The following is a 114084-nucleotide window of genomic DNA, read 5'->3' on the forward strand; positions in this document are numbered from 1 at the left end:
TCGACAAGGGCGTCAAGGGTGTCGTTGCCCTGTCCACCGACAAGGCCAGCTCGCCGATCAACCTGTACGGTGCAACCAAGCTCGCCTCTGACAAGATGTTCGTGGCGGGTAACTCCTACTCCGGTGAACATGGCACCCGTTTTTCTGTGGTGCGTTACGGCAATGTCATGGGCTCACGCGGCTCGGTTATTCCGTTCTTCATGTCGATCAAGGACAAAGGCGTATTGCCGATCACTGATGAGCGCATGACCCGCTTCATGATCTCCTTGGAAGAGGGTGTCGAGCTGGTGTGGCATGCATTCGCAGATATGGAGGGTGGCGAAATTTACGTCAAGAAGATCCCTTCCATGAAAGTAACGGATCTGGCGCGCGTAGTTGCTCCCGATGCCCGGCAGGAGGTTATTGGTATTCGTCCCGGCGAGAAGCTGCATGAGCAGATGATCAGTGCCGAAGACGCCTATTACACCTATGAGTACCCCGAGCACTTCAAGATTCTGCCGACCATTCACGAGTGGGCTACCTGTGCCAAGCGGATCAAGGATGGCAAGAAGGTTCCCGAGGGCTTTGTCTACGCCAGTCACAACAACAGCGAGTGGATGAGCGACGCTCAGCTGCAGGAATGGATCGACGCAAACCGCGAAAAGATCGGGAGTATCTGATAGATGATCCCCTACGGACGTCAGGAGATCAGCGAGGAGGATATCGAGGCGGTGGTTGCCGTGCTGCGCTCGGATTTTCTGACGCAGGGTCCTATGGTGCCGCGATTTGAGCAGGCGCTTGCCAGCAAGGTAGGAGCAAGTCATGCCGTCGCGGTAAACAGTGCAACGTCGGCGCTGCATATCGCCTGTCTGGCGTTGGAGCTGGGGCAGGGGGACTGGCTATGGACCAGCCCTGTAACCTTCGTGGCATCGGCTAACTGCGCGCTGTATTGTGGCGCTCAAGTCGATTTTGTCGATATTGACCCGCGCACCTACAACCTCTGTCCGGTCGCGCTTGAGCGCAAGCTGGTAGAGGCCGAGCAACAGGGGCGGTTGCCCAAGGTGGTGGTAGCGGTGCATCTGTGCGGCCAGTCCTGTGACATGCAGGCCATTGGCGCGCTGGCAAAACGCTTTGGCTTTGCCGTGATCGAGGATGCCTCACACGCCATCGGTGGGCGCTATCAGGGTGACTATGTAGGTAGCGGTCGCTTCAGCGACATCACTATTTTCAGTTTTCATCCGGTGAAGATCATTACCACCGCCGAAGGCGGCATGGCGGTCACCAACAATGCGACGCTGGCGGCGCGCATGGCGCTATACCGCAGCCACGGTATTACCCGTGATCCGGCGATGATGGTCGGTGAGTCTGACGGCCCCTGGTATTACCAGCAGATCGAGCTGGGCTTCAACTATCGTATGACTGAGTTACAAGCGGCGCTGGGTGTCAGCCAGCTGGCCCGGCTGGATGACTTTGTTGCTCGTCGCCACGCGCTGGCTCGTCGCTATGATCAGTTGCTGGCGGCGCTGCCTGTCACCTGTCCGTGGCAACACGCCGACAGTTACTCCGGTCTACACCTCTACCCAGTTCGATTGCAGTTGGAGAAGATTACCTTGAGCCACCGTGAGGTGTTCGAGCAATTGCGAGAGCGTGGCATCGGCGTGAATCTGCACTACATCCCGGTACACACTCAGCCGTATTACGCGGCCATGGGGTTCTCTGCCGAGGATTTTCCGCAATCCATGGCGTATTACCGTGAAGCTATCAGCCTGCCGATGTACCACACGCTGAGTGAGGCGCAGCAGGACGAGGTGGTCGCTACCCTGGCTGAGATCTGCCATGGTTGAACTCGCCACCGACCGTCTGTACCTGCGTCCGTTGAGCGCGCAAGATGCTACCCAGACCTATGCGGACTGGATGAATGACCCGCAGGTCAATCAATACCTTGAGACCCGCCACAGTCCCCAGAGCGTTGAAAGCTGCCGCGCCTTTATCGAACACTGCAACGCCGACCCTGCAAGCCATTTGTTCGGTATCTTCCTGCGGCAGGGTGATCGGCATCTGGGCAACGTCAAGCTCGGTTTCATCAATAACCACTATCAGCGTGGTCAGATTAGCCTCTTTATCGGCGACAAGGCGTTCTGGGGCCAGGGCCTGTCCAGCGAGGTTGTGCGCCTGATTACGGCTTATGGTTTCGAGTCGTTAGGGCTGCACCGGCTTGAGGCTGGCTGCTACGAGGATAACCTGGCGTCGCTGCGCATATTTCTCAAGGCTGGCTATACGGTCGAGGGTTTCATGCGTGAACATGTGACCTTGAACGGTCGGCGTCTGGGCTGCTTCTGGCTCGGGAAACTGCACAATGAGCATGCGTGAAGTGACTGGAAAGCTGGCGCTGGGCACTGTTCAGTTTGGCCTGCCCTATGGCATCGCCAACCAGCAGGGTCAGGTGGGTGTCGACGAGGTGGGGCGGATTCTCGACCGTGCGCGTGAGTCTGGGGTGGATACCCTGGATACCGCAATCGCGTACGGTGAGAGCGAACGTGTACTGGGCGAGTTTGATCTGAGCGGCTTTAAGGTGGTGACCAAGCTGTCGGCCATCCCTGATGCCTGCGACGACGTGTCCGGCTGGGTGGAGCGCCAATTGGCTGAGTCGCTTGCTCGGCTCGGGCTGCAGCGCGTTGATGCGGTGTTGCTGCACCGTCCGGCGCAGCTGCTGGAGCCGCAGGGTGATGCTCTGTACGCTGCGCTGGCGGGGCTGCGCGAGCAGGGCCTGGCGGAGCGTATCGGGGCGTCGGTCTATGATGCCGAAGAGCTGGAGCGTCTGTGCCAGCGTTTTGCGCTGGATCTGGTGCAGGCACCCTACAACATTATTGATCACCGTCTTGATGAGTCCGGTTGGTTGCAGCGTTTGTCACGGCAGGGGACCGCACTGCATGTGCGTTCGGTGTTTCTGCAGGGGCTGCTGTTAATGAGCCGCGAGCAGCGTCCCGCCCATTTTGAGCACTGGCAGTCACTCTGGGACTGCTGGGACAGTTGGCTGGAAGAACACCAGCTGTCGCCGCTGCAAGCCACCCTGCGTTACGCGCTCAACCAGCCGCTTATCGAGCGTGTGGTGGTGGGTGTGGATAGCGCGCAGCAGTGGCAGCAGATACTTCAGGCGGCTGCAGGCGACTGCCCGCCGGTGCCCGCCGAGCTCGGCACTACCGACCCGGCATTGCTTAACCCCGCACTGTGGAAAACAGCATGAAAACCGTTGCAATCGTTCAGGCTCGCATGGGCTCGACCCGCTTGCCTGACAAGGTAATGAAGCCCATCGGCGGTGTACCCATGATTGAGGTACTGCTGACGCGCCTGGCGCGTGCCCGCGAGCTCGATCAGATTGTGGTGGCGACCTCGGTGGATGCGCGTAACGAGCCGCTGGCTGATTGTGTGCGCCAGCTCGGTTTTGCCTGTGTTCAGGGCGACGAACAAGATGTCATGGCGCGTTATCTGCAGGCTGCCAGAGCACATCAGGCCGACGTCATCGTGCGGATCACGGGTGATTGCCCGCTGGTTGATCCCGAATTGGTCGATCAAATGATCAGGGGCTACCGCGCTGCTGGTGTGGATTATTTCAGTAACGTCGCTCCGCCGAGCTATCCGGACGGGCTGGATATCGAAGTGTTCAGCTTGCGTGCGCTGGAGCAGGCCAGCGAGCAAACGGAGGCGGCCTTCGATCACGAGCATGTCACACCTTACCTGCGTGAGTCAGGTCTCTTCCGCGTAGGCGCAGAGCAGAACGAACAAGACCTGTCAGGCTGGCGCTGGACAGTGGATGAGCCGGCGGACCTGGAGGTGATTCGCCGCGTGTTTGCGCACTTTGCGCCGGACATTCACTTCAGCTGGCAGCAGGTCAAGGCATTGCAGGAGAACAGCCCGGCGCTGTTCACAGACAACCAAACGCTGATACGTAACGAGGGGGCTACTATGGGCACCGGTCAAAAGTTGTGGAAACGGGCCAAACAGGTCATTCCCGGCGGCAATATGCTGCTGTCCAAGCGCGCAGAGATGTTCCTGCCTGAGCAGTGGCCGGCTTATTTCAGCAAGGCCAAGGGGTGCACCGTCTGGGATATGGACGGCAAGGCCTACACCGATATGTGCATCATGGGCGTGGGCACCAATATTCTTGGCTACGGTCACCCTGAGGTCGACGATGCGGTGCGCGGCACCATCGACAACGGCAATATGTCGACGCTCAACTGCCCCGAGGAAGTCTGGCTGGCAGAAAAGCTGATCGAGCTGCACCCCTGGGCAGACATGGTGCGCTTTGCCCGCTCCGGCGGTGAAGCCAACGCGCTGGCCATTCGCATCGCCCGGGCTGCCACCGGCAAGGACAAGGTGGCGGTCTGTGGCTACCACGGTTGGCACGACTGGTATCTGTCAGCCAACCTGGGCGACGACGAGAACCTGGCTGGTCATCTGTTGCCGGGGCTCGAGCCCAAGGGTGTGCCGGGTAACCTCAGGGGCACCGTGTTCCCCTTCAACTACAACAACTACGCTGAGCTGGAGGCCTTGGTCAATCGCCACGATATTGGTGTGATCAAGATGGAAGTGGTGCGCAACATGGGGCCTGAGGATGACTTCCTGCACAAAGTGCGCAAGCTGGCCACTGATCGTGGCATCGTGCTGATCTTTGACGAGTGTACCTCCGGCTTCCGGCAGACCTTTGGCGGTCTGCACAAGATGTACGGCGTTGAGCCGGATATGGCCATGTTCGGCAAGGCGCTGGGTAACGGTTACGCCATCACCGCCACCATTGGACGGCGCGAGATTATGGAGGCAGCGCAAACAACCTTCATCAGCAGCACCTTCTGGACTGAGCGTGTCGGCCCGACTGCGGCGCTGAAGACCCTCGAAGTGATGGAGCGCGAGCGCTCTTGGGAGTACATCACCCAGACCGGCCTGTCGATCCGCGATGGTTGGCAGAAACTGGCGGATCGCCATGGAATCGAAATAGATCACTGGGGCCTCCCGGCGCTGACCGGTTTCTCGTTCCGCAGCCCTAACGTGCTGCAGTATAAGACGCTTGTCAGTCAGGAAATGTTGGCAAAGGGCTACCTCGCCAGCAATGCCGTCTACGTCTGCATGGAGCATAGTCAGGAGGTGATTGATGGCTACTTCGACGCGCTGGATCCGGTTTTTGCCCTGATCAGCGAGTGTGAGCAGGGCCGCGATGTCGGCGCGTTGCTCAAGGGGCCGGTGTGCCATGGTGGGTTCAAGCGGCTGAACTGATGGGCCTGCAGATCTGTTTTCGTGCCGATGCCGCCCTGTGGATCGGTACGGGACACGTCATGCGCTGCCTGACCCTGGCCGATGCGCTCAGCGCCGCCGGGCATGACTGTCATTTCATCTGCCGCAGCCATCGCGGCCACCTGCTGGAGGTCATCCACGGACGCGGTTATACAACCACCGCCTTGCCTGCAGCTGTGCAGCAGGCTGAGCCGGTGGCCGGCTCGCATGCTCACTGGCTCGGTGTGAGTGTCGAGCAGGATGCGGCTGATACGGCTGCAGTCTTGCAGTCGGTGGGCTGTGACTGGTTGGTGGTCGATCATTACGCGCTGGATACGCAGTGGGAATCGCGTATGCGGGCATGCTGTCGTCACGTCCTGGTGATCGATGACCTGGCTGATCGCGCGCACGACTGCGACCTGTTGCTGGATCAGACCTATAGCAGGCGCCCCGAGGACTATCGTTCGCTGGTCCCGGCCGCTGCCCAGCTGCTTTGCGGCAGTGCCAACGCCCTGCTGCGTGCGGATTTTGCCGCGCAGCGTGAGGCGTCATTGACCAGGCGCGCCGCGCAGCCGTATCCGCTCAAGCACATCTTGGTCTCCATGGGGGGGGTAGATGCGGACAATGCCACTGCCCAGGTGCTGCGTGGTCTGGCTGCGACGCCCGGCGCTGGCGCCTTGGCGGTGACGGTTATCATGGGCGGACAGGCCCCCTGGCTGGCCGAGGTGCAGCAGTTGAGCCAGGCCTTGACGCTTGACGTGACGGTGCGCGTGGACGTGAGTGACATGGCGTCTGTGATGGCACAGGCTGACCTTGCCATTGGCGCCGCAGGCGCGACCGCGTGGGAGCGCTGCTGTCTGGGCCTGCCCACCTTGATGGTTGTGTTGGCGGATAACCAGCGACTGGTCGCCGAGGGGCTGCGTGCTGCTGGCGCGGTGCACTTATTGCCATCGGTGAACAGTCTGGCCAAGTCTCTGCCTGGGCTGCTTGGGGCGCTAATTGCCGACCCAGGGCAGCTTCAGCAGATGAGTCAGCGTGCTGCGGCGCTGGTTGATGGCGCTGGGGTGAGGCGCGTTCTGGATGCGATGGAGGCATTGGCATGACGGACAACGAGACGGATTGCCTGCGCCCGCTGGCCGAGCCTGATCTCGCACTGGTGCGCAGTTGGCGTAACCATGAATCCGTGCGACGTTACATGTATACCCAGCACGAAATTGGCGAAAAGGAGCACCGAGACTGGTTCGCCCGTTGCGAGCTTGATCCGTTGCGGCACCTGCTGGTTTATGACGTTGACGATCAGCCTCGAGGTTTCGTGCATTTCACTGTGCAAGGTGCTGGACGGGTGGCTGACTGGGGATTCTATATCGCTCCGGAGGCGCCGCGCGGCACCGGCACGGGGTTGGGACGTCGTGCGCTGGAGTTCGCTTTCCAGCGTTTACAGTTACATAAGATTTGTGGTCAGGCGCTGGGTTTTAACCAGCGTTCAATCGATTTTCATCGCAAGATGGGCTTCTGCCAGGAGGGGGTGCTGCGAGATCAGCATTTCGATGGGCAGCAGTTTCATGATGTCATTTGCTTTGGCCTGCTCGATTCCGAGTGGCAGGTACGAGGCTGAAGGAGGCTTTCCATGTCTGGTACACCCAGTATCTCCATCGCAGGGCGACGCATTGCGCTCGACGCTGAGCCCTACATCATTGCCGAGCTGTCGGCCAACCATAATGGGAGTCTGGGGACTGCTCTGCAGATTATCGAGCAAGCCAAGCACGCCGGTGCCGATGCGATCAAGCTGCAGACCTATACCGCTGACACCATTACCCTGAACTGTGACGCCGAGGATTTCCAGATCCGTGGCGGGTTGTGGGATGGCCAGTCCCTGTATGAGCTATACCAGCAGGCGCATATGCCCTGGGACTGGCACAAGCCGCTGTTCGAACACGCACGCAAGCACGACATCACCATCTTCAGCTCTCCCTTCGACTTTACTGCGGTGGACTTGCTGGAGGATCTGAATGCGCCGGCTTACAAGATCGCCTCATTCGAGGCTATCGACTTGCCGCTGATCCGTTATGTTGCGGCAACGGGCAAGCCGATGATCATTTCCACCGGCATGGCAGATGGCGATGAGATTGCCGAGGCGGTGGAGGCTGCGCGCGAGGGGGGGTGTCGCGAGCTGGCCATTCTCCACTGCGTCAGTGGCTATCCGGCCCCCGCCGAAGACTACAATCTGCGCACATTGGCAGACATGCGTGAGCGCTTTGGCTTGGTGACAGGTTTGTCAGATCATACGCTGGATAACACCACGGCGATTGCCAGCGTGGTTCTGGGTGCATCGATTATTGAAAAGCACTTCACCCTGGACCGCAGTGGCGGCGGCCCTGACGACAGCTTCTCGCTGGAGCCGGCTGAGCTGCAGGCGTTGTGCCGAGACAGCAAGACCGCCTGGCGAGCCCTGGGGCAAGTGGATTACGGTCGAAAGTCCAGCGAGCAGGGTAATGCGCGCTTCCGGCGTTCGCTATACGTTACGCGCGATATGAAGGCTGGGGAGCTGTTCAGTGCCGATAACGTGCGCAGCGTGCGCCCGGGGTTCGGCCTGCCACCCAAAATGCTGGATCAGGTGATGGGTCGTCGCGCCAGTCGCGATATTGCTTTTGGTACTGCGCTAAGCCAGGAATTGCTGGACTGAACCCTGCAGACACCGCAGGTCTCAGTCCACGCGGGCGTCGTGTTGAGTGCGATTGGGGTAGATGTGATTGTCCTTGCGGGTGATGTAGGTGACATCATCCGGCACATCCTTGTTGATGAAGCTCATGGCGCCGATGCGCACGTTATTGCCGATGCGAATGCCGCTGCCGATGATGCAGCAGTGCGCACCGATATCAACGTTGTGTCCGAGCTCGATGGGTTTGTTATTGGCCTCCACCGAGCCGATGGTGGTGCACTGGCGCAAGTTGCAGTCACGCCCGATCCGAACGCCGGAATAAACTGTAATCGCAGTGGGGTGGCCCAGCCATAGCCCCTTGTCTATCTGGGCGCCCAGCATGATTTCGACGCCATATTTGCGCGCTAGCCCTTTGTTGATGCGCTTGGCCATTGAAAGCGTAGTGCGGCCAGGGCGACTGTGCAGGTATTGCGACAGTCGTAGCCAGAACAGACAGTTGTACGAGTTGTTTCGCGCGACCCGGCGCCGCAGTTTGCGCCAGGAAAACCGCTTGTCCTCACCCAGAATCTCGTAGTGCCAGAAAGCTTTCAGTTCGGCAAAGGTGGTCAGCATCACTCGCTCAGCTCCTTGAGGAAAATAGCGGAAACAGCGCCCGGGCGGACTTGTCGACCAACGCCCAGTCCTGTTCGTAGCGCAGCAAATGCCGATAGTTGCGGTTGCGCATGCTGCGTGACAGCGGTCGGCCCAGGCAGCGCAGGTCGGAGATGTCGATCAGCCCCAGCTGGCCATCGGGCGTCAGCACGATATTACCCAGATGCAGCGAGCGAAAGTAGACGCCTTTGTCGTGCAGGCTGGTAATGAATTCGGCCAGTTGTGCAAACAGCTCCAGTTGCTCCAGCGACTGCTCCGCGTTGAGCAGGCCGCGCAAGGTTTCGCCTGCCAACGGGTGATAGTGCACAACGCTGCGGTAGGGGTTGAGCAGTTTGTAGGTGGCGATGACCTGTGGGCAGGGAATGCCGAGCTTGCTCAAGGCTAAGGCGTTGTCGGCAAAACGCTGGGCCGGCGGAAAGAACACCGTCTTGGAGAACCAGCTTTTGCGGCGGAACAGTTTCAGCATGGTGCCGTCGGCCAGCAGCAGCACCTTCTCTCCGTGGTGGTCCTGTTCCAGAACGTTGGCGTCTGCGCGCCATTGTTGAAATTGTGTGTCGCTGAGGCGTTGCATCAAGGCAGTCCGGGGCAAAAGGCGCAGTTTATCCTACTTTGTGCTGCCGGGCTGTTGTGCCAAGCGCTTGTGTTAGACTTCAGCGCTACTGTCTCAGCTTTGAAGGCCCCATGACTGATACGCCCCAAGAGAGCTTTGCCCGCTCCAGCGTGCGCATTTACCTGCGTCTGCTTACCTATGTGAAACCCTATTGGAAAGCCTTTGCTATCAGCATTATCGGCTTTGCCATTTTCGCGTCGGCGCAGCCCGCCATGGCGTGGATGTTGAAGTACTTTGTCGATGGATTGCAGAGCGGCGAGAACGCCCTGTTCTTTGGCGTTCCGCTGATCTGGGGCTTTCCGGCCTTCATCATTGCCATTGCCTTCTATCAAGGTGTTGGCTCGTACCTGGGTAACTACTTTATTGCCAAGGTCTCGCTTGGCGTCGTGCACGACCTGCGTACCGCGCTATTCAATAACCTGCTCACCCTGCCCAATCGCTACTTTGATCTGCACAACTCGGGTCACTTGGTCTCGCGCATTACCTTCAATGTCACCATGGTCACCGGCGCGGCGACTGATGCGATCAAGGTCGTGTTCCGCGAGGGCATGACCGTCATCTTCCTGTTTGCCTACCTGCTGTGGATGAACTGGATGCTGACACTGGTGCTGATTGCGATTTTGCCGGTAATCGGTTTGATGGTGACCAGCGCGAGCAAGAAATTTCGCAAGCAAAGCAAGAAGATTCAGACCGCCATGGGCGATGTTACCCATGTCACCTCCGAGACCATTTCCGGCTTTCGGGTGGTGCGCAGTTTTGGCGGCGAGCGCTACGAGTCTGAACGCTTCCTCAAGGCCAGTACCGAAAACCGCGAGCGCGGCTTGAAGATGGTACGCACCGGCTCGGTATTCACGCCGTCATTGCAGCTGGTGACCTATAGCGCCATGGCGATCGTGATGTTCCTAGTGCTGTTTCTGCGCGGCGATGCGACCGCCGGTGACCTGGTCGCCTACATCACTGCCGCAGGCCTGTTGCCCAAGCCGATCCGTCAGTTGTCTGAGGTGAGTGCGAATATCCAGAAGGGCATTGCCGCCGCCGAGAGTGTGTTCGAGCAGTTGGATGAAGAGCCCGAGAACGATACCGGAACCCTGGAAAGCGCCCGGGTTGGCGGGCGCCTTGAGGTGAGCCACCTGACTTTCTGCTACCCCGGTACGAGCAAGCGCGTGCTTAATGATGTCAGCTTCAGCGTTGAGCCGGGGCAGATGGTTGCGCTGGTTGGCCGCTCGGGTAGCGGCAAGTCCACGCTGGCCAACCTGATTCCTCGTTTCTATCAGCACGAACAGGGTGAGATTCTGCTCGATGGCACGCCGCTGCAGAATTTTACCCTGCGCAGCCTGCGCCAGCAGATTGCCCTGGTCAGCCAGAATGTCACCCTGTTCAACGACACCGTGGCCAACAACATTGCCTACGGTGATCTGGCCGATGCCCCGCGTGACGCTATCGTTGCGGCGGCTGAGGCGGCTTATGCCAAGGAATTTATCGATCTGCTGCCCGAAGGTTTCGACACGCTGGTTGGTGAAAACGGGGTGTTGTTGTCCGGTGGTCAGCGTCAGCGTCTGGCGATTGCTCGCGCGCTGCTCAAGGATGCACCGCTGCTGATTCTGGACGAGGCGACCTCGGCGCTGGATACCGAGTCCGAGCGGCATATCCAGGCGGCGCTGGATAGAGTGATGCAGGGCCGGACCACACTGGTGATTGCGCACCGTCTGTCCACCATCGAGAAGGCGGACGTGATCATGGTCATGGACCAGGGTCAGATTGTCGAGCGTGGCAGCCACAAGGAGCTGCTGGCGCTGAACGGCTATTACGCCAGACTGCACAGCATGCAGTTTGAGGAAGAGCAGACTCCACAGGCTTAATGCGCGGTGGCCGGGAGGCCGCCGCTACAGGTGATGAAGACAATGAAACTGAGCATGCCCCGATTCGACTCCGCCCCGGTGCTGGTGGTTGGCGACGTAATGCTGGACCGCTATTGGCATGGCCCGACCAACCGTATTTCGCCGGAAGCGCCGGTGCCTGTCGTCAAGGTTGACCAGATCGAGGATCGCCCAGGCGGTGCTGGCAACGTGGCGCTGAATATTGCGGCGCTGGGCGCACCGGCCTGGCTGGTCGGGGTAACCGGCAAGGACGAGGCGGCGCACAGCCTGCAGCAGCGCTTGAACGCAGCCGGTGTGTACTGTGACTTTCAGCAGCATGAAAGCCAGCCGACCATCACCAAGCTCCGGGTCATGAGCCGCCATCAGCAGTTGATCCGGCTGGATTTTGAAGAGCGCTTCGAGACCGATGCCGAGGCGTTGCTGGCTTCGGTTGGCGGACTGCTGGACAAGGTCAAGGTGATGATCCTGTCGGACTACGGCAAGGGGGCACTGCTCAATCACCAGGCGTTGATTGACTTGGCCCGTGAGCACGGCGTGCCGGTGCTGGCGGACCCCAAGGGCAGTGACTTTTCCATTTATCGCGGCGCCAGCCTGATTACGCCCAACCTGTCCGAGTTCGAGGCGGTGGTTGGCCGCTGTGACACCGAGCAGGCGCTGGTCGAGAAGGGCATGGCACTGATTGATGAACTGTCGCTGGATGCGTTGCTGGTGACCCGTAGCGAGCAGGGCATGACGCTGCTGCGCCGGGGCGAGGGCGCGCTGCATCTTCCGGCGCGCGCGCGCGAGGTGTTTGATGTGACGGGGGCGGGAGACACCGTTATCTCCACCCTGGCGGCGGCGCTGGCTGCCGGTGAAGCCCTGCCGCAGGCTGTGGCTCTGGCCAATCTGGCGGCCAGCATCGTGGTTGGCAAGCTGGGTACGGCGGCTATCAGCGCGCCGGAGCTGCGCCGGGCGGTGCAGCAGGAGCAGGGCAGTGGCCGCGGTGTGCTGGGTGTTGAGCAGTTGCTGCAGGCGCTGGACGATGCGCGCGCCCATGGCGAGCGTATTGTCTTCACTAACGGCTGTTTCGACATCATCCATGCCGGACACGTCGGCTACCTGGAAGAGGCGCGTGCTCAGGGTGATCGCCTGATCGTCGCGATTAACGATGATGCGTCGGTCACCCGCCTGAAAGGCCCGGGCCGACCAATCAACAGCGTTGAGCGGCGCATGACGGTGTTGGCTGGATTGGGGGCTGTGGACTGGGTAATCAGCTTCAGCGAAGACACCCCCGAGCGACTGCTTGAACAGGTCAAACCGGATGTGCTGGTCAAGGGCGGCGACTACAGCGTCGACCAGGTGGTGGGTGGGCCGATCGTGCAGGCTTACGGTGGCGAGGTGAAGGTGCTCAACTTTGTTGAAAGCTGCTCAACCACCGCGATTGTCGAAAAAATCCGCGAGCGTGGCGACGACTGATCTCAGCTGCGCAGCGGGCAGTTGCTCGCTGCCACCAGCCAGCCCTGGCGCGGGGCGAAAGCTTCACTGAGCAACTGATCTTCCGTTGGCTGTGCAATCAGCTCGCCCTGCTGCAGGCAGAATAGCTCCCCTGTCGGCAGGCCGTCGCGGTACTCGGCGAGAAACAGTTCGGGGCGCTGGGTATCCAAACGCGCGATCAGCTCGCCGCTTTCCTCATCGAGAAACTCGTCAGCGTGCAGTAGCGACAGGCTGTGCAGGCTTTCCGGTAGCTGCAGGGTCATGCTGTAGATCAGCTGCAGCGAGCTGGTGGGCAGGTGCACGTAGGCGTGCGGGCGCTCCAGCAGGTTGAGCTCGCGGCACAGCACCGGGCGCGCAGCGCCGCTGCGGGCACCCAGAGCAAAGTAGTGTTCGTCGTTCAGCGGTAGGCTGTCGGCGTAGGGGGTGGGCAGCCAGGTGTCCTGATAGCGGCCCTGCAGCCAGCCCGCCTCACTTTCTATCAGCAGCTCTTCGGCTATTTCCGTCATTACCGTGAGCAGCGGCACGCGCAGCTCATGGGCTGGCACGTAGCCCGACAACAGCTTGAGTACCCGGTCGCCACGGTCCGGGCGATCCTGGCGTACCAGCAGATGAAAGTCGCGACCTTGCCAGTGCAGGTGCAGGTCGACGGACACCCCCAAATTCGCCAGGGTTGCCTCAAAACAATGCGGATCATCCAGCTGCAATGGCTGCCGGCGCGCCTGCATCTGGGCAAAACTCAGTGGACTGCCGACCGGCTCGTAACGCAATACTTCAGGGCTGGCGGCCACCGAAATGGCCTGAGTCTTGAAAGCGACGGGGTTCTTGCGGGCGACAATCTGGGTCATGCCTTACTCCATCTGCGTGAGTACCGATACAGCAGCCTCGACGTTCTGCGCCAGGTGCACGGGGTTGATGGTGCCGATGATGGCACTGGTGACGCCCGGGTGGCCGAGTACCAGCGCAAGGCCGGCGCGTACCGGGTCTTCGCCATCCAGGCAGAGATGCCCGCTGGCCAGCGCCTTTTTGATCAGAATGCCTTTGTTGTGTTGCAGCGCGAAGTCCAGCACCGGCTGTTCCGCCTGCTCGCGCAGGTTGTAGGTGACCATGGCGCAGTCGCCCTGCTGCAGGGCGCGCAAACCGCCGTCGACGGTCTTGCCGGAAAATCCGTAGGCCAGAATCAGGCCTTCCTGCTTGAGCTGGGCCAGGGTCGGGTAGACCTCCTGGTCGAGCACCTCAAGGTCGTTGCCATCCGAATGCACCAACACCAGCTCGATCCGGTCGGTGCCCAGGCGTTGCAGGGAACGCTCGACCGATTGGCGTGTGTGTTTGGCTGAAAAGTCGAAGTGCGACTGCCCGTCGGTAAACTCCTCGCCCACCTTGCTGCAGATGATCCACTGATCACGTTGGCCCCTGAGCAGCGGCCCCAGGCGCTGCTCGCTGGTGCCGTAGGCTGGCGCGGTGTCGAGCAGATTGATGCCCAGCTCGCGAGCCTGGGCCAGCAGGTTGCGCACGGCGGCGTCGTCCGGCAGCTCGAAACCACTGGGGTATTTGACGCCCTGGTTGCGGCCGATCTTGACCGTGCCCAGCCCCAGCGGGGAAAGCTCCAGGCCGGTGCTGCCCAGCGAGCGGTAGTAGGGGCGCAGATCAGTCATCGAAAACACATGTCCCAGATTGGTTCGGCGACGCGCGGGCGCGGCAGGTCGCTTGGCAGAGGCGCATGCGGCTGTGGCTTGATTTGCTGGCGTTCCAGCTCCTCGAATACCTGGTCGCTGAGGTTGGGGGCCAGGGCCAGCTTGGTCGGCCAACTGATCAGCGCGTTGCCCTTGGCCTGAACGTAGGCATTGTCCGGGCGTACCAGGCCACTTTGCGCCGGTTCTGCGCGATTCACCGGCAGAGTAGTCCACTGGCAGTTATCCAGATTGATCCAGGGCAAGAGTTCGGTGAGTTCGCGCTTGGCTGCGTCAATCAGCGCATCGGCCGTCTGGTTGACGCCCTGTTCGGCCAACTCGCCGCCGAGATACCAGCACCATTGACCGTCTTCACAAGGGTGGGTAGTGACGGTCAGCCGCGGCTTGGGACTGGCGCCCAGGCAGTGCGCAAACAGTGGTGGCAAGTCCGGCCCCTTGACCAGCACCATCTGCAACGGACGGCGTTGCATTGCCGGCTCGCTTTCGCCCCATTCCTGCATGAGCGCGTCGGTGCCTTCACCGGCGGTCAGAACGTAGCGCTGGGCACGGATGGTGGCGCCATGAAGCTGCACTCCGCTGATGCTGCCATCGTCGGCGCGCAGCACGTGCGGGCTGCTGTCGGCGATCAGGCTGTCACCGCTCAGCTCGGCGAGGCGAGTGATGGCGGAGGGTACGTCCAATACCAGTTCGCCGAGCTGATAGACCTTGCCGCGAAAGGCCGGGTCATTGAAGACCTTGGGCAGCGCTTTGCCCTTCACTTGCTCGACGCGCCCGCGCAGGGCCTTGCTGGCAAAGAAACCGGCGAGGTTGCTGATCAGGCTACCGGGTGACCACAGATAGTGATGCTCGGAGAGCACGCGTACGCCGCGCAGATCCAGCTCACCGTCGCCCGCCAGGCAACTGCGCCAGTGCTCGGGCATGCCGGCGATGGCCTCGGTAGCGGCATTGAGCTTGCCGCCCAGGGCGTACTTGATACCGCCGTGAATAATCCCCTGGGACTTGACGCTTTGGCCGCCGCCAAGGGCGCCGCGCTCCACCAGCAGGCTCTGGTATCCCGCCTGGCGCAGCCGTGCATTGAGCCAGAGGCCGGCAATGCCGCCGCCGATGATGCAGATGTCGGTGTCGAGGGTTGTGCTCATGGGCTCCCGCTGAACGTTTGATAAAGGCCGTCTAGTATAGTCATTGGCGGCGGGCTGGGTCACACTTGCGACAGTTGCAATCCATTGCCGCCCGGCTTTTGATCTCAGGAGATGACATGGCGCGCCGCCTTTATACCTTGCTGTTCTGCCTGTGCATGCCACTGGTGCTGCTGCGCCTGCTGTATCGCGCCATCAAGGCGCGGGCCTACGCCCGCCGTTGGTCCGAGCGCTTCGCGCTGGGCGGTGATGTACGCGCTGGCGGTATCTGGGTGCACGCGGTGTCGGTAGGCGAGAGCATTGCCGCAGCCCCGATGGTGCGCGAGCTGCTCAAGCGTTACCCCGAGTTGCCGATCACCATCACCTGCATGACGCCGACCGGCTCGGAGCAGATCCGCAAGCTGTTTGGCGGTCAGGTCGGGCATGCCTATCTGCCCTATGACTTGCCCTGGCTGCAGCGTCGGTTGCTGCGCCGCCTCAAGCCGCGCGTTGGCATCATCATGGAAACCGAGCTCTGGCCCAACCTGGTGGCCGAGGCCGCGCGTGCCAAGGTGCCTCTGGTACTGGCCAATGCGCGCTTGTCCGAGCGTTCGGCGCGTGGCTATCAGCGCGTGTCTGCACTGGTGCGCCCGATGTTTGCGGCGCTGGACTGGGTTGCGGTGCAAAGTCAGGCCGAGGCGCTGCGCTTTATCACGCTGGGCGTGGCGCGGGAGCAACTGCAGGTCACCGGCAGTATCAAGTTCGACTTTCGCGCAGCCCCGACGTTGTTGCAGCAGGCGGCTGATCTGCGCGCGCGCTGGGGCGAGCGCCCGGTGTGGATCGCTGCCAGCACCCATGCTGGAGAAGACGAGCAGGTACTGCGGGCTCATCAGACCGTGCTGCAGGCGTTGCCGGATGCGCTGCTGATTCTGGTGCCCCGTCATCCGGAGCGCTTTGATGCGGTGGCGCGGCAGGTGCAGGACGCCGGGCTTGCCGCAGTGCGTCGCAGCAGCGGCCAACTGCCGGCGGCGGATCAGCAGGTGCTGGTGGGCGATACCATGGGCGAACTGGTGATGCTCTATGCCTGTGCTGATGTGGCGTTTGTCGGTGGCTCGCTGGTGCCCAACGGTGGTCACAATTATCTGGAGCCTGCCGCCCTGGGGCTGCCGGTGCTGTCGGGGCCGCACCGCTTTAACTTTACTGAAATCAGTGAGTTGCTGGAGGGTGCGGGCGCGTTGCAGGTGGTGAGCGATGAGCAGGCGCTGGCGAGCGCGGCGCAGGCGTTGCTGGAGGATGCGTCGGCCAGGGAGCGTGCCGGCGCCGCTGGCCGTGCGGTGGTGCAGGATAATCAGGGCGCGCTGGAGCGCCTGCTCGCCGGCATTGCCCGGCTACTCGGCTGATTGCCCCTGCCACAAACAACAACGGCGCCTGTGGGCGCCGTTGTTGTTGGTCGGACCCGAGCTTAGAACGTGGTGCTGTCCGGATCGCTCGGCGGCAGCGGCGTGGGGCGGTTGCCCATCGACATCTGCTCCATCTCCTCCTGGGTTGCCTGCGGGATGAAATCCTCGTCCGGGTCATAGTTCGGGTTGAGCCACTGGGAGAGGTCTTGCAGGTCCTGCGGGCTAAGGGTGCCGGCGGCCAGCTTCAGGTTCAGGTTGTTGATGATGTAGTTGTAGCGCACGGTGTTGTAGTCACGCACGGTGCGGAACAGGTTGCGCTGGGCGTCCAGCACGTCAACCACGTTGCGGGTACCTACCTCGTAGCCGGTTTGGGTGGCGTCCAGCGCCGCCTTGGCGGAGACAATAGCCTGGCGGCGAGCTGACACTTCTTCAACGCTGGAGGTCACTGTGCGGTAGAGGTTGCGGGTGTTTTCTACCACGCGGCGGCGTTGCGCCTCGCTGGATTGTTCTGCCTGGGTCAGGCGGTAGGTGGACTCGCGCACCTGGGAGGTGGTCAGGCCGCCGGTGAACAGCGGCATGCTCAGCTCCACGCCAAAACTGGTCAGCTCGGTGTCGGCGCTGGACTGGCCGGCCGTCGGGATCGAGGCCCCGCCGTTGTTGTTGCTGTAACGCACAAAGGCGTCAACCACCGGCGCGTAGCCGGCCTTGCTGCTGCGCAGGCTGTCTTCGGCGCCTTCAATGGCGTAGCGACTGGCTTGCAGGGTCAGGTTTTGCGCGGCGGCGGTTTCGACCCACTCCTGCATACTGGCCGGGGTCGGCGGCAGCACGGGCAGCTCGTGGCTGATGCCGTAGAGGCTGTCGTAGCTCTGGTTGGTCAGCCGGGTCAGCGCCTGGTAGCTGACATCCAGGTTGGTTTCGGCGGTCAGGCGGGCGGCGCGGGCGCTGTCATAGCCGGCGCGGGCTTCGAGCACGTCGGTGCGGGCCGAGAGGCCAACGTCAAAGCGTTCCTGGGCTTGCTCCAGCTGGCGCTCAAAGGCCTTTTCCTCAGCCTTGGCGGTAGCCAGGTTGTCGGACGCCTGCAGCACGTTGAAGTAGGCCTGGGAGACTTCCAGGATCAGGTTCTGCTGCGTCGCCGAGAATTCCAGTTGGGCCTGCTGGGTGGTCGCCTTGGCGGCCTGGTAGGTGAACCAGCGATCGGCGCGGAATAGGGGCTGGGTCAGGCTGGCCTGGTAATAATGTGTGGAATACTCGTGACCGCCCACGTTGTCGATCTCGAGATCCTCGCGTGCAGCGCCGGCGCCAATGCCCAGGTTGGGCAGCAGTTGCGAGCGTGCCTGTGGCAGCGCTTCCTGACGTGCCAGGGCGTCTGCCTCGGCGGCGGCCAGATCGGCGCTGTTCAGCACCGCCTGGCGGTAAATGGTCATCAGATCGGTGTTGGCTGCAACCTGGGTAGAGGCGCCGGCCAGTAGCAGGGCAACATAAAGAGGGCGGAGCATGCAGAGGTCCTTCGCATGGGGGCAAGTCAGGCAAGGCTAAAAGGCTCTGAACGCCGGGTCAAGCGGCCTGGTATCAACAATCGGGAACAAACTGTTGTGGCGACTTTTGCTGACATTTTCGCGGATTTTGTCAGCCAGCTTTCGCCCAGAAAAACCATTGCGGCAAAGCCCCTCTACTGCGGGCTTGAGACTACGGCGACAGGGCTCTAGACTGTGCGGACATCTTGACGGGGTGCTGCTTGCAAAGCGGCTGAGATGATACCCGTTGAACCTGAACCGGCTAGCACCGGCGTAGGAATCGAGATAGACGGCAAGCGCGAGTCCGCAAGGGCTGGCGTGGCCGTGGCTTTTCGGTTCCCTGCGCATCTCAACGCAGTGGAGCATAACAATGAACAGCAAGTTGCCTGATACCGCCATCGCCACCTCGGGTGCCGATAGCGCCGCCACCCAACCCTTCCCCAATTCTCGCAAGGTCTACGTTACCGGCTCGCGCCCGGACATCCGTGTGCCCATGCGCGAGATCAGCCTGGCGGATACGCCGACCGACTTTGGCGGCGACTCCAACGCGCCGGTGCTGGTTTACGACACCTCTGGCCCCTACACCGATCCGCAGGCCAATATCGATCTGCGTGCCGGCCTTGCCGATGTGCGCGGCGTCTGGATTGACGAGCGCGGCGATACCGAGGTGCTGCCGGGGCTGACCTCCGAGTTTGGCGCCTCGCGCCTGGCTGACAGCTCTCTTGATCACATGCGTTTTGTCCACGTGCGCACGCCGCGCCGTGCCAAGGCCGGCTGCAATGTGTCGCAGATGCATTACGCCCGTCGCGGCATCATCACGCCCGAGATGGAGTACGTCGCGATTCGCGAGAACATGAAGCTGCAGGAGGCGCGCGAGGCCGGGTTGCTCAAGGAGCAGCACGCCGGCCACAGCTTTGGCGCGAATATCCCCAAGGAAATCACCGCCGAGTTCGTGCGCGAAGAGATCGCCCGCGGCCGGGCGATCATCCCTGCCAACATCAACCATCCGGAGCTGGAGCCGATGATTATCGGCCGCAACTTCCTGGTGAAGATCAACGGCAATATCGGCAACTCGGCGCTGGGTTCTTCGATTGAAGAAGAAGTCGAGAAGATGACTTGGGGGATTCGCTGGGGCTCAGACACGGTGATGGACCTGTCGACCGGCAAGAACATCCACGAAACCCGCGAATGGATCATCCGCAACTCGCCGGTGCCGATCGGTACCGTGCCGATCTATCAGGCGCTGGAGAAGGTGGGTGGCGTTGCTGAGGATCTGACCTGGGAGATCTTCCGCGACACCCTGATCGAACAGGCAGAGCAGGGTGTGGATTACTTCACCATCCATGCGGGCGTGTTGCTGCGCTATGTGCCGATGACTGCCAAGCGGGTCACCGGCATCGTATCGCGCGGCGGCTCGATCATGGCCAAGTGGTGTCTGGCACACCACCAGGAGAACTTCCTCTATACCCATTTCGAGGATATTTGCGAAATCATGAAGGCCTACGACGTCAGCTTCTCGCTGGGTGATGGCCTGCGTCCCGGCTCCATTGCCGACGCCAACGACGAAGCCCAGTTCGGTGAACTGGAAACCCTGGGCGAGTTGACCAAGCTGGCCTGGAAGCACGACGTACAGGTAATGATCGAAGGGCCGGGCCATGTGCCCATGCAGCTGATCAAGGAAAACATGGACAAGCAGCTGGAGTGCTGCGACGAAGCCCCCTTCTATACCCTTGGCCCGCTAACCACGGATATCGCGCCGGGTTATGACCACATCACCAGTGGTATCGGTGCGGCCATGATCGGCTGGTTCGGCTGCGCCATGCTCTGCTATGTGACGCCCAAGGAACACTTGGGACTGCCGAACCGGGATGATGTCAAAACCGGCATCATTACCTACAAGATCGCGGCCCACGCGGCTGACCTGGCCAAGGGACACCCGGGGGCGCAGATCCGTGATAACGCACTGAGCAAGGCGCGTTTCGAATTCCGCTGGGAAGACCAGTTCAACCTGGGCCTGGACCCGGACACAGCGCGCGCCTATCACGATGAAACGCTGCCGAAGGAGTCGGCCAAGGTAGCGCACTTCTGCTCGATGTGCGGTCCCAAGTTCTGCTCGATGAAAATCACCCAGGAGGTCCGCGAGTACGCTGCCCAGCAGCGCATCGATGCGGTCGATCTGGCGGTAGAAGAGGGCATGAAGGCTAAGTCCGAAGAGTTTCGTACCACCGGCTCTCAGCTCTACCACAAGCTCTAATCGCGTTCCCGCGCGTCTTGCGGTCCAGGGTCTGGCACGTCCGGACCCTTGCCGTCTGCCGGTCAGATATGCGAGCTTAAGCGACTGACTCTTATTCGCTGTGCTCCACGCCAATGGGGCATGGCGGATTTATGCTTTGCTTGCAGCCTGCAGGGGCCAGATGCCTTGTGCTCTGCAGCTGACTGATCCGGGGAGTGTGCTTTTGTCCTTTACGCGCGATGATGTGGACATCATCAGTCGGGAAACCGGCTTCAAGGGGTTCTATCGCCTCGACGTCCTAAATCTGCGTCACCGGCTGTTCAACGGCGGCTGGGGCCCCGTGCTGCGCCGCGAGCTGTTTGTGCGTCACGACGCGGTGTGTGTTCTGCCGTACGACCCCTGGCTGGATCAGGTGGTGCTGATCGAGCAGGTGCGCATTGGTGCTCTGGAGAAAAGCGACAACCCCTGGATGCTGGAGCTGGTCGCCGGGCTGATCGATACCGATGAATCCCCGGAGGAGGTAGCCCACCGTGAGGCGGACGAAGAGGCTGGCCTGACCCTGCGCTCGCTGCACCCGATTACCCGCTACTACCCGTCACCCGGTGGCAGTGACGAGTTTGTGCATCTGTATTGTGCGCTGGTCGACAGCCGTGGTGTCGGCGGTATTCACGGTCTGGCCGAGGAAGGCGAGGATATCCGCGTAAGTCTGTGGCCGCGAGAGCAGGCTCTGCACGCGCTGCACAGCGGCCGGATTGATAACGCCGCCAGCATCATTGCCCTGCAGTGGTTGCAACTGAACGTTGATCAGCTGCGCGCGGGTGCCGGAGACGCGCCGTGAGCGCCTTGCGCAAGCCACGTTACCGGGTCGACCTGATCGGCCTGCAGGCTGTCTGCGAGAGTAATTACTGGCGTCTGCTCAAGTTGATGCCGCGCCTGCACGAGGAAGATGAGCGGCGCATCGAGATTGATGCCGGTGACGGTGAGGAGCAGGCGCTGGTCATTCGTGTACTGGAGCGTTGTCCCTATACCTCGACGCTACAGCTGGCCCATGAGCGGCGCCAGAGCTGGGTTACCCCGCCCAGCATGGAAGTGCGCATGTATCACGATGCCGGGCTGGCCGAAGTGGTGGCCGCCTATAACAGTCGGCGGTTTCGCGGCGTCTATCCGTACCCTAACGAGCAGATGCTGCAGCCGGACGAAAAATATCAGCTCAACCAGTTCCTGGGGGAGTGGCTTGGTTACTGCCAGCGTCATGGACAGAGCGCACAGCCGTTGTTCTTTGCTGGTCAGGGTCTGTGACCCAATCGCTGGAATCGCGGCGCGGCAGGGGCCAAGATAATCGCCGAGAGCGCGGACAAGGAGTGGGAGCAGGATGTCGTTAGGATCGGACTTCATCTGCGTTGTGCAGTTGACCGACAGTCATCTGTTTGCAGATGCAGAAGGTGATCTGCTGGGCTTGCAGACGCAGGCCAGTCTGGATGCCGTAGTGGACATGGTGCTGGAGCAGATTTCACGCATGGATCTGGTGCTGGCCACTGGCGATATCACTCAGGATGGCAGCGAGGCGGCGTATCGCCGCTTCATTGCCTCCAGCCTGCGTTTGCCGGCACCCTGTTACTGGATTCCCGGCAATCATGATGACGCCGAGCTGATGGCCCGGCTGGGCAAACCGCTGGGCCTGACCCGTGACTGGGTGGATATCGGCAACTGGCGGATCGTGCTGCTCGACTCAAGCATTTTGGGCGCGGTGCCGGGGCATTTGTCGGCGACCACCCTGAACAGCCTTGACGACGCTTTGGCAACGGCCGGCGACCGCCATGTACTGGTGTGTCTGCATCACCAGCCCGTGAGTATCGGCAGCGACTGGATGGAGCCCATCGGTCTGCTCAATGCCGCGGACCTGCTGACCCGTCTCGAGCCGGATTCGCGGGTCAAGGCCGTGCTCTGGGGGCACATTCACCAGCATTTCGACCAACGGCTTGGACATCTGCGCCTGCTGGCAACGCCCTCGACCTGTGTGCAGTTTGCGCCCAGCAGTGACGACTTTGCGACCGACACCCAGGCTCCGGGGTATCGCTGGCTGCGGCTGTACGACGACGGGCGTATCGAAACGGCTGTGTCTCGCCTGCCTGCCGGCCAGTTTCTGCCCGATCCGGAAGCGGTTGGTTATTGAGTTCTCGCCGTGCAGACGGTGGCAGGCAAGCGGCCTGCCGGATACTATGTGACCCCATGTCTGTCTTTACTGCCGGTTGCCGCGCCTGCTGCGCATCCGCTGCCTGCATGTTGAAAAGATTCAAGAAGGAAACCTGCCTCCACCATGTCTCAATCGACCTATAACGCCGATGCGCTGGAAGTCCTCAGCGGTCTGGACCCGGTGCGCCGTCGTCCGGGCATGTATACCGACACGACCCGTCCCAACCACCTGGCCCAGGAGGTCATAGACAACAGCGTCGACGAGGCTCTGGCCGGTCACGCGCGCACCATCAGCGTGGTCCTGCACCAGGACAATGCCCTGGAGGTCAGTGATGACGGGCGCGGCATGCCCGTGGATATTCACCCGGAGGAGGGCGTTTCCGGGGTCGAACTGATCCTTACGCGGCTGCATGCCGGCGGCAAGTTCTCCAACAAGAACTACCAGTTCTCCGGCGGTCTGCACGGGGTGGGTATTTCGGTGGTCAACGCGCTGTCCCACAAGGTGGAAGTGCGGGTCAAGCGCGATGGGCAGGAATACGCCATGGCTTTTGCCAACGGCGACAAGGTGCGCGAACTGGAAGTCATTGGCACGGTCGGCAAGCGCAATACCGGCACGACCGTTACCTTCTGGCCAGACGCCAAGTATTTCGACTCGGCCAAGTTCAGTATCACCCGGCTGAAGCATCTGCTCAAAGCCAAGGCGGTGCTCTGCCCTGGGCTCAAGGTGGACTTCGATGATCGCCAGTCCGGCGAGAAGATCAGCTGGTGTTATGAAGATGGCCTGCGTGATTACCTGGTCGACGCCTGCGCCGAATGGCCGAAGCTGCCGGAGGAACCCTTCTCCGGGGCCTTTGCCGCCAAGCAGGAGGCGGTCGACTGGGCGGTGTTCTGGCTGCCCGAAAGCGGCGAGCTGGTGCAGGAAAGCTACGTCAACCTGATCCCGACCGCCCAGGGCGGTACCCACGTTAATGGCTTGCGCGCGGGGCTGCTCGAAGCCATTCGCGAATTCTGCGAGTTTCGCAATCTGCTGCCGCGCGGCCTCAAGCTGGCGCCAGAGGATATCTGGGAGCGCGTCAGTTATGTGCTGTCGCTGAAAATGGCGGAGGCCCAGTTCTCCGGTCAAACCAAGGAGCGGCTGTCCTCCCGCGAGTCCGCGGCCTTTGTTTCCGGCGTGGTCAAGGATGCCTTCAGCCTGTGGCTGAACCAGCACGCCGATATCGGCCAGCAGATTGCTGAAATGGCGATCAGTCATGCCGGCCGCCGTCTCAAGGCCGGCAAGAAGATCGAGCGCAAGCGGATCACTCAGGGCCCGGCGTTGCCGGGCAAGCTGGCCGATTGCGTAGGGCAGGACAGCTCCCGCTCTGAACTCTTTCTGGTCGAGGGGGACTCGGCCGGTGGTAGTGCCAAGCAGGCTCGCGACAAGGAGTTTCAGGCGATCATGCCGCTGCGCGGCAAGATCCTGAATACCTGGGAGGTTGAGTCCAGCGAAGTGCTGGGATCGCAGGAGGTACATGATATTGCGGTTGCCATCGGGGTGGACCCGGGTGCCGCGAGCCTGGAGCAGCTGCGTTACGGCAAAATCTGCATCCTGGCCGATGCCGACTCCGACGGCCTGCACATTGCCACCTTGCTGTGCGCGCTCTTTGTCCGTCACTTCCGTCCCTTGGTTGAGGCCGGGCATGTGTTTGTTGCCATGCCGCCGCTGTACCGGGTGGATATCGGCAAGGACGTGTATTACGCCCTGGACGATGCCGAGAAACAGGGCATTCTTGATCGCATCGAGGCCGAGGGTAAGCGTGGCAAGATTCAGGTGACGCGCTTCAAGGGTCTGGGTGAAATGAACCCGTTGCAGTTACGCGAAACGACTATGGCGCCAGATACGCGGCGACTGGTGCAGCTGACCGTGGACGAGACACAGGATACCGAGCAGCTAATGGACATGCTGCTGGCCAAGAAACGTTCCTCTGACCGCAAGGCCTGGCTGGAAAGCAAGGGTGATCTGGCCGAGGTGCTGCTCTGATGCGTCATGCTGGTCTGCGCCTGCTGGGCGCCTGTGTGCTGCTGCTGAGCGGTTTTGCCAATGCTTTTGAACGAGCGCCCGAGTTGCAGCTGGAAGCCGCCCTGCCGGTAGACGGCATGCCGCGTGGCAACCTGTCTGCTTTGCAGCACTGTAATGGGCAGTTGCTGACGCTGTCTGACCGTGAGGACACCAGCCTGTTTGTGTTGCAGCGTGGCGAGCATGCCTATCAGGCGAGCGTAGAGAGCTTCACACTGCCGGCCGACTCGCCCTCGATGTTGCCAGTCAAGTTGCTGGCCGGTGCCTGGTTGCGCGGGTTGAGCGGCCAGGCGCTGGATTTTGAAGGACTGGCCTGCGATGGCGAAGGCAACCGTTATCTGGTCAGCGAAAGTCAGCTGGGTGTCCTGCGTCTGCCGCCGCCCGCTGAGACGCCGGTGCAGGGTAGCTGGCTGGATCTGGATCCGGCGGTCTACACCGAAGGGGAAGCCCGTGGTCTGTGGCAACAGGTCAACGCACTGGCCGAAGGGGTGGCGATTGATGCCCAGGCCGACACGCTGTGGCTGGCGGCCGAACGGCAGGGCAGGGGGCTGGTCAAGTTGCAGCGTCAGGGCGACCGCTGGGTCTGTCCTCTGGCTGGGTGTGTCCTGCTGGCTGAGCGCCGCTTCCTGCCGACCGAGCCTTTTGGTCCCGGTATTCTCAACCGTGAAGTCATGCCGGTCGACTTTTCCGATCTGGTGTTCTGGGAGGGATGGCTGTGGACCCTGGAGCGCAATGCGCATCAGGTGTGCCGGCGTAACGCACTTTCCGGCAAGCGCGAACGCTGCTGGTCCTTTGCCCAGTCGGTACTGGTTGAGCCCTATTTCTATCCGGACGCCCCGTTTGGTCTGGCAGAAGCCCTGCTGATCAGCGACGAGGGAATTGTCATCGGTCTGGACAACAACAACCGGCTGCGCCCGGATGGCGACGCGCGGCCCTGGTTGTTTCACTTTGCGCTGCCGGCGGACTGGCAGGAGGACGTGACGCCGTGAACGAATCTACGCCTCCCTCCCAGCGCAAGCTGGGCACCGGCATGATGATTCTGGCGTGGATTGCCGGCCTGTTGCTGGCTGCCTTCTGGTTCAGTGGTGTGGAGGAGCGTCAACGCAATCCCAACCAAAACCCCGAGTCCAGTCGCCTGGACAGTGCGGTCGAGGTGCGCCTTGAGGCCAACCGCCAGGGGCACTATCTGGTCAACGGGCGCATCAACAGCAGCGCCGTTACCCTGCTGGTGGATACCGGGGCGAGTTTTGTTGCGGTGCCGGCCGGTCTGGCCGAGGAGCTGGGGCTGGAGCGCGGACGGCAATTTATGGTCGACACCGCCAACGGCACAGCAGAAGGCTATGCCACCAGACTGAACAGCCTGCAGATTGGCGATATTCGCTTGCATGACGTCGAGGCCGGCATTGTTCCTGGCATGGGTGGCGACGAAGTGCTGCTGGGCATGAGTGCCCTGCGCCAGCTGGATTTTCGTTCGCAGGGCGGTGATCTGCTGCTGCGACAGTATCAATGAGTTTTCAAGCGGGTAGCCTGGCGCTGCCCACCTGTGGAGATGAAACATGAGTGATGGACTGGACCTGAGCCTGGATGGCGTAGAGCGTCGCTCGCTGGCGTCCTTTACCGAGGAAGCCTACCTCAACTATTCCATGTACGTGATCATGGACCGTGCGTTGCCGCACATCGGCGACGGCCTCAAGCCGGTACAGCGGCGCATTGTCTATGCCATGAGCGAGCTTGGGCTGTCGGCCAGCTCGAAGCACAAGAAGTCGGCCCGCACCGTGGGTGACGTGCTGGGTAAATACCATCCGCATGGCGATTCGGCCTGTTACGAAGCCATGGTGCTGATGGCGCAGCCCTTCTCTTATCGCTATCCGCTGGTAGACGGACAGGGCAACTGGGGCGCGCCGGACGATCCCAAGTCCTTCGCCGCCATGCGTTACACCGAAGCCCGTCTGGCGCGCTACAGCGAGGTGTTGCTGGCGGAGCTGGGGCAGGGCACGGTGGACTGGCAGCCGAACTTTGACGGCACCATGGACGAGCCCATGGTGCTGCCGGCTCGTCTACCCAATCTGCTGCTCAATGGTACGACTGGCATCGCCGTGGGCATGGCCACCGATATTCCGCCGCATAACCTCAAGGAGGTAGCGGCGGCCTGTGTGCGTCTGCTGGATGACCCGGGCGCTGGCCTCGACGAGATTCTCGAGCATGTGCAGGGGCCGGATTTCCCCACCGAAGCGGAGATTATTACCCCCCGTCACGAGCTGCTGAAGATGTACGCCAGTGGGCGTGGTTCGGTGCGTTGCCGTGCAGTGTGGGATAAGGAAGATGGCGAGGTGGTCATCACTGCGCTGCCGCATCAGGTGTCCGGGGCCAAGGTGCTGGAGCAGATTGCCGCGCAGATGCAGAACAAGAAGCTGCCGATGGTCGCGGACCTGCGGGACGAGTCAGATCATGAAAACCCGACGCGCATTGTCATCGTGCCGCGTTCCAACCGGGTCGATCTGGACGATCTGATGCAGCACCTGTTTGCCACCACCGACCTGGAGCACAGCTACCGGGTCAACATGAACGTGATCGGCACCGACGGCAAGCCGGCGGTCAAGGATCTCTGGACCCTGCTCAGCGAGTGGCTGGGTTTCCGGGTGGCGACCGTGCGGCGCCGTCTGCAGTTCCGGCTGGACAAGGTGCTGGCTCGCCTGCACCTGTTGGATGGGTTGCTGGTTGCCTTCCTCAATCTGGATGAAGTGATTCACATCATTCGCACCGAGGACCACCCCAAGGCCGAGCTGATCGCCCGGTTTGATCTCAGCGAGCTGCAGGCCGACTACATTCTTGACACGCGTCTGCGTCAGCTCGCGCGCCTGGAAGAGATGAAGATTCGCGCCGAGCAGGATGCGCTGCGCGATGAACGTGACCACCTGCAGAGCGTGCTGGGTGACGAGCGCAAGCTGCGTAGCCTGGTGCGCGACGAACTGGTTGCCGATGCCGAGACCTACGGCGATGAGCGTCGCTCGCCGCTGGTGGAGCGCAAAGAGGCCAAGGCCCTGTCCGAAACCGATCTGGTGCCCTCTGAACCGGTGACCGTCGTGCTGTCGGAAAAGGGCTGGGTGCGTTGTGCCAAGGGGCATGATGTCGACGGCGCAGCGCTCAGCTACAAGGCGGGCGATGCCTACCTGGGGCAGGCCATCGGACGGTCCAATCAGCAGGCGGTGTTTATCGACAGCAGCGGGCGCAGCTATTCGCTGGCAGCCCACACGTTGCCGTCGGCACGAGGGCAGGGTGAGCCATTGACCGGTCGTTTCAGCCCGCCAGCCGGCACCAGCTTTGATGCCGTACTGATGCCCGAGGATGAGAGCCTGTATCTGTTGGCTTCGGATGCCGGCTACGGGTTCCTGGTCAAGGGCGAAGACATGCTGGCCAAGAACAAGAATGGCAAGGCGCTGCTGAATCTGCCCGAAGGTGGCCGCATCCTGACGCCGCAGCGCGTGCGATACCCGCAGAGCAGTCATCTGGCGGCGGTCTCCAACGAGGGACGTCTGCTGGTATTTCCGCTCAAGGACCTGCCGCAACTCTCCAAGGGCAAGGGCAACAAGATACTGTCGCTGCCCTCTGCTCGGGTTAAATCGCGCGAGGAGTTTGTTGCCGGATTGGCCGTGTTGCCGCCGGGGGCGCAGTTGGTGCTGACGGCTGGCAAGCGCACCCTGACGCTCAAGGCGGCGGATCTGGAGCATTACAGCGGTGAGCGGGGCCGCCGCGGCAACAAGCTGCCGCGGGGCTTCCAGAAAGTCGACGAGGTAGCTGTAGAGTTGCCGTCAGCCAGTGCGTCGGCCGAGGGCGTCTGATCGCTGCCTTGAGCAGCCAGCGCCGGCTAGGCCTGGCGCTGGTTGTACAGCGAGCTGAGCTGACGCTCGAGCAGCGACTGATACGGCTCAAGCAGGCGTTCGATGCAGAAGGTGCCCGGCTGGCTGGCCAGCCGGCGGGTTGAGGCGCATTGGCGCAGCGGTGTGCTGGCGGCCAGCTCGGCGTCTACCAGGAGCAGGTTGCGGCTGTGCTGCAGCTGCTCCAGTACCTGCTGACAGGCGGGGTGTTCACCCAGCGCCTTTTCATCCAGCCCGACCAGCCCGGCGGCATGGCCCAGCGCCAACTGCAGGTGCAGGGCAGTACCGGTGTCAGCAATCTCGATCTGCAGATCATGACCGAGTACTCTCAGCAGCTCGCCGCAGCACAGGCTGTGTTTCAACTCCGCACCGCCCGCCTCCGGATTATCCCGAAACAGCAGTACGCTGGTGCCGTCGAACAGCGTGTGCTGCTCACCGCCGTAGAGCTGGCAGGCTCGTTGTACTTGCTGGCGATAGCGTTCAAGCAGTGTCATCAGCCGCTCGCGCGGCAGGCGGCGCAGCGCCTCCTGATTGCCCAGGCGCACCGCCAGCAGCGCCTGGCGCGCTGGTTCAGGCGCCGGTTCACTTGCTGCTGCGCTGTCAGTCGGGGCGTCGTCCGTGGCTGCCCCATTGTCGGTTTCTGCGCTGCTCTCTTGTGCCTGCGGCTCGTCTGTCGGCGTGCTCTGGCTGTCGTCGTCCGGCTCTGACGCCAGAGCGGGTGTTGCGACGCTCTCGACCTCAAGGTTATCGGCCGCCTCAATATAGGCGGGTGTTATCAGCGGGACGTGATCGGGCTCCGGCTCGGTTACAGGCTCCGGTTCCGGCGCGGGTTCTGGCAGCAGCCCGCGATGAGCAAGCAAGGCGCGCGATAGTTCGCCCAGCTCATCACGGCGGCGATAACCGGGGGCCGGGTAGCTGGGGGTGCTGTCCCACTCGGCCAGGGCGGAGAGCTGGCGTGACAGTTCTCGTGCACGATGCCAGGCCAGCAGGCCCCCGACACCACCAATAAGCAGCAGCCCCCAGATCAGGCGTTCAAGCAGCTGCTGCGCAGGCTGGTTGAAGGGCGCCGCGCTGAGAGTCAGCTGTACCTGACCGGCGAGCTGGTCCTGCAAGTGGACGGCTGCGGGGTAGCGTCCCTGGCCTGGTGCACGCAGATGGCGCGGCGGCTCGCTGCCGGCTTCGGCCAGCAGGCGGTTGTTGGGGGAGTAGAGGCTGACATGGGCGATCATCGGGTTCTGGGCCCACTGCGCCAACAGCATATTCAGGCTGAGACGGTCCTCGGCGGCCAGTGGCTCGGCGGCCGAGGCGGAGATCTGCCTGGCCAGCGCGCTACCCGTGCGGTCCGCCTGCTGGGCAATGTCCTGATTCAACTGCACCTTGCCAAGCCACAGCAGCAGAACGAGCATCAGCAGCATGGGTGCCAGTACCATCAGCGGCAGGGCACCGGCCAGTGTCAGGGAGCGGCGGCGCAGGTTGGCGTAGCAGCGTAAAAAGAGATTGTCCGGGGTAGAAGTTGGGCGGCTCAAGGCAAGACTCGACTGGTGGCGGAGGCGGCACCCTGATGTAACCGGGCAGCGACGCGTTGGGCGAGTATAGCTATTCGCGAAAAGCGGAAAAAGGCTGATCTGTGAGCTGGTTGCCAAATGCGGGTAGAATAGCCGCCAGTTCCATCTGCCGGAGTGTGCGTCTTGAAGGAAATTGTCCTGATCAACATCACTGGCCCTGATCGTCCGGGCCTGACTGCTGCCATCACTGGCCTGCTGGCCAAGGCGCAGGTCCATATTCTGGATATCGGCCAGGCTGTTATTCACGACACCCTGTCCTTCGGGATTCTGGTGGAAATGCCGGCCGGGCAAGGCAGCTCTGATGTGCTCAAGGATGTGTTGTTTCGAGGCTATGAGCTGGACCAGCAAGTACGTTTCACTCCAGTCAGCGCCGAAGAGTACAGCCGCTGGGTAGAGGGGCAGGGCAAGGCGCGGCATATCGTAACGCTGCTGGCCCGTCGGGTTACCGCCGAGCACATTGCGCGGGTGAGCGAGATTACTGCTCGCTATGGCCTCAATATTGATCATATCGACCGTTTGTCGGGGCGCATCCCAGAAGGTCTGCCGGAAGATCAGGGCAAGGGCTGCATCGAGTTCTCGGTGCGCGGTGAGCCGGCGGATGCGGCAGCCCTGCGCGCCGAGTTCCTGGCTATCGCTCAGGAGCTGAGTGTGGATATCGCCTTTCAGCAAGACAGCCTGTTCCGCCGCAATCGCCGGCTGGTGGTGTTCGATATGGACTCCACGCTGATCGATGCCGAGGTGATCGATGAGCTGGCCAAGGCCGCGGGCGTGGGCGAGGCGGTGGCGGAGATCACTGAGCGGGCGATGCGTGGCGAGCTGGATTTTCGTGCCAGCTTCCGTGAGCGCATGGCGTTGCTCAAGGGCTTGCCGGTCTCCACGCTCGACAGCATTGCCGAATCACTGCGCCTGACCGAGGGCGCAGAAACCCTGATAGCCCAGCTAAGACGTCTGGGCTACAAGACGGCGATTCTGTCCGGGGGATTCAACTATTTTGCCGAGCGCCTGCAGCAGCGCCTGGGTATCGACTACGTCTATGCCAACGCCTTGCCGGTCGAGAATGGTCTGGTGACCGGTGAGGTTGAGGAGCCGATTGTAGACGGTCAGCGCAAGGCTGAGCTGCTGCGCCAACTGGCCCAGCAGGAGGGAATCAGCCTGGAGCAGACCATCGCCGTGGGCGACGGCGCCAACGATCTGCCGATGCTCTCCATTGCCGGGCTGGGTGTGGCGTTTCGTGCCAAGCCGCTGGTCAAACAGTCTGCCAAGCAGGCCATTTCGACTCTGGGGCTGGATGGCATTCTGTATCTGCTGGGCTTCCGCGACCGGGATGGCGCCTGAGCTGGATAGGAATGCGCTGATAAATCCCACGTGTCCTTGCGGGATGTATCAGCGCTTCCTTGCGAGTTACTCAGCGCTGAAGTCGTAGTTCATGGCGTCGCTGGGCGCCTGCAGGTAAGAGCCCTGGATGTAGTTGACGCCGGCCTGCCACAAGGTCGGCATCATGGTGGCGCTATCGACATAGGGCGCGATGGTCAGTTTGCCCTGGTTGTGCAGCGCGCTGATCATCTCCTTCAAAGTATCTACCGCCTTGGCAGTGGACAGGTCACGGGTAAAGGAGCCGTCGATCTGAATGTAGTCGGCCTGTACATGCTTGAGTGAGGCGTAGGGGTTCAAGGCGCCGCCGAAGTGGCTGATCGATACCCTGCAATGCATCTGGCGCAGCGCATCGGTGTGCACCTTGGCCTGCTTCAGGTAGGTGTTGATGTCGGCGTCGTTGAACTGGAAGATGATGGCGTCGGCCGGCAGGCGCGCTTCCTTGAGGATGGCGGCGATCCACTGAACCATATCGGGTGATTGCAGGCTGGCGGCGCTGAGGTTCAGCAGCAGATGGGTTTCGGCGCCCTTGCTGCGGTGGTTGCTCAACAGTTTCACCGCGCGGCTGATCAGCCAGCGGTCGATATCCAGGGCCAGTCCGGCTTCCATTGCTGCCGGCAGAAACTCGCTGGCGGGCACCTCTTCTCCCTTGCTGTTGAGTAGCCGCAGGAAGGTCTCGTAATTCTCGGCTTCGTCGCCGCGCAGGCTGATGATCGGCTGAAACAGCAGACGGAAGCCATTGGTCTCCAGCGTATGGCGGATCAGCGCAATCAGGTCGCCGCGGTTGGCCTGCATGGCCAGTTCTTCAAGTGGGTCAAACACCTTGATTGCGTTGCCGCCGTCGGTGCTCAGCTGGTCGGCGATGCGGTGCGCGCGGTCGATGGCTTCAGTCGGATTGGCGCTGGTTTCGCTGATGGCGGCCACGCCCATGCTCACGGTGATGCGTACGGTGCGCCCGTTCGACTCGAACAGGTGGCTTTCGAGCTTGCTGCGCAGCGCTTCCAGTTGCGCCATGGCCGCTGCGGGCTCCTGACCCTCGAGCAACATGCTGCAGGCGTCATCGGCGAAGCGCGCCATCAGCGTATCTTCGCTGAAATGGTTGCGCAGCAGCTGCGCCAGGTCAGTCAGCAACAGGTCTGCTGCGCCAATGCCGATATCGGCCTGGAGGCTGCTGAATCCATCGATGCTGAGGTATACCAGCGTACTGGCAACGCCCTGGCGTACGGCCTGATCCAGTACGGTGTCGAGTTGCTCCTGAAAGTAGGCGCGGTTGAACATGCCGGTCACCAGGTCGCGGCTGGCCATGACCTTGAGCTTTTCCTCGAACTCGGCGCTGGCGGTCTCGGCGCGAATGACTACCTGGGTGCAGGGCTCGCCGTCGTAACTGGCAGGCGAGAAGCTCAGGCGAACGGGGAAGCGCTTGCCGCTGCTGTCGACGGCCTTGCAGCGCAGGTCACTTTGGCCACCCTGATCATCATGGTGACGCAGAAAGTCCTTGAACGCGGCTTGATCTTCGGCATCGATCAGGCCGACCATGGGTTCGGCGGCCAGGTCGTCGGCATCTTCGTAACCAAAGAGTTCGCTGTAGGCGCGGTTGGCGTAAATGTGCATGCCGTCATGTACATAGGCGATGGCGTCGACCGAGCTGTCGAGCAGCAACTGACAGCGCTTTTCTGCCTCGCGCAGGTTCTGCTCGGCAATGCGCCGCTGCCGGCGGGCCTCCAGGTTGACCAGTTCGCGGTCTACAATCAGGGTCAGCAGTGCGTCGGCGTCTTGCGGCAGGGCGTCTGCCATGCCGCAGCGCAGCGCGCTGGTGCGCATGTCGATATCGATGCCGGGCTTGAGCAGGATCAGCGGCACATCCCGCGACTGACGCTTGATCAGTGCAGCGGCGTCTTCGGCGCTCATGAAGCTGGTTTTCGGCTGGGCCAGGCACAGATCCCAGTTTTGCTGCAGGCACTCCTGCAGGTCTTCGGTCGAGGTGATGCGATGGGCGCGGGTGGCGTGCCCTGCATTGCGAAGCAGGCTAACCAGACGCTCAGCGTTGTTTTGCGAGTCGTCGAGGATCAGCAGCCTGATGGCTTTTTTATCGTTGGCCATGGTCTTCCGGGGAGTGCAGGCTGCCTTGCTGCGCAGCCTGTTGCGGTATCAGAGCACTGAATCTACAGAGACTTCCAGAGTGAGTCAAAGTCATCCTCGACAGCGACTGTCAAAGATGCGCCTTCAGTCTCAGATTGAGGCTTCTCTTCCCGTGGCTGCTCGATCAGGTGGTATTCGAACTGGCTGAAACTGCCGGTTGCGGTAACCCGATTGTTGAGGTGAGCCCGTTCTGCCTTGCCGCCTTGCAGGATGCTGATCTTGCTGTTGACCTGGAAGGGCAGGCGCGGAGTGATGATGGTTGCCGGCCGATCGATGGCGGTAACCTCGGGCAGCAGCAGGGCGCGCAGGTACTGGCTTGGTTCGCCGGTCTTGCGAATCAGCTTGGCTGCGCAGGGGGTGCAGTGGGGGGCGATAAGCTCGATGCCCATCTGTGTGCCGCCGCCGCGTACCTGCCGAATCCAGCGTACCACCGCGAGGCTCCAGTCTTGCTCGTTGGCTTCTTGCACGCCCAGCAATTCGCCAGCCTGCAGCTGCTTGGGTACGTCCTTGGGCCAGGTCAGGCAGAAACCGCCGGGGCTATGGTTGACGATCGGCAGGCTGTGGATCGGGTAGGTTTCGTCGCTGTCGTCGTCACCGTCGGCCTGGCTGCCGTAATCGATCTGTTCAATGTTGCCGCCGCTCCATTCGACCGATTGGCCGCCGTCAAAGGCGCCTGTCCAGCCGCCTTGCTTGGCGCGTTGGGCGGTCTCGGAGAAGGGGTTGAGCTCTTCTTCGGTGGCGTCGATCATGCGCGCAAAGGCCTTGCCGGCAATGCGGAAGTGAGTGGCGCTCATGCCGATACTGACGCGCAGCTGGCCTTGACTGGGGATACGGTTGAACGTGCGCTCGGCGAGATCGCCCCAGGATTGGCTGACGTGCTGCAGCAGCTCGATGCCCAGGGTGCCCGGGATGTTCAGGTCGCCGGAATAGTCGTTGCCTTCGAGCATGAAATTCTTGATGTTGCTGACCAGCCCCCGGGTATCCAGGCCCAGGCTGTTGTCCAGGCTTTCGCCGCGAATCAGTGATTTGTAGCGCGGCGGGCAATCCATGTCCGGGTTGATGATGAACAACGCTTTGCTGTCATCCGGTTCAACCAGGCGGGCGTGTTTGCTCCAGTCTTCGAGGGTGGCGAACAGCCGGCCCATAGCGCTCTGGCGCATCTGGTTGGGACGCGCCGAGCCCATCAGCAGCGCCACCAGGTAGCACTGCTCAATGCTCAGCGGTTGCTTGTTGGCGCTTTCGGTGTCATTGACCGGGGTCTGGTGCAGCTTGCGCTTGCGAGCCATCTGATACAGCTGATGCAGCTCGAGCCAGATGCCGTCTGCGACCGGGCAATAGAGCTGGAAAGCGCGCAGCAGTGGACCGCACAGGCCACGAATGGAGCGCTGCAGGGCCAGTGTCATCAGGGTGCTGTGGTCGCGCGATTTGATGCTGCGCTCCTGCGCTACCACGATCTTGTAGCCATTGGCCAAGTGGTTTTGCAGGGATTGCGACAGGTTGGCAACCTTGCGAGGCTTGTCTTCCAGCACGATGGACTGGCCGAGATAGTACTTGGACAGCGCCGAACAGACGTAGTGAACTTCAGGGCGAATACGCTCGAGCATCGCCAGCCTGCGGTCTGGGGCGACCTCGTACTGGTTCAGCTCGATCAGTCCTTGATAGAGCTGGCGGGCTGTTTCACCGATGTTGGCCTTGGGGAGGTTGGCCAGCCACTGGGTGATGCCCTTCTCGGTGCCCTCGGCGAAGCTCAGGCTGCTGAGCGTTTGCTGAGGTATGCGCAAGTGCATTTTTTGCGTCGTGCTATCCATAACAGTCGTATCCAGTACATGCGTTTCCGGCCGGGCCGTGGCAGCAATGGTGTGCTGCTCATCCGTGGCACTTGAAGGGTTCTGTCTTCTGTGAAAACACTGTAGCAGCTTAGTCCTCAACTGGCTAAGTGCAGAAGCCGAGTCGCGACCTGCCATGCGCTACTGCCAAATCCTCTGATTATTTATAGGTCATGCACCAGGGTGACGCTGACCGGGACCTTGGCGGGTTCACCGGCGGTTTCGCGTACCAGCCTGGGTACCAGGTAGCCGGGCAAGCGCGTAAGCAAGCGTCCGACCAGCTCTTGCGCTTGATAGTCGGGCACCAGAAAGTGGCTGGCGCCGCGCACGCGGTCGAGCAAATGCAGATAATAGGGCAATACGCCACTGTCGCCTAGTGCTTCGCTCAGGGCTATCTGTGCCGACAGGGTGTCGTTGACGCCCCGCAACAGGACCGCCTGATTGAGCAGGGTGACGCCGGCCTGACGCAGACGGTTGGCGGCATCGCGCGTCAGCTCATCGAGTTCTGCGGCATGATTGCAATGCCAGACCATGGTCACTGGCAGGCGCGTGCCGCACAGCGCATCAATCAGCTCCGGGGTGATGCGTTGCGGAATCACGATCGGCAGTCGAGTGTGGATGCGTAGCCGGCGTACGTGGGGTATGGCGGCAATTTCGCGGGTCAGCCAGGCCAGGCGTCGATCGTTGGCGGCCAGGGGGTCGCCGCCGCTGTATATGACTTCGCTGATACTGTCGTCCTGACGGATGTAGTCCAGTGCCGCGTCCCATTCAGCGGTGCTGAGGCTGTTGTCCTGGTAGGGAAAGTGACGACGAAAGCAGTACCGACAGTTGACCGCGCAGCCGGCGCTGACCACCAGCAGCAGGCGACCATGGTACTTGTGGATGATGCCGGGACGGGCGTTGCTGTGCTGTTCGCCCAGCGGGTCGGCAACATAGCCTGGTTGCTCGTCCAGCTCGATGCCGAGCGGCAGCACCTGACGCAGTAGGGGGTCGTTGATATCGCCGGGCCGGATGCGCGAGAGGTAGGGTTCGGGGACGCGCAGGGCAAAGTCCTGCGCGGCAGCCAGCGTGCCCTCGAGCAGTTGCGGGTCCAGTTGCAGGCGGTGAAGCAGGGTGCGCGGGTCGGTGATGCTGGAGGCGAGCAGATTTTGCCAGCTGGCAGGCTCAACACGAACTGCAGAAGCATGTATCATTGGCGTTTTTCCGCGCATGGGTATCAGGGTGTCCGACTGAATGCCCCGCACGCTGTGTGGTGCGGCGCGCTTCGGATCATCCGTTTAATTGAAAGTGGGAACTTGTATGGCCAACTATTCTACCAACGAATTCAAACCGGGTCTTAAGGTGATGCTGGACGGTGATCCGTGCTCGATCCTCGAGAACGAATACGTCAAGCCCGGCAAGGGTCAGGCGTTTAACCGCGTCAAGGTCCGCAACCTGAAAACCGGTCGCGTCAACGAGCGCACCTTCAAGTCGGGCGACAGCCTGGAAGGCGCTGACGTAATGGATCGCGAAATGGAATACCTGTACACCGATGGTGAGTTCTGGCACTTCATGGCCACCGACGGCTCCTTCGAGCAGTACGGCGCGGATGAGAAGGCCGTTGGCGACTGCATGAACTGGATGAAAGAGCAGGTGGTGTACACCGTGACCCTGTTCAACGGCGCGCCGATCGCCGTGACGCCGCCGAACTTTGTGGAGCTGGAAGTGGTTGAGACCGACCCGGGTGTGCGTGGCGATACGTCTGGCGGCGGCAACAAGCCGGCCAAGCTGGTTACCGGTGCCGTGGTCAAGGTGCCGCTGTTTATCAACACTGGCGACGTGCTGAAGGTCGATACCCGCTCCAGCGAGTACGTTGGTCGCGCATAACGACGCAAGTCGTTGAAGAAACCGGGGCCTGGCCCCGGTTTTTTGTGTCTGTCAATCGAGGTAAGCAACATGAGCCGAGCGTGGCAACCCAGCGCAACCATCGACGCCTTGCGCCAGCGCGCGGGCATCGTTAACCAGATTCGTCAGTTCTTTGCCGAGCGCGGCGTGCTGGAGGTGGATACCCCAGCCCTGTCGCATGCCGCGGTCAGTGATCCGTTCCTGCACCCGTTTGCCACGGATTTTGTGCCCGAGGGCGGTGGCCAGGCGGCAACGCTGTATCTGCATACGTCACCGGAGTATCCGATGAAGCGCCTGCTGGCCGCCGGCAGTGGTCCGATCTGGCAGCTTTGCAAGGTGTTCCGTAATGGGGAGGTGGGGCGCAGGCACAACCCCGAATTCAGCATGCTGGAATGGTATCGCCCCGGCTTTGACCATCATCAACTGATGGATGAGGTCGACGCGCTGGTCTGTGCGGTGCTTGAAAGCGCGCCGGCGCGCCGGATCACCTATGCCGACGCCTTTGCCGAGCATACCGGGCTGGATGTGCACGCCTGCTCCGATATGGATCTGCAACGGCTGGCAGCGTCGCGCTGCGGCTTTGCTGGCCAGCTGAGCCGCGACGGTTATCTCAATCTGCTGTTTGCCGAGTGCGTTGAGCCGGCATTGCAGGCCCCCACCATGGTGTACGCCTTTCCGGCCTCGCAGGCGGCGCTGGCGCAGATTGTCGAGGGTGATGATCGGGTGCCGGCGGCGGCGCGCTTCGAGCTGTTTGTGCAGGGTATGGAGTTGGCAAACGGCTACTTTGAGCTGACCGACGCCGATGAGCAGCTGCGCCGATTTGAGGCTGACCAGCAGCAGCGCGAGGCGTTGGGCGTGACTGCGCTGCCAATCGATTTGCCGCTGGTGGCGGCGCTGCACGCCGGTTTGCCGTCGTGCGCCGGGGTGGCGCTGGGGGTTGATCGTCTGGTGATGCTGGCGCTGGGCGCCAGCACTATCGCTGAGGTGATTGCCTTTGATGCCGGGCGGGCCTGATCAGGCGCCGCCGAGCGTACCCATTTTCTGACCCATGCTGACCGTGTCGCCTGCTTTCAGGGTGTCGCTCCAGCGCGCTGCGTCCGGTCCGAAGAGTACGATGGCGGTGGAGCCCAGCTTGAAACGGCCCATTTCTGCGCCCTTGTCCAATTGGGGCGCGGCTTCGCCGTAACGGGTGCTGCGCAGCTGGCGGCTGGGCGGTGCTACCAGGCCGGCCCAGACGGTCTCGACTGAAGCGACGATCATGGCGCCAACCAGCACCAGCGCCATGGGGCCGGCTTCGGTGTCAAACAGGCAGACCACGCGCTCGTTGCGCGCGAACAGCTCGGGCACGTTTTCGGCCGTCAGCTGGTTGACCGAGAACAGCTTGCCCGGCACGTAGATCATGTCTTTCAGCGTGCCGCCAAGCGGCATATGCACCCGGTGATAGTCGCGTGGCGACAGGTACACGGTGGCAAACTCGCCGCCCTGAAAGACTTGAGCCTGCTGGGCATCGCCGCCCAGCAATTCCTGCACGCTGAAGCTGTGGCCCTTGGCCTGGAAAATGCGGCCGTGCTCGATCCTGCCGAGCTGGCTGATGGCGCCGTCAGCGGGGCAGAGAATGGCGCCGGGGCTATCGTCCAGCGGCCTGGCGTCGGGCTTCAGAGCGCGGGTGAAAAACTCGTTGAAGCTGGGGTAGGCCGTGGGGTTTTCTTCCAGCGCCTGGCTCATATCCACGTCGTAGCGTTTGACGAACCAGCTGATAAAGGGGTTCTTGACCCAGTTCCAGCGACAGTTGGCCAGCCAGCCCGCTGCGCGGGACAGCAGGTGGTGCGGCAACAGATACTGAAACAGGATAAACAGACGGTCTGACATGCGCTTTCCTCAGGATTCAACAGGGGTGTCGGGGTGGTTGCCCCACTCGGACCACGAGCCGGCGTAGGCCTTGACGCGCGGGTAGCCGAGAATTTTGGCCGCCAGGTAGGTAAAGCCCGAACGGTGATGGGTTTGGCAGTGGGTCACCACTTCCTTGTCTGGCACGATGCCCAGTTGTTGCAGCTGCTCGGCCAGATCGCTGCGCAGACGCAGACCGCGTGACGGGTCCATACCTGCGGTCCACTCGAAGTTGATGGCGCCAGGAATGTGTCCGCCCTTGCTGGCGACGACCTTCTCGCCGCGATATTCCTGCGGCGAGCGCGCGTCCCAGATGACCCGGTCGGGGTTGTTCAGATCGGCCAGCAAGTCAGTCAGCATGATGGTGTGGCCGCGCTCGATCTCAAGTTGCGGCGCGCTGGGTTCGGCCTGATTGGGCGTTGTCTCCAGGGCCAGGCCGTCAGCGATCCAGGCTTTGAGACCGCCGTTGATGTAGCTGTAGTGGTGATGGCCGATGCAGTCGAGCATCCAGATAAAGCGCCCGGCCCAACCGCCGCCCTCGTCGTCGTAGACAATGTAATGCAGATCATCGTGATGCCCTAGCTCGGCAAACATCGCCTGCAGCTCGGCCATGCCCGGGAGTGGGCCCGGGCGCGGGGCGGGAGAGGCGGTGCGCGAAGGGGCCAGGTGAACGGCACCTGGAATGTGGCCGGCCAGGTATTGCTCGCTGCTGCACAGGTCAACCAGGCGAGTCGTGCGGGCGTCAATCGGCAGCGTCAGATCGCGTGGTTCGATCAGTAGCGGCAAAGTGGCTTGAGCCATGGGATGGGTCTCCTGGAGTTCCGGGCCGGAAAAGGGTGAATGCTAGAGCTTGTGGGGGCGTCACCACAAGCGCTGGAGTGTGACGATGGTCAGGCGCGCTGTTTGAACTGTACCAAGGCCTTGTGCAGACACTGGGCGGTTTTCACCAATGCCTGCTGGCGCTGGTGGCTCAGCGCGCGACCCTGTTCGCCGGCGACAAAGATCAATGCCAGCACCTGCTGGTTGTGCATTACCGGTGCCAGGTGAAAAGCGGTGGTGTAGGGGTGCTGCTGCAGCGGTGTTGGCAGTTGATTGAACTGCAGGTGGCTGGCGCTGACGCTGTGGCAGGCTGCTGAGCTTAGCCAGCGGAGCCAGACGCTGTTCTTGCTCGGGCCGACCCGGCTGCCGGAGCTGAACAGGTCCGGTTCGAAGCCGGCGTTGCTGCGCACCACCAGTTGGGCGCTCGCGCCGTGGGCCAGAGCGATCCAGCTGCGCTCGGCGCCCAGTCCGTCCTGTAGCGCCTGTTGGGCACAGTCGAGCAGGGCTCCGAGGTTCTCAAATGGTGACGGTGTGGCACTGAGTTGCAGGCAGAGGGCGCGCCAATGGGCGGGTCTCGCTCTGGTCTGTTCTGGCTGTTCGACAACATTGCCCTGCAGCGGCAGGGTGGCCGACAGTTGCTCGATGGCCGCTGGTTGCTCGGTCCACGGCAGAGTGGCGGCCGGCAGGAGCAGGTCCTGGGTGACCGCCTGGTACTGGGTTCGAGCATTCTCCACGGCATTTTCATGGCTCAGGCGTTGCGCTTCCGGGACGTCGCAATTCAGGTACAGCGCGGCCAGTTGCTGCCAGCGCAGGGTATGGCTGGTGTACCAGTTGCTGTGCGCGCCGAGCGCCAGGCCGCTGGCGATCAGTACGCCATTGGCCGGCTGCGTCAGCCAGCGATACAGGTCACGGTCGGCGTCAAGGCGGGCCAGCTGTTCCTGCGGATGGGTGCTGTCACGGGCTACGTGCAGCGCCTTGACCATGGTGCGCCGGTGGTCGTTCAGGGAGCGGTAACCTTGCAGTATCCACGGCGGTAGCCACCAGTCCTGGGCGACCAGCTGTACCAACTGAAAGCCGGCAGTGGTGGTGGCGGCTATCCGGGTGCGGGTCACACCTTCAGGCAGCGCACCGCGATTGAGGCGGTCCCACTGCTCAAACAGATGAGGCTTGAGGTAGGTCAGCGCCCACAGCGGGGAGAGGAACAGCAAGGTGGCCAGCGACATCTCCTGCCATAGGCGGGCAATGCGGTTGGCAAACAGCCCTTGCGCTTGGCCGACGGCATGCTCGCTGATGCTGAGCAGTTGGCGGTACGGGCGCGGCAGTTGGTCGTGCTCAACCACTGGCAGCTCTCGCAACAGGTTGATCAGGCGTTGGGTGCCAAGTAATGAGCAGGCTTGCTCCAGTGTCAGTACGTCGACATCGCGCTTGCGCGCCGCCTCGCCGGCTTGGCGACAGATGTGCAGGGCTGCCACCGGGACGCGCATGATCTGGTGCGTCAGCTCGGTAATGCTCAGCAGGTCGCTGCCAAGCTGTTCCAGCAGGTGGTCGCGTTGGCAGCGGGTGATGGGCAGCACGCAGGCATTCAGCTTCTGGCGCAGCTCGCCGATAACCTCTGTGTAAGCGTTGATGTCGGGGTGTGTGCTCATGCGCTTTGCGGCTTTATAATAGGTATTTGCACGACTATAACCTGAAAGGCAGCTATTTTGCTGCCCTGCGCTGTTTTGTGCGCTTGATCGCTCGGGATGACACGGATCTATGTTGAAAATTGGTGGTTTTGTTGTAGTCATCGGCGCTGTGCTGGGTGGCTTTTTGCTGTCTGGTGGCAATATCGCTGCGCTGTGGCATCCCTTTGAGATCTTGATTATTGGTGGTGCGGCCTTCGGCGCCTTTCTGGTGGCCAACAGCGGCGCCGTGGTCAAGAAGGCCATGTCTGCCGGGCCGGCCATTCTGTTTGGTCATCGCTTCAACAAGGCGTTTTATCTGGATGTGCTGGGCGTGCTCTACGAGGTGCTGAACAAGAGTCGGCGCGAGGGCATGATGGCCATTGAGGTTGACGTCGAGTCGCCGGCTGAAAGCCCCATCTTCAGCAAGTATCCAGCGATTCTCAAAGACACCCACATGACCGAGTTCATCTGCGACTATCTGCGCATCATGTCCTCGGGCAACATGGCGCCACACGAGCTGGAAGCGCTGTTTGATGTCGAAATCTCGGCCTTGAGCGAAGAGCTGCAGGAGCCGTCCCATGCGGTGACGCGGGTTGCCGACGCCCTGCCGGGCTTCGGTATCGTGGCCGCCGTGCTCGGCATTGTCATCACCATGGGGATTTTGGGGGACGCCGAGAAGGCCGAGATTGGTGAGAAGGTCGCCACTGCGCTGGTCGGTACCTTCCTCGGTATTCTCGCCGCTTACGGCTTTGTTGGCCCCTTTGCTACGGCCATGGGGCATGTGGCCCATGAGGAGGCCAATACCTACGAGGCGATCAAGATGACGCTGGTCGCCAGTGCACAGGGCCTGCCGCCCGCGCTGGCGGTTGAGTTTGGTCGCAAGTCCCTGTTGCCGGAGCATCGTCCGAGCTTCAACGAGCTGGAAGACTCGGTCAAGGGACGCTAAACGGTGGACAATAACCAACCTATTATCGTCAAGCGGGTGACCCGCAAGGACCACGGGCATCATGGTGGTTCCTGGAAAATCGCCTTTGCCGACTTTGCCGTGGCGATGATGGCCTTCTTTCTGGTCATGTGGCTGATCACGGTTGCGACACCCGAGCAGCTGCGCAGTATTTCCGGCTACTTCAACGACCCCATCGGCTTCAACGAAGGGGGCAGCCCCTGGGCGATTGATTTGGGCGGCTCCCCTGAAGTGGCCCCGCAGACCACCCTGAATCAGACGCCGCAGGAAACCGGGCAGCAGGAGGTCAGCGAGGATAGTGCGCGTGAGCTGGCTGATCAGGCCGAGCGCCGCGATATGGAAATGCTGCTGCAGGAGTTGCAGAACCAGATCGACAGTGAGCCGGTGTTGCAGCGCTTCAAGGATCAGATTCTGATCGAAATCACCCAGGATGGGCTGCGCATCCAGATTGTCGACGCCGAGAACCGCCCCATGTTCGCCAGCGGCAGCGCCCAGCTGCAGCCGTATTTCGAGGAAATCCTGTTGTCGCTGAGCGACACCATTGCCAAGGTCAAGAAAAAGATCAGTGTCAGCGGCCACACCGACGGACAGCCCTACGCCGGGCGTCGCGGTTATGGCAACTGGGAGCTGTCCAGTGATCGTGCCAACGCCGCCCGCCGCACGCTGCTGGCGGCGGGCTATCCGGAGGAACAGGTAGCCCGAGTGGTGGGTTATGCCGATTCGGCGTTGTTTGATCGGGAGGATCCGCTCAGTCCGATCAATCGACGCATCGATATCGTGGTGCTCAATCGTCAGGCCGAGGAGCAGATTCGCGAGGGCGCTGACAGTGCTGCGCCAGCGGTGGCGCCGGAAACGCTGGACGTTCAGCCGCCGGTGATCGAGCTGCCGGAGCCGGACGCGGCTCCGGTGCCTTCGGCGCCAGAAGCTCAGACTGCGGACCCCGCGGCGGCCGCACCGGCTGCCAATGGGCAGCGCCGATTGAACCTGTTTGACAACGCCGAGCAGCTACGCGGACTGGATCAGTAGCTGTCTGAGCCGTCGTCCAGCGTCGAGAGGATATGGCGGTAGCTGGCCATACGCACGGCCGATATGTCTCCGCGCTCCACCGCTTGCAGCAGCGCGCAGCCGGGTTCGTGCAGATGCTGGCAGTCGCGAAAGCGGCAAAGGCCAAGCAGCGGGCGAAACTCGATAAAGCCTTCAAGCAGCTCGTCGTGACTGATATGCGTCAGGCCGAACTCGCGGATGCCGGGCGAGTCGATCAGGTCGCCGCCGTCAGGAAAATGAAACAGCCTGGCCGTGGTGGTGGTGTGAGTGCCCTTGCCGGTGCTCTCCGACAGGGCGCCGACGCGCAGATCCTGCCCGGGCAGCAGGGCATTGATCAGCGACGACTTGCCAACCCCGGACTGGCCGACAAAGACGCTGGTGTGGTCTCGCAGTTCGCCGCGCAGCTGGTCCAGTCCGTCACCTTCTCCCGCCGACAGCAGCAGCGTGTGATACCCGAGGCGAGCGTAGTCTTCCAGCCATTGCAGCAGCTCTGCTGCACCTGCGCTGCCTGGCAGCAGGTCAGACTTGTTCATTACCAGCAGTGGTTCCAGCCCGGCCTGCTCGGCGGCCACCAAGTAGCGGTCGATCAGGTTGGTATAGGGGGTGGGTAGCGGGGCAAAAACGATGATCAGCCGGTCTACATTGGCTGCTACCGGCTTCAACTGGCCGCGCTGGTCTGGACGGCACAGTTCGGTTTGGCGCGGCTGTTGAGCAACGATAACGCCACTTTGCTGATTGTCGGCGCGCCAGACGACCTGATCGCCGGTCACCAGCGCCGGCAGGTTGGCACGGCGATAGCAACGCCGAATCTGACCTGCCAGTTCGCCGCTGGTGGCTTCCACGTCGACCTGTACGCCAAAGTGGGCGATCACCAGGCCGGGCTGCTCTGGGCCCAGGTCGCCGCCTTCCAGGCTCTCTTCGGCTTTTTCGGCGCGCCGCTCTGCGCGCGCAGCGCGCTCGTCCTGAATCTTCTGAATGCGCCAATTCTGGCGGCGGGTGAGGTGTCGTTTGGCCATGGGCTCGGAGTCTGAATAATCGGCGGCAGTTTAGCAGTTATACTGCAGCCAATGCGCGTTTCGCGCTGCCAACTCTCATGCAGGAGCTCCCATGCAACACCCTGACAACCTGATCTGGATCGACCTGGAAATGACCGGCCTGGATCCGGACAACGATGTGATCATCGAAATCGCCACCATTGTGACCGACGCCGAGCTCAATGTGCTGGCTGAAGGCCCAAGTCTGGCGGTCAAGCAGCCGGATGCGCTGCTCGATGGCATGGATGAGTGGAACACCCGCCAGCACGGCCAGTCCGGCCTGACCCAGCGCGTGCGCGATAGCCAGATCAGTGCGGCAGAGGCTGAGCGTCAGACCATCGCCTTTCTTGCCGATTGGGTGCCGGCGGGCAAATCGCCCATGTGTGGCAATAGCATCTGTCAGGATCGGCGCTTTCTCTATCGCGGCATGCCGGCGCTGGAAAAGTACTTCCACTACCGCAACCTGGATGTCTCGACTCTGAAAGAGCTGGCCTCACGCTGGGCGCCTGAGGTCAAGAACGGCTTCAAGAAGCAAAGCAGTCACCTGGCGATGGATGACATTCGTGACTCGATCGCCGAGTTGCAGCACTACCGCGAGCACTTCATCAAGTATTGATGCCGTGCTGCGCGAGCGCCCAGTCCACATGCTCGCGCACCAGCGCTGAGGGGTGCGTCTGGCGCAGCTTCAGGGCTTCTATCACGTTGATGCTGCTGGTTGCATTACCCAGGCCAATGGCCAGGTTGCGCAGCCAGCGTTCATGGCCAATCCGCCTGACAGGTGAGCCCTCGGTGCGCTTGAGGAAGGTGGCTTCATCCCAGCGAAACAGCTCCACCAGGCTGGCTTGATCCAGATTGTGCCGAGGCGTGAAGTCCGCTTCTTCGGTCGCTTTGGCAAACCGGTTCCAGGGACAGACCAGCTGGCAGTCATCGCAGCCGAACACCCGGTTGCCCATTGGCTTGCGCAGTGCTTCGGGTATCGCGCCCTTGAGTTCGATGGTCAGGTAGGAGATGCAGCGGCGTGCGTCCAGCAGGTGCGGGCCGACAAAGGCGTCGGTCGGGCAGGCGGTCAGGCAGGCGGTGCATTTGCCGCAATGCTCGGTTTGTTGCGGGGCGTCGATCGGTAGCGGCAGGTCCGTGTATAGCTCACCCAGAAAGAAATAGCTGCCAGCCTTGCGGTTGATCAGCATGGTGTTCTTGCCGATCCAGCCGAGTCCTGAGCGGGTGGCGAGTGCGCGTTCCATGACCGGTGCGCTGTCGACAAAGGCGCGGTAGCCGAAGGGGCCGATCAACTGCTCGATACGTTCGGCCAGTTGTTGCAGGCGGCGCCGGATCAGCTTGTGGTAGTCGCGCCCCAGGGCGTAGCGCGAGATATAGGCGGCATCGGGATTGGCCAGGCGCTTGGCCATCTCGGTCTCGGTCGGCAAGTAGTCCATCCGCACCGAGAGCACTCGCTGCGTACCGGGCACCAGTTCGTTCGGGCGGGTACGCTTGCTGCCGTGGCTGGCCATCCACTCCATCTCGCCATGGTAGCCAGCATCAAGCCAGTGTTGCAGGTGCTGTTCGTGTTCGCCCAGCTCTGCCGCGCCGATACCCAGCTGCTGAAAGCCCAGTTCGCGCGCCAGTTGGCGAATCTGCTCGGCTAGCTGCTGATAATCTGGTGTTTGGGAGGTCATGGCGGCTGGGGTTGGTTGACAGGCTTCCCTATAATTGTGCCAGACCTCAAGGGAGCCTAGCCATGCTCGCATCATTACCTCCTGTGCTTTATTCCCGCGACCAGACCCGGGCGCTGGACGCGACGCTGATCGCTGGCGGCCTTGCCGGGCTGGAGTTGATGCAGCGCGCCGCCTCGGCGGCCTGGAGCGCGGTGCAGCAGCGCTGGTCGCGGCATGACGGCATGACAGTACTCTGTGGTGCCGGAAATAACGCGGGCGATGGCTACCTGCTGGCGTGTCTGGCGCAGGCTGCTGGCTGGCAGGTGTCGATCCTCACACTGTCTGCACCGGAGCGCCTGCAGGGAGATGCGGCACTGGCCTGGCAACAGGCCCGGGACGCGGGTGTTGATATCGCGCCTTGGCAGGCCGGCAGCGAGCTGACCGGCGTGCTGGTCGACGCCATGCTGGGCACCGGTCTGCAGGGAGCTGTGCGGCCTGGCTATGGTGCGGCGATCGAGGCGTTGAACCGCTCCGGTTGTCCGGTGCTGGCGCTGGATGTCCCCAGTGGCCTCGATGCTGACTGCGGTGTGCCGTTGGGCGCTGTAGTGCAGGCCACGGCGACGGTGACCTTTATCAGCGTCAAACCGGGCCTGCTGACCGGGCAGGGGCCCGATTGCTGCGGTGAGCTGCTTTTTGCGCCTTTGGTCGAGTCCCTGCCGGACAGTGTCGCGGCGACCATGGAGCTCTTGCTGCCAGAGCGCTGGCGGAGCTGCCTTGCTCCGCGTGCCCGGTCTGCCCACAAGGGGCGCTATGGGCACTTGGTGCTGGTGGGCGGTGGCCCCGGCATGGGGGGCGCGATCATGCTGGCGGCTGAGGCTGCACTGCACTCGGGCGCGGGCAAAATCAGTGTGGCGACCGCGCCCGAGCATGTTGCGCCGCTGCTGGCGCGACATCCGGAGATCATGGTGCACGGTCTGGCCGATGCGGCTGAGCTGGGGGGCTTGCTGCAGCACGCTGATGCCTTGGTGGTGGGGCCGGGCCTAGGCCGCTCGGCCTGGGCCCAGCAGTGTCTGGCAGCCTGTATTGCGGCGGACCTGCCGCGCGTGTTCGATGCCGATGCGCTGAATCTGCTCGCGCGTATGCCCCGCCCGCCGGCGCTGGGCGCTCGCTCGATAGTGACGCCGCATCCGACCGAAGCCGCGCGCGTGCTGGGCTGCGCCACGGCAGATGTCTCGCAGGATCGCTTGCAGACGACCCTGCGCCTGGTGGAGCTGCTCGATTGTCACGCGGTGCTCAAGGGGGCGGGCTCGCTGGTCGCCAGTCCGGTGTCGGCAGGGCTGTTGCCGGCCTTGTGCAGTGCGGGCAACCCGGGCATGGCGGTGGGGGGGATGGGCGATGTGCTGTCAGGCTTGCTGGGCGCGTTGTTGGCGCAGCGCGTTCCCGCCGCGCAGGCGGCGCGGTATGCTGTGCTGGTGCATGCACAGGCCGGTGATCATCTGGCGCGCCGAGTGGGTGAAGTCGGGCTGATGGCGAGCGAGATGGCGCCAGTGATACGCGGCGTCTTGAATCAACGGGGAGTGGTATGAAGCTGGAATTACTGGCCAATGGCGAAGACGCCATGGTCGAGCTGGGTGCGCAGATTGCAACGGCGCTAGAGGGGCGGGGTGTCGTCTATCTGGAAGGCAACCTGGGTATGGGCAAGACCACGCTCAGTCGCGGCATTGTTCGCTCTTTCGGGCACACAGGGGCGGTCAAGAGCCCTACCTACACGCTGGTTGAACCCTACGAGCTCGGACCGGTCAATGTATATCATTTTGATCTGTATCGACTGGCCAGTCCCGAAGAATTGGAGTTTCTGGGTGTGCGCGACTACTTCGATGGCGACAACCTGTGCCTGGTAGAGTGGCCAGAGAAGGGGGCGGGCGCTTTGCCAAGGCCTGATCTGACGATTACCATTGACGCCGTGGGAGCCGGGCGGCGTCTGACGCTGACCGCAGGCAGTGCCCACGGCCAGGCGACCTGCCAACGGATACAACAATTGCGGAGTGAAGGCTAGCGTGAATCGCATGACCGGGGGAAAGCGCCGGCTACCGCTGTTGGGGGCGGTGGTGCTCTTTGGCCTGCTGGCCCAATGGGCGCAGGCGGCAGATATCAAGAGTGTGCGTCTGTGGCGTGCGCCGGACAACACGCGGCTGGTGTTTGATCTGAGTGGGCCTGCCGAGCATACGCTGTTTACCCTGTCCAACCCCGAACGTATTGTCATCGACATCAGTAATGCCCGGTTGACCGCAAACACCAGTGGCTTGGAGCTGGACAATACCCCGCTCACCGGCTTGCGATCGGCGCCGCGTGACGGCGGTGACCTGCGTGTGGTGCTGGACCTGTCCACGGCGGTGAACCCCAAGAGCTTTGTGCTGTCGCCCAACCAGCAGTATGGTGACCGGCTGGTCGTCGATCTTTTCGACCAGAGCCCTCGCCGGGCTGGCAGCCTGCCGACGCCGAGTGAGCCCTCTGCCTCCCCGTTACCGCAAACACCTACCCGCTCAGCCAGCGAAGCTGGGGACCGTGACGTCATCATCGCCATCGATGCGGGGCATGGCGGAGAGGATCCTGGTGCCATCGGCCATGGCGGCGCGCGTGAAAAGGACGTTGTGCTGGCGATATCGCGCGACCTGAAGCGCCTGATTGACGCCGAGCCGGGCTTCCGAGCCGAGCTGGTGCGCACCGGCGATTACTTCATTCCATTGCGTCGGCGCACCGAGATTGCGCGTCAGCACAATGCGGACCTGTTTGTTTCCATCCATGCCGATGCCTTTACCCGTGCCAGCGCCAACGGCGCGTCGGTCTTCGCCTTGTCCGATCGCGGCGCTACCTCCGAAACCGCGCGCTTGCTGGCCGACCGGGAAAACCGCTCGGACCTGATTGGCGGCGTTGGTGGTGTCAGCCTGGACAACAAGGATCAGGTACTGGCCAGCGTGTTGCTGGATCTGTCGATGACGGCGACCTTGTCGGCCAGTCTGGACGTCGGGCAGCAGGTCTTGTCGTCGGTTGGACAAATTAATCGTTTGCACAAGTCCCGTGTGGAGCAGGCCGGTTTTATGGTGCTGAAGTCACCGGATATTCCCTCGATCCTGGTGGAAACCGGGTTTATCTCCAATCCGGGAGAGGCGCGTAAGCTGGTTACCCGGGATCACCAGCAATCCATGGCGCGTGCCATCTTTACTGGCGTAAAAGGGTATTTTCATCGCAACCCGCCGCCTGGTACCCGTGTGGCTGCCATGAAGGCCGAGGGTCGCCTGGCGCAGGGCCCCCGCGAGCATACGGTGCGTCGGGGCGACAGCCTGTCCGCCATTGCCAATATCTATCAGGTGTCGCTGGCCAGCCTGCGCGATGCCAATGACCTTTCCTCCGACCGGATTCGTGTTGGCCAGGTGCTCAAGGTGCCGGCCGGCAGTGTGCTGGTCCAGAACGAACGCTGATATGTCTCGTATTCAACTGCTTAGTCCGCGTCTGGCCAACCAGATCGCGGCAGGGGAGGTCGTTGAGCGACCTGCCTCGGTAATCAAGGAACTGCTGGAAAACAGCCTCGATGCGGGCGCCAGGCGGATCGATATCGACGTGGAGCAGGCGGGCGTCAAGCTGCTGCGCGTGCGTGACGACGGCTCGGGAATCGAACAGGATGACCTCCCGCTGGCCCTGTCGCGCCATGCCACCAGCAAGATTCGCGATCTGGATGATCTGGAGGCCGTGGCTACGCTGGGCTTCCGTGGCGAAGCGCTGGCATCGGTCAGCTCGGTTTCGCGGCTGACCCTGACTTCCTGCCCCGAGGGGGCGGACCAGGCCTGGCAGGTCGAAACCGAGGGGCGCGATATGGCGCCCAGCGTGCGCCCTGCCGCGCACCCGCGGGGCACGACTGTCGAGGTGCGGGACCTGTTTTTCAATACGCCGGCGCGGCGCAAGTTCCTGCGCACCGAGAAAACCGAATTCAGTCACCTGGAAGAAGTGGTCAAGCGGCTGGCTCTTTCGCGCTTCGACGTGGCATTCAACCTGCGGCATAACGGCCGTCCGGTGCTGGGGCTGCCGCCGGCGCAGACCGAGCAGGAGGCGCGCCGCCGGGTTGCCAGCGTCTGTGGCCCGGCCTTTGTTGAACAGTCACGGCAAATTGACAGCGAACGCAGCGGCTTGCGCCTGTGGGGCTGGGTCGGGCTGCCAACCTTCTCGCGCAGCCAGGCGGACCTGCAGTATTTCTTCGTTAATGGACGCATGATCAAGGACAAGCTGGTCGCGCACGCCGTTCGTCAGGCGTATCGCGACGTGCTGTTCAACGGCCGCCATCCGACCTTTGTGTTATTTATGGAGCTGGACCCGGCGGTGGTCGATGTGAATGTGCATCCGACCAAGCATGAAGTGCGCTTCCGTGATGGGCGGATGGTGCACGACTTTCTGTTCAGTACGCTCTATCGCGCCTTGGCTGACCAGCGGCCCGGTGACCAGGCTGAGGGTGACGAGGCGCCAGCTCCGGGGGCGCAGCCGGTCAGCCAGCCGACCGTATCCGGGCTGGATGCCGGCGTCTTTTCCGGTCAGCAACGCATGGCGCTGAACGAGGCGCCAGCAACCTGGAATGCACCGTCTCCAAGTGCCTATGTGCCGCCAGCCGCGCCGCCCGCCGGGGCGGCGGCAGCCTACGCGGGACTTTATGGTAGCGGCGGCGCGTCAGCGCCAAGCCTGCCGGCAGCAGTTGAAGGGGAGGGTGTGCCTCCGCTGGGCTATGCCGTCGCCCAATTGCATGGGGTCTACATTCTGGCTGAAAACGCCGCCGGCATGGTCATTGTCGACATGCATGCCGCTCATGAGCGGATTACCTACGAGCGCTTGAAGCAGGCGATGGACCAGGAAGGGCTGCGCAGTCAGCCGCTGCTGGTGCCGGCCAGCATGGCCGTGAGTCAGCGCGAAGCCGACTGTGCGGACGAACATGCCGCCTGGTTTCAGAAGCTGGGCATGTCGCTGCAGCGCATGGGGCCGGAAACCCTGGCGATTCGCGAAGTGCCCTCGCTGTTGCGACAGGCTGACGCCGAGCCGCTGGTGCGGGATGTGCTGAGTGATCTGCTGGAATATGGCAGCAGTGACCGTATCCAGGCGCACCTCAACGAATTGCTGGCAACCATGGCGTGCCACGGCTCGGTGCGAGCCAATCGTCGCCTGACTCTGGCGGAAATGAACGCGCTGCTGCGTGATATGGAGCACACCGAGCGCAGTGGCCAGTGTAACCATGGGCGTCCGACCTGGACCCAGCTGAGCATGACCGAGCTCGACAAGCTGTTTCTGCGGGGGCGCTGATGGCTTCAGTCTCCGCTACGTCAGGGCTGCCGCCGCTGGTCTGTCTGATGGGGCCGACCGCCTCGGGCAAAACGGATTTGGCCATGTATCTGTACGACCAGTTTCCCTGTGAACTGGTCAGCGTCGATTCGGTGCTGGTGTACCGTGGCATGGATATCGGGTCGGCCAAGCCTGATGTGCAAACGCTGCAGCGCTATCCGCATCATCTGATCGATATCCTCGACCCGGCCGAGCCCTACTCGGCAGCGCGGTTTCGCGATGATGCTCTGGCATTGATACGGGACATCACGGCGCGTGGCCGTGTGCCGCTGCTGGTGGGGGGCACCATGCTGTATTTCAAGGCGCTGGCGGGCGGTCTGGCAAGCATGCCGTCGACCGACCCGGTGGTGCGTGCGCGCATTGACGCCATGGCGCAGGAGCAGGGCTGGCCAGCGGTGCACGCGGCGTTGGCGCAGGTTGATCCGGTCTCGGCTGAACGCATTCACCGCAATGATCCGCAGCGTATTTCCCGTGCCTATGAGGTATTTCTCGGCAGCGGGATTACACTGACTCAATGGCATGAGCGTCAGCACGCAGAAAAAGCCGCGGATCAGACGCCCGGTGGCGGTGTTTTACCTTATACTGTGCGTTATCTGGCGGTTGCTCCGCAGGAGCGCTCGGTACTGCATGAACGAATTGCCGAACGTTTTTCGCTGATGTTGCAACAAGGGCTGATTTCCGAGGTCGAAGCTCTGCACGCGCGTGGCGATCTGGACGTCAGCATGCCCTCGATCCGGGCGGTCGGTTATCGACAAGTCTGGGATTATCTCGAAGGGCAGCTGAGTTACGAGCAGATGCACGAGCGAGGTGTCATCGCAACGCGCCAGTTAGCCAAGCGTCAGTTTACCTGGTTGCGTGGCTGGAATGAGCCGATTGAGTGGCTTGACAGTCTCGACCCGAAAAGATTCGAGCGGGCCTTGAAAGTGCTGCAGACGGCCTCATTATGAGGCTTCGACGCTTCTGCAAGCTGTGCTTGTGCAGTAACGGTGCCTGCTCGTCTTTTGGATAATGGACAGGCCGGCCGATTCGCATTCAAATAATGCTCAAAAATATACGGTTTCCATAAAAGGAGTGAGGCAATGTCAAAAGGGCATTCACTACAAGACCCTTACCTGAACGTTCTGCGTAAGGAACGCGTTCCGGTATCCATCTATCTGGTCAACGGCATCAAGCTGCAGGGGCAGATCGAATCTTTCGACCAGTTTGTCATTTTGCTGAAGAATACTGTCAGCCAGATGGTCTACAAGCATGCTATTTCCACTGTTGTTCCCGGTCGCCCCGTGCGTCTGCCGACACAGCCTGGTGCTGACGAGGCCGAGGCCGGCAATCCCTGATGATGCAGGAGGCCTGATTGTTTTTTGAGCGCCATGAAGGGGGTGAACGTGCGATTCTTGTTCACCTCGAAGGTCTGGACGAGCAGCGCCAGGAAGATCCGCAGGAATTTATCGAACTGGTACGGTCTGCCGGCGCTGAAAATGCAGGTTTCCTGACCATTTCCCGCCATCAGCCCACCCCGCGTTTTCTTATCGGTAGCGGTAAGGTCGACGAGCTGCGGGCGCTGGTCAAGGCCAGCGAAGGTGAGCTGGTCATCTTCAATCACACCCTGACCCCCAGCCAGGAGCGCAATCTCGAGCGCGAACTGGAGTGCCGGGTCATTGACCGTACCGGTCTGATTCTGGATATCTTCGCCCAGCGTGCGCGTACCCACGAGGGTAAGCTGCAGGTGGAGCTGGCTCAGCTCGACCATCTCAGCACGCGTCTGGTGCGTGGCTGGACCCACCTTGAGCGTCAGAAGGGCGGGATTGGTCTGCGCGGCCCGGGTGAGACCCAGTTGGAGACCGACCGTCGCCTTCTGCGCGTGCGTATCAAGCAGATTACCAAGCGGCTGGAGAAGGTGCGCAGTCAGCGTGATCAGGCGCGCCGCGCCCGGCGCCGGGCGGAAATCCCGGTGGTGTCGCTGGTGGGTTATACCAACGCGGGCAAGTCGACGTTATTCAACACGCTGACGGTCTCCGAGGTTTACGCGGCAGATCAGTTGTTCGCTACCCTTGATCCGACGCTGCGGCGCATCGATCTGGCCGATATTGGGCCGGTGATCCTCGCCGACACGGTGGGTTTTATTCGCCATTTGCCGCACAAACTGGTCGAGGCGTTCCGTGCCACGCTGGAGGAGTCCAGTCAGGCTGATCTGCTGCTGCATGTGATCGATGCCGCCGACGAGGAGCGTGAATCCAATGTCGATCAGGTACATCACGTGCTCGGTGAGATCGGCGCGCTCGAGTTGCCGATGCTCGAGGTGTACAACAAAATCGACCTGATTGACGGTTTTGAACCGCAGATCCAGCGTGACGAAGAGGGTGTGGCGGTGCGCGTCTGGATTTCGGCTCGCCAGGGTCGCGGGCTGGACCTGCTGGCCCAGGCCGTTTCCGAGCGACTGGGCGATGATATCGTGCAGGAGCGGATCCAGCTGGACTATGCCGAGGCGCGTTTGCGCGCCCAGTTCTACGCCGCCGGTGCGGTGGTGGGAGAGCAGATTGGCGACGATGGCCGGCAGCAGCTGGAGGTGCGCCTGCAGCGCAGCGATTTCAATCGGCTGCTCAAGCGCGAAGGCTGGCAGCCGGAGCAGTTTCTGCAGCAACATACTTTGCAATGAAAGCAGGGGAGGCCAGTTCGCGTCCTCTGTCAGGTTTACGGTAGGATTGCACCCTGTTTCGGGTCGTCGCGGCCCGGGCTTTGATTGGTTACAGACAACGGAGAACGCTATGGCCTGGAATGAGCCTGGTGGCGGCAACAATTCTAACGACCAGGATCCCTGGGGCAGTGGCGGCGGCGGTGGCAATCGCGGCGGCAAGCAGGGTCCGCCGGACCTGGATGAGGCGCTGCGCAAGCTGCAGGACAGCCTGAATAACCTGTTCGGCTCGGGCAAGCGTAACAACCGCAATGGCGGGTCGGCTGGTAACGGCGGCAGTGCCGGTATTCCGGGCTGGCTCTGGGCGCTGGGCCTGGTTGTCATCCTCGGTTTCTGGGTGTTCAAGGCCGTGTATATGGTCAATGAGCAGGAACAGGCAGTGATTCTGCGCTTTGGTGAGTACCACCGCACTGTGGGGCCGGGTCTGCATTTGTACTTCCCGCCGGTCGAGAAGAAGTTCCAGCGTAACGTGACGCAGGTGCGCTCTTATCGCCAGCAGGGTCAGATGCTGACAGAAGACGAGAACATCGTTGAGGTGCCGGTCGCGATTCAGTACCGCATTTCCAATCTCGAGAACTTTGTGCTCAAGGTGGAAGACCCGGAGACCAGTCTGCGTCATGCCACCGAGAGCGCTGTGCGCCACGTCGTGGGTTCCACGCCGATGCACCAGGTGCTGACAGAAGGGCGTGAGCAGATGGCGGTTGAGGTAACCGAGCGTCTGCAGCGCTATCTGGACAGCTACAACACCGGTATCACGGTGACCCAGGTGAATATCGAGAACGCCCAGGCACCGGCCGAGGTACAGGACGCGTTTGACGACGTTATCCGTGCCAAGGAAGACGAAGTGCGTGCGCGTAACCAGGCCGAAGCCTACGCCAATGGCGTGATTCCTGAGGCGCGCGGTCGTGCCCAGCGGATGCTGGAGGAAGCCAACGGTTACCGGGATGAAGTGGTGGCGCGGGCCGAGGGTGAAGCCAGACGCTTCGACCTGCTGCTGGAACAGTATGTGTTGGCGCCCGAGGTACTGCGCGAGCGCATGTACATCGATGCCATGCAGAGTGTGCTGAGCAGCACCAGCAAGGTGCTGGTGTCTGGCGGCGAGGGCAGCAATAACCTGCTGTATCTGCCGCTCGACAAACTGATGAGTCAAAGTGGTGGCGGGTCGTCCAGTGGCTCCTCCGCCGGCCTGCCGCCGGTTGTGCAGAGTGATTCGTCCGCCCGTACGCCTGCTTCGCAGCAGCGTGATCTGCGCTCCAGGGAGTCCCGCTGATGAGTAACAAGTCACTGTTTGGATTGATAGTGCTGCTGGCCGCGGTCATCGTTGGCTGGAACAGCTTCTTCGTGGTCGCCCAGACCGAGCGGGCGATTGTGCTGCAGTTCGGAAAGGTGGTGGAGAATGATGTGCCGCCGGGGCTGCACTTCAAGCTACCCTTCGTGCAGGAAGCGCAAGCCTTTGATGGCCGTCTGCTGACGCTGGATACCGCGACCCAGCGTTATCTGACGTTGGAGAAGAAGGCGCTGATGGTGGATTCCTACGCCAAGTGGCGCATCGCTGATGTGCAGCGCTTCTACACCGCGACCTCGGGCCTGCGCGCCATTGCCGAAGAGCGTCTGTCGCGCCAGCTGGAGTCCGGTCTGCGCAACGAGGTGGCTCGTCGTACCCTGCATGAGGTGGTGTCTGGTGAGCGCGATCAGCTGATGGCTGATATCACGGCCACGCTGGATGAAAATGCCCGTCGCGAGCTGGGTATCGAGGTGGTGGATGTCCGGGTCAAGGCGATTGACCTGCCGGCCGAGGTAAATCGCAGCGTATTTGATCGCATGAGTACCGAGCGTGAGCGCGAAGCGCGCGAGCACCGCGCCAAGGGTGCCGAGCTCGCTGAGGGGATTCGCGCCGATGCCGACCGCCAGCAGCGCGTAATCATTGCCGAGGCGTTCCGTGAGTCCGAGAAGATTCGGGGTGATGGCGATGCGCAGGCGGCGGCGATCTACGCTGAGGCCTACAACAAGGACCCGGAGTTCTACTCCTTCTCGCGCAGCCTGCAGGCCTACCGCGAGAGCTTTGCCAACAAGTCCGACATGCTGGTGCTGGACCCGGAAAGCGAGTTCTTCAAGTACATGCAGGCTGATCCGCTGCAACGCTGAGTGCCTTGGCACTGAAAGACGGGCTGCCCTTGGGTGGCCCGTTTTGCTGTCTGGGCTGGTGATGGGCGGCTGCGGATTTGCGCAGGTGCCGACTGCGCAAAACGTGGTACACTTGCGCAGCCGGGGAAATCCCGGCTTTTTTGTGACCGGTCCACGCTGCTTGATGCGCTGGCAGAGGTGGTGCTGACGGGGGCGGGCATGTTGCAGGAAATCTTGACGGCACTCTGTCTGGTGCTGGTGATCGAGGGCATACTGCCTTTTCTGATGCCGGCGCGCTGGCAGCGTATGCTTGGCGGTATCGCCGAGCTAGGTGTGCGTCAGATAAGGCTGGCAGGTCTTGCCAGTATGTTGATCGGCACCTTGTGCCTGTATCTGGTTCGCTAGGTGTCTGAGCGTCACGCCGAGGCTCGGCACCCTGTATGAAAGGTTTAAAAAATGCCTAGTGTAGATCGCTGGCTGTTGCCTGACGGCATCGACGAAGTGCTGCCCCGTGAGGCGGTACGTATTGAAACAGCTCGTCGACAGCTGCTGGATCTGTTCTCCCGCTGGGGGTATGACCTGGTTATCACCCCGCACATCGAATACCTCGAATCGTTGCTCACTGGCGCTGGCCATGACCTCGAACTGCAAACCTTCAAGATGATCGATCAGCTGTCCGGGCGCATGCTCGGTCTGCGCGCCGATATCACGCCGCAGGTTGCGCGTATTGATGCGCATACCCTGGGGGCCGAGGGGCCATCGCGTCTCTGTTACTGCGGTAGCGTGCTGCATACGCGTCCACGGGCGTTGTCGACCTCGCGCAGCCTGATCCAGCTGGGTGCCGAGTTGTATGGCGATGCCTCCAGTGCCAGTGATATTGAAGTCATCTCCCTGATGCTCGAAACCTTGGCGTTGTGCCGGGTGGAAGGAGTGCATCTGGATATCGGGCACGTTGGCATCTATCGCGGTCTGATTCAGGCGGCCGGGGTGGATGAGTCGACCGAGAGTGCCTTGTTTGATGCTCTGCAGCGCAAGGCCGCTGACGAGGTGGCTGAGCTGGCGGGTTCGCTGGAGCAGGCCTCGCTGGGGGCCATGTTGTGCAGTCTGGTCGAGCTGTCCGGTGGTGTTGAGGTGCTTGATCGTGCCCATGCGCTGCTCGACGGTGCGCCTGAATCGGTCATGGCGGCGCTGGACGATCTGGCCGAGGTGGCACAGGTGCTGGCGCGCAACTACCCTGATGTGCCGCTGTATTTCGACCTGGGTGAATTGCGTGGCTACCATTACCACACGGGCGTGGTCTTTGCCGCCTTTGTGCCGGGGCTTGGCCAGAGTGTCGCTCAGGGCGGTCGTTATGATGACATCGGCAGCGACTTCGGCCGCGCTCGTCCGGCTACCGGTTTCTCGACTGATCTGCGTTTTCTGGTGCAGCGGGGGCAGATCGTCGGTGCCGATCAGGCCTCGGCTATCTGGGCGCCCTACAGTGCAGAAGCCGGTTTGCAGCAGGCCGTGGCTGAGCAGCGCGCGGCGGGGCAGCGCGTGATTGTAGCGTTGCCTGGGCAGGCGGATAGTGAAGCGGTGACGCATGGTTGCGATCGTGTGTTGACCTGGCGTGACGGCCGTTGGCAGGTCGTTGAACTGAATTCGTGATTAGACGGCCGTAAGGCCATTTCAATTCTAGTGAGGCATGGGCTGAACATGGGTAAGAATGTTGTCATCCTGGGGACCCAGTGGGGCGATGAGGGTAAGGGCAAGATCGTTGACCTGCTGACCGATCAGGTCGCGGCGGTAGTGCGTTATCAGGGCGGCCACAACGCCGGCCACACGCTGGTGATCGATGGTGAGAAGACCGTGCTTCACCTGATCCCGTCCGGGATTCTGCGTGACAACGTCCAGTGCTTCATCGGTAACGGCGTGGTGTTGTCGCCCGAAGCGCTGCTGAAGGAGTTGACCGAGCTGGAAAGCAAGGGTGTTCCGGTGCGCGAGCGTCTGCGTATCAGCCCGGCTTGTCCGTTGATCCTGCCTTATCACGTTGCGCTGGATCAGGCCCGCGAGCTGGCCCGTGGCGAGGCCAAGATCGGTACCACCGGTCGCGGTATCGGTCCGGCCTATGAAGACAAGGTGTCGCGTCGCGGTCTGCGCGTGGCTGACCTGTTCCATCGCGAGCGCTTTGCCGCCAAGCTGGGCGAGGTGCTGGATTACCACAACTTCGCCCTGCAGTATTACTACAAGGTTGAGCCGATCGACTTCCAGAAGACGCTGGATGAGGCGATGGAGTATGCCGAGTGGCTGGCGCCGTTGATGACGGATGTCACTGCGCGACTGCATGAGCTACGCCGCGAAGGCGCCAATATCATGTTTGAGGGGGCTCAGGGTTCGCTGCTGGATATCGACCACGGTACCTATCCCTTCGTAACCAGCTCCAACACCACGGCTGGGGGTACTGCCACCGGGTCTGGCTTTGGTCCGCTGTATCTGGACTATGTGCTGGGTATCACCAAGGCCTATACCACCCGTGTTGGCTCCGGTCCTTTCCCGACGGAGCTGTTCGATGAGGTGGGTAGTCGTCTGGCTGAGCGTGGCCACGAGTTCGGCTCCACCACTGGCCGTGCGCGTCGCTGTGGCTGGTTTGACGCCGTCATCCTGCGCCGGGCAATCGAGATCAACAGCATCAGTGGTCTGTGTCTGACCAAGCTGGACGTGCTGGACGGTCTGGATGTGATCCGCATCTGTGTCGGTTACCGCAACGCCCAGGGTGATGTCATTGAGGCGCCGACCGATGCTGATAGCTACATTGGTCTTGAGCCGGTGTACGAGGATATGCCGGGCTGGCAGGAATCCACGCTGGGCGTGAAGACCCTGGAAGGTCTGCCGGCCAATGCTCAGGCTTACATCCGTCGCATCGAGGAACTGGTGGGTGCGCCCATTGATATTATCTCCACTGGCCCGGATCGTAATGAAACAGTGATTCTGCGTCAGATATTCCAGGCCTGAAGGTCGATCGAGAAGGCGCTCTGAAGGGCGCCTTTTTTATTTGCGAGTTTCGCTGGCATGTCGCTCGACGCTGGAAGGAAGGGTGAGGTTTTAAAGCGATAGACATAAAAAAACCGAGCGCTTGGCTCGGTTCTTTTACGAAATTGGTGCCCAGGAGAAGACTCGAACTTCCACGACCGTAAGGTCACTAGCACCTGAAGCTAGCGTGTCTACCAATTTCACCACCTGGGCGATTTCTTGAAGCTGAAAAAACCGAGCGTTGCTCGGTTTTTTCTGAATTGGTGCCCAGGAGAAGACTCGAACTTCCACGGCCGTAAGGCCACTAGCACCTGAAGCTAGCGTGTCTACCAATTTCACCACCTGGGCATGTCATCTGAAGCTGCTATGCTGAACCGGGGTCCACTACGATAGCCGTTTCCTGTTGACGGCGCGAATCTTAGATAGTCGTGGCGTACTTGTAAACCCCTGACGTAAAAAAAATTATCCCGCAAACAGGTGCATGTGGCATTGATTTTCGGTTCAATAGGGGCCTATGACGAAAAAGACCAAATCCCCCGGTGCGACCTCTCGGTCGGACCACCCCAACACTTCCCACAATTCCGCTGTGTCGTCTGACTGGAGTCAGATGGATCCTGAGGCGCGGCGCGAAGCAGAGAAGTATGACAATCCCATCCCCAGTCGCGAGCTGATTCTGCAGTTGCTGGAGAATCGTGGTGCGCCCGCAACGCGTGCCCAGCTGCAGCAGGAGTTCGGCCTGCAGGACGAAGAGAGTATCGAGGCGTTGCGCCGCCGTCTGCGCGCCATGGAGCGCGATGGTCAGGTCATCTATACGCGTCGCGGCGCCTATGCGCCAGTGGACAAGCTGGACCTGATTCCCGGACGGGTGCAGGGGCACCGTGACGGCTTCGGCTTCCTGGTGCCTGATGATGGCGGCGAAGACCTGTTTCTTGGTCCCTCGCAGATGCGTTTGGTATTTGATGGTGATCGCGCGCTGGGGCGTGTTACCGGTGTAGATCGCCGCGGTCGCAGCGAGGGCGCCATTGTCGAGGTGATCGCCCGCGCCCACGAGATCCTGGTTGGCCGCTATTACGAGGAAAATGGCATCGGCTTTGTGGTCGCTGACAACGCCCGTATCCAGCACGATGTACTGATTGCTCCGAATGCCAAAGGCGGTGTCAAGCACGGCCAGTACGCTGAAGTGCGCATCACCCATTGGCCGACCATGAATCGTCAAGCCCAGGGCGAGGTGATTGAAGTGGTTGGCGACTACATGGCGCCGGGCATGGAAATCGAAGTGGCGCTGCGCAGCTATGATATTCCCAGCGAGTGGCCCGAGGCGGTTGCCAAGGAGGCGAGTCGCCTGAAGGATCACGTGGTCGAGAAGGACAAGCTCAAGCGTGTCGACCTGCGCCACCTGCCACTGGTCACCATTGACGGTGAAGACGCCCGCGACTTTGACGACGCGCTCTACTGTGAGCCGCACAAGGCCAGCGGCTGGCGGCTGTTCTCCGGTGGCTGGAAGCTCTACGTTGCCATTGCTGACGTGTCGCACTACGTGCCGGTTGGCTCGGCACTGGACGAAGAGGCCGAGTTGCGCGGCACCTCGGTGTACTTCCCCAGTGAAGTGATTCCCATGCTGCCGGAGGCGCTGTCCAACGGGCTGTGCTCGCTGAATCCGCATGTTGATCGTCTGGCGATGATCTGTGAGATGACCATCTCCAAGACCGGCGAGCTGACAGACTTCGAATTCTACGAGGGTGTGATCCACTCGCATGCGCGCCTGACCTATAACAAGGTCTCCAGCATGCTGGAGCACCCGCGTAGTCGCGAGGGTAAAGCCTTGCGTGATGAGTACAACGAAGTGCTGCCGCACCTGGAGCACTTGTATGAGTTGTACAAGGCGCTGGCCAAAGCGCGTCAGGGCCGGGGCGCCATCGATTTCGAAACAACCGAAACGCGCATGGTATTCGGTGATGATCGCAAGATCATCGAGATCAAGCCGACAACGCGTAACGATGCGCACAAGATCGTTGAAGAATGCATGCTCTGCGCGAACGTTGCGACCGCACGCTTCCTGCAGGAGTTGGAGCTGCCGGGCCTGTATCGCGTGCACGATGGGCCGCAGGCTGAAAAAGTTGAGCGGCTGCGTGAGTTTCTCAACTCCCAGGGCCTGAGCCTGACGCGCAAGAAAGGCGTGCCGACGCCGGAAGACTATGCTGCGGTACTGGCCAAGGTTCAGGGGCGGCCTGATGCCCAGCTGATCCAGACGGTCATGCTGCGCTCGCTCAGTCAGGCGGTCTACAGCCCGGACAATGCAGGGCATTTTGGCCTCAACTACGAGGCGTACACGCACTTTACCTCGCCGATCCGTCGCTACCCCGATTTGCTGGTGCACCGAGCGATCCGCAGTGTAATTCGCTCGCGTCGCAAAACGGATCTGGTGCGCCGGGCCGGTGCTGGCGTGATGCCGAAGGGGCGTATTTATCCCTACGACCACCAGCGCCTGGCTGAGCTGGGCGAGCAGTGCTCGCAGCATGAGCGCCGCGCAGATGAAGCGACCCGTGATGTGGTCAGCTGGCTCAAGTGCGAGTTTATGCAGGACAAGGTGGGTGAGAGCTTTGATGGCCTGGTCACGGCTGCTACCAGCTTTGGTCTGTTTATCGAGCTGACGGATATCTACGTTGAGGGCTTGCTGCATGTGACGGCGCTGCCGGCGGACTACTACGTGTTTGATGCGGTGCATCACGCGCTGGTTGGTGAGCGCTCAGGCAGGCGTTTCCGTCTTGGCGATCCGGTGCGCGTGCAGGTGGCTCGGGTGGATCTGGATGACCGCAAGATCGACTTCGAAATGGCGGCCGATGCGCCGCCGCCGGCCGCAGAGCGTCAGGTGTCGGCCAGCCGGGCCATGCGTGAAAAGCTGCTGGCCGATGCCCGCCGTGCTGCGGGTGAGACGGAGTCGCGCGGCAAGGGTCGCTCCGGCGCCGGCGCGGGGAAGGCGCCGGCGGGCAAGGGTAAGGGCAAGTCGGCCAAGCCGGCCGGTGCTGCCAAGCCCGCAGGCAAGAAACCTGCCGGTGATAACCGCAGCCCACGCAAGCGCAAGGCCCGTTGAGCATGAGTGATCTGGAGCGGGTGTTTGGTTTGCACGCGGTGCAGGCTTTGGTCGAACGACATCCCAAGCGCATCAAGCGACTATTGCTGCAGGCTGGACGGTTGAATGAGCGGCAGCAGGCGGTACTGGCCTCGGCTGAACAGCAGGGCATTGCTGTTCAGCGGGTGGCTGGTGACGAGCTGGATGCCCAGGCCGAGGGCGTGCATCAGGGTGTGGTGGCGGAGGTCTCGCCGAGCCAGTTGTGGTCAGAGGAGATGCTTGGGCATCTGCTGGACCGGCTCGAGGGTACGCCTTTGCTGCTGGTGCTGGACGGTGTGACCGATCCGCACAATCTGGGCGCCTGTCTGCGCAGTGCCGATGCCGCTGGAGCGCACGCGGTGATCGTGCCGCGTGATCGCTCGGCCAGTCTGAATCCTACGGTACGCAAGGTGGCCTGTGGTGCCGCGGAAACCGTGCCGCTGGTGGCGGTGACCAACCTCAGTCGTACCCTCAAGCAGCTCAAGCAGCGCGGGCTCTGGGTGGTCGGCACGGCGGGGGAGGCGGAGCAGCTTATCTACGACGTCGACTTTACCGTGCCGTCGATCATTATCATGGGGGCCGAGGGCGCTGGTATGCGGCGTCTGACTCGCGAGCATTGCGACTACCTGGCCAAGCTGCCCATGGCTGGCAGCGTCAGCAGTCTCAACGTATCGGTGGCAACCGGTATTTGCCTGTTCGAAGCGGTACGCCAGCGCGCGGCATCGAGCTGACCTGGATGCCGACGGTACCGAGGGCGCCGTCGGTGTAACTTAACCGTTGCAGGGTAACTCGCCTCACGCCCAAACTATTGGCTTCCAGCTTCCAGCTTCCAGCTTCCAGCTTCCAGCTTCCAGCTTCCAGCTTCCAGCTTCCAGTCCAGGCTTTACCTGCCTCCGGTCTGCTGCTGGCATTTCCCTTGCAAGCCGAGCGGCGCTTCACTAGAATGGCCGCCCCAAACCCTATGTTCCACTCCTTGCCAGACTGTTTGGGCAGCTGGCTATAACCCGTAAGGAGCTTATATGCGTCATTACGAAATCGTATTCCTGGTTCATCCGGACCAGAGCGAGCAGGTTAGCGCGATGGTTGAGCGCTACAGCAAAGTGATCGAAGAAGACGGCGGTAAAGTACACCGTCTGGAAGATTGGGGCCGCCGCCAGCTGGCTTACCCGATCGACAAGATCCACAAAGCTCACTACATCATGATGAACGTTGAGTGCAGCGCCAAGGCACTGGATGAGCTGAGCGAAAACTTCCGTTACAACGATGCCGTTATCCGTAACATGGTCATCCGCCGTGACGAAGCCGTTACCGAACAGTCTGACATGCTCAAGTCCGAGGAAAGTGGTCGTGGTGAGCGTCGCGAGCGTCGCGAGCGCAACGACGACAACGATTCCAACGACAATGCTGACAACAGCAACGACGCCGACGACAACGGTGACGACGAGTAAGTTTTTTCAGTTCCCATTCCAGAATTAAGGAGACGCTGCCATGGCACGTTTTTTCCGTCGCAGAAAGTTCTGCCGTTTTACCGCTGAAGGCGTAAAAGAGATCGATTACAAAGATCTCAACACTCTGAAGGCCTATGTCACCGAGACCGGCAAGATTGTCCCGAGCCGCATCACCGGTACCAAGGCCAAGTACCAGCGTCAGCTGGCCGTTGCTATCAAGCGCGCCCGCTACCTGGCTCTGCTGCCTTACACCGACGGCCACGGTCGTTGATTGGTAGCCAAAAGTAATTGATCGGGAAGCCGAATCGGCATGCAGGGGCTCGCTGAATTCATAATGCGCGGTCGCAGGCAAGCTACCCTAGTGGTGGGTTTGTCAGTCGCCGTCCCCCTGTTGTTCTGGTTTGGTGCAGTAGTGCTGGCGCTGGTGTTATTGCGCCGCGGCTGGTCGGAAGGCATGTCGGTTGTGGTCTGGGGCGCGCTACCCGCGCTGGCCTGGGCCCTGATAGGCGATCCGACCCCGCTGCTGGTACTGCTGGGGAGTGCCGCGCTGGCGCTGTTGTTGCGTCAGCGCAGCGAGTGGTCACTGGTGACCATGGCGGCTGCACCGCTGGGGCTGGTATTTGCCCTGGTGCTGATGGCGACACTGCAAGCCCCCTTACAGCAGTTGGCCGAGCAGATCCAGGCGGCTCTGCCGCAGATGCTCAGCGAGCTGGGCGAGGTTGACGAGGCTGCTCTGGCACGCCTTCAGACCATGCTGGTGCCGCTGTTGGCTGGACTGATGGGTGCCACCCATGCAGCCATGACGCTGGTCAGCTTGATGCTGGCGCGCGCTTGGCAAGCCAGGCTGTACAACCCGGGTGGTTTCCGCGAGGAGTTTCACCGCCTGCGGTTGGCGCCTTGGATGGGCCTGGTATTGCTTCTGGCCGTGTTTGGTGCGCCGCAGGTTGATGGCCTGGTGCTGTTGGCGCCGGTGGCCACCGTGCCGCTGCTGTTTGCCGGCCTGGCGCTGGTGCACGGTGTGGTCGGTATCAAGCGCCTGGGTATCGGGCCGCTGGTCGTGCTGTACGTAGCGTTACTGTTCGTGTGGCAAGTGCTGTACCCCCTGATCATGATTTTGGCGTTTATTGATAGTCTGTTTGATTTCCGTTCCCGCCTTCAGCCGGTTTCCGGCGGCGGCAACGATGACTCAAACGGTCAAGGTTGAATTAAAGAGGTCATCGCAATGGAAGTTATCCTGCTCGAAAAGATCGCGAACCTGGGTAACCTGGGCGACAAAGTCGCTGTTAAAGCTGGTTACGCTCGCAATTTCCTGCTGCCCTTCGGCAAAGCCACTCCGGCGACTGCTGACAACGTAGCTGCTTTTGAAGCGCGCCGCGCTGAACTGGAAAAGATCGCTGCCGAGAAGAAAGCCGAGGCTGAAGCCCGCGCTGCCAAACTGGCTGATCTGACTGTCACCATCGCTGCTAACGCTGGCGAAGAGGGCAAACTGTTCGGTTCCATCGGTACTCGTGACATCGCCGACGCTGTGACTGCAGCTGGCGTTGCCATCGAGAAGAGCGAAGTTCGTCTGCCCGACGGCGCGCTGCGTACCGTTGGCGAGTTCGACATCGATGTGCAGCTGCACACCGACGTTGACGCTACCGTCAAGCTGGTTGTTGTAGCCGGCTAATAACGATTGGCCTCGCGCTATCCGCCTTGAGCGGATGATTTGCCGGGGCTTTGTCGTTAGACTTCAACACGGCGCCTGTCTGCGGACAGGCGCCGTGTTGCATTTCTGATCAGGCTGTTTTGAGCGCACTCCCATGACCGAATCACTGTATACCGACCGTCCCGAGCTGGACCTGCAGACCGCTGCCTTGAAGGTGCCTCCGCACTCGATTGAGGCCGAGCAGGCAGTACTTGGCGGGGTGATGCTGGACAACATGGCCTGGGAGCGAGTCGCCGAACAGCTGACTGACAGTGATTTTTATCGCCACGACCATCGGTTGATCTTTCAGGCGCTGGTGCGCCTGGCCTCGCGCAACCTGCCGTTCGACGTGGTGACCCTGGCGGAAGAGCTGGACAAGGAAGGGCTGACCGACCAGGTCGGTGGCCTGGCCTACCTCGGGCAGCTGGCGAAGAACACCCCCTCGGTGGCCAACATCAGCGCCTACGCCCAGATCATCCGCGAGCGCTCCACCCTGCGCCAGCTGATCAGCGTCAGCACCGAGATTGCCGATACCGCCTTCAACCCCAAGGGTATGCAGGCGACCGAGGTGCTCGATGACGCCGAACGCAAGATTTTTTCGATTGCCGAAAGCCGCCCAAAGACCGGTGGGCCGGAAGGGGTCAATGCCCTGCTGACCAAGGCGATCGATCGCATCGACACGCTGTTCAACAGTGAGGGCTCGATTACCGGCCTGTCGACCGGCTTTACCGAGCTGGACAACATGACCTCCGGCTTGCAGCCAGCTGACCTGATTATTGTCGCGGGTCGTCCCTCCATGGGTAAGACCACCTTTGCCATGAACCTGGTAGAAAATGCGGTGATGCGCAGTGACAAGGCGGTACTGGTGTTCTCGCTGGAGATGCCAGGTGAATCGCTGATCATGCGTATGCTGTCTTCCCTCGGGCGTATCGACCAGACCAAGGTGCGCTCAGGTCGGCTGGATGACGAGGATTGGCCGCGCCTGACCTCGGCGGTCAATATGCTCAATGACCGAAAGCTGTTTATCGACGACACCGCAGGTCTGTCGCCGATGGAGATGCGTACCCGCGCCCGCCGGATCGTGCGTGAGCACGGCGACCTCGGGTTGATCATGATCGACTACCTGCAGTTGATGCGTATCGGCGGCGCGGCGTCGGAAAACCGGACCAACGAGATCTCCGAGATTTCCCGCTCGCTCAAGGCGTTGGCGAAGGAGTTCAACGTGCCGGTCATCGCGCTATCGCAGCTCAACCGCTCGCTGGAGCAGCGCCCCAACAAGCGCCCGATCAACTCCGACTTGCGTGAGTCCGGTGCGATCGAGCAGGACGCCGACGTCATCATGTTTGTCTATCGTGATGAGGTCTATCATCCGGATACCCAGGACAAGGGGATCGCGGAGCTGATTATCGGCAAGCAGCGTAATGGCCCCATCGGCACGGCACGGATGGCGTTTCTGGGCAAATACACCCGTTTTGAAAACCTCGCGCCCGGCTCGTACTCCGGCTACGGGGAGGAGTGAAGATGGCCGTCTCTATTCCGGTCGCCAAGCATCAGCTGTTCGACTATCCACGTTACTGGGCCGAGTGCTTCGGTCCGGCACCCTTTATGCCGGTCAGTCGTGAGGAAATGGATCAACTGGGCTGGGACAGCTGCGATGTAATCATCGTTACCGGTGACGCCTACGTGGATCATCCCTCGTTCGGTATGGCGGTGATCGGCCGCTTGCTGGAGGCGCAAGGGTATCGCGTTGGCATCATCAGCCAGCCGGACTGGCACAGCAAGCAGGACTTCATGAAGCTAGGCAAGCCCAACCTGTTCTTTGGGGTGGCTGCCGGCAACATGGACTCGATGATCAATCGCTATACGGCCGACCGCAAGGTGCGGTCCGATGACGCCTACACCGCCGGCGGGCAGGGTGGCAAACGCCCCGACCGCGCCAGCCTGGTTTACAGCCAGCGCTGCCGGGAGGCCTTCAAGGATGTGCCTATCGTACTCGGTGGCATCGAGGCGTCGCTGCGCCGTATCGCCCATTACGACTACTGGCAGGACAAGGTGCGGCATTCGCTGCTGGTCGATGCCAAGGCCGATATCCTGCTCTACGGTAACGCCGAGCGTGCTGTCGTCGAAGTTGCTCATCGTCTGAGTCGCGGTGAGTCGGTTCAGGACATTACCGATGTGCGTGGTACGGCCTTTATTCGTCGTGACACGCCCGAAGGCTGGTTTGAGCTGGACTCCACCCGCATCGACCGCCCCGGCAAGATCGACAAGATCATCAACCCCTACGTCAACACCCAGGACACTGCCGCCTGCGCGGTGGAGCAGGCCAAGGGGCCGGAGCCCGAGTCGACGGCCGACGAGGTCCAGGTAATCGAGCTGTTGCCGCACCCGCGGCTTGAACGCAACCGTACCGTGATCCGGCTGCCTGCCTTTGAGAAGGTCAAGGGTGATCCGGTGCTCTATGCCCATGCCAACCGCGTGCTGCACCTGGAGACCAACCCGGGGAACGCCCGTGCGCTGGTGCAGCGCCATGGTGACCGCGATGTCTGGTTCAACCCGCCGCCGATTCCGCTGAGCACCGAGGAGATGGACTACGTCTTCGGCTTGCCCTATGCGCGCGTGCCGCACCCGGTCTATGGCGGCGAGCGCATCCCGGCCTACGAGATGATTCGCTTCTCGGTCAATATCATGCGCGGCTGCTTTGGTGGTTGTACCTTCTGTTCGATCACCGAGCATGAAGGGCGCATCATTCAGAACCGCTCGCATGATTCGATCATTCGCGAGATCGAGGACATGCGCGACAAGGTACCGGGCTTTACCGGAGTGGTGTCTGATCTGGGTGGTCCCACCGCCAACATGTACCGTATCGCCTGCAAAAGCCCGGAAATCGAGGCCGCTTGTCGCAAGCCGTCCTGCGTGTATCCGGGCATCTGCGATAACCTCAATACCGACCACTCCTCGCTGATTGAGCTGTACCGCAAGGCGCGCGCGCTGCCAGGGGTGAAGAAAATCCTGATTGCCTCGGGTTTGCGCTATGACCTGGCGGTAGAGTCGCCGGAATACGTGAAAGAGCTGGTGACCCACCATGTCGGCGGCTATCTGAAGATTGCGCCGGAGCACACCGAGGAAGGGCCGCTCAGCAAGATGATGAAGCCCGGTATCGGCAGCTATGACCGCTTCAAGCAGATGTTCGAGAAGTTCTCGAAGGAGGCGGGCAAGGAGCAGTACCTCATCCCGTACTTTATCGCCGCCCACCCGGGTACCACCGATGAAGACATGATGAACCTGGCGCTCTGGTTGAAACGTAACGGCTTCCGTGCGGATCAGGTGCAGGCATTCTATCCCTCGCCGATGGCGACTGCGACGGCCATGTACCACTCGGGCAAGAACCCGCTGCGTAAGGTGACCTACAAGAGCGATGCTGTCGGTACCGTCAAGGGCGAGCGCCAGCGTCGTTTGCACAAGGCGTTTCTGCGTTACCACGACCCGAACAACTGGCCATTGCTGCGTGAGGCGCTCAAAAGCATGGGGCGCGCCGACTTGATCGGTAATGGCAAGCACCAGTTGATTCCCAGCTTCCAGCCGGCGGTAGGCAGCTACCAGAGTGCGCGGCGCAAAAACTCTACGCCGACCGGCAGCAAGAAGGCCGGCCGTATGCTGACTCAGCACACCGGCTTGCCTCCGCGTGAAACAGGTGCAGGCAAGAGCCAGAGCAAGCGCTCGCGCAACGGCAGCGGAGCAGGGCGCAAGAGCCGCTGAAGACCGCCGCTATTGCACCTATAGCGGCTTTCAAATGGCTCGGGTTGTCCTATGCTTCTAGAGTGGTGTCTGTAAAGCGTGGCCAGAGGGCTGCGCTGCAGACCTGGTCTGGAGGTGGCTTATGTGGAACGAAACCTGGCTGAACTGGTGGGCAGACTACGCTGGCGCAAGCGCCGCGTAGCGATCCTGTGGGTCTGTGCAGCCTGCTGCATTACAGCAGGCTGAGGGTGTCGTTTTTCAATGCGCGCCAATGCTGCAGTTGCTCGCGCAGCTGATTGAGCTCGACCGGCTTGGCCATGTGTCCGTTCATGCCGGCTTTGCGGGCGCGCTCGCGGTGCTCCGGCAGGATATGAGCCGTCAGCGCAATCACCGGAATGGGCTGAGCGCCGCTGCGTTGCTCCCAGCGACGTATCTGTTCCGCTGCAGTGAAACCATCCATCTCGGGCATCTCGCAATCCATCAGCACCAGATCAAAGCTTTGCTGTTGCACGGCCTCGACCGCCCGGGCGCCGTTGTCCACTGCCGTTGCCAACACACCCAGCTTGGCCAGCATGCCGAGGATCACCTTGGTGGAAATGGCGTTGTCTTCGGCAATCAAAACCCGGTACTCCCCATCCATGCCGCTGTCCTGCTCGGTTTCCTGCTGATTGCGATCAGCGGTGTCGCCGGAGGCGGCGCGGCGCTGACTCCACTCGTCAATCAGAGTCGTACGCAGGGTGTAGCCGGCGACCGGTTTGCTGAGAATGCGGCGGATGCCGGCATTTCGCGCAATCACGCGGCTGGGCACCTGATTGATGCCGGTCAGCATGATGATCAGCAGGTCGTTGCCCAGCACGGGGTCATCCTTGATGCGGCTGGCCAGCTCCACGCCACTCATACCTGGCATCGACTGATCCAGCAGAATGATGTCGAAGGGATTCCCCAGGTTGGCCTGGTTGCGCAGCGTCGCCAGTGCCTCACGGCCGCTTGACGCGCTCTGGGCGCGCATGCCCCAGGCGGTGGTTTGCTGCTGCAGCACCTTGCGGCAGGTGGCGTTGTCGTCAACGATCAGAATGCTGCGGTCAACCAGACTGCGGCCTTCGGCGGAGGCTTCTTCTGCCGGGTTGTCCAGATGGGTTGCCGGCAGGGTAAACCAGACCGTGTTGCCCTGCTCACCGCTGGCCTTGATGCCGATCTGGCCCTGCATCATGCCGATCAACTGGCGGGTGATGACCAGCGGTAGCTTGCCGTCGGTGTCGGATTGATCGAGGAAGCGGGTGACCTTGAAGTCGCTGTTGAGCAGGCTGTCTCGCGCCTCTTCCGGCATATTCTCGCCGGTGTCCTGCACGGCAAAGCGCAGCTGCGGGGTGTTGTCGCGTTTCTCCAGTCCGACGACCAGCAGTACTTCACCTGAGTCGGTCTGATGTAAGGCGTTGGCCAGCAGGTTCATCAGCACCTGCCGCAGGCGGGTAGGATCGCCCTGCAGTGTGCGCGGAACCTCCGGATGCACGAAGCCGATCAGTTCGACGCCCTGCGCCTCGGCGCGTATGCGGTAGATGTCGAGGCAGTCGTTGACCAGTGCATGCAGGTCAAACTGTACGCGCTCCAGCGTCAGTTGACCTGACTCCAGTCTCGACATGTCGATAATTTCATTGATCAGGTTGAGCAGATCATTGCCCGAGCCGTGAATGGTTTGTACGTAGTCGCGTTGCTTGGCCGAGAGAGCGGTGTCCAGCAGCAGTTCACTCATGCCCAGCACGCCGTTCATAGGGGTGCGTATTTCATGGCTTATGCGGGCCAGAAACTCGGCCTTGGCGCGCTGTTCGGCGCGAGCCGTGGCGCTATCCTGCCGCTCGCGAATGCGGCGTGTGAGCTGCAGTTGCAGGCGGCGGTACAGACTCCAGCTGAAGCTGACCAGCGCGCTCCAGAGCAGCAAATCAGCCAGGTAGACGTGTGGCAGTTGCTTGCCAATGTACTCGGCAACCAGGCCCTGGCCGAGCAGTAGCACAGCGCCCAGGCTGAAGGGACGGTCCCACTGCTGTTGCGTGGTATGCAGAAGGCCGAGAATGACCAGCATGCAGGCCGGCAGGCCGATCAGCATCAGGTTGGAGATAAAGCGGAACAGGGGCGGGAACGCAGCGGCGATGGCAACCAGCAGAGCGCTGGCGATGGCCAGGCCATACACAGCACGTTGCAGCCCCTTGGTCTGTCGGGCGTTGAGCTGGCTGAGCAGCAACAGGGCCAGTAACGGATAGGCGCTTAGCAGCAGTATCTGTCCGGGTTGGCCATGCAGTTGCGGCAGCAGACTGACGATCCAGTTCAGCGCCGTGACATTGCTGGCGGCAAGCACCAGGCCAGCGGCCGCCAGCAGCAGATGAAACGGGTCGCGACCAATCAGACCGTGCAGCATGCCATGCAGGAACAGGGCAAGCAGCAGCCCCACCAGAATCCCCTGTACGGTCTGCTGCATGGAGTGCTCTGCAGCGGCCGCCGCAATATCCTGCAACACGATGCGGGCAGCCAGTGGGTAGTCGTTCTTCAGGCGCAGCAGCAGGGTGTCGCCTGCAACGCTGCTGCCGTCGAGTGGGAACGCGTAGCCGTGAAAGGGTAGCGGACGGCTGCTGAAGGGTTGGCTGGTGCCGGTGCGGTAGAGCTGGCGCGGCTCGTTCTGGGTCAGGCGGTAGACTTCGATTAGGCCGATGGCCGGGTTGTCGATGGTCAGCAGTTTGTCCTGTACCGAGTCGAGGGTGAATTCGACCCACAGGGTGCCGTTGTTGCCAGGCAGACGCAAAGGGCCTTCCGGTGCGGGGATAAAGCGGTTCGCGTAGCGATTGGAGAGAATGTCCTGCAGCGTCAGATTGCCACCGGGGTCGACGAAGGTACGGTAGGCAGGCGTGCTGCTTTCCACCGTATCAACCCAACTGGTGAACGTGAAGGCGATGCCGAGCAGCAGGGCGAGCAGCAGTGAACTGACTGGCTTCACGTGGGGTCCTGTCCTTGGTTTGGATATCCGGTTTCAACGATTCGTGGGCCAGTATAGCCCAGTGTGGACTCGCTCGAAACGGATCAAGCGGACAGTCTTCTGTCCGTCCGGACCCTGATGCCCGGGCGGATGAAGTTTTGCGGCTAATGCCCGCGCGCCGAGCCAAAATCCCGGCCTGGGCATCCTGTGTGCTTGCTTGTGGCCATGCCTGGGCTCCGTAGTGCGGGGCCCCAGGCATGCCAGATGACGCCTAGCTTTCGCGGGCGATGGCGCGGTAGCCGATATCCTTGCGGTAGAAACAGCCGTTCCAGCTGATCTGTTCGGCCAGTCGATAGGCACCCTGCTGGGCTTCGCGCACGCTGTTGCCTAGTGCGGTGGCGCACAGAACGCGGCCGCCGCTGGTGGTCACTTGACCGTCCTTCAGCGCGGTGCCGGCGTGGAAGACCTTGCCGCTGTCGCTGTCAGCGACATCCAGGCCGTTGATGACGTCACCTTTGGCGTAGTCAGCCGGGTAGCCGCCGGCAGCCAATACGACGCCCAGGCTGCAACGCGGGTCCCACTTGGCGTCAACTTGATCCAAGGTGCCGGCGTTTGCTGCTTCGACCAGCGCAACCAGGCTGGATTGCAGGCGCAGCATGATCGGCTGGGTTTCCGGATCGCCGAAGCGGCAGTTGAATTCGATCACCTTGGGGTTGCCTGCGGCATCGATCATCAAACCGGCGTAGAGGAAGCCGGTGTAGACGTTGCCTTCGGCAGCCATGCCACGCACGGTTGGCCAGATGACCTGTTCCATGACGCGCTGATGAACCTCGTCGGTGACCACTGGAGCGGGAGAGTAGGCGCCCATGCCGCCGGTATTGGGGCCGGTATCGCCGTCGCCAACGCGCTTGTGATCCTGGCTGGTGGCCATCGGCAGCACGTGTTCGCCGTCGACCATGACGATGAAGCTGGCCTCTTCGCCGTCGAGAAACTCCTCGATGACTACGCGTGAACCGGCGTCACCAAAGGCGTTGCCGGCCAGCATGTCGCGCACGGCATCCTCGGCTTCCTGCAGCGTCATGGCAACGATCACGCCCTTGCCCGCAGCCAGGCCGTCGGCCTTGATCACGATCGGTGCGCCTTTCTCGCGCAGGTAAGCCAGCGCGGGCTCGATCTCGGTAAAGTTCTGGTACTCGGCAGTCGGAATCTGGTGACGGGCTAAAAAGTCCTTGGTGAAGGCCTTGGAACCTTCCAGCTGTGCGGCACCGGCGGTCGGGCCAAAGCAGGGCAGGCCGTGCTCGCGGAAGCGATCAACGACACCCGCTACCAGTGGTGCCTCGGGACCGACGATGGTCAGGCTGACGTTGTCCTTGGCAAAGGCAACCAGCTTGTCCAGCTCCAGCACGTCGATGGCGACGTTTTCGCACTTGGCCTCGATCGCCGTGCCGGCGTTGCCCGGGGCGACAAAGACCTTCTCGACGCGCTCATCCTGCGCCACTTTCCACGCCAGCGCGTGCTCACGCCCGCCGCTGCCGATAATCAGTACATTCATGTAACTCTCCTGTGGAGAGAGCTTCAAGCTTCAAGCTGCAAGCGGCGCTGTGGGGCGCTCTGCTTGCGGCTTGCGGCTTGCGGCTCAGGGATTAGTGGCGGAAATGGCGCATGCCGGTGAAGACCATGGCCATGCCGGCTTCGTCGGCGGCGTCGATCACTTCCTGGTCGCGCATCGAACCGCCGGGCTGGATAACGGCGCTGATGCCGACCTTGGCGGCGTTATCGATGCCGTCGCGGAACGGGAAGAACGCATCGGATGCCATGACTGCGCCGGCGACCTGCAGGCCGGCGTGCTCGGCCTTGATGGCGGCGATGCGAGCGGAGTTGACGCGGCTCATCTGGCCGGCGCCGACACCGATGGTCTGGCGGCCTTTGGCGTAGACGATGGCATTGGATTTGACGAACTTGGCGACTTTCCAGGCGAACACCAGGTCGTGGATTTCCTGTTCGGTCGGTGCGCGCTTGGTGACGATCTTCAGGTCGTCTGCGGTGATCATGCCGATGTCGCGGCTCTGCACCAGCAGACCGCCGTTGACGCGCTTGAAGTCCCAGTCGGCCTGGCGTTCACCGCTCAACTCACCGCATTCGAGCAGGCGCACGTTGGCTTTGGCGGCGACCGCAGCGCGGGCTTCGGCGCTGATGCGCGGGGCGATGATGACTTCAACAAACTGACGCTCAACGATGGCGGCAGCGGTGGCGCCGTCCAGCTCGCGGTTGAAGGCGATGATGCCGCCGAAGGCGGATTCGCTGTCGGTGGCCCAGGCCAGATCGTAGGCCTTGCGGATACCGCCATCGTCTTCCGGCACCACGGCCACGCCGCAGGGGTTGGCGTGCTTGACGATGACGCAGGCCGGCTTGGTGAAGCCCTTGACGCACTCCAGTGCAGCATCGGTATCGGCGACGTTGTTGTAGGACAGTTCCTTGCCCTGCAGCTGAATCGCGGTGGCGATGCTGGCCTCGCTCGGAGCGGCTTCCTTGTAGAAGGCGGCGGCCTGGTGCGGGTTCTCGCCGTAGCGCATGTCCTGCACCTTGATGAACTGGCTGTTGAAGGTGCGCGGGAAGGCGGCGCGGTCCTCGGTGCTCAGGGTGTCGCGGGTCTGCTCGATGGTGCCGAGGTAGTTGGCGATCATGCCGTCGTAGGCAGCGGTGTGCTCAAACGCCTTCAGGGCCAGGTCAAAGCGCTGGGCGTATGTCAGGCCGCCGCTCTTCAGGGCTTGCGCGATGCTGCTGTAATCGCCGGCATTGACGACGATGGCAACGTCCTTGTGGTTCTTGGCGGCGCTGCGAACCATGGTCGGGCCGCCAATGTCGATGTTCTCAATGGCATCGGGCAGGGTGCAGCCGGGCTTGGCGACAGTGGCAGCGAAGGGGTAGAGGTTGACCACGACCATGTCGATGGGCTGGATGCCATGCTCGGCCATGACGTCACCGTCGATATCGCGACGACCGAGGATGCCGCCATGGATTTTCGGGTGCAGGGTCTTGACCCGGCCGTCCATCATTTCCGGGAAGCCGGTGTAGTCAGCGACTTCAACGGCCTTGATGCCCTGCTCGCAGAGCAGCTTGTAGGTGCCCCCGGTAGACAGGATTTCAACGCCCTGGGCGCTCAGCTCGCGGGCAAAATCGACGATACCGGTTTTGTCAGAAACGCTGATCAGCGCACGGCGTACCGGCAGGCGGGTAGTTTGGTCGGTCATCTTGGATCCAGGCTAGGTTCAAAAAGTCAGCTTCAAGCTACAAGCCTCAAGCTTCAAGTGGAGATATACTGGCTTGCAGCTTGCAGCTTGCAGCTTGCAGCTTGCAGCTTCAGAGCAATCCGTACTGCTTGAGCTTCTTGCGCAGGGTGCCGCGGTTCAGGCCCAGCACTTCGGAGGCGCGGGTCTGGTTGCCCTTGACGTAGTTCATCACGCTTTCGAGCAACGGCGCTTCGACTTCGGACAGCACCATGTTGTAGACGTCGGTCACGTCCTGCCCCTCAAGGTGCTGAAAGTAGTTGTGCAGGGCGTCCTCGACGCTGTCGCGCAGCGTTCTTTGATCGCGGGTGTCGTTGATCCCGCTGGCGGGAAGGGTGGATTGACTGCTGTCGCTCACAGTGGGGTTTCCATCAGGTAGGGTTGTGTCGAAATTCATGCTGCCAGATCTCCGTCCAACAGGCGGCTGAAGTAGCCGGCAATGGCGCTTGCCTGCTGGTCAGCGTCGGTGATGCGGTTGAAGTCGCGGCGAAACTCGCCGGCACCTGGCAGGGTTTGCAGGTACCAGCTGACGTGCTTGCGGGCGATACGGGCGCCGTGTTCAGCGCCATAGAAAGTATGCAGGGCCTTGAGGTGCTGCATTAGTATTTGCTCCTGCTCGGCTAGCGGCGGCTCGGCCAGCAGCTCTCCGCTGCGCAGGTAGTGGTCGATTTCGCGGAAGATCCAGGGGCGGCCCTGGGCGGCACGGCCGATCATCACCGCATCGGCTCCAGTATGCTGGAGTACCTCGGCGGCCTTTTGCGGGCTGTCGATGTCGCCGTTGGCAAACACCGGAATCGAGATGCTTTGCTTTACTGCGGCGATGGTGTCGTACTCGGCATGGCCGGTGTACAGCTCGGAGCGGGTTCGGCCATGCACGGCCAGCGCCTGAATGCCGCTGTCCTCGGCAATACGCGCGATGCGCAGAGCGTTGCGGTTCTCGGGGTCCCAGCCGGTGCGGATTTTCAGGGTGACGGGAATGTCCACCGCCTGCACTACTGCCGCACAGATGGCGGCCACCAGCGGTTCGTCACGCAGCAGCGCGGAGCCGGCCGCCTTGTTGCAGACCTTCTTGGCCGGGCAGCCCATATTGATGTCAATGATCTGGGCGCCGAGCTGGGCGTTCATGCGCGCGGCCTCGGCCATCATCTCGGGATCGCCGCCGGCAATCTGTACCGAACGGGGTTCGGGTTCGCCGTCGTGCTGCAAGCGCAGGCGTGATTTGCGGCTGTTCCACAGACGGGTATCGCTGGTCACCATCTCGGATACCACCAGACCGGCGCCCAGGCGGCGGCACAGCTGCCGGAAGGGCTGATCGGTAACCCCGGCCATGGGGGCCAGAATGACACGATTGGCTAACTGGTAAGGTCCGATACTGATCACTGCTGGTCCATCCCTGTAATGCCCGGTGGTCTGTGCTGTAACAACGGCACGGCAGCCCGTCCGGTGTCCCGGTCAGGGTGATGAAGTGCGAAAAGGGTCGCCATGATACCCGCAAAGTATGGCCGGTTAAAGACTGTGCTGGGCGTTTTTTGTACAGCCAGTTTAGGTCAGCTGCGCGCAAATGTGCTCGGGTACTCGACGAAAGGATGACGCTTTGACCGCGGAATCATCAGGGCGCCACAAAGTCCAGCTGGTAGCTGACGGCCGCGCTGCCTGGCGCGACCATGTTCAGGGCTATATGGATGGGCGTTTGTGACGGCATCAGGTTGCGCCCGGCCAGCTCGCCCGCCAGGTACTCTTCTGGGCGGAAGTCCTTGCTGCTGACCGTCTCGCCTCGGCTGTTGCTGAACTGCATGCGGATAACCGGGAAAGGTTGCGAGTAGTCTGCCCGGTTATAGATGATCACGTTGATATCCAGGCTGTTGGGGAACTCCGGATGCGGCCTGACCAGCAGGTTGCTGCTGCGGATCTGGCTGATATCAACGCGAGCCGGCAACTGGCAGCCGGCAACCAGGCAGATGTCCTGCATGACTGGGCGCAACTGGTTGTCGCGTGCCCAGGCGTCAAAGTTGTAATACACGGCCTGCGCTGCCAGGCCGAGAACGGCGAGCAGGCATAACGCGCCCCAGAGCAGGTTGCTGCGCGCTCGGCGGCGGCTCAGCGGAGCGGCCAGTTGCAGTGGCTCATCTTCCAGCTCAGGCAGAACACGGCTGGTGTCCAGCCGGGGTTCGGTGCGCCCGCGTTCGTCGTCGGTGTTTTCCTCCGACTCCGGCTGCTTGGCGGTATCGGCCGAGGCGTCATCGGCGTAGAGCGGGCCTTCGGGCTGGCCACGGCGGAAAATGGCGCTATTGTCCGTGTCCTGCAGCGGCACCTGATGGGCGCGCGCGGGTTTGGCGGGCGGCTCTGCTTCAGGCTCTGGCTCGTCTTCTGGCTCTGGGCGCGAGGCGAAAACCGGCGCAAAGTCGCGGGCCCTCGGTGTCGCCATAAAGGCCTCGTTCAGCTCCAGTTCGTCATCGCTGTCCAGGCTGCTGAAGCCGGGCTCGACGCGCTCGTCGTCCCGGCGGGCAGTCTCGGCCAGGGTCAGCTCGGACTCCTCATCATCAAGCAGTTCAAAACTGGCCGGCTTGGGTGGGGCCTCGCGCGGCGTCAGCTCGTCCAGAATCGACTCATCCAGGCCGAGGGCTTCCAGGTCGAGCTCATCCAGTTCCAGATCGTCGTGGATCAGCAGGGTTTGCTTTTTGTCGACAGCTTGACTGGCAGCAGCGGGCTCGGCAGCGGACCGGGCCTGGCCGGCCGGCAGTGCATTGAATACCTTCAGGCAGGCGCCGCAGCGCACATTACCGGCAGCAGCCTGCAACTGCTCCTGCGTGAGGCGAAAGTGGGTCTTGCAGAAGGGGCACTGGGTGACCTGCAGTTCGCTCATGTCTGGCCGGCTGTCCTGTTACGTGGAGTAAGTGGCGAAAGGGCTATTTTGCCCGTATTAGCGACGCGCTGTCATCGCCGCTTGCCGCTCACCCGGATCCAGCCGTCCTGTTCTGCGACGGGGTCCAGCTCAAAGTCGCCCTGGTAGGCCTGCATGATCTCCTCGGTCTGCTCTGCGAGGATGCCGGACAGCGCCAGCAGTCCGCCGGGTTTGACCAGGCTGGCGAGCTGCGGCGCCAGGCTCACCAGCGGACCGGCCAGGATATTGGCCACCAGCACATCCGCAGGCACTGCAGGCATCTGCTCGGGCAGATAGAGATCGAAGTGCTCATCGGCTACCTGGTTGCGCTGGGCGTTGTCGCGCGAGGCTTCCAGCGCCTGAATGTCGATGTCGGTCCCCACCGCATGCGTTGCGCCCAGCAGCAGAGCGGCGATGGCTAGGATGCCCGAGCCGCAGCCAAAATCGATCAGTGTCTTGCCCTGCAGCTGTTGGGCGTCGAGCCACTGTAGGCACAGGGAGGTTGTCGGGTGCGTGCCGGTACCGAACGCCAGGCCCGGATCCAGCAGCAGGTTGACCGCGTCGGGCTCTGGCGCTGCATGCCAGCTGGGAACAATCCACAGGCGCTGGCCAAAGCGCATGGGGTGGAAGTTGTCCATCCAGCTGCGCTCCCAGTCCTGATCCTCGATCTGTTCCAGCTCATGTGCCGGCAGCTCGGCTTGCCATAGCAGGCGCAGGTGCTGCAAGAGGGCCTCACCGTCGGTGTCGGCCTCGAACAGCGCCAGCAGGTGGGTGTTGGACCAGAGCGGCGTGGTGCCCAGATCGGGCTCGAAAATCGGCTGATCTTCGGCGTCCATGAAGGTGACCGATACCGCACCCAGCGCCAGTAACTGGTCCTCCAGTGCAGGGGCCTGTTCGGGGGTAATGGCAAGACGCAGTTGCAGCCAGGACATAGGGGGGGGCTCCTTCGGAGCAGCTGCAAGCGACAAGCTTCAAGCTGCAAGATCAGCGGAAAAACAAAGGGAGCGATAATTCGCTCCCCGAATGGTGCAGATAATACGCTGCGAGCTTGCAGCTTGCAGCTTGCAGCTTGCAGCTGGGGCTTACTTCAACCCCAGCTTGTGCTCCAGATAGTGAATGTTGACGCCGCCCTTGCAGAAGCCGGGGTCGCGTACCAGTTCACGGTGCAGCGGGGTATTGGTCTTGATACCGTCAACCACCAGTTCGTCGATGGCGTTGCGCATGCGCGCGAGCGCTTCGTCGCGGCTGGCGCCGTAGGTGATCAGTTTGCCGACCAGCGAGTCGTAGTTCGGCGGGACCTTGTAGCCGCTGTACAGGTGCGAATCAACGCGTACGCCATTGCCGCCGGGTGCGTGATAGAACGTCACGGTGCCAGGGCTGGGCATGAAGGTGCGTGGGTCTTCGGCGTTGATGCGGCACTCGATGGCGTGGCCACGGATGACAACGTCATCCTGAGTGATGCTCAGCGGCTGGCCGGAGGCGACCAGGATTTGCTCCTTGACGATGTCGATGCCGGTGACCATTTCGGAGACCGGGTGCTCGACCTGAACGCGGGTGTTCATCTCGATGAAGTAGAACTCGCCGTTCTCGTACAGGAACTCGAAGGTGCCGGCGCCACGGTAGCCCAGGTCGATACAGGCCTGAACGCAGCGGGCCTGAACCTCGGCACGGGCCTTCTCGTCGATGCCGGGTGCAGGTGCTTCTTCAATGATCTTCTGGTGACGGCGCTGCAGCGAGCAGTCGCGATCGCCCAGATGAACAGCGTTGCCCTGACCGTCAGACAGTACCTGAACTTCCACGTGACGCGGGTTGGTCAGGAACTTCTCCAGATACACCATCGGGTTGCCGAAGGCGGCGCCCGCTTCAACCTGGGTCAGCTTGATCGACTTGATCAGCTCGGACTCTTCATGCACGACGCGCATGCCGCGACCGCCGCCGCCACCTGCGGCCTTGATGATCACCGGGTAGCCAACGCGCTGGGCAATCTTCAGGCATTCGGCTTCATCTTCGGGCAGCGGGCCGTCGGAGCCGGGCACTGTGGGCACGCCGGTTTCCTTCATGGCGGCAATAGCCGACACCTTGTCACCCATCAGGCGGATCACGGCGGCGCTGGGGCCGATAAAGGTGAAGCCGGAGTTCTCGACCTGCTCGGCGAAATCGGCGTTCTCGGCCAGGAAGCCGTAGCCAGGATGAATGCCGTCGGCGCCGGTCACTTCGGCGGCGCTGATGATCGCCGGAATATTCAGATAGGACAGCGTTGCGGGCGCCGGGCCGATACAGACGGATTCGTCAGCCATGGCCAGGTGCATGAGTTCACGGTCGGCGGTAGAGTGCACCGCCACGGTTTTCAGACCAAGTTCCTTGCACGCGCGGATAACCCGCAGGGCAATTTCACCTCGGTTGGCAATAAGTACTTTTTGCATCGCAGCCTCCAGGTTGGGCTCAGGCGATGCTGAACAGCGGTTGATCGAATTCGACCGGCTGGCCGTTGTCGACCAGAATCGATTGCACTACGCCGCTCTTGTCAGCTTCGATGTGGTTCATCATCTTCATGGCTTCGACGATGCACAGTACGTCGCCGGCCTTGACGCTCTGGCCAACTTCAACGAATACCGCGGCAGTCGGTGACGGCGAGCGGTAGAAGGTGCCGACCATCGGCGAGCGAACCAGGTGACCGCTGGGCTCGGCCGGGGCGGCCGGTGCATCGGCTGCAGCCGGGGCTGCCGCCGGTGCGGGGGCTGCGGCAACCGGAGCCGGAGCGACCTGATATTGCGGAGCGGCGACCTGCTTGCTGTGGCGGCTGATGCGCACAGACTCTTCGCCTTCATGAATTTCCAGTTCGTCGATACCGGACTCTTCCAGCAGTTCGATCAGCTTTTTGACTTTGCGAATGTCCATTGATGCATGCACTCCAGATCAGGTTTGCGTAATTCAGTGTTGTTCGATCTTCTCGATGGCGGCCTGCAGAGCCAGCTCATAGCCCTGGGCGCCGAGACCGCAAATCACTCCTTCGGCAACGTCCGAGAAATAGGAGTGATGACGGAAAGGTTCGCGCTTATACACGTTGGATAAGTGAACTTCGATGAATGGGATGCTCACTGCGAGCAATGCGTCACGTATTGCCACGCTGGTATGGGTAAAAGCGGCGGGATTAATGATGATGAAATCGATGGCTTCATCGCCGGCAGCGTGAATGCGCTCGATCAGCTCGTGCTCGGCGTTGCTTTGCAGGCTCAGCAGGTGGTGACCACGCTGGCTGGCCCGCTCGCGCAGGTGCTGGTTGATCTGCTCCAGGGTGGTGGCGCCGTAAACACCGGGTTCGCGGCTGCCCAGGCGGTTCAGGTTAGGTCCGTGCAGAACCAGGATGCTGGCCATGGTACGTAAGTTCCGTTGTATGACGGGTGACCCGTCAGTCGCATTTTTTTGGCAGTTTGCCGCAATCCGTCCGGCCTGTCCATAAGTGGAATATTGACCTCAGATGTCAGCATGATGGCTGCATTATGGCGCAAACTTATTTTTGGCTGGCGCGTTCGGCGAGTGCGGCGAATTCGTCCTTTGAGACTTCGCCTTGAATGCGCAGGTCACGTTGTTCGTTGCCATCGGCGGCGAAAAACAGGTAGGCCGGTGGTCCGAACAGCTGCTGGCGTATGAGCCACTCGCGCTGGGCGGGGGTATTGTCCGTCACGTCCAGCTTGAACCGCAGGTGATTGCCTAGCAGCGTCTGGATCTCAGGCTGATTGAGGATAGTGCGCTCCATGACCTTGCAGCTGATACACCAGTCGGCATACAGGTCGACGATGGCGGGCTGGCCCTGTTTTGCTGCCTGGTTGAGCGCCTGTTGCAGTTGCGCGGGGTCGTCCACGGTGGTGAAAAATGCGCTGCTAGCGCTATTGCCTCCCCCGGTCAGTGGCTGCAGTGGGCGCAATGGATCCTCGCCTCCGGCCAGGGCGCCAAACAGCGCGGCGGCTGCATATAGGCCCAGCAGCAGAGCGATGGTCTGGCGCAGATAGTGACCGCTTTGCAGCGCCGCCAGGCGCACGGCCAGACCAGCGGCGAGGGCGGCCCACAGCGCCAGGCTGACGGGGCCGGGCAGTACCCGCTCCAATAGCCAGATGGCGACCGCCAGCAGACCAAAGCCGAACAGATGTTTGACCGTTTCCATCCAGGGGCCGGAGCCGGGCAGCAGGCTTTTGCCGAACAGGGTGATCAGCAGCAGCGGGGTGCCCATGCCCAGGCCCAGGGCAAACAGGTTGATGCCGCCGCCAAGGGTGTCGCCGGTACTGCTGATATACACCAGTGCACCGGCCAGCGGCGCGGAGATACAGGGCGATACCACCAGCGTAGAGAGGGCGCCCATGGCCGTGGCGCCCGGTAACGAGCCCCCGTGTGCGCGGCGATTCAGGCGTTCCAGCGGCTCGCGAACAAACTCGGGAAGGCGCAGCTCGAAGACGCCAAACATGGCCAGCGCGAACAGAACAAAGAACACCGCGAACGTGCCCAGCAGCCAGGGTGATTGCAGGCGCGCCTGCAGGTTCAGTGCGGCGCCGAAGCTGCCGATCAGCGCGCCGACAATCGCGAGTGTCACGGCCATGCCCAGCACATAGCCGAGGGCCAGGGTCATGGCGCGGCCGCGGCCGATCTGACTGCGACCTAGCACCATGCTGGAGAGGATCGGCAGCATCGGCAGCACGCAGGGGGTGAAGGTCAGGCCAAGGCCGGCGGCAAAGAACAGCAGTAATGCAACCAGCCAGCCACGCTCGCTTGCAGGCGTGCTGCTGGTGCTGGGGGCGGTCGGGGCGGCGGGCGCGACGCTGGCTGAGCTGCCTGGCGCTGAGGGCAGCTGCAGCGTGACGGTTTCGGGTGGATAGCACAGGCCGGCGTCGGCGCAGCCCTGAAAACCGAGACTCAGGCTGCGGGTGCCTGCGGGCAGCGTGGCGGGGTCGAGCTGAATCTGCAGTTGGTTGTAGTACACCTCGACATCGCCAAAATACTCGTCGGTCTTGTGAATGCCCTCAGGCAGTTGCATCTGCAGGACGCTGCCGTCGTCGGTGCTGACCTGCAGACGGTGGCGATAAAGGTAGTAGCCGGGGGCGATGTCAACGATCAGGGCCAAAGCGTCGGCGCTGGCGTCCAGAACGCCCGGCTTGAATGCCTGGTGCACCGGTAGAAAATCAGCCTGATTGCTGCTGCCTTGCAGCAGGCTGGCGCTGGCGCGGTTATCGGCGAACTGCGCGTGGGCACCGCCAGCGCACAGCAGGAGCAAAAGCAGGACGAGGCGAAACGCAGACATGGGGTGACCGGCCAGATAAACGGAGGGTCATCATAAAGGCTGGGGTCAGCAGGCGAAAGGGCGCGGTACCTTGGGCAGGTTGCAAGCTGTGTCAAACGCCCGGCACGCGTCAGCGCTGCGCCGGGCGTGCCAGAGCAGGGCTCAGCTCAGATACGAAATGCCGAGACGGCTGACAGCAAGGCGCGACTGCGCTGGCTGATCTGCTGGGTGTGCTGGCGCGTGTGGCCGACCATACTGAGGTTGGCGTCGCTGAGCTGATGGATCTGCTGGCTGTTTTCGCGGATGGTACGCACCCGGTCTGATTGCGCGTCGGTGTGGGTGGCGATGTGTTCGGCCAGTTCGGTAATGCGGTCGATGGCATTGACGATACGGCCCAGCGCCGCATCGGCCAGTTGGCCCTGCTCGGCGGTATGGCGTGCCTGCTTGACCTGTTCCTGCATCTGGCCGGCAGATTGGCGGGCAACCTCTTGCAAGCGTTCGATCAGTTGGCGAATCTCCTGGGTCGAGCCTGCGGTGCGCTGGGCCAGGCCGCGCACCTCATCGGCGACCACCGCAAAACCGCGCCCGGCTTCTCCGGCCCGCGCTGCCTCGATGGCGGCGTTGAGGGCCAGCAGGTTGGTCTGTTCGGCAATGCCCTGAATGACCTGCAATACGCCGCCGATGGTATCTGATTCGGCGACCATGCGGTCGATGGTGCGAGCGCTGGCCTGAACTTCCTGCACCAACTGTTGCATCTGCGCGATGGTGCCACCAATGACCTCCTGGCCGTCGCGCACCTCGCGATTGGCTTCGCGAGCCAGTTCGGCGCTTTCGCCGGCATTGGTGGCGACCAGGCGGATGGCCTCGTCCATGCCGCCAATGTCCTGATTGATCGACTGGGTGTCGCGCTGTTGTTGTGCCGCTCGGTCGTGGGTGTCTGCGGACAGTCGCTCCAAGTCGTCGCTGGTGCCGCTAAGCGCCTCGGCCTGCTGATTGATGGTGGTGACCAGTTCGATCAGGTATTGGCGCAGTTGGTTGGCCGCCAGCTCAAGCTGCTTGAGTTCGCTGATGCGCGAACTGGATTCCAGCGGCTGCGTGAAGTCGCCCTCCGCGTAGGTAGACAGTACCGGTGCGAAGCGGGCGACCGCCTTGGACAAGGCCCGTTGGGAGCGCTCGATCAGCAGCGCTATGACAATAATCAGACCGATGATGCCCAGCTGGACGTTGCGCACCTGATTGGTGATGCCGTCACGCGCGGCAGTCAGCGCCGGGCGCATCTGGGCAGCGCCGTGCTGCAGGCTGTCGATACGTTCGCCAGTGATGCTCTGCAACTGGGCGCGCTCGACGATCAGGGCGCTGGTGCGTTCCAGCTCGCCCGGGTAGCGGTTGAGCAGCGACAGCAGGCTGCGCTTGTAGTCGGCGCCGGGGTCAACGGCTTCGCTGCTGTTCTTGGTGGTCACTCCCAGCAGGGAGGCGAAGGGGTCGTTGCTGCTGTCCTGTTCCTCGACTACGCCGAGCAGGGGCAGGGCCTCCAGCGCCGCGGCGCGGTCCTGGGCACCCTTGACCAGGCGTTGCAGGTTGGCCAGCAGGGTCGGGTCGTTCTGGCTGAACAACTTGCCTCGCGCCAGGCTGATGCGCAGCAGGTCACCTTGCAGTTCATCGGTCAGGCGCACGTACTCCATCGCCTGACGGGCCCCCTGCTGCTGGCCGTCGCGCGCATAGCTGGCCAGATGGTCCAGCTCAGCCTGCATTTCACGCTCGGCCTGGGTCAGCAGCCCCTGCGGATCGCCCGACAGCTTGCCGACCGCCAGCAGATCGGTCTGCATAAATTCGATAAAGGTGGTCAGTGGTGCTGCCAGCGGCTGACGGATATCATCCGGAAAGGCCTGCAGGCTCTGCTGCAATCCCTCGGCAGTATGTTGCGCCTGCTGCAGGCGCACCGCGTCGCCGCTCAGCCGGTAGGCCTCGGTGTCGCGCTGCAAAGCTTGGGTCTGGCTGACAATATTGAGGTAGGCGTCCATCAGTGTATAGGGCACCTTCAGCGCCTGTTGGGCCCACCATAGACTCGCGGCCAGCGCGATGCCAACGGCAGCCAGCAGGCAGGTATTGAACAGGGTCAGGGTTTTCAGGCGCATGAGCGAGCCCTCGGCAGGACGAGACAGCAGTGATTTTAGTGTCATTTATGTGACAGCTTGATGAAGGGTGGCACTGTGCCTTTATCCTCAAGTCGCAAGATAGGCGCTTTGACTGGATCGGGCGGGCAGCCATGGGGCGGCGATGATATGCTGGTGCGCATGACAGCTACAGGAGTCTGGATATGGCATTTGGCAAAGGACGATCTTCGACACAAGGCACCGACCGCCGCTGGCTAAGCAAGCTGCTGCTGGTGCCGGTACTGCTGCTTGTGGTGATTCTGACGCTGGTGGGGTGGTACTGGAGCATGGAGCCAGGGCTGGAGCCGGTGGCTGGTCCGCCCAAGGCTGAACAGGTCGCTGGTGAGTACACCGCCAGAACCCTGCGTGGGCTGGTGCTGACGCTGTTGGACAAGCCCGGCGGATACCTCAGTAATGACATCATGCCACCCGGTGTGCTGATGGATAACATGCCGCGCTGGGAGTATGGCGTGCTGGTTCAAGTGCGGGACATGACCCGTGCGCTGCGCCGTGACATGGCGCGCTCCCAGTCGCAATCGACCGAGGACCGTGATCTGGTCAAGGCCGAGCCGCGCTTCCACTTCGACAACGACAGCTGGGCCATGCCGGCGAGTGAGAGTGAGTACCGCGACGGCGTCAAGGCGCTGGATAGCTACATTGCTCGTCTGCGTCAGGGTGACGCCAACTTCTATTCGCGTGCCGACAACCTGTCCAGCTGGGTCAGCGATGTAAGCACCCGTCTGGGCTCGCTGTCACAGCGTTTGTCCGCCAGTGTCGGGCGTGCGCCGTTGACCGACGGTGGCAAGCTGGGTGAGACCACCCCCTGGCTGGAAATCGACAATGTCTTTTACGAATCCCGTGGTACTGCCTGGGCTCTGGTACAGCTGCTGCGCGCGGTCGAGCATGACTTTGGCGATGTGCTGGAGAAAAAGAATGCGCTGGTGAGCCTGCAGCAGATCATTCGCGAGCTTGAAGCGACCCAGCAGACCCTGTGGAGCCCGATGGTGCTCAATGGCGACGGCTTCGGTGTGCTGGCCAACCATTCCCTGGTCATGGCCAATTACCTGTCGCGCGCCAACGCCGGCCTGATTGAGCTGCACCGTTTGCTGGAGCAGGGCTGATACGTGGATCAACAACAGGTTGAGGCTTATTTGCAGGCCTCTGGTGCCGAGCGGGTGGTGCATGTCGACGAATATGACCGTCCGCTTGGCGAGGTAGCCCGCGCCGAGGCTCAGGCGCGCGGCCTGATTACCCGCTGTACCTTCATCTTTGTGTTCAACAGTCGTGGCGAGCTGTGCGTGCATCAGCGCACGGCGCATAAACGCCTCTACCCGGCCTTCTGGGATGTCGCCGCCGGTGGTGTGGTCGCCGCCGGCGAGAGCTACCTGCAGGGCGCAGAGCGTGAGTTGGCCGAAGAGCTGGGGGTCGAGGGCGTGCCGCTGACCGAGCACTTTCGGTTTTACTTTGACTCCCCCGACAGTCGTCTGTGGGCGGGGGTATTCAGCTGCTGCTGGGATGGTCCGCTGCGGTTGCAGCCCGAAGAGGTCCAGGCGGTGCGCTGGGTGGATTTGCAGAGTGACTGGCAGCGCCCGGGTGAGCAGTATGCGCCTGACTCGCAGGAAGCACTGGCACGGCTGCTGAAGCACCCCTCATTGGAATTCTTTGCATGAAAAAGACCGGTTTGCAGGCCCTGGGTGGCCTGGTGTATTCGACCGATGCCGGGCGCCTGTGCCCGGGGTGTGAGCAGCCAGTGGCGCAATGCTGCTGTGCTGAGCAGGCGATACCCGAAGGCGACGGCATCGCACGGGTACGCCGCGAGACCAAGGCGCGCGGCGGCAAAACCGTGACCACGGTAACCGGCGTGCTGCTGAGCGCGGATGATCTCAAGGCGTTGGCCAAACGTCTGAAGAACCGCTGTGGCTGCGGTGGGGCGGTCAAGGACGGGGTGATCGAGATTCAGGGCGACAAGGCTGAGCAGGTCTGTGAACTGCTGATTGCCGAAGGCTACAAGGTCAAGCGCGCAGGGGGCTGAACCTTGGCACATTCCCGGCGCTGGCTGGCCTACTGGCAGGATCGCGCCGCCCAGCGTCGCGTCTGGGCCATTGCCTTTCCGCTCATTTTGTCGAATATCAGCGTGCCGCTGGTCGGTCTGGTCGATACGGCGGTGATCGGCCATCTGGACGCGGCCTATCATCTCGGTGCGGTGGCCGTCGGCAGCACCCTGTTCACCTTCGTTGTCTGGTTGGCGGGCTTCCTGCGCATGGGCACCACCGGGTTTGCGGCGCAGGCCTGTGGCGAGGGAGATGGCGCCGAGCTGCGGCGTATCTTGCTGCAGTCGGCCTGGCTCGCCGTGTTGATCAGCCTGCTGGTGTGGCTGTTGCACGCGCCGCTGCTGGAGCTGGGGTTGCGCTACCTGGACAGCAGCGCCGAGTTGCTTGAGCACGCACGTGCCTACTTCCAGATACGCTTGACCAGCTTGCCGGCTGCGCTGATCAACTTTGTGCTGATTGGCTGGTTTATCGGCGCCCAGAATAGTCGCGCGCCGTTCGCCATCTTGCTGATGGTGAATCTGGTCAACATAGCGCTGGATCTGCTGCTGGTCGCGTTGCTGGGCCTGGGTGTGGAGGGCGCCGCCTGGGCCAGCGTGTGTGGTGACCTGTGCGGGCTGTTGCTGGGGTTGACGCTGCTAGGCCCGATACTGCGTCAGTACCCCGGCCGTTTTGACTGGCTGCGGGCCGCGAAGCTCAAGGGCGCGGCGCCCTTGCTGCGGGTCAATCGGGATATTCTGATTCGTTCGCTGGCGCTGCAGTCCGTGTTTTATCTGCTGGTTGTGCAGGGCGCGCGCCTTGGTGATCAGGTGGTGGCCGCCAACGCCGTGTTGCTCAACTTTCTGCTGATTGCGTCCCACGGGCTCGATGGGCTGGCGCACGCTCTGGAGGCGCTCGGTGGTCATGCGCTGGGCAAGCGGGACAAGGATGCGCTGCGCCGGGTGCTGGTTATCACGATCGGTTGGGCGGTGCTGCTGAGCCTGGTGTTCGTGCTGGTGTTTCTCGGCGCTGGGGACCTGGTGGTCAGAGTGCTGACGGACTTGCCTGAGGTGCGAGCTGAGGCAATCCGCTACCTGCCCTGGGTTGCGGTGATGCCGCTGGTGGCGGTGTGGAGTTATCTGCTGGACGGGCTGTTCATCGGCGCCTCGCGTGCGCTCGCGATGCGTAATGCCATGCTGCTGGCGCTGGCCTGTTATCTGCCCCTGGCCTGGGCCTTGCGCGGGCAGGGTAACCACTATCTCTGGTTTGCGTTCTTGATGTTCATGGCGTTGCGCTCGGTGTTTCTTGGTGGCTGGTTTGGTTGGCTCTGGCGCACTGGCCGCTGGATGAAAACGGATTAGACTGATCAGTGGGGTTAGCCCTGCGGCGTGAGGGGGAAATATGATCGAAGCAGCCATTCCGGTGAACGAGCAGCAGCGCTTGGCGGCGCTCAAGTCGATGCAGTTGCTTGACACGCCACCGGATCCGCACATTGATGCTTTGCTGCGGATCGCGCAGCGTCTGTTCGGCGTCGGCAGTGTGCTAATCAGTCTGATTGATGCGCAGCGACAATGGTTTAAGGGGCGCATCGGCGCCAACAATCTTGAGGGACCGCGCAGCACCTCGTTCTGCGGCCATACGATTTTGTCCGATGAGATTCTCTATGTGCAGGACGCACTCCGTGATGAGCGTTTCTCCGACAACCCTGTCGTCACCGGATACCCCTTCGTGCGCTTCTACGCCGGGATCCCGCTGCGCGCACCGGACGGTAGCCGTATCGGCTCATTTTGTGTGCATGACAGCGCACCCAGGGAGCTGAGCAAGTCGGAACGCGAGGCGATGAACGATTTTCGTCAGTTGTTCGAGGGGCTGTTTGTCGCGCATCAATTGCGCATGCAGGCGGCCTGGTTGCAGGAGGCTCTGGGTGAAGCCGAGCGACGTGCGCTGATCGACCCGCTGACCCAGCTATGGAATCGTCAGGGGCTGCGCACCATGCTGCCGGCGACGGTGCGCCGTGCCCAGCGCGAAGGCTTGAAGGTCGCCTTTATTTACGGTGACCTGGATCACTTCAAGCGTATTAATGATAAATACGGCCACGCTGCTGGCGATCAGGTGCTGATTCAGGCCGGTCAGCGCATGGTGGCGGCGATTCGCCCGAATGATATGGCGCTGCGTCTGGGTGGGGAAGAGCTGGGGGTGCTGGCGCTGGTCGCTGATGAGCGGGAGCTCGAGCTGATGGCCGAGCGCTTGCGTCTGGCCTTCTGTCGTCAGCCGTTCGAGCTTGCTGCCGGGGCGCTGGATGTCACCATCAGCCTGGGTACTGCGCTGGCCGAGCCGGCTGAGGTTGGCGACGAAGGGCATACGCTGGTTGAGCGTGCCGACGCTGGCTTGTATCAGGCCAAGCGAGAAGGGCGCAATCGGGTCGCGCGCGGCTAGGAAGCGCGGATCAACGGCACCCCCCCTTTGCGAGGGCTTCCCTGGTTGTCGGCGCGGCGCAGCCACCAGTGCAGGTAACGGCCCAGGTGCTGATAGGCTGGGTGCTGGCTGTATTGCAGCTCAAACGCGATCAGGTCTTCGATGCTGCTGTTGCTGCAGAATGGCTCCGGCATGTAGTCGTAAAACACCCTGACGCCGCTGGTGTCCAGGCATTTCAGTCCGGCGGCCTGGGTCCAGAGCTGCACCTCGCGTGGGTCCAGTGGTTGCTGCGGTGTCAGGCCGCTCTTGCCCTGGCCAGATAGCGGTTTCTTGCGCAGCTTCTTGAACTGTCCCTTGACCAGATTCTTGTAGATCAGCGCATCGCGGTTGTAGAACGCCAACGACAGGGCGCCGTGCGGCAACAGTAGTGAGGTCAATTGCTGCAGCGCTGCTGCCGGTTCAGCCAGCCACTCCAGTACCGCATGAAAGACCACCAGGTCGTACTGGTCCCCTTGCTCGGCGAGCGCCTGCAGCGGTGCTTGCAGGTAGCGCACCGGCTGCGGAGGATTGCTCGCGTCGATACGCTCGCGGGCCCGGGCCAGCATCACGTCCGATGGCTCGGCGACGGTCAACTGATGCCCCAGCCCGGCCAGCCAGCCGCTGATTTGCCCAAGCCCGGCACCAATATCGAGAATGCGCAGCGGCGTGTCCGCTTGCATAAGTGCAGGCATCCATTGCTGCAGGTCGCGTTGCAGTACGGCAAGGCGGATGGCGCCCTTGGGGCTGTCATAGATGCGCTCGGCAAAGCGTGCGCCGAGGTGGTCGAAATAGCGATCAGTCATGCTCAGACTCTGCCGTGCAGGCATAAAAAAAGCCAGCTTGTGGCCGGCTTTTTAGCGGGGCGAAACGCTTATTTTTGGTAAGCGTTTACAGCCTTGACGATTTCCGCGCGGGCTTCATCAGCGCCGCCCCAGCGGTCAATCTTGACCCACTTGCCGGGTTCGAGATCCTTGTAGTTCTCGAAGAAGTGCTGGATTTGCTGGATCAGCAGTTCCGGCAGGTCGGTGTATTCCTTGATGTCGCGGTACAGCACGCTCAGCTTGTCGTGCGGAACGGCGATCAGTTTGGCATCTCCGCCGCCATCGTCGGTCATGTGCAGCACGCCAACCGGACGCGAGCGAATGACCGAGCCCGGAGCGACCGGGTGCGGGGTAACGACCAGCACGTCCAGCGGGTCGCCGTCGTCTGCCAGCGTGTTAGGGATGTAGCCGTAGTTGGCCGGGTAGAACATCGGGGTAGCCATGAAACGGTCAACAAACAGCGCGCTGCTGTCCTTGTCGATCTCGTACTTGATCGGCGCGTGGTTGGCTGGGATTTCGATGGCGACGTAGATGTCGTTGGGAATGTCTTTGCCGGCGGGGATCTTGTCGTAGCTCATGGGTTACCTGAGAGGCCGTAGTGGAAATTTGGCCGGCATTATAGGCGTATCGGGCCAGTGATACCAAGCAAAAACAGGGTGAACCTTGGTCGTAGTTCGGCAGGGGCGGGGCTGCCTAGCGTAACCCCCTTCAGATCTGCCAGCGCAGAGGCCGCTGGCATGTGAGGGTATTCTGAGGCAGGTCGCCGGCTTGCGGCGCCTGCCCGGAGCGCAGGTTTACTTCAGCTTGAGTGCGAAGTACATGAAGTCGTGGTCGTTGCTGAAACCGAGCGAGCGATACAGGCTTTGTGCAGCCATGTTGTCTTCGCCGGTCATCACGGTCATACGCTCGATTCCGGCTTGGCGTGCCAGGTTCTTGGCGTGATTGATCAGTTTGTCGGCCACCAGTTGGCGGCGAGCTTCTTCAATCACATAGATGCCCTTGAGCACCCAGCTGGCTGACAGCGTCAACGCGGAAAAACTGGGGATGAACTGGCAGAAGCCCAGTGCCTTGCCGCTGTCGTCGTCTTCGGCGATCAGAATAATCGCCTGCTCGTGCACCAGGCGCGCTTCAAGAAAGCGTCGGGAGGCTTCCGGCTTGGGCAGTTGTCCGTAGGTTTCGCGGTACTTGATGAACAGCGGGGTCACTTCGTCGAGGTGGTCCACATCGGCCTGTACTATGCGCATACGAATACCCTGATAGTGGTCATTAAATGGCTGGCGGGTTTTTGGAAGTCATTCTCTGCATCCTGCATCAGCGCTGTTCAATCTGCAATCGCAGGGCGCATAAAAAACCGCCGAGGCCTCGGGGCCCGGCGGTTTTTTATTGTCATTTGCTCTGAGTATGGACGTGAGACCGAGAAGGCGGGGGCTTTTTCTCGACCGTCTGTCGCTTCAGCTGCCTGCTGCGGCAGGCCCTGGTTCCGCAGCCGCGCTCTGTGTTGGGTATATGCGTTCTTGGCAGCAGGTGAACTCTCCCTTGCAAGACGTGATCGAAGTCAGCCGGGCTGCATCTCTCGCAATGGGCTGGCGGCGGATGAGGCGCAGAAAAGCGGCATACCCGTTGCTCGGTTTCGAGTGCTTGGCATAATGACCGCCGCCCTCATCCTGTTTCAGCTTTCAGCTTTCAGCTTTCAGCTTTCAGCTTTCAGCTTTCAGCTTTCAGCTTTCAGCGTAAGCTGTAGCCCTACGACCGTAACAAGGAATTTTCATGCACCTCCACATTCTCGGTATCTGCGGCACCTTCATGGGCTCGCTGGCCCTGCTGGCCCGTGAGCTGGGCCATGAGGTCAGCGGCTCCGATGCCAACGTCTACCCGCCCATGAGCACGCAACTGGCCGAGCAGGGGATCGTGCTGCAAGAAGGCTATGACCCGGCGCATCTTACGCCGGCCCCGGATATGGTCATCGTCGGCAATGCCATGGCCCGGGGTAACCCGGCGGTGGAGTACATGCTGGATCAGGGGATGCCCTACATGTCCGGCCCCGAATGGCTGGCTCGGTATGTCCTGCAGGATCGCTGGGTGCTGGCGGTGGCCGGCACCCATGGCAAAACCTCGACGTCCAGCCTGCTGGCCTGGCTGCTGGAAGACGCGGGCATGTCGCCCGGCTTCCTGATCGGTGGTGTGCCACAGAACTTTGGTATTTCCGCGCGCCTGGGTGGCACCCCCTTCTTTGTGGTGGAAGCAGACGAATACGACAGTGCTTTCTTCGACAAGCGTTCCAAGTTTGTTCACTACCGTCCGCGCACCGCTGTGCTGAACAACCTGGAATTTGACCACGCGGACATCTTCTCTGATCTGGCAGCCATCGAGCGTCAGTTCCACCATCTGGTGCGCACCGTTCCCGCGTCCGGCTTGATCATCCACCCGGCTCAGGACGAGGCGCTGCAGCGCGTCATCAAGATGGGCTGCTGGACGCCCCGTCAGACCACCGGCGAGGGCGGCAACTGGCAGGCACGTCTGCTCAGTGACGACGGTTCGCGCTTTGAGGTCTGGCTCGACGGTGAGCTGCAGGGTGTGGCCGAATGGCAACAGACCGGCCGGCACAGCGTGGCGAACGCACTGTCGGCGCTGGCGGCTGCGCGGCATGTGGGGGTGACCCCGGCGCAGGGTATTGCCTCGCTGGGCGGCTTCCGCAATGCCAAGCGGCGCATGGAGAAACTGGCCGAGATCAACGGCATTACGGTGTACGACGACTTCGCCCATCACCCAACCGCCATTGCCACCACGCTGGCTGGCCTGCGCGCGCAGATCGGTGATGCGCCGCTGATTGCGGTGATTGAGCCGCGCTCCAACACTATGCGTCTGGGCAGCCACATGGCCGCGCTGCCCACCAGTGTTGCCGATGCATCGCAGGTGTTCTGGTATCAACCGGCCGGCTTGGACTGGTCGCTTGACGGGGTGGTGGCCGGCAGCCCGGTCCCGGCGCAGGTGAGCGACGATCTGGACGCCATCGTCGAGCAGGTGGTGGGCTCGGCAACGCCGCAGACGCGCGTTGTGGTGATGAGCAACGGCGGCTTTGGCGGTATTCATCAGCGGTTGATTCAGGCACTGGAGGCGCGTCATGGTTGAGCGGGTCACGCTGGCGGTGACCGGCGCATCGGGCGTTCAGTACGCGATGCGGCTGCTTGGTTGCCTGGTCGAGGCCGGGGTAGAAGTGTCGTTTCTGATTTCTCAGGCGGCGCAGCTGGTGGTTGCAACCGAGACCGAATGGCAGTTGCCGCCCAAGCCGCAGGCGCTGGAGCAGTATCTGACCGAGCAGTTCAAGGCGGCAGAAGGGCAGATCAGGGTTTACGGCAAGCAGGACTGGATGGCGCCGGTGGCCTCAGGTAGCGGCGCGCCCGCTGCCATGGTGGTGTGTCCGTGTTCGACCGGCACCTTGTCTGCGATTGCGACCGGTGCCAGCAACAACCTGATCGAGCGGGCGGCCGATGTGGCGCTGAAGGAGCGTCGCAAGCTGATTCTGGTGCCACGCGAAACGCCGCTGTCCAGCATTCATCTGGAAAACATGCTGAAGCTCAGTCAGATGGGCGCGGTGATCATGCCGGCGAGCCCCGGCTTTTATCACAAGCCGCAGTCGATTGATGATCTGGTCGATTTTGTGGTGGCGCGGATTCTGGGGCAGTTGGGGATGGAGCAGGCGCTCATGCCGCGCTGGGGTGAGTAGCAGGCTGCGGCTATCGCGCCGCAGCCTGGCAGCCGGTCAGACGAAGTACAGCGACAGGCCTTCGGAGATGAACGCCGGCTTGTCGACACCTTCGATTTCCAGGGTGTTGCGGGCTTTCAGCAGCCACTGCCCCGGGTTCTTTTCGGTAACGTCAATGATGGTGCTGTGCAGGCGTACGCGCGAGCCGACGCGCACCGGCTGGATGAAGCGCAAGCTGTCCATGCCGTAGTTGACGGCCATTTTCAGACCTTCCGGGCGCGGCAGCAGGCCTGCGGACAGGGTCGGTACCAGTGACAGCGACAGGAAACCGTGGGCAATGGTGCCGCCGAACGGCGTCTGCTTGGCCTTTTCTTCGTCGATGTGAATGAACTGGTGGTCGCCAGTGCACTCGGCGAATTGATTGACGCGCTCCTGGTCGACCAGCAGCCAGTCAGAATGCCCCATGTCCTTGCCGATGAGGGAGGTAAGTTCCGATACGGGAATGGCTGTCATATTGCTCTCCGTGACTCTTATTGTGTGGGGTGCGCCCGGCAGTGTTACCCTGCGGCGCGAAGGTGTCTACGCCAGCATGTTTGCAAGGGGCGGGTGGAGGGTCAATGCGATGCAGGCTTTCATTGGTTTGCTGAATGATCCAACCACCTGTCGGCAGGCTATGTCGGGCGGGCGAGATTGACAAGGGGCGCCGAGCAAGTGTGGCGACCTCCGGGGGAAATGCATGAGCGAAGCAACAGCACTCTTTCCGTTGAAGTCCTTGCTGGTACCTGGCTGTCATCTGGATCTGCAGATTTTCGAGGCACGCTATCTGGATATGGTCAGTCGCTGTTTTCGCCAGCAGCAGGGGTTTGTGGTGGTCGGGCTGGAGTCCGGTTCGGAAGTGGGCTCGGGCAATCTGCGCTTTGGTGCCATCGGCTGCGAAGCGCGGATCGTCGACTGGCAGCAGCGTGATAACGGCTTGCTGGGTATTCGCGTGCTGGGCGGTCGGCGCGCTCGCCTGAGCGAGGTAGAGGTGGCCGAGGACGGGTTGGTGACCGCGCAGGCGCAGTGGATCCCCGAGCAGCTGGATGCAGCCCTGCTGGCTGATCACGACGAGCTGCTGAGTTTGCACCAGGCGTTGTTGCAGCATCCGCTGGTACAGCGCCTCGACCTGCCGCCGGTTGAGGATAGCCAGCAACGTCTGGCCTGGCAGTTGACCAGTCTGTTGCCGCTGCCGCTGGAGCAGAAGAATCAGTTGCTCGCCATTGATCGTCCGGATGAGCGCTTGCAGCGCATTGGCGACTGGCTGCAGCAGGTGCAGGCCTGAGCGCTAATCGATAGCGCGCGGACTCAGCAACTCACCACAGCAGCCAGATGACCACCAGGTAAGGCCATAGCGCGCTGGCCCAGCGGGCTGCGCGGGGCGGCCTTGGCAGCGGGCCAAAGCGCTCGATCAGCCAGCAGGCCAGCAGGCTGGCGCTGGCGGCGCACAGCAGGGCCCGCAGCAGCTCCAGCGGTTCCAGTGCCTGATACTGCAGCAGGTTACCCAGCAACAAGGCCAGAAACGGCAGCGGATAGAGCAGCCAGCTGGCGCGCCACCAGAACGGGCGTTCGCGGTTACAGATCACCAGCAGGGCACCCAGCACTGCCAGCACCAGTGAGCTGGTGGCGGCGACCAGACTCAAGCCGATAATCCAGTCCAGCAGCAGTGCGAACGCCAGTGTCAGCAGCAACAGACTGACGGCGCCCCACTGGCGCAACAGCAGCAGCAAGGCGGCAACAGGCAGGGTAACGATCAGCAGGCTGGGGTGTAGCGGGGCGAGCCGTTCGCTGCCGGGCAGTTGCAGGAACTGTCTGCTGTTGATCAGGGTGTCACTGAAAATGGCCAGCGCGCTTTGGTTGGCGGTGAGTACCAGCAAAGCCAGCAGGCAGAGTGCCGCTGCGGCCAGCGCGCTCCAGCGGCGCTGCAGACGCAGCAGATAGAGGCTGCCACCGACTACGATGACCGCACCCACGGCGACGCTCAGCGCCTGATTCCAGAACAGCGGCGGCACTGCCCAGCGCGCGGCACGTCCTGCCGAGTAGCCGGGTATCAGGTAGGCCGGGGCCCACGCCAGGGCTGACAGCAGATTGATGACAACAAAGCGCCAGGCGGGCATATCGAACATGCCGGCCACCAGCGGGATGATCGGTCGGATCGGGCCGATGAAGCGGCCCAGGACGACGCTGACCCAGCCGTAGCGGCGGAAAAAGCGTTCGCCGCGGTCGATCCATTGCGGGTGGCGGCGAAACAGGGACAGGCGGCGGATATCCTGGTGAAACCAGCGCCCCAGCGCAAAACTGAGCAGGTCGCCGATGACCGCGCCGCAGAACGCCCAGGCAATGGCTTCCAGCAGAGGCATGTCGGCACCGGCGGCCAGTGCAGCGAAGGCAAACAGCATAAACACCCCAGGCACCACCAGACCGGCGACCGCCAGCGATTCGGTCAGCGACACCAGAAAGATTGCCAGCCCCAGCCACTGACTGTGGGCGCCCAGCCACTGGGTCAGGTCGCTGAGCATGTCTGGCTCTCCTGATACGCCTGTCGTTGTGCCGCTTCCAGTTCGAGGCTGTGGTAGTGCAGACCCTCAACCTGGCCACGCCTGGCCGGGTTACGGGTGCAATGCAGGCTGTAGGCCGCGTCGACCCAGCGGTAGAACAGGTGTTCGTCGCGGCCGCTGGGAATGCCCAGGCGCGGGGCGCGCAGTACCTGATCTGGCTGGTAGCCGTCATCTTCGAGCAGCAACTGGTCAGCGGCAAAGCGCTGTGCATTCCAGTCCGGCACGCGAATCTGCAGCGAGCGGCACAGCAGCGTTTGCCCGGCGCACAGGCGCTCTGGCGCGCGAATGCCGCCGCTGGCGTTGGGGTTGAGTGCTTGCATCCGGGCCAGGCTGGCGGCCGGGCTGAGCGCGTCGACCACCGGATGCCCCGACTTGAGCAGCACGCCGCAGCCGGCGCCCAGTGAACTGCAGTTCATCGAGTCGCCGCCCCGAGCGTAGTACATGTAGATGGTGCCGGGGGCCATAAACAGCGCGCGCCGGGCCTCGGTGTAGCCGAGGGAGGCGTGGCTGCCTCGCTCCTCCAGCAGGTAGGCCTCGGTCTCGATGATGCGCGCCGCCAGCCACTGGCCGTTCAGGCGGCGGCGAATCACCTTGCCCAGTAGGGCAACCGCCAGCTGGCGGGCGTCTTGCTGGAAAAACTGCTCTGGCAAGGGGATCGGGGAGGGCAGGCTGGTACGGGTATCGGGCATGGGCTTATGGTAGCAGGCGGTGGATGACACATTGAATTGCACAGCGACCGCAGGCGGCGCTGTCATGCCATTGGTGACCCGGCTATAATGCCGCATTTGGTCAACCGGTGGCAGGAGTTAGCATGAGTGCGGAACAGGTAGCGGTATACATGACGACGCTGGGGCAGCAGGCCCGTAAGGCCTCGCGCGTGATCGCCCGTGCTCCAACCGCCGTCAAGAATGCTGCCTTGCTGGCGACTGCCGAGGCCATCGAGGCCGCCACCGAGCAACTGGTTGCGGCCAACCAGCTGGACCTGCAGGCTGGCCGTGACAACGGCCTGGACGACGCGATGCTGGATCGTCTGGCACTCACGCCGGCCCGCCTGGCCTCCATGGTCGAAGGGTTGCGTCAGGTCGCGGCCCTGGACGATCCGGTCGGTGCGTTGCGTGACATGAAGTTTCTGCCCTCCGGTATTCAGGTTGGCAAGATGCGGGTGCCGCTGGGTGTGATCGGTATCATTTACGAGTCGCGCCCGAACGTGACGGTCGAGGCGGCCAGTCTCTGCCTGAAATCGGGTAATGCCTGCATCCTGCGTGGCGGCTCCGAGTCCATCCATTCCAACCGTGCGATTGCCGAGTGCCTGCGTCAGGGCCTGGCGGCCGCCGGTTTGCCGGATGACGTCGTGCAGGTGGTAGAAACCACAGATCGCGCGGCGGTTGGCGCGCTGATCACCATGCCCGACTACGTCGACGTGATCGTGCCGCGCGGCGGCAAAGGGCTGATCGAGCGTATCAGCCGTGAGGCACGGGTGCCGGTCATCAAGCATCTGGACGGCATCTGCCATGTCTACGTGGATGATCGCGCCGATTTTGACAAGGCCGAGGCCATCGTCATCAACGCCAAGACTCACCGTTATGGCGTGTGCAATGCGATGGAGACCTTGCTGGTCAATGAGGCCATTGCCGGGCCGTTTCTGCAGCGCGTAGCGCCGCTCTACGCGGCCAAGGGCGTTGAGTTGCGTGGCTGCGAGGCCACTTGCGCGCTGCTGCCCGATGCCGTCGCGGCCACCGAGGAAGACTGGTCGACCGAATATCTGGCGCCGATTCTCTCGATCCGCGTGGTGGCCGATATGGACGCGGCCATCGAGCATATCAATACCTACAGCTCGCAGCACACCGACGCCATGGTGTCCGAGGATTACACCCGGGCTCGCCGCTTCATTGCCGAGGTGGACTCCAGTTCGGTGATGATCAACGCCTCAACCCGTTTTGCCGATGGTTTCGAGTACGGCCTGGGCGCGGAAATTGGCATCTCCACCGACAAGATTCATGCCCGCGGCCCGGTTGGTCTGGAAGGGCTGACCAGCGAGAAGTACGTGGTCTTCGGCGACGGTCATATTCGTCAGTGAGCCGCCGCTGATGCGCCGCGTTGGTTTGCTGGGCGGCACCTTTGACCCGATTCACTTCGGTCATCTGCGCAGCGCCGTAGAAGTCCGGGAGCAGTTGCAGCTGGACGAGCTGCGGCTGATCCCCAGCGCCCGGCCACCCCATCGCGATCAGCCCGGCGCCAGCGCCGATGCGCGTCTGCGCATGGTGGAGCTGGCGGTAGGGCAGCAGGGTGACTTGCAGGTGGATGACCGGGAGCTGCGGCGCGAGCGTCCGTCTTACACCGTAGAAACCCTGGAGACCCTGCGCGCCGAACTGGGCGCAGAGGTCGCGCTGTTTATGGTGCTGGGCTGGGATGCCTTTTGCGGATTGCCAAGTTGGCACCGCTGGGAAGAGCTGCTGCAGCTGGCCAATCTGGTGGTGCTGCAGCGGCCCGATTACGATCTGGAAGTCCCCGAGGTACTGAAAGACCTGCTGGCAGCGCGCAGCGCAAGCCAGCCCGAGCGTAGCCATGGGCAGATCATCTGCCTGTCGCAGACGCCGCTGGCGATTTCCGCCACCCATATTCGTGCGCTGGTGGCAGCGGGCGCTTCACCGCGCTTTCTGTTGCCGGACGCGGTGCTTGACTATATTGACAACGAAGGGCTGTACCGGCCCTCAACCGAGGATTGAAAACCCCCATGCAGATTGAAGAACTGGTCCAGTTGGTCGTGGATGCCCTGGAAGAGCTCAAGGCCAAGGACATCGTCCAGATCGATGTACGTGAGCACACCAGCGTGACCGACTATATGATCATCGCCAGCGGTACCTCCAACCGCCAGGTCAAGGCGCTGGCAGACAACGTGGTCGAGAAAGCCAAAGAAGCCGGTCGCCAGCCGATGGGTGTCGAAGGCAAGGAGTCCGGCGAGTGGGTGCTGGTCGACCTGGCCGATGTGGTGGTCCACATCATGCAGCCGGCCACCCGTGAGTTCTATGACCTGGAACGCCTCTGGCAGAGTGCCGAGTCGCGTCGCGCCGCCCAGCAGCAACCGACCGAGTAGGCCGGTTTGCGCATTCGCCTGATCAGCGTGGCTTCGCGCATGCCGCGCTGGGTCGAGCAGGGCTATCAGGAGTACGCCAAGCGCCTGCCGCCAGAGCTGCCGCTGGAATTGGTGGAAATTCCCCTGACCACGCGTGGCAAGAACGCTGACGTCGCGCGTCTGATGCGGCGCGAGGGCGAGCAGATGCTGGCCGCCGTTCAGCCCGGGGAACGTATCGTGACCCTGGAGGTCAATGGTCGCGCCTGGTCTACCGAGACCCTTGCCGAGCAACTGGAGAGCTGGCGCCTGGACGCGCGCACCGTCAATCTGATGGTGGGTGGCCCGGAGGGGTTGCCGGACGAGGTGACGGCGCGCAGCGATCAGCGCTGGTCGCTGTCGCCATTGACCCTGCCGCATCCGCTGGTGCGCATCCTGCTCGCTGAGCAGCTGTACCGGGCCTGGACCATTCTCAATCGTCATCCCTATCACAAGTGATTCATGGCCAAGCCGATTCACCTGAAAGACCACAATATTGATGCCCGCATTGTGCAGCGCCGTCTGGCGCTGGCAGCGGTGTTCGTGGTCGCGCTGGTGGGCGCCCTGGTGGCGCGCATGTACTACCTGCAGGTGACCCAGTACGAGCACCACTCGACCCTGTCGGAAAACAACCGGGTCCATGTGCAGCCGATCCCGCCCACCCGTGGCCGTATCTACGACCGCAACGGTGTGGTACTTGCGGAAAACCGGCCCAGCTACAGTCTGACCATCACCCGTGACCGGGTTGAGGATCTGCCGGCTACCTTTGAGCTGCTGCGTTCGCTGCTGGCGCTCAGTGAGGAGGATCTGGCTCAGGCTGAGCGTCGCCTGTCCCAGGCACGTCGACCCTTCGAGTCGGTGCCGGTGATGTTCGAGCTGACCCAGGAACAGATTGCCCGCATTGCCATCAACCAGTTTCGCTTGCCCGGTGTCGAGGTGCAGGCCAGCTTCGTGCGCTACTACCCCTATGCGGACCATTTCGCCCACGCTCTGGGCTATGTCGGACGCATCAACGAGCAGGAACTCAAATCCATTGACCCGGTGGCCTATGCGGGCACTCACTACATCGGCAAGACCGGCATCGAGCGTTTCTACGAGCAGTTGCTGCACGGCACCGTGGGTTATGAAGAGGTGGAGACCAATGCCCGTGGTCGCGTGCTGCGCGTGCTCAAGCGCACCGAACCGGTATCCGGGAGCGATTTGACGCTCGAACTGGACGCCGAGCTGCAGGCCGTTGCCGAAGAGGCGCTGGGGGACCGGCGTGGCGCGGTAGTGGCGATTGATCCGAACACCGGCGGTGTGCTGGCCTTTGTCAGCAAGCCCGGCTTTGACCCCAACCTGTTCGTCACCGGTATCAGCTACGCCGATTACGGCGCGTTGCGCGACTCGCCCGACCAGCCGCTATTTAACCGGGTGCTGCGTGGCCAGTACCCGCCGGGATCGACCATCAAGCCGGTTATCGCTCTGGCCGGCCTGGATGCCGGTGTGGTCACTCGCACCAGTCGAGTCTACGATCCAGGCTTCTACCAACTGCCGAATGTCAGCCACAAATACCGCAACTGGAACCGCGCCGGTGACGGCTGGGTGGACATGCCGTATGCCATCGCGCGCTCCAACGACACCTATTTTTATGATCTGGCGCACAAGCTGGGCATCGACCGATTGCACGATTTCATGATCAAGTTCGGCATCGGTCAGCGGGTGTCCATCGACATGTACGAAGAAGCCGCCGGCCTGATGCCCTCACGTGACTGGAAACGGACGCGTTACCGCCAGCCCTGGTATCCGGGCGAGACGCTGATTGCCGGTATCGGCCAGGGTTACATGCTGGCAACACCGCTGCAGCTTGCTCAGGCCACGTCGCTGATCGCCAGTCGCGGCGTTTGGCACCGGCCGCGGCTGCTCAAGGAAGCGGAAGGGTTGCTGCCCGACGAATCCGATACGCCGCCGGACATCCAGATCCGTAACGACAGTGACTGGGACTTCATCACCCAGGCCATGCAGGATGTGATGCAGTCACCGCACGGCACCGCCCGTGCAGCGGCTGCCAACGCGCCCTACAACATGGCCGGTAAAAGTGGCACCGCGCAGGTCGTGGCGATTGCGCAGGGTGAACGCTACGACTCGGCGGCGCTGCGCGAGCGGCACCGGGACCACGCCCTGTTTGTCGGCTTTGCGCCGACGGAGAAGCCGATGATTGCGGTGGCAGCGCTGGTTGAAAACGGTGAGTCGGGTGGGCGCGTGGCCGGGCCAGTGGTGCGTGCCGTCTTTGATGCCTGGGTGTTGCCGCGCCTGCCGCCGGAGCCGGAAGAAGGCACAGCCGAGCAGGAGGACGCACCATGAAATCGATGCCGGTTTCCGGGCAGTCATTGCGCAGCCGCGAGTCGCTGTGGACACGTATCCATGTTGACCCCTGGTTGCTGTTGCTGATCCTCGCGCTGGCTGCGGTCGATGCCTTCGTGCTGTATTCGGCCAGCGGCAAGAACCTGGGCATGGTCTATCGCCAGTTGGCCTACTTTGCCGTGGGTATTGCTGCGATGATCGTGGTGGCGCAGTTTCAGCCACGTTTCATGGAACGCTGGGTGCCCGTGGCCTATGTTGGTGGCGCCCTGCTGCTGGTGGCGGTGCTGGCGGTCGGTACCGAGGCCAAAGGCGCGCAGCGCTGGCTGACGATTCCGGGCGTGATGCGTTTTCAGCCGTCAGAAATCATGAAGCTGGTGATGCCGATGAGCGTCGCCTGGTACCTTGGGCGGCGCACCTTGCCGCCGAGTTTCAAGCATGTGGTTGGGTCGCTGGCGATTGTTCTGGTGCCTACGGTGCTGATCCTCAAACAACCGGACCTGGGCACCTCGCTGCTGATTGCCGCCTCGGGTATCTTTGCCCTGCTGTTGGCGGGGCTGCGCTGGCGCTACATCATTGGTGCCTTGCTGGCGCTGGCGCCGGCGGCGGCGGCGATGTGGTTCTTTGTCATGCACGGCTATCAGAAACAGCGGGTGCTGACCTTCCTCAACCCGGAGAGTGATCCGCTCGGCTCGGGCTGGAACATCATCCAGTCCAAGGCCGCTATCGGCTCGGGCGGGGTGTTCGGCAAGGGCTGGCTGCAGGGCACCCAGTCGCACCTGGATTTTCTGCCGGAAGGGCACACGGATTTCATTATTGCGGTGCTGGCCGAAGAGTTTGGCATGGTGGGCGTTTGCCTGTTGCTGGGCATGTACCTGCTGGTCATCGCCCGTGGCATGGTGATCACGTTGCAAGCCCAGGATGCATTCTGCAAACTGCTTGCGGGCAGCATCACGCTGACCTTTTTCGTCTACGTATTCGTCAACATCGGCATGGTCAGTGGTCTGCTGCCGGTGGTGGGAGTGCCGCTGCCATTTATCAGTTACGGGGGTACCTCGCTGGTGACCCTGTTGCTGGGCTTCGGGATTCTCATGTCAATCCAGACTCACAGGAAATGGATGGCACAAAGTTGATTGCATTTTCACTGTTTCGCCGCAGTCGCGCGGCTCTGTTTTCCCGCTCTGCTGCGCTATTGCTGGGGGCTGCTTGCGTGCTACCTGCCCAGGCGCGTGATTACGGCCCCGAGCATCCGGGTGTACCGGCCTTTATCGAGCAGATGCAGCGTGAGCATGGCTTCAGCGCCGAGCATGTGCAGGCGCTGCTGGATCAGGCTGAGCATCAGGACAACATCATCAAGGCTATCTCGCGCCCGGCCGAGCGGGTCAAGCCCTGGCACGAGTACCGGGCCATCTTTATTACCGACCAGCGTATCGAGCGGGGGCTGGCCTTCTGGGCCGAGCACGCCGACACCCTGGCGCGCGCCGAGAAGGAGTACGGCGTAGAGCCTGAGGTGATCCTCGCCATTATCGGTGTCGAGACCTTCTACGGCCGCAACATGGGTTCCTATCGGGTGCTGGACGCGCTGGCGACCCTGGGCTTTGACTATCCGCCGCGTGCCGACTTTTTTCGCAAGCAGCTGATGAGCTACATGGTGCTGACCCGTGAGCAGCAGATCGATCCGCTTGAGCTCAAGGGCTCCTACGCCGGCGCCATGGGTTACGGTCAGTTCATCCCCTCCAGCTATCAGGCGTACGCGGTCGACTTCGACGGCGACGGCAAGGTCGATATCTGGAATAACCCGGTCGATGCCATCGGCAGTGTTGCCAATTATTTCCACCAGCACGGCTGGTCCCACGGTGCCCAGGTGGCGATTGCTGCCAATGTGGCGGGCGATCGCGTCAAGGAAGGCATCACTGAAACCCAGGGGCTTGAGGCACGGCGCACTGTCGCCGAGCTTAAATCCCTTGGCTGGACCCCCGAGAGCCCATTGCCTGATGAGCAAGAGGTGATGGCGTTCGAGTTTGATAATGGGGAACGAATGCAGTACTGGGTCGGTCTGAACAACCTGTACGTCATTACCCGCTACAACCGCAGCGTCATGTATGCCATGGTAGTGCACCAACTCGCAGATCTGTTACGTGAGGCCAGGCCCGAATGATGCCCGCTGCCAAGTTCCCGATGCGTTGCCTGCTGCTCAGCAGCCTGGCAGGCCTGCTGGTGGCCTGTTCTTCTGCGCCGCAAACCGGCAGTGGCGCTGGCAGTGCCGGCGGGTCTGCTACGAGTGCGCCGCGCCCGCTGCATGACGGCCCGCCCAGTTATATGCAGGATGTATCACAGATTCCCGACGCGGTGCCTACGCCGCACACTGGCGCCTACAAGGCATCGCCCTATACCGTGCTGGGCCAGCGCTACCATCCGATGCAGGACGGACGCAGCTATCGCGAAGAAGGGACTGCCTCCTGGTATGGCACCAAGTTTCACGGCCAGAACACCGCCAATGGCGAGCTGTATGACCTGTACGGCATGACCGCCGCGCACAAAACGCTGCCGTTGCCGAGCTATGTCGAGGTCACCAACCTGGAAAACGGCCGCAAGGTGATCGTACGGGTGAATGATCGTGGCCCGTTCTATTCCGATCGCATCATCGACCTGTCCTTTGCCGCCGCCAAGAAGCTTGGTTACTCCGATCAGGGCACAGCGCACGTGCTGGTGCAGGGTATTGATCCGGTGGCCTGGCAACAACAGAACAACCCGAATTACCTGGTAACCCGCGAGGCCGTTAGCGACGCGCCAGTAGCTGCAGCCCTGCCGCCCGAGCCGGTTGAAAACGTGCAGACCGGCCTCTATCTTCAGGTTGGCGCCTTTTCCTCCAATCAGGCGGCCGAGGCCCTGCGCCAGCGTGTGCAGGGCGTCGTCGGCGGCACTGTATGGGTTAGCCCCGTGCAGGTCGACACCCGTACCCTGCACCGTGTGCGGGTTGGCCCGCTGGCCAGCCAGGACGAGGCTCGGCGCATGATTGAGACGCTGCGCGTGGCTAACCTGGGCACCCCCACGCTGGTTACCGTTAACTGATTAGCTGTATCTGAAAAACAACGCACTTCACCACCAACTGTGAGCACCATGTTGAAAAAACTGATTTCGACCCTGCTGATTTCCTCCGCCGTTGTCCTGACCGGCGCAGCCCATGCGCAGAGCCCGGCTACACCGACGCTCAATGCGCCCTCAGCGGCTGCGCCGATCGTGCCGTCGGCGCCGGATCTGGCGGCCACCAGCTACCTGCTGATCGACGCCAACAGCGGCGCAGTTCTGGTCGAGAACAATGCCGATAACCCGCTGCCGCCGGCCAGCCTGACCAAGATGATGACCAGCTACATCGTCAGTCAGGAGATCAAGCGCGGCCAGATTGCCGAGAACGACCCGGTGCTGGTCAGCGAGAAGGCCTGGCGCATGGGTGGCTCCAAGATGTTCATTCGCGTGGGTAACCAGGTGCCGGTCATTGACCTGCTGCGCGGCGTCATCATTCAGTCCGGTAACGACGCCAGTATTGCCCTGGCCGAGCATGTTGCCGGCAGCGAAGACGCCTTCGCCGACCTGATGAATGCCCAGGCCCAGCGTTTGGGCATGACCAATAGCCACTTCGTCAATGCCACCGGTTGGCCGGCGGAGGACCACTACGCCTCGGCCCGTGACCTGGCCATCCTGGCGCAGGCGATTATCCGTGATGATCCCAAATCCCACTACGCCATCTACGGCGAGAAGGAATTTGTCTGGAACGAGATCCGCCAGCCCAACCGCAATCTGATGCTCTGGCGCGACAGCACGGTGGACGGCCTGAAAACCGGTCATACCGAAGAAGCCGGCTATTGCCTAGTGGCCTCTGCCAAGCGCGATGACATGCGTCTGATCTCGGTGGTCATGGGCACCACCAGTGAAGCGGCGCGTGCGGCTGAAACCCAGAAGCTGCTGACCTGGGGCTTCCGCTTCTTCGAAACCAAGACCTTCTACCAGCCGGGCCAGGTCCTGGCTGAAGAGTCTGTCTGGAAAGGTGCGCAGGACAAGGTCGAGCTGGGCCTGCAAGATGGCCTGATGCTGACGCTGCCCAAGGGGCAAGCCGACAAGCTTGAGGCCGGCATTACCTTGAACAAGCCGATCATGGCGCCGATTCAGGTTGGCGATGTACTGGGTGAGGTAGAAGTGAAGCTGGGTGACGAGGTGGTACACAAGGCGCCGCTGGTGGCCCTGTCGGCCGTCGAAGAGGCAGGCTTGCTGGGTCGTCTGTGGGACAGCATCCGCCTGTTCTTCTATGGCCTGTTTGATTGAGGACAACGTCCATGGCTGATGTAAACGAGCCGCAGGCTCCGAAAATCGAGTTTCCCTGCCAATATCCGATCAAGGTGATCGGCACGGCGGCCGACGACTTTGCCGAGGTTATCTGCGAGGTTGTGGAGAAACACGCTCCCGGTGTTGATACCACCACCATCGATATCAAGGACAGCAAGAATGGCCGCTTCCTGTCCTTGCGCCTGGTTATCACCGCGACCGGCCAGGACCAGCTTGAAGCGCTGCATCGAGATCTGAAGGCGACCGGTCGCGTACACATGGTGCTTTGATGGAGTCGTCGCCAGAGCTGGTGATTCGCCACCTCGGGTTGGTGGATTACCAGCCCACCCTGGAGGCCATGCGGCGTCTGACCGAAGAGCGTGGCCCCGACACCCCTGATGAAATATGGCTGCTGCAGCACCCCCGGGTCTTTACCCAGGGGCAGGCCGGCAAGGCCGAGCACGTGCTGGCGCCGGGCGATATCCCGGTCATCAAGGTCGAGCGTGGTGGTCAGGTGACCTATCATGGCCCGGGCCAGCTGGTGGGCTACCTGATGCTGGATCTGCGCCGCAAGAACCTCGGTGTCCGCGAGCTGGTGACGGCGATGGAGCGGAGTCTGGTTGATCTGCTCGCGCTCTACGGCGTGGACGCCGCGCCCAAGGCTGATGCCCCCGGCGTCTATGTTGGCGCAGACAAGATCGCGTCGCTGGGCCTGAGGGTGCGCCGCGGCTGCTCATTTCATGGCTTGGCGCTGAACCTGGATATGGATCTGGAGCCATTCCGGCGGATCAACCCCTGCGGCTATGCCGGCCTGCGCATGACACAACTGAGTGAGCACGTCAGTGAGCCGGTCGATGTCGCGCAGGTGGAACAGCAATTGGCTGCCGTGCTGCGCAAGCGTCTGGGCTACGATTCAGAGTAAAGCGGGACGGGCGCGCCAGCCTGGCCGTGCGCCCATGTCTGCTGTGCAGCTTAGCCGAGGTTGAGCGTCGGAATCAGACTGGCGTCGACCGCCTGGCCCGGTACCGGTGCCGGGGCTGCCAGGCCCAGGTTGTTCTTCTCGAATACCCGGTCGGCGCGATAGCTTGAACGTACCAGCGGGCCTGCTGCTACTTCCATAAAGCCCATTTCCAGCCCCACTTCGCGGTAGCGGTTGAATTCTTCCGGGCTGACCCAGCGCTGCACCGACAGGTGGTTGCGGGTGGGTTGCAGGTATTGGCCGAGGGTGACGATGTCGACGCCGATCTCACGCAATTCCTGGAAAGTCTGCAGGATCTCGTCGTCGGTTTCGCCCAGGCCGACCATCAGACTGGTCTTGGTCAGCACCTCGGGGCGGTGCTTCTTGGCGTGGGCCAGCACGTCCAATGTCTTGCGGTAACCCGCGCGAGGATCGCGCACTTCATGGGTCAGGCGCTCGACGGTCTCGACGTTCTGGGCAAAGACTTCAAGGCCGGAATCGACTACCGCTTCGATAGCGCTCAGTTCACCGTCAAAATCCGGGGTCAGGGCTTCAACCACCACCTGCGGCGTACGCGCCTTGATCGCGCGGACGCAGGCTGCGTAATGCGCCGCACCACCATCATCCAGGTCATCACGGTCAACCGAGGTGAGCACGATGTAGCGCAGGGCCATCAGCTCGACCGATTTTGCGGTGTTTTCCGGCTCATCCTTGTCCAGCCAGCCGTTCGGGTTGCCGGTATCCACGGCGCAGAAGCGGCAGGCGCGGGTGCAGACCGAGCCCATCAGCATGATGGTGGCGGTGCCGTTGGACCAGCACTCACCCATGTTGGGGCAATGGGATTCCTGACAGACAGTACTCAGACGGTGTTCGCTGACGTTGCGCTTGACTGCTTCAAAGCGGTCGCCGCCGGGTGCCTTGACGCGCAGCCACTTGGGTTTGGGGCTGAATACCTGAGGCTCGGCGTTGTTACGGCGCTTCTGGCCGTCTTTGATGGCGGCAATGCCTTGGGCGTTGCGGAACTTATCGCCGCTGGCAACAGACTTCTGCGAACTGTCGGACATGGGGGCAGGACTCCTGGTAGGGCTCCACAGGGTGCCGGTCGGCACGGGCGGCTTTTGGCCGTCGCGAAGTTTACCATAGCGTGCGGCCCTGCGGGACCTGCAGAGCAGGGCAGGGCCGGCCCGATAGGCTACTGCTTGCGCAGTTCCTCAAGCAGTGCGGCAGAGGCGTAGCCGTCAGCCGGTACGCCTTGCTGCTGCTGGAAGCGACGGATGGCGTTGCGGGTGTTGGCGCCGATGATACCGTCGATGCCGCCCGGCTCAAGGCCGCGATCAGTCAGCAGTTGCTGCAGCTCCAGGCGCTCGCTGCGCGACAGCGGTCGCTCGGCGGTAGGCCAGTCACCCTGGATCTGGCCACCCCCCTGGAAACGGTCGGATAGCAGGCCGATCGCCAGCGCGTAGCTGGACGAGTTGTTGTAACGCATGATGGTGCTGAAGTTGTGCTGCAGCAGGAACGCCGGCCCCTTGTGCCCGGCGGGCAGCAGCAGGGCTGCGCGCTGCTCGGCCATGGTAGCGGCGAAGCTGTCCTGATTGGCCGGACGTACACCCAGTGCCTGCCACTCGGCGACGGATTTCTTTACGCCGGGATCGGCCAGCGCGTAGTCAAAGTTGGCGGGCAGGCGGACTTCTTGCCCCCAGCGCTGCCCGCTTTGCCAGCCGGAGGCCCTGAGATAGTTGGCGGCGGAGGCAAGCGCGTCGGCCGGGGAGTTCCAGATATCCCGGCGACCGTTACCGTCAAAGTCCACTGCGTACTGGTTGTAGGTGGTTGGGATAAACTGCGTCTGACCCATGGCGCCGGCCCAGGAACCCAGCATGCCACTGGGTTCGATGTCCCGGTGCTGCAGGATATCCAGTGCGGCCAGCAGTTGGTCGTGCGCAAAGCCCGGGCGTCGGCCCTCGTGGGCCAGGGTGGCCAGCGAGCGAATGACCTGCCGGCTGCCCATATTCTGGCCGTAGTTGCTCTCCAGTCCCCAGATCGCCGCCAGGATGTGACGGTCGACGCCGTAGCGCTGTTCGATGGCATCCAGTGTCTGTTGCTCTGCGCTCAGGCGGCTGCGCCCGGTAGCCACGCGCTGGTTCGACAGCGCGCTGTCCAGGTAGGCCCAGACCGGGCGCGAGAATTCGGGTTGGCTGCGATCGGCCTTGATGACGTCTGCATCTGGCGTGACGCCGTCGAACGCGCGATCAAACAGGCTGGCATCAATGCCCTTGCTCAGCGCTTCCTGGCGGAAGGCGTCACGCCACTGGATGAACGTCTGTGCCTGCGCTGCAGCTGCTGGCGGTGCCGCTGAGGTGCTCGCTGCTGCGCTGAGCTGCGCGGGAGCGGCCTGCGCCGTTGCTGCCGTGGGGATGTCGGCGCAAGCGCTGAGGCTGATCAGGCTGAGTGAGGCGAGCAGGTGCAGTTGGGCCTTGCGGCGTGCGGGTGTGGGCATGCAAATTCCCTGAGGTCTTGTCTGTTCTGTCGGGCGCTGCGTAAGCCCCGTGCTTGAGCGGTTGGAAATCCAAGCACGGCAAAGGTTCCGGCAGCAGACCACGACAATGACAGGTGCGGCCTTGCTCGGCAAGGCCCGCAAATGGCTTCATCCAGCCAATTGTGCTAGAGTTCGCGGCCTCTAACGGACCCCGCCCGGAATGCCCATGCTGCAGCAAAACGGCGTTACGCCACCGTAGACTTTGCCCCTCGAGCAGCCCTGCGCATGCTGGCGCAGGGCGCGCGTGCGCACCCTCTTTGCATACCTTGCTTATGCTTCGTTTTCTTCGTTTTTGTACAGGCAACACATCCTATGAATCTGATTGAAACCGTCCGCCGCGAGTGGTTTTCCAACGTGCGCGGTGATCTGCTGTCGGGCCTGGTCGTGGCGCTGGCCTTGATCCCGGAAGCGATCGCCTTTTCCATCATTGCCGGCGTAGACCCCAAGGTCGGGCTGTATGCTTCGTTCTGCATCGCGGTAGTCATTGCCTTTACTGGCGGCCGGCCCGGGATGATCTCGGCCGCTACCGGCGCCATGGCGCTGCTGATGGTGACGCTGGTGCGCGAGCATGGCCTGCAGTACCTGCTGGCTGCCTCGTTGCTGTGCGGTGTGCTGCAGATTGCGGCCGGTTATCTGCGCCTGGGGTCGCTGATGCGCTTTGTCTCGCGCTCGGTGGTAACTGGTTTCGTCAACGCACTGGCCATTCTGATCTTCATGGCGCAGTTACCGGAGCTGACCGGTGTTACCTGGCACGTCTATGCCATGACGGCGGCGGGGTTGGGCATTATCTATCTGTTTCCGCTGTTGCCCGGGGTGGGCAAGGTTATTCCGTCGCCGCTGGCGTGCATCCTGCTGCTGACGGCGGTGGCGATTTATCTGGGCCTGGATATCCGTACCGTTGCCGACATGGGGGAGCTGCCCGATACGCTGCCGGTCTTCCTGTGGCCGGATGTGCCGCTGAACCTGGAAACGCTGACAATCATCCTGCCGTACTCAGCGGCGATGGCGGTGGTGGGGTTGCTTGAGTCGATGATGACCGCAACCATCGTTGACGACCTGACCGACACCGGCAGTGACAAGAATCGCGAGTGCAAGGGACAGGGCGTGGCCAACATCGCCTCCAGCCTGATCGGCGGCATGGCCGGCTGTGCGATGATCGGCCAGTCGGTGATCAACGTAAAATCCGGCGGCCGCACCCGCCTGTCCTGTTTTGTTGCCGGCGCCGTGCTGCTGGTGCTGGTGGTGTTTGCCAGCGACTGGGTGGGGCAGATCCCGATGGCGGCACTGGTCGCGGTGATGATCATGGTCTCCATTGGCACCTTCAGCTGGGATTCGATCATCAACCTGAGCCGTTACCCGCTGTCGACCAACCTGGTGATGCTGGCCACGGTCGCGGTTGTTGTCGCCACCCATAACCTGGCCTACGGCGTGTTTGTCGGCGTGCTGCTGGCGGCCATGTTCTTTGCCAACAAGATTGGCCACTACCTGCACATTGGCAGCGAGTCGAATGCTGACGGCAGCGAGCGCCGCTATCAGGTGGTCGGACAGGTCTTCTTCAGCTCCTCGGACAAGTTTGTCGCGGGCTTTGATTTCAAGGAGGCGCTTGATAGGGTGGTGATCGACCTGCATCGCGCACATTTCTGGGACATCACCGCGGTGGGGGCGCTGGACAAGGTCGTCATCAAATTCCGCCGTGAGGGTACGGCGGTGGAAGTGATTGGTCTGAATGAGGCGAGTGCAACCATCGTTGACCGCTTTGGCGTGCATGACAAGCCGGATGCCGTCGATCACCTCGGTGGCCACTGAGACTAGGGAGGGCAACATGAACGAATCACGGATATTGGCCTGTATCGACGGCTCGGCGGCCAGCGAAGCGGTCTGTGACTATGCCGCCTGGGCCAGTTTGCGGCTGGCGGCCCCCCTTGCCCTGCTGCATGTGCTGGAGCCCGTCGCGGGCTCAGCTCCAGCCGATCTGTCCGGCAGCATCGGTCTGGGCAGTCGCGAGCTGCTGCTCAACGAGCTGGCCGAGCTGGACGAGCGGCGCGCCCGGCTACTGCGCGAGCAGGGCAAGCTGATGCTGGATGCCGCCTGTGAGCGGGTGCGCGCCGATGGCGTTGCCGAACCGTTGCTGCGCCAGCGTCATGGCCGGCTGGTAGATACCCTGCAGGAGCTGGAGTCAGAGGTACGGCTGCTGGTGATGGGGCGCCAGGGCGAGGCCTGCAGCAGCGCGGCGAGCCAGGTCGGCAGTCAGTTGGAGAGCGTGATTCGCACGCTGCACCGCCCGGTGCTGGTGACCACGGGGACGTATCGCGCGCCGCAGCGCGTGCTGGTCGCGTTTGATAACAGCCCGAGTGTGCGCAAGGGGCTTGATGTACTGTTGCAGAGTCCGTTGCTACGTGGGTTGTCGATTCATCTGCTGATGGTGGGCGCCGATACCGCAGATTCTCGTGAAGCAATCGAGGCGGCGCGCAGACAGTTGCATGAGGCCGGGTTCGATACCAGTGCGGCGATTCGCGCCGGCGAGGTCGAAGACGTGCTGCTCGACTATCGCCGCGAACAGCAGATGGACCTGATCGTGATGGGTGCCTACGGCCACTCGCTGATTCGGCGCTTTCTGGTAGGCAGTACCACCACGGCCATGCTGCAGCGCACCGACTGTCCGTTACTGCTGCTGCGCTGATTGGCGCTCTCTCTAAAGCGGCAGGCGGGCGCCGGCCGCTTCAACCAGAATGCGCGCCAGACCATCCCAGGGGGAGCCTGGGGCCTGTCCCTTGATTTGTTCATCCACGGTTTGCGCGGCATTCAGCCAGCGCTCCCAAGCATCGGCCGGGTGGCGTTGCAGGGCGCCGCGCAGCAACGGCTTGCGTTTGTCCCAGACCGGCGGGCGCTGGCTGGAAAATACCTTGTCCAGCGGGATGCCGCGCGCCTGCTGCTGCGCCATGTCGGTCAGCGAGCGTAGTTCGCGGCTGACCGCCCAAAGCACCACAGGTGCCTCGACGCCCTCGCCGCGCAGCCCCTGCAGCATACGCAAGGCATGTTGTGGCTGGCCCTGCAACATG

General features: G+C 62.2%; 102 protein-coding genes, 2 tRNA genes and 1 riboswitch (2 of these 105 running past the window's edge). Of the genes, 66 read left to right on the top strand and 38 right to left on the bottom strand.

The window, feature by feature from the left end; translation table 11 throughout:
* The 8 genes in view from pseB to pseI are tightly spaced (at most 12 nt apart) and all read left to right on the top strand, a layout consistent with a single transcriptional unit that may run on beyond the window.
* Positions 1 to 659 carry the 3' portion of a UDP-N-acetylglucosamine 4,6-dehydratase (inverting) gene (pseB, locus tag CNQ84_RS02720; protein ID WP_096003396.1) on the top strand. 340 nt of this gene lie to the left of the window's left edge, so 659 of the gene's 999 nt are visible here — the last part of the coding sequence; its start codon lies beyond the left edge, outside the window; its stop codon occupies positions 657 to 659.
* Between the two features lie 3 nt (positions 660 to 662).
* Complete coding sequence (gene pseC / locus CNQ84_RS02725) at positions 663 to 1823, top strand: UDP-4-amino-4,6-dideoxy-N-acetyl-beta-L-altrosamine transaminase (protein ID WP_096003397.1); 1161 nt, start codon at positions 663 to 665, stop codon at positions 1821 to 1823.
* The gene (locus CNQ84_RS02730; protein WP_096003398.1) at positions 1816 to 2349 is read left to right on the top strand and encodes a GNAT family N-acetyltransferase; all 534 of its coding nucleotides are present in this window, start codon (positions 1816 to 1818) and stop codon (positions 2347 to 2349) included. The genes pseC and CNQ84_RS02730 overlap by 8 nt, the downstream gene beginning before the upstream one ends.
* Positions 2336 to 3223, top strand: coding sequence for an aldo/keto reductase (locus CNQ84_RS02735; protein WP_096003399.1), 888 nt, complete (start codon positions 2336 to 2338; stop codon positions 3221 to 3223). Before CNQ84_RS02730 ends, CNQ84_RS02735 begins: the two co-directional genes overlap by 14 nt.
* A complete protein-coding gene (locus tag CNQ84_RS02740; protein WP_096003400.1) occupies positions 3220 to 5247 on the top strand; it encodes an aminotransferase class III-fold pyridoxal phosphate-dependent enzyme in 2028 nt (675 codons plus the stop codon). Before CNQ84_RS02735 ends, CNQ84_RS02740 begins: the two co-directional genes overlap by 4 nt.
* A complete protein-coding gene (pseG, locus tag CNQ84_RS02745; RefSeq protein WP_245841216.1) occupies positions 5217 to 6347 on the top strand; it encodes a UDP-2,4-diacetamido-2,4,6-trideoxy-beta-L-altropyranose hydrolase in 1131 nt (376 codons plus the stop codon). The genes CNQ84_RS02740 and pseG overlap by 31 nt, the downstream gene beginning before the upstream one ends.
* Positions 6344 to 6859: a UDP-4-amino-4,6-dideoxy-N-acetyl-beta-L-altrosamine N-acetyltransferase gene (gene pseH, locus CNQ84_RS02750; RefSeq protein ID WP_165771208.1), complete on the top strand. Its 516-nt coding sequence runs from the start codon at positions 6344 to 6346 to the stop codon at positions 6857 to 6859. Before pseG ends, pseH begins: the two co-directional genes overlap by 4 nt.
* A 12-nt stretch (positions 6860 to 6871) precedes the next feature.
* Positions 6872 to 7927 carry a pseudaminic acid synthase gene (gene pseI, locus CNQ84_RS02755; RefSeq protein ID WP_096003402.1) on the top strand — a complete coding sequence of 352 codons (1056 nt, stop codon included), beginning with the start codon at positions 6872 to 6874 and terminating at the stop codon, positions 7925 to 7927.
* Positions 7928 to 7948: 21 nt separating this feature from the next.
* Here pseI and CNQ84_RS02760 read toward each other — a convergent pair whose 3' ends face one another.
* Both CNQ84_RS02760 and CNQ84_RS02765 read right to left on the bottom strand, forming a co-directional pair.
* On the bottom strand, positions 7949 to 8515 hold the full coding sequence (locus CNQ84_RS02760) for a serine acetyltransferase (RefSeq protein ID WP_096003403.1): 567 nt from the start codon (positions 8513 to 8515) through the stop codon (positions 7949 to 7951).
* Positions 8516 to 8522: 7 nt separating this feature from the next.
* A complete protein-coding gene (locus tag CNQ84_RS02765; protein ID WP_096003404.1) occupies positions 8523 to 9125 on the bottom strand; it encodes a toluene tolerance protein in 603 nt (200 codons plus the stop codon).
* A gap of 110 nt (positions 9126 to 9235) precedes the next feature.
* Between CNQ84_RS02765 and msbA the strand changes: the two genes are divergently transcribed.
* On the top strand, positions 9236 to 11023 hold the full coding sequence (gene msbA / locus CNQ84_RS02770) for a lipid A export permease/ATP-binding protein MsbA (protein WP_096003405.1): 1788 nt from the start codon (positions 9236 to 9238) through the stop codon (positions 11021 to 11023).
* Between the two features lie 42 nt (positions 11024 to 11065).
* The gene (gene hldE / locus CNQ84_RS02775) at positions 11066 to 12496 is read left to right on the top strand and encodes a bifunctional D-glycero-beta-D-manno-heptose-7-phosphate kinase/D-glycero-beta-D-manno-heptose 1-phosphate adenylyltransferase HldE (RefSeq protein ID WP_096003406.1); all 1431 of its coding nucleotides are present in this window, start codon (positions 11066 to 11068) and stop codon (positions 12494 to 12496) included.
* A 2-nt stretch (positions 12497 to 12498) separates the two neighbouring features.
* Here hldE and CNQ84_RS02780 read toward each other — a convergent pair whose 3' ends face one another.
* The 3 genes from CNQ84_RS02780 to CNQ84_RS02790 are packed head-to-tail and all read right to left on the bottom strand — an operon-like array spanning position 12499 to position 15341.
* Positions 12499 to 13359, bottom strand: a complete 861-nt coding sequence (locus CNQ84_RS02780; RefSeq protein ID WP_096003407.1) for a metal ABC transporter ATPase — start codon at positions 13357 to 13359, stop codon at positions 12499 to 12501.
* A gap of 3 nt (positions 13360 to 13362) precedes the next feature.
* The gene (locus CNQ84_RS02785; RefSeq protein WP_096003408.1) at positions 13363 to 14166 is read right to left on the bottom strand and encodes an aldo/keto reductase; all 804 of its coding nucleotides are present in this window, start codon (positions 14164 to 14166) and stop codon (positions 13363 to 13365) included.
* Positions 14163 to 15341: an FAD-dependent oxidoreductase gene (locus CNQ84_RS02790; RefSeq protein ID WP_096003409.1), complete on the bottom strand. Its 1179-nt coding sequence runs from the start codon at positions 15339 to 15341 to the stop codon at positions 14163 to 14165. Before CNQ84_RS02790 ends, CNQ84_RS02785 begins: the two co-directional genes overlap by 4 nt.
* 116 nt (positions 15342 to 15457) lie before the next feature.
* Between CNQ84_RS02790 and waaA the strand changes: the two genes are divergently transcribed.
* A complete protein-coding gene (gene waaA, locus CNQ84_RS02795) occupies positions 15458 to 16717 on the top strand; it encodes a lipid IV(A) 3-deoxy-D-manno-octulosonic acid transferase (RefSeq protein ID WP_096003410.1) in 1260 nt (419 codons plus the stop codon).
* Positions 16718 to 16779: 62 nt separating this feature from the next.
* On the opposite strand, the gene CNQ84_RS02800 is transcribed toward waaA, so the two are convergent.
* A complete protein-coding gene (locus tag CNQ84_RS02800; RefSeq protein WP_096003411.1) occupies positions 16780 to 18213 on the bottom strand; it encodes a TolC family outer membrane protein in 1434 nt (477 codons plus the stop codon).
* A 218-nt stretch (positions 18214 to 18431) separates the two neighbouring features.
* A riboswitch (TPP riboswitch) is annotated at positions 18432 to 18528 on the top strand.
* A 73-nt stretch (positions 18529 to 18601) separates the two neighbouring features.
* Between CNQ84_RS02800 and thiC the strand changes: the two genes are divergently transcribed.
* The 8 genes from thiC (at position 18602) to parC (ending at position 28552) form a co-directional block, all read left to right on the top strand.
* The gene (gene thiC, locus CNQ84_RS02805) at positions 18602 to 20485 is read left to right on the top strand and encodes a phosphomethylpyrimidine synthase ThiC (protein WP_096003412.1); all 1884 of its coding nucleotides are present in this window, start codon (positions 18602 to 18604) and stop codon (positions 20483 to 20485) included.
* A gap of 202 nt (positions 20486 to 20687) precedes the next feature.
* On the top strand, positions 20688 to 21302 hold the full coding sequence (locus CNQ84_RS02810; protein WP_235827162.1) for an NUDIX domain-containing protein: 615 nt from the start codon (positions 20688 to 20690) through the stop codon (positions 21300 to 21302).
* A complete protein-coding gene (locus tag CNQ84_RS02815) occupies positions 21299 to 21763 on the top strand; it encodes a DUF1249 domain-containing protein (RefSeq protein ID WP_407920648.1) in 465 nt (154 codons plus the stop codon). Before CNQ84_RS02810 ends, CNQ84_RS02815 begins: the two co-directional genes overlap by 4 nt.
* A gap of 73 nt (positions 21764 to 21836) precedes the next feature.
* On the top strand, positions 21837 to 22637 hold the full coding sequence (gene cpdA / locus CNQ84_RS02820; protein WP_096003414.1) for a 3',5'-cyclic-AMP phosphodiesterase: 801 nt from the start codon (positions 21837 to 21839) through the stop codon (positions 22635 to 22637).
* 144 nt (positions 22638 to 22781) lie between these two features.
* Positions 22782 to 24677 carry a DNA topoisomerase IV subunit B gene (gene parE / locus CNQ84_RS02825; RefSeq protein ID WP_096003415.1) on the top strand — a complete coding sequence of 632 codons (1896 nt, stop codon included), beginning with the start codon at positions 22782 to 22784 and terminating at the stop codon, positions 24675 to 24677.
* On the top strand, positions 24677 to 25702 hold the full coding sequence (locus CNQ84_RS02830) for an SdiA-regulated/phytase-like domain-containing protein (protein ID WP_096003416.1): 1026 nt from the start codon (positions 24677 to 24679) through the stop codon (positions 25700 to 25702). The genes parE and CNQ84_RS02830 overlap by 1 nt, the downstream gene beginning before the upstream one ends.
* Before the next feature lie 41 nt (positions 25703 to 25743).
* On the top strand, positions 25744 to 26223 hold the full coding sequence (locus CNQ84_RS02835) for a retropepsin-like aspartic protease family protein (RefSeq protein WP_096003736.1): 480 nt from the start codon (positions 25744 to 25746) through the stop codon (positions 26221 to 26223).
* Between the two features lie 46 nt (positions 26224 to 26269).
* Positions 26270 to 28552 carry a DNA topoisomerase IV subunit A gene (gene parC / locus CNQ84_RS02840; protein WP_096003417.1) on the top strand — a complete coding sequence of 761 codons (2283 nt, stop codon included), beginning with the start codon at positions 26270 to 26272 and terminating at the stop codon, positions 28550 to 28552.
* 26 nt (positions 28553 to 28578) lie between these two features.
* Here the strand turns inward: parC and CNQ84_RS02845 are convergent, their stop codons facing one another.
* Positions 28579 to 30114, bottom strand: a complete 1536-nt coding sequence (locus CNQ84_RS02845; protein WP_096003418.1) for a histidine kinase — start codon at positions 30112 to 30114, stop codon at positions 28579 to 28581.
* 162 nt (positions 30115 to 30276) lie between these two features.
* Here CNQ84_RS02845 and serB point away from each other — a divergent pair, with 162 nt between their 5' ends.
* Positions 30277 to 31488 carry a phosphoserine phosphatase SerB gene (gene serB / locus CNQ84_RS02850; protein WP_096003419.1) on the top strand — a complete coding sequence of 404 codons (1212 nt, stop codon included), beginning with the start codon at positions 30277 to 30279 and terminating at the stop codon, positions 31486 to 31488.
* A gap of 66 nt (positions 31489 to 31554) precedes the next feature.
* On the opposite strand, the gene CNQ84_RS02855 is transcribed toward serB, so the two are convergent.
* The 3 genes from CNQ84_RS02855 to epmB all read right to left on the bottom strand — a co-directional run bounded on the left by CNQ84_RS02855 (position 31555) and on the right by epmB (position 36682).
* Positions 31555 to 33624 (bottom strand): EAL domain-containing response regulator, encoded by a 2070-nt coding sequence (locus tag CNQ84_RS02855; RefSeq protein WP_096003420.1) that lies wholly within the window; start codon positions 33622 to 33624, stop codon positions 31555 to 31557.
* Positions 33625 to 33686: 62 nt separating this feature from the next.
* Complete coding sequence (locus tag CNQ84_RS02860) at positions 33687 to 35471, bottom strand: molecular chaperone (RefSeq protein ID WP_096003421.1); 1785 nt, start codon at positions 35469 to 35471, stop codon at positions 33687 to 33689.
* A gap of 182 nt (positions 35472 to 35653) precedes the next feature.
* Positions 35654 to 36682, bottom strand: a complete 1029-nt coding sequence (epmB, locus tag CNQ84_RS02865; RefSeq protein ID WP_096003422.1) for an EF-P beta-lysylation protein EpmB — start codon at positions 36680 to 36682, stop codon at positions 35654 to 35656.
* 106 nt (positions 36683 to 36788) lie between these two features.
* On the opposite strand from epmB, the gene efp reads away from it, so the two are divergent.
* Together efp and epmA are read left to right on the top strand one after the other, a co-directional pair.
* Positions 36789 to 37355 (top strand): elongation factor P, encoded by a 567-nt coding sequence (efp, locus tag CNQ84_RS02870; protein WP_083725482.1) that lies wholly within the window; start codon positions 36789 to 36791, stop codon positions 37353 to 37355.
* A 69-nt stretch (positions 37356 to 37424) separates the two neighbouring features.
* A complete protein-coding gene (gene epmA, locus CNQ84_RS02875; protein WP_096003423.1) occupies positions 37425 to 38387 on the top strand; it encodes an elongation factor P--(R)-beta-lysine ligase in 963 nt (320 codons plus the stop codon).
* On the opposite strand, the gene asd is transcribed toward epmA, so the two are convergent.
* The 3 genes from asd to CNQ84_RS02890 all read right to left on the bottom strand — a co-directional run bounded on the left by asd (position 38388) and on the right by CNQ84_RS02890 (position 41725).
* Positions 38388 to 39242 carry an archaetidylserine decarboxylase gene (gene asd, locus CNQ84_RS02880; RefSeq protein ID WP_096003424.1) on the bottom strand — a complete coding sequence of 285 codons (855 nt, stop codon included), beginning with the start codon at positions 39240 to 39242 and terminating at the stop codon, positions 38388 to 38390.
* A 9-nt stretch (positions 39243 to 39251) separates the two neighbouring features.
* Positions 39252 to 40061 (bottom strand): rhodanese-like domain-containing protein, encoded by an 810-nt coding sequence (locus CNQ84_RS02885; RefSeq protein ID WP_096003425.1) that lies wholly within the window; start codon positions 40059 to 40061, stop codon positions 39252 to 39254.
* 89 nt (positions 40062 to 40150) lie between these two features.
* Complete coding sequence (locus CNQ84_RS02890; protein WP_096003426.1) at positions 40151 to 41725, bottom strand: hypothetical protein; 1575 nt, start codon at positions 41723 to 41725, stop codon at positions 40151 to 40153.
* Positions 41726 to 41834: 109 nt separating this feature from the next.
* Between CNQ84_RS02890 and motA the strand changes: the two genes are divergently transcribed.
* The gene (gene motA / locus CNQ84_RS02895) at positions 41835 to 42689 is read left to right on the top strand and encodes a flagellar motor stator protein MotA (RefSeq protein WP_096003427.1); all 855 of its coding nucleotides are present in this window, start codon (positions 41835 to 41837) and stop codon (positions 42687 to 42689) included.
* A gap of 3 nt (positions 42690 to 42692) precedes the next feature.
* A complete protein-coding gene (gene motB / locus CNQ84_RS02900) occupies positions 42693 to 43733 on the top strand; it encodes a flagellar motor protein MotB (RefSeq protein WP_096003428.1) in 1041 nt (346 codons plus the stop codon).
* On the opposite strand, the gene rsgA is transcribed toward motB, so the two are convergent.
* Positions 43727 to 44767 (bottom strand): small ribosomal subunit biogenesis GTPase RsgA, encoded by a 1041-nt coding sequence (gene rsgA, locus CNQ84_RS02905; protein WP_096003429.1) that lies wholly within the window; start codon positions 44765 to 44767, stop codon positions 43727 to 43729. The genes motB and rsgA overlap by 7 nt on opposite strands.
* Before the next feature lie 91 nt (positions 44768 to 44858).
* Between rsgA and orn the strand changes: the two genes are divergently transcribed.
* Complete coding sequence (orn, locus tag CNQ84_RS02910) at positions 44859 to 45401, top strand: oligoribonuclease (protein ID WP_096003430.1); 543 nt, start codon at positions 44859 to 44861, stop codon at positions 45399 to 45401.
* On the opposite strand, the gene queG is transcribed toward orn, so the two are convergent.
* A complete protein-coding gene (queG, locus tag CNQ84_RS02915) occupies positions 45391 to 46458 on the bottom strand; it encodes a tRNA epoxyqueuosine(34) reductase QueG (protein ID WP_096003431.1) in 1068 nt (355 codons plus the stop codon). The two genes, orn and queG, sit on opposite strands and share 11 nt — an antisense overlap.
* A gap of 62 nt (positions 46459 to 46520) precedes the next feature.
* Here queG and CNQ84_RS02920 point away from each other — a divergent pair, with 62 nt between their 5' ends.
* From CNQ84_RS02920 to CNQ84_RS02975, 12 genes are all read left to right on the top strand, one after another.
* Positions 46521 to 48023 (top strand): NAD(P)H-hydrate dehydratase, encoded by a 1503-nt coding sequence (locus tag CNQ84_RS02920; RefSeq protein ID WP_096003432.1) that lies wholly within the window; start codon positions 46521 to 46523, stop codon positions 48021 to 48023.
* Positions 48020 to 48493 (top strand): tRNA (adenosine(37)-N6)-threonylcarbamoyltransferase complex ATPase subunit type 1 TsaE, encoded by a 474-nt coding sequence (gene tsaE / locus CNQ84_RS02925; RefSeq protein ID WP_096003433.1) that lies wholly within the window; start codon positions 48020 to 48022, stop codon positions 48491 to 48493. Before CNQ84_RS02920 ends, tsaE begins: the two co-directional genes overlap by 4 nt.
* A 10-nt stretch (positions 48494 to 48503) precedes the next feature.
* Positions 48504 to 49916 carry an N-acetylmuramoyl-L-alanine amidase gene (locus CNQ84_RS02930; protein ID WP_096003737.1) on the top strand — a complete coding sequence of 471 codons (1413 nt, stop codon included), beginning with the start codon at positions 48504 to 48506 and terminating at the stop codon, positions 49914 to 49916.
* A 1-nt stretch (position 49917) separates the two neighbouring features.
* Entirely contained in the window at positions 49918 to 51774 is a 1857-nt protein-coding gene (mutL, locus tag CNQ84_RS02935; protein ID WP_096003434.1) for a DNA mismatch repair endonuclease MutL, read from the top strand.
* Positions 51774 to 52760: a tRNA (adenosine(37)-N6)-dimethylallyltransferase MiaA gene (miaA, locus tag CNQ84_RS02940; RefSeq protein ID WP_096003435.1), complete on the top strand. Its 987-nt coding sequence runs from the start codon at positions 51774 to 51776 to the stop codon at positions 52758 to 52760. The genes mutL and miaA overlap by 1 nt, the downstream gene beginning before the upstream one ends.
* Before the next feature lie 132 nt (positions 52761 to 52892).
* Positions 52893 to 53147: an RNA chaperone Hfq gene (hfq, locus tag CNQ84_RS02945; protein ID WP_083728692.1), complete on the top strand. Its 255-nt coding sequence runs from the start codon at positions 52893 to 52895 to the stop codon at positions 53145 to 53147.
* 17 nt (positions 53148 to 53164) lie between these two features.
* A complete protein-coding gene (gene hflX / locus CNQ84_RS02950) occupies positions 53165 to 54466 on the top strand; it encodes a ribosome rescue GTPase HflX (RefSeq protein WP_096003436.1) in 1302 nt (433 codons plus the stop codon).
* Positions 54467 to 54575: 109 nt separating this feature from the next.
* Complete coding sequence (gene hflK, locus CNQ84_RS02955) at positions 54576 to 55772, top strand: FtsH protease activity modulator HflK (RefSeq protein WP_096003437.1); 1197 nt, start codon at positions 54576 to 54578, stop codon at positions 55770 to 55772.
* On the top strand, positions 55772 to 56647 hold the full coding sequence (gene hflC / locus CNQ84_RS02960) for a protease modulator HflC (RefSeq protein ID WP_096003438.1): 876 nt from the start codon (positions 55772 to 55774) through the stop codon (positions 56645 to 56647). The genes hflK and hflC overlap by 1 nt, the downstream gene beginning before the upstream one ends.
* A 198-nt stretch (positions 56648 to 56845) precedes the next feature.
* Positions 56846 to 57031, top strand: coding sequence for a DUF2065 domain-containing protein (locus CNQ84_RS02965; protein ID WP_065335783.1), 186 nt, complete (start codon positions 56846 to 56848; stop codon positions 57029 to 57031).
* 51 nt (positions 57032 to 57082) lie between these two features.
* A complete protein-coding gene (locus CNQ84_RS02970; protein WP_096003439.1) occupies positions 57083 to 58273 on the top strand; it encodes an ATP phosphoribosyltransferase regulatory subunit in 1191 nt (396 codons plus the stop codon).
* Positions 58274 to 58321: 48 nt separating this feature from the next.
* Positions 58322 to 59617 (top strand): adenylosuccinate synthase, encoded by a 1296-nt coding sequence (locus CNQ84_RS02975; RefSeq protein WP_096003440.1) that lies wholly within the window; start codon positions 58322 to 58324, stop codon positions 59615 to 59617.
* Positions 59618 to 59761: 144 nt separating this feature from the next.
* Here the strand turns inward: CNQ84_RS02975 and CNQ84_RS02980 are convergent.
* Positions 59762 to 59848: transfer RNA gene (locus CNQ84_RS02980), tRNA-Leu, on the bottom strand.
* Positions 59849 to 59896: 48 nt separating this feature from the next.
* Positions 59897 to 59983: transfer RNA gene (locus tag CNQ84_RS02985), tRNA-Leu, on the bottom strand.
* Positions 59984 to 60242: 259 nt separating this feature from the next.
* Here CNQ84_RS02985 and rnr point away from each other — a divergent pair.
* The 8 genes from rnr to CNQ84_RS03025 all read left to right on the top strand — a co-directional run bounded on the left by rnr (position 60243) and on the right by CNQ84_RS03025 (position 69635).
* A complete protein-coding gene (rnr, locus tag CNQ84_RS02990) occupies positions 60243 to 62726 on the top strand; it encodes a ribonuclease R (protein WP_245841218.1) in 2484 nt (827 codons plus the stop codon).
* 2 nt (positions 62727 to 62728) lie between these two features.
* Positions 62729 to 63475: a 23S rRNA (guanosine(2251)-2'-O)-methyltransferase RlmB gene (gene rlmB, locus CNQ84_RS02995; RefSeq protein ID WP_096003442.1), complete on the top strand. Its 747-nt coding sequence runs from the start codon at positions 62729 to 62731 to the stop codon at positions 63473 to 63475.
* 288 nt (positions 63476 to 63763) lie between these two features.
* Complete coding sequence (rpsF, locus tag CNQ84_RS03000; RefSeq protein WP_083723773.1) at positions 63764 to 64192, top strand: 30S ribosomal protein S6; 429 nt, start codon at positions 63764 to 63766, stop codon at positions 64190 to 64192.
* Positions 64193 to 64232: 40 nt separating this feature from the next.
* Positions 64233 to 64463, top strand: coding sequence for a 30S ribosomal protein S18 (gene rpsR / locus CNQ84_RS03005; protein WP_083723771.1), 231 nt, complete (start codon positions 64233 to 64235; stop codon positions 64461 to 64463).
* A gap of 93 nt (positions 64464 to 64556) precedes the next feature.
* Positions 64557 to 65396: a YybS family protein gene (locus CNQ84_RS03010; protein ID WP_245841241.1), complete on the top strand. Its 840-nt coding sequence runs from the start codon at positions 64557 to 64559 to the stop codon at positions 65394 to 65396.
* Positions 65397 to 65414: 18 nt separating this feature from the next.
* Entirely contained in the window at positions 65415 to 65861 is a 447-nt protein-coding gene (rplI, locus tag CNQ84_RS03015; protein ID WP_083723767.1) for a 50S ribosomal protein L9, read from the top strand.
* A 133-nt stretch (positions 65862 to 65994) separates the two neighbouring features.
* The gene (dnaB, locus tag CNQ84_RS03020; RefSeq protein WP_083723765.1) at positions 65995 to 67398 is read left to right on the top strand and encodes a replicative DNA helicase; all 1404 of its coding nucleotides are present in this window, start codon (positions 65995 to 65997) and stop codon (positions 67396 to 67398) included.
* Positions 67399 to 67400: 2 nt separating this feature from the next.
* Entirely contained in the window at positions 67401 to 69635 is a 2235-nt protein-coding gene (locus tag CNQ84_RS03025) for a YgiQ family radical SAM protein (RefSeq protein WP_096003444.1), read from the top strand.
* 211 nt (positions 69636 to 69846) lie between these two features.
* Here the strand turns inward: CNQ84_RS03025 and CNQ84_RS03030 are convergent, their stop codons facing one another.
* The 12 genes from CNQ84_RS03030 to CNQ84_RS03085 form a co-directional block, all read right to left on the bottom strand.
* Positions 69847 to 72597 carry a response regulator gene (locus tag CNQ84_RS03030; protein WP_096003445.1) on the bottom strand — a complete coding sequence of 917 codons (2751 nt, stop codon included), beginning with the start codon at positions 72595 to 72597 and terminating at the stop codon, positions 69847 to 69849.
* Positions 72598 to 72847: 250 nt separating this feature from the next.
* Positions 72848 to 74128 carry a phosphoribosylamine--glycine ligase gene (gene purD, locus CNQ84_RS03035; RefSeq protein WP_096003446.1) on the bottom strand — a complete coding sequence of 427 codons (1281 nt, stop codon included), beginning with the start codon at positions 74126 to 74128 and terminating at the stop codon, positions 72848 to 72850.
* A 91-nt stretch (positions 74129 to 74219) separates the two neighbouring features.
* Positions 74220 to 75827, bottom strand: a complete 1608-nt coding sequence (gene purH / locus CNQ84_RS03040) for a bifunctional phosphoribosylaminoimidazolecarboxamide formyltransferase/IMP cyclohydrolase (protein ID WP_096003447.1) — start codon at positions 75825 to 75827, stop codon at positions 74220 to 74222.
* Positions 75828 to 75936: 109 nt separating this feature from the next.
* Positions 75937 to 76260 (bottom strand): DNA-binding transcriptional regulator Fis, encoded by a 324-nt coding sequence (gene fis, locus CNQ84_RS03045; protein WP_096003448.1) that lies wholly within the window; start codon positions 76258 to 76260, stop codon positions 75937 to 75939.
* On the bottom strand, positions 76257 to 77243 hold the full coding sequence (gene dusB / locus CNQ84_RS03050; RefSeq protein ID WP_096003449.1) for a tRNA dihydrouridine synthase DusB: 987 nt from the start codon (positions 77241 to 77243) through the stop codon (positions 76257 to 76259). The genes fis and dusB overlap by 4 nt, the downstream gene beginning before the upstream one ends.
* A 229-nt stretch (positions 77244 to 77472) precedes the next feature.
* Positions 77473 to 78726: a zinc-ribbon and DUF3426 domain-containing protein gene (locus tag CNQ84_RS03055; protein ID WP_096003450.1), complete on the bottom strand. Its 1254-nt coding sequence runs from the start codon at positions 78724 to 78726 to the stop codon at positions 77473 to 77475.
* 71 nt (positions 78727 to 78797) lie between these two features.
* Positions 78798 to 79676, bottom strand: a complete 879-nt coding sequence (gene prmA, locus CNQ84_RS03060) for a 50S ribosomal protein L11 methyltransferase (RefSeq protein ID WP_096003451.1) — start codon at positions 79674 to 79676, stop codon at positions 78798 to 78800.
* Between the two features lie 150 nt (positions 79677 to 79826).
* Positions 79827 to 81167, bottom strand: coding sequence for an acetyl-CoA carboxylase biotin carboxylase subunit (accC, locus tag CNQ84_RS03065; RefSeq protein WP_083723748.1), 1341 nt, complete (start codon positions 81165 to 81167; stop codon positions 79827 to 79829).
* 19 nt (positions 81168 to 81186) lie between these two features.
* The gene (gene accB, locus CNQ84_RS03070) at positions 81187 to 81642 is read right to left on the bottom strand and encodes an acetyl-CoA carboxylase biotin carboxyl carrier protein (RefSeq protein ID WP_096003452.1); all 456 of its coding nucleotides are present in this window, start codon (positions 81640 to 81642) and stop codon (positions 81187 to 81189) included.
* Positions 81643 to 81675: 33 nt separating this feature from the next.
* Entirely contained in the window at positions 81676 to 82119 is a 444-nt protein-coding gene (aroQ, locus tag CNQ84_RS03075; protein ID WP_096003453.1) for a type II 3-dehydroquinate dehydratase, read from the bottom strand.
* 136 nt (positions 82120 to 82255) lie between these two features.
* Positions 82256 to 84034, bottom strand: a complete 1779-nt coding sequence (gene dsbD, locus CNQ84_RS03080) for a protein-disulfide reductase DsbD (RefSeq protein WP_096003454.1) — start codon at positions 84032 to 84034, stop codon at positions 82256 to 82258.
* Positions 84035 to 84180: 146 nt separating this feature from the next.
* Positions 84181 to 86193, bottom strand: coding sequence for a methyl-accepting chemotaxis protein (locus CNQ84_RS03085; RefSeq protein WP_096003455.1), 2013 nt, complete (start codon positions 86191 to 86193; stop codon positions 84181 to 84183).
* A 137-nt stretch (positions 86194 to 86330) separates the two neighbouring features.
* Between CNQ84_RS03085 and CNQ84_RS03090 the strand changes: the two genes are divergently transcribed.
* From CNQ84_RS03090 to CNQ84_RS03110, 5 genes are read left to right on the top strand one after another with little or no spacing between them, the layout of a single operon-like run.
* A complete protein-coding gene (locus tag CNQ84_RS03090; protein WP_096003456.1) occupies positions 86331 to 87287 on the top strand; it encodes a DUF2333 family protein in 957 nt (318 codons plus the stop codon).
* A 3-nt stretch (positions 87288 to 87290) separates the two neighbouring features.
* Complete coding sequence (locus CNQ84_RS03095) at positions 87291 to 87836, top strand: NUDIX hydrolase (protein WP_096003457.1); 546 nt, start codon at positions 87291 to 87293, stop codon at positions 87834 to 87836.
* Entirely contained in the window at positions 87833 to 88198 is a 366-nt protein-coding gene (locus CNQ84_RS03100; RefSeq protein WP_096003458.1) for a translation initiation factor Sui1, read from the top strand. Before CNQ84_RS03095 ends, CNQ84_RS03100 begins: the two co-directional genes overlap by 4 nt.
* Before the next feature lie 3 nt (positions 88199 to 88201).
* Positions 88202 to 89554: an MATE family efflux transporter gene (locus CNQ84_RS03105; RefSeq protein ID WP_245841220.1), complete on the top strand. Its 1353-nt coding sequence runs from the start codon at positions 88202 to 88204 to the stop codon at positions 89552 to 89554.
* A gap of 40 nt (positions 89555 to 89594) precedes the next feature.
* A complete protein-coding gene (locus CNQ84_RS03110) occupies positions 89595 to 90629 on the top strand; it encodes a sensor domain-containing diguanylate cyclase (RefSeq protein ID WP_096003459.1) in 1035 nt (344 codons plus the stop codon).
* On the opposite strand, the gene CNQ84_RS03115 is transcribed toward CNQ84_RS03110, so the two are convergent.
* The 3 genes from CNQ84_RS03115 to CNQ84_RS03125 all read right to left on the bottom strand — a co-directional run bounded on the left by CNQ84_RS03115 (position 90626) and on the right by CNQ84_RS03125 (position 92712).
* Positions 90626 to 91450, bottom strand: coding sequence for a methyltransferase domain-containing protein (locus CNQ84_RS03115; protein WP_096003460.1), 825 nt, complete (start codon positions 91448 to 91450; stop codon positions 90626 to 90628). The two genes, CNQ84_RS03110 and CNQ84_RS03115, sit on opposite strands and share 4 nt — an antisense overlap.
* A gap of 68 nt (positions 91451 to 91518) precedes the next feature.
* Positions 91519 to 92046 carry an inorganic diphosphatase gene (gene ppa, locus CNQ84_RS03120; RefSeq protein ID WP_096003461.1) on the bottom strand — a complete coding sequence of 176 codons (528 nt, stop codon included), beginning with the start codon at positions 92044 to 92046 and terminating at the stop codon, positions 91519 to 91521.
* A gap of 216 nt (positions 92047 to 92262) precedes the next feature.
* A complete protein-coding gene (locus CNQ84_RS03125) occupies positions 92263 to 92712 on the bottom strand; it encodes a GNAT family N-acetyltransferase (RefSeq protein ID WP_096003462.1) in 450 nt (149 codons plus the stop codon).
* Between the two features lie 523 nt (positions 92713 to 93235).
* Here CNQ84_RS03125 and mpl point away from each other — a divergent pair.
* Together mpl and CNQ84_RS03135 are read left to right on the top strand one after the other, a co-directional pair.
* The gene (gene mpl / locus CNQ84_RS03130; protein WP_096003463.1) at positions 93236 to 94597 is read left to right on the top strand and encodes a UDP-N-acetylmuramate:L-alanyl-gamma-D-glutamyl-meso-diaminopimelate ligase; all 1362 of its coding nucleotides are present in this window, start codon (positions 93236 to 93238) and stop codon (positions 94595 to 94597) included.
* Entirely contained in the window at positions 94590 to 95192 is a 603-nt protein-coding gene (locus tag CNQ84_RS03135; RefSeq protein WP_096003464.1) for a flavin prenyltransferase UbiX, read from the top strand. Before mpl ends, CNQ84_RS03135 begins: the two co-directional genes overlap by 8 nt.
* Positions 95193 to 95228: 36 nt before the next feature.
* Here CNQ84_RS03135 and CNQ84_RS03140 read toward each other — a convergent pair whose 3' ends face one another.
* A complete protein-coding gene (locus CNQ84_RS03140; RefSeq protein ID WP_096003465.1) occupies positions 95229 to 95684 on the bottom strand; it encodes a MaoC family dehydratase in 456 nt (151 codons plus the stop codon).
* A 223-nt stretch (positions 95685 to 95907) separates the two neighbouring features.
* On the opposite strand from CNQ84_RS03140, the gene CNQ84_RS03145 reads away from it, so the two are divergent.
* Positions 95908 to 96492: an LON peptidase substrate-binding domain-containing protein gene (locus tag CNQ84_RS03145; RefSeq protein WP_096003466.1), complete on the top strand. Its 585-nt coding sequence runs from the start codon at positions 95908 to 95910 to the stop codon at positions 96490 to 96492.
* A 31-nt stretch (positions 96493 to 96523) separates the two neighbouring features.
* Here CNQ84_RS03145 and CNQ84_RS03150 read toward each other — a convergent pair whose 3' ends face one another.
* Entirely contained in the window at positions 96524 to 97726 is a 1203-nt protein-coding gene (locus CNQ84_RS03150; protein ID WP_096003467.1) for a VTT domain-containing protein, read from the bottom strand.
* Positions 97711 to 98454, bottom strand: coding sequence for a DNA-3-methyladenine glycosylase (locus CNQ84_RS03155; protein WP_096003739.1), 744 nt, complete (start codon positions 98452 to 98454; stop codon positions 97711 to 97713). The genes CNQ84_RS03150 and CNQ84_RS03155 overlap by 16 nt, the downstream gene beginning before the upstream one ends.
* Positions 98455 to 98576: 122 nt before the next feature.
* On the opposite strand from CNQ84_RS03155, the gene CNQ84_RS03160 reads away from it, so the two are divergent.
* The 11 genes from CNQ84_RS03160 to lipB are packed head-to-tail and all read left to right on the top strand — an operon-like array spanning position 98577 to position 108456.
* Complete coding sequence (locus CNQ84_RS03160) at positions 98577 to 99842, top strand: glutamate-5-semialdehyde dehydrogenase (protein ID WP_245841222.1); 1266 nt, start codon at positions 98577 to 98579, stop codon at positions 99840 to 99842.
* A gap of 10 nt (positions 99843 to 99852) precedes the next feature.
* Complete coding sequence (nadD, locus tag CNQ84_RS03165; RefSeq protein ID WP_096003468.1) at positions 99853 to 100491, top strand: nicotinate-nucleotide adenylyltransferase; 639 nt, start codon at positions 99853 to 99855, stop codon at positions 100489 to 100491.
* 8 nt (positions 100492 to 100499) lie between these two features.
* Positions 100500 to 100859: a ribosome silencing factor gene (gene rsfS, locus CNQ84_RS03170; protein WP_096003469.1), complete on the top strand. Its 360-nt coding sequence runs from the start codon at positions 100500 to 100502 to the stop codon at positions 100857 to 100859.
* Between the two features lie 6 nt (positions 100860 to 100865).
* A complete protein-coding gene (rlmH, locus tag CNQ84_RS03175; RefSeq protein ID WP_083723711.1) occupies positions 100866 to 101333 on the top strand; it encodes a 23S rRNA (pseudouridine(1915)-N(3))-methyltransferase RlmH in 468 nt (155 codons plus the stop codon).
* A gap of 3 nt (positions 101334 to 101336) precedes the next feature.
* On the top strand, positions 101337 to 103217 hold the full coding sequence (mrdA, locus tag CNQ84_RS03180; protein WP_096003470.1) for a penicillin-binding protein 2: 1881 nt from the start codon (positions 101337 to 101339) through the stop codon (positions 103215 to 103217).
* A complete protein-coding gene (gene rodA, locus CNQ84_RS03185) occupies positions 103214 to 104347 on the top strand; it encodes a rod shape-determining protein RodA (protein ID WP_096003471.1) in 1134 nt (377 codons plus the stop codon). Before mrdA ends, rodA begins: the two co-directional genes overlap by 4 nt.
* The gene (gene mltB, locus CNQ84_RS03190; protein WP_425439945.1) at positions 104347 to 105372 is read left to right on the top strand and encodes a lytic murein transglycosylase B; all 1026 of its coding nucleotides are present in this window, start codon (positions 104347 to 104349) and stop codon (positions 105370 to 105372) included. Before rodA ends, mltB begins: the two co-directional genes overlap by 1 nt.
* Positions 105369 to 106286, top strand: a complete 918-nt coding sequence (locus CNQ84_RS03195; RefSeq protein WP_425439942.1) for a septal ring lytic transglycosylase RlpA family protein — start codon at positions 105369 to 105371, stop codon at positions 106284 to 106286. Before mltB ends, CNQ84_RS03195 begins: the two co-directional genes overlap by 4 nt.
* Before the next feature lie 48 nt (positions 106287 to 106334).
* A complete protein-coding gene (locus CNQ84_RS03200) occupies positions 106335 to 107534 on the top strand; it encodes a D-alanyl-D-alanine carboxypeptidase family protein (RefSeq protein WP_096003474.1) in 1200 nt (399 codons plus the stop codon).
* 11 nt (positions 107535 to 107545) lie between these two features.
* Positions 107546 to 107824 (top strand): HP0495 family protein, encoded by a 279-nt coding sequence (locus CNQ84_RS03205; RefSeq protein WP_096003475.1) that lies wholly within the window; start codon positions 107546 to 107548, stop codon positions 107822 to 107824.
* On the top strand, positions 107824 to 108456 hold the full coding sequence (lipB, locus tag CNQ84_RS03210; RefSeq protein WP_096003476.1) for a lipoyl(octanoyl) transferase LipB: 633 nt from the start codon (positions 107824 to 107826) through the stop codon (positions 108454 to 108456). The genes CNQ84_RS03205 and lipB overlap by 1 nt, the downstream gene beginning before the upstream one ends.
* A gap of 50 nt (positions 108457 to 108506) precedes the next feature.
* Here the strand turns inward: lipB and lipA are convergent, their stop codons facing one another.
* A complete protein-coding gene (gene lipA, locus CNQ84_RS03215) occupies positions 108507 to 109556 on the bottom strand; it encodes a lipoyl synthase (protein WP_096003477.1) in 1050 nt (349 codons plus the stop codon).
* 128 nt (positions 109557 to 109684) lie between these two features.
* Positions 109685 to 110986 (bottom strand): lytic murein transglycosylase, encoded by a 1302-nt coding sequence (locus tag CNQ84_RS03220; RefSeq protein WP_096003478.1) that lies wholly within the window; start codon positions 110984 to 110986, stop codon positions 109685 to 109687.
* Between the two features lie 351 nt (positions 110987 to 111337).
* Between CNQ84_RS03220 and CNQ84_RS03225 the strand changes: the two genes are divergently transcribed.
* Both CNQ84_RS03225 and CNQ84_RS03230 read left to right on the top strand, forming a co-directional pair.
* Entirely contained in the window at positions 111338 to 112831 is a 1494-nt protein-coding gene (locus CNQ84_RS03225; RefSeq protein ID WP_425439943.1) for a SulP family inorganic anion transporter, read from the top strand.
* Between the two features lie 16 nt (positions 112832 to 112847).
* Positions 112848 to 113705: a universal stress protein gene (locus CNQ84_RS03230; protein WP_096003479.1), complete on the top strand. Its 858-nt coding sequence runs from the start codon at positions 112848 to 112850 to the stop codon at positions 113703 to 113705.
* Between the two features lie 12 nt (positions 113706 to 113717).
* Here the strand turns inward: CNQ84_RS03230 and holA are convergent, their stop codons facing one another.
* On the bottom strand, positions 113718 to 114084 hold the final stretch of the coding sequence (holA, locus tag CNQ84_RS03235) for a DNA polymerase III subunit delta (RefSeq protein WP_096003480.1). Its footprint extends 662 nt past the window's final position; the window shows 367 of its 1029 coding nt (coding positions 663-1029); the start codon falls outside the window, past its right edge; its stop codon occupies positions 113718 to 113720.

The sequence above is a fragment of the Pseudomonas abyssi genome, from assembly GCF_002307495.1.
GTDB classification, from domain to species: Bacteria; Pseudomonadota; Gammaproteobacteria; order Pseudomonadales; family Pseudomonadaceae; genus Halopseudomonas; species Halopseudomonas abyssi.

Coding starts and splice junctions, on each gene's coding strand:
- epmB (WP_096003422.1), bottom strand. CDS start 36,682: ATGATACATGCTTCTGCAGTTCGTGTTGAGCCTGCCAGCTGGCAAAAT.
- CNQ84_RS02920 (WP_096003432.1), top strand. CDS start 46,521: ATGCTCGCATCATTACCTCCTGTGCTTTATTCCCGCGACCAGACCCGG.
- CNQ84_RS03145 (WP_096003466.1), top strand. CDS start 95,908: ATGAGCGAAGCAACAGCACTCTTTCCGTTGAAGTCCTTGCTGGTACCT.
- fis (WP_096003448.1), bottom strand. CDS start 76,260: ATGAATTTCGACACAACCCTACCTGATGGAAACCCCACTGTGAGCGAC.
- dsbD (WP_096003454.1), bottom strand. CDS start 84,034: ATGTCTGCGTTTCGCCTCGTCCTGCTTTTGCTCCTGCTGTGCGCTGGC.
- CNQ84_RS02855 (WP_096003420.1), bottom strand. CDS start 33,624: ATGGCCAACGATAAAAAAGCCATCAGGCTGCTGATCCTCGACGACTCG.
- lipA (WP_096003477.1), bottom strand. CDS start 109,556: ATGTCCGACAGTTCGCAGAAGTCTGTTGCCAGCGGCGATAAGTTCCGC.
- pseC (WP_096003397.1), top strand. CDS start 663: ATGATCCCCTACGGACGTCAGGAGATCAGCGAGGAGGATATCGAGGCG.
- CNQ84_RS03220 (WP_096003478.1), bottom strand. CDS start 110,986: ATGCCCACACCCGCACGCCGCAAGGCCCAACTGCACCTGCTCGCCTCA.
- CNQ84_RS03205 (WP_096003475.1), top strand. CDS start 107,546: ATGGCTGATGTAAACGAGCCGCAGGCTCCGAAAATCGAGTTTCCCTGC.
- miaA (WP_096003435.1), top strand. CDS start 51,774: ATGGCTTCAGTCTCCGCTACGTCAGGGCTGCCGCCGCTGGTCTGTCTG.
- aroQ (WP_096003453.1), bottom strand. CDS start 82,119: ATGGCCAGCATCCTGGTTCTGCACGGACCTAACCTGAACCGCCTGGGC.
- hfq (WP_083728692.1), top strand. CDS start 52,893: ATGTCAAAAGGGCATTCACTACAAGACCCTTACCTGAACGTTCTGCGT.
- CNQ84_RS02970 (WP_096003439.1), top strand. CDS start 57,083: ATGCCTAGTGTAGATCGCTGGCTGTTGCCTGACGGCATCGACGAAGTG.
- accB (WP_096003452.1), bottom strand. CDS start 81,642: ATGGACATTCGCAAAGTCAAAAAGCTGATCGAACTGCTGGAAGAGTCC.
- CNQ84_RS03140 (WP_096003465.1), bottom strand. CDS start 95,684: ATGACAGCCATTCCCGTATCGGAACTTACCTCCCTCATCGGCAAGGAC.
- hflC (WP_096003438.1), top strand. CDS start 55,772: ATGAGTAACAAGTCACTGTTTGGATTGATAGTGCTGCTGGCCGCGGTC.
- mrdA (WP_096003470.1), top strand. CDS start 101,337: ATGGCCAAGCCGATTCACCTGAAAGACCACAATATTGATGCCCGCATT.
- CNQ84_RS03155 (WP_096003739.1), bottom strand. CDS start 98,454: ATGCCCGATACCCGTACCAGCCTGCCCTCCCCGATCCCCTTGCCAGAG.
- mutL (WP_096003434.1), top strand. CDS start 49,918: ATGTCTCGTATTCAACTGCTTAGTCCGCGTCTGGCCAACCAGATCGCG.
- pseH (WP_165771208.1), top strand. CDS start 6,344: ATGACGGACAACGAGACGGATTGCCTGCGCCCGCTGGCCGAGCCTGAT.
- CNQ84_RS02835 (WP_096003736.1), top strand. CDS start 25,744: ATGATGATTCTGGCGTGGATTGCCGGCCTGTTGCTGGCTGCCTTCTGG.
- msbA (WP_096003405.1), top strand. CDS start 9,236: ATGACTGATACGCCCCAAGAGAGCTTTGCCCGCTCCAGCGTGCGCATT.
- rplI (WP_083723767.1), top strand. CDS start 65,415: ATGGAAGTTATCCTGCTCGAAAAGATCGCGAACCTGGGTAACCTGGGC.
- CNQ84_RS02765 (WP_096003404.1), bottom strand. CDS start 9,125: ATGCAACGCCTCAGCGACACACAATTTCAACAATGGCGCGCAGACGCC.
- prmA (WP_096003451.1), bottom strand. CDS start 79,676: ATGTCCTGGCTGCAACTGCGTCTTGCCATTACCCCCGAACAGGCCCCT.
- CNQ84_RS03195 (WP_425439942.1), top strand. CDS start 105,369: ATGATGCCCGCTGCCAAGTTCCCGATGCGTTGCCTGCTGCTCAGCAGC.
- CNQ84_RS02785 (WP_096003408.1), bottom strand. CDS start 14,166: ATGACTGATCTGCGCCCCTACTACCGCTCGCTGGGCAGCACCGGCCTG.
- accC (WP_083723748.1), bottom strand. CDS start 81,167: ATGCAAAAAGTACTTATTGCCAACCGAGGTGAAATTGCCCTGCGGGTT.
- CNQ84_RS03115 (WP_096003460.1), bottom strand. CDS start 91,450: ATGACTGATCGCTATTTCGACCACCTCGGCGCACGCTTTGCCGAGCGC.
- CNQ84_RS02860 (WP_096003421.1), bottom strand. CDS start 35,471: ATGGATAGCACGACGCAAAAAATGCACTTGCGCATACCTCAGCAAACG.
- CNQ84_RS03150 (WP_096003467.1), bottom strand. CDS start 97,726: ATGCTCAGCGACCTGACCCAGTGGCTGGGCGCCCACAGTCAGTGGCTG.
- rlmB (WP_096003442.1), top strand. CDS start 62,729: ATGAGTGATCTGGAGCGGGTGTTTGGTTTGCACGCGGTGCAGGCTTTG.
- CNQ84_RS03110 (WP_096003459.1), top strand. CDS start 89,595: ATGATCGAAGCAGCCATTCCGGTGAACGAGCAGCAGCGCTTGGCGGCG.
- purH (WP_096003447.1), bottom strand. CDS start 75,827: ATGACCGACCAAACTACCCGCCTGCCGGTACGCCGTGCGCTGATCAGC.
- parC (WP_096003417.1), top strand. CDS start 26,270: ATGAGTGATGGACTGGACCTGAGCCTGGATGGCGTAGAGCGTCGCTCG.
- CNQ84_RS03025 (WP_096003444.1), top strand. CDS start 67,401: ATGGCCGTCTCTATTCCGGTCGCCAAGCATCAGCTGTTCGACTATCCA.
- CNQ84_RS03160 (WP_245841222.1), top strand. CDS start 98,577: ATGAGTGCGGAACAGGTAGCGGTATACATGACGACGCTGGGGCAGCAG.
- rsgA (WP_096003429.1), bottom strand. CDS start 44,767: ATGGCCAAACGACACCTCACCCGCCGCCAGAATTGGCGCATTCAGAAG.
- CNQ84_RS03085 (WP_096003455.1), bottom strand. CDS start 86,193: ATGACACTAAAATCACTGCTGTCTCGTCCTGCCGAGGGCTCGCTCATG.
- dnaB (WP_083723765.1), top strand. CDS start 65,995: ATGACCGAATCACTGTATACCGACCGTCCCGAGCTGGACCTGCAGACC.
- rnr (WP_245841218.1), top strand. CDS start 60,243: ATGGATCCTGAGGCGCGGCGCGAAGCAGAGAAGTATGACAATCCCATC.
- lipB (WP_096003476.1), top strand. CDS start 107,824: ATGGAGTCGTCGCCAGAGCTGGTGATTCGCCACCTCGGGTTGGTGGAT.
- CNQ84_RS03125 (WP_096003462.1), bottom strand. CDS start 92,712: ATGCGCATAGTACAGGCCGATGTGGACCACCTCGACGAAGTGACCCCG.
- CNQ84_RS03135 (WP_096003464.1), top strand. CDS start 94,590: ATGGTTGAGCGGGTCACGCTGGCGGTGACCGGCGCATCGGGCGTTCAG.
- CNQ84_RS02780 (WP_096003407.1), bottom strand. CDS start 13,359: ATGACCCAGATTGTCGCCCGCAAGAACCCCGTCGCTTTCAAGACTCAG.
- CNQ84_RS02735 (WP_096003399.1), top strand. CDS start 2,336: ATGAGCATGCGTGAAGTGACTGGAAAGCTGGCGCTGGGCACTGTTCAG.
- thiC (WP_096003412.1), top strand. CDS start 18,602: ATGAACAGCAAGTTGCCTGATACCGCCATCGCCACCTCGGGTGCCGAT.
- CNQ84_RS02760 (WP_096003403.1), bottom strand. CDS start 8,515: ATGCTGACCACCTTTGCCGAACTGAAAGCTTTCTGGCACTACGAGATT.
- CNQ84_RS03225 (WP_425439943.1), top strand. CDS start 111,338: ATGAATCTGATTGAAACCGTCCGCCGCGAGTGGTTTTCCAACGTGCGC.
- motA (WP_096003427.1), top strand. CDS start 41,835: ATGTTGAAAATTGGTGGTTTTGTTGTAGTCATCGGCGCTGTGCTGGGT.
- orn (WP_096003430.1), top strand. CDS start 44,859: ATGCAACACCCTGACAACCTGATCTGGATCGACCTGGAAATGACCGGC.
- efp (WP_083725482.1), top strand. CDS start 36,789: ATGGCCAACTATTCTACCAACGAATTCAAACCGGGTCTTAAGGTGATG.
- mpl (WP_096003463.1), top strand. CDS start 93,236: ATGCACCTCCACATTCTCGGTATCTGCGGCACCTTCATGGGCTCGCTG.
- rpsF (WP_083723773.1), top strand. CDS start 63,764: ATGCGTCATTACGAAATCGTATTCCTGGTTCATCCGGACCAGAGCGAG.
- CNQ84_RS03055 (WP_096003450.1), bottom strand. CDS start 78,726: ATGAGCGAACTGCAGGTCACCCAGTGCCCCTTCTGCAAGACCCACTTT.
- CNQ84_RS02790 (WP_096003409.1), bottom strand. CDS start 15,341: ATGAGCACAACCCTCGACACCGACATCTGCATCATCGGCGGCGGCATT.
- nadD (WP_096003468.1), top strand. CDS start 99,853: ATGCGCCGCGTTGGTTTGCTGGGCGGCACCTTTGACCCGATTCACTTC.
- CNQ84_RS03230 (WP_096003479.1), top strand. CDS start 112,848: ATGAACGAATCACGGATATTGGCCTGTATCGACGGCTCGGCGGCCAGC.
- CNQ84_RS02890 (WP_096003426.1), bottom strand. CDS start 41,725: ATGAGCACACACCCCGACATCAACGCTTACACAGAGGTTATCGGCGAG.
- CNQ84_RS02965 (WP_065335783.1), top strand. CDS start 56,846: ATGTTGCAGGAAATCTTGACGGCACTCTGTCTGGTGCTGGTGATCGAG.
- pseI (WP_096003402.1), top strand. CDS start 6,872: ATGTCTGGTACACCCAGTATCTCCATCGCAGGGCGACGCATTGCGCTC.
- rodA (WP_096003471.1), top strand. CDS start 103,214: ATGAAATCGATGCCGGTTTCCGGGCAGTCATTGCGCAGCCGCGAGTCG.
- CNQ84_RS02975 (WP_096003440.1), top strand. CDS start 58,322: ATGGGTAAGAATGTTGTCATCCTGGGGACCCAGTGGGGCGATGAGGGT.
- CNQ84_RS02800 (WP_096003411.1), bottom strand. CDS start 18,213: ATGCTCCGCCCTCTTTATGTTGCCCTGCTACTGGCCGGCGCCTCTACC.
- CNQ84_RS02740 (WP_096003400.1), top strand. CDS start 3,220: ATGAAAACCGTTGCAATCGTTCAGGCTCGCATGGGCTCGACCCGCTTG.
- purD (WP_096003446.1), bottom strand. CDS start 74,128: ATGAATGTACTGATTATCGGCAGCGGCGGGCGTGAGCACGCGCTGGCG.
- ppa (WP_096003461.1), bottom strand. CDS start 92,046: ATGAGCTACGACAAGATCCCCGCCGGCAAAGACATTCCCAACGACATC.
- CNQ84_RS03090 (WP_096003456.1), top strand. CDS start 86,331: ATGGCATTTGGCAAAGGACGATCTTCGACACAAGGCACCGACCGCCGC.
- tsaE (WP_096003433.1), top strand. CDS start 48,020: ATGAAGCTGGAATTACTGGCCAATGGCGAAGACGCCATGGTCGAGCTG.
- rsfS (WP_096003469.1), top strand. CDS start 100,500: ATGCAGATTGAAGAACTGGTCCAGTTGGTCGTGGATGCCCTGGAAGAG.
- queG (WP_096003431.1), bottom strand. CDS start 46,458: ATGACCTCCCAAACACCAGATTATCAGCAGCTAGCCGAGCAGATTCGC.
- waaA (WP_096003410.1), top strand. CDS start 15,458: ATGGCGCGCCGCCTTTATACCTTGCTGTTCTGCCTGTGCATGCCACTG.
- asd (WP_096003424.1), bottom strand. CDS start 39,242: ATGTCAGACCGTCTGTTTATCCTGTTTCAGTATCTGTTGCCGCACCAC.
- epmA (WP_096003423.1), top strand. CDS start 37,425: ATGAGCCGAGCGTGGCAACCCAGCGCAACCATCGACGCCTTGCGCCAG.
- parE (WP_096003415.1), top strand. CDS start 22,782: ATGTCTCAATCGACCTATAACGCCGATGCGCTGGAAGTCCTCAGCGGT.
- CNQ84_RS03100 (WP_096003458.1), top strand. CDS start 87,833: ATGAAAAAGACCGGTTTGCAGGCCCTGGGTGGCCTGGTGTATTCGACC.
- cpdA (WP_096003414.1), top strand. CDS start 21,837: ATGTCGTTAGGATCGGACTTCATCTGCGTTGTGCAGTTGACCGACAGT.
- CNQ84_RS02830 (WP_096003416.1), top strand. CDS start 24,677: ATGCGTCATGCTGGTCTGCGCCTGCTGGGCGCCTGTGTGCTGCTGCTG.
- CNQ84_RS03200 (WP_096003474.1), top strand. CDS start 106,335: ATGTTGAAAAAACTGATTTCGACCCTGCTGATTTCCTCCGCCGTTGTC.
- CNQ84_RS02730 (WP_096003398.1), top strand. CDS start 1,816: ATGGTTGAACTCGCCACCGACCGTCTGTACCTGCGTCCGTTGAGCGCG.
- hflK (WP_096003437.1), top strand. CDS start 54,576: ATGGCCTGGAATGAGCCTGGTGGCGGCAACAATTCTAACGACCAGGAT.
- CNQ84_RS02930 (WP_096003737.1), top strand. CDS start 48,504: ATGACCGGGGGAAAGCGCCGGCTACCGCTGTTGGGGGCGGTGGTGCTC.
- rpsR (WP_083723771.1), top strand. CDS start 64,233: ATGGCACGTTTTTTCCGTCGCAGAAAGTTCTGCCGTTTTACCGCTGAA.
- hldE (WP_096003406.1), top strand. CDS start 11,066: ATGAAACTGAGCATGCCCCGATTCGACTCCGCCCCGGTGCTGGTGGTT.
- CNQ84_RS02885 (WP_096003425.1), bottom strand. CDS start 40,061: ATGGCTCAAGCCACTTTGCCGCTACTGATCGAACCACGCGATCTGACG.